The sequence below is a fragment of the Microbacterium xylanilyticum genome, from assembly GCF_054654695.1.
This window is the reverse complement of the sequence record NZ_BAAIEN010000002.1, coordinates 2,410,482-2,523,486: the sequence shown is the minus strand read 5'-3', so window position 1 is coordinate 2,523,486 and position 113,005 is coordinate 2,410,482. Positions and strand designations below refer to the sequence as shown.

Annotated in this window: 108 protein-coding genes, 1 tRNA gene, 2 rRNA genes and 1 pseudogene (1 of these 112 running past the window's edge); 88 read left to right on the top strand and 24 right to left on the bottom strand. The window is 70.2% G+C overall.

Annotated elements, in window-relative coordinates:
* The first annotated feature begins 210 nt into the window (after positions 1–210).
* The 9 genes from ACYQ1L_RS12730 to recN all read left to right on the top strand — a co-directional run bounded on the left by ACYQ1L_RS12730 (position 211) and on the right by recN (position 9,682).
* A 23S ribosomal RNA gene (locus ACYQ1L_RS12730) occupies positions 211–3,310 on the top strand.
* Positions 3,311–3,414: 104 nt separating this feature from the next.
* Positions 3,415–3,531, top strand: a 5S ribosomal RNA gene (gene rrf / locus ACYQ1L_RS12725).
* A gap of 190 nt (positions 3,532–3,721) precedes the next feature.
* The gene (locus ACYQ1L_RS12720; protein WP_460004467.1) at positions 3,722–4,342 is read left to right on the top strand and encodes a hypothetical protein; all 621 of its coding nucleotides are present in this window, start codon (positions 3,722–3,724) and stop codon (positions 4,340–4,342) included.
* Positions 4,343–4,371: 29 nt separating this feature from the next.
* Entirely contained in the window at positions 4,372–5,052 is a 681-nt protein-coding gene (locus ACYQ1L_RS12715; protein ID WP_460004466.1) for a hypothetical protein, read from the top strand.
* The gene (locus tag ACYQ1L_RS12710; RefSeq protein WP_460004465.1) at positions 5,049–6,080 is read left to right on the top strand and encodes an HAD-IIA family hydrolase; all 1,032 of its coding nucleotides are present in this window, start codon (positions 5,049–5,051) and stop codon (positions 6,078–6,080) included. Before ACYQ1L_RS12715 ends, ACYQ1L_RS12710 begins: the two co-directional genes overlap by 4 nt.
* Before the next feature lie 38 nt (positions 6,081–6,118).
* The gene (locus ACYQ1L_RS12705; RefSeq protein ID WP_460004464.1) at positions 6,119–6,283 is read left to right on the top strand and encodes a hypothetical protein; all 165 of its coding nucleotides are present in this window, start codon (positions 6,119–6,121) and stop codon (positions 6,281–6,283) included.
* Complete coding sequence (locus tag ACYQ1L_RS12700; RefSeq protein ID WP_460004463.1) at positions 6,280–7,080, top strand: TlyA family RNA methyltransferase; 801 nt, start codon at positions 6,280–6,282, stop codon at positions 7,078–7,080. The genes ACYQ1L_RS12705 and ACYQ1L_RS12700 overlap by 4 nt, the downstream gene beginning before the upstream one ends.
* Positions 7,077–8,000: an NAD kinase gene (locus tag ACYQ1L_RS12695; RefSeq protein WP_460004462.1), complete on the top strand. Its 924-nt coding sequence runs from the start codon at positions 7,077–7,079 to the stop codon at positions 7,998–8,000. Before ACYQ1L_RS12700 ends, ACYQ1L_RS12695 begins: the two co-directional genes overlap by 4 nt.
* A complete protein-coding gene (gene recN, locus ACYQ1L_RS12690) occupies positions 7,997–9,682 on the top strand; it encodes a DNA repair protein RecN (RefSeq protein WP_460004461.1) in 1,686 nt (561 codons plus the stop codon). The genes ACYQ1L_RS12695 and recN overlap by 4 nt, the downstream gene beginning before the upstream one ends.
* Positions 9,683–9,716: 34 nt before the next feature.
* Here recN and ACYQ1L_RS12685 read toward each other — a convergent pair whose 3' ends face one another.
* Positions 9,717–10,736 (bottom strand): LacI family DNA-binding transcriptional regulator, encoded by a 1,020-nt coding sequence (locus ACYQ1L_RS12685; protein ID WP_460004460.1) that lies wholly within the window; start codon positions 10,734–10,736, stop codon positions 9,717–9,719.
* 176 nt (positions 10,737–10,912) lie between these two features.
* Here ACYQ1L_RS12685 and ACYQ1L_RS12680 point away from each other — a divergent pair, with 176 nt between their 5' ends.
* The 22 genes from ACYQ1L_RS12680 (at position 10,913) to der (ending at position 34,761) form a co-directional block, all read left to right on the top strand.
* On the top strand, positions 10,913–12,334 hold the full coding sequence (locus tag ACYQ1L_RS12680) for an ABC transporter substrate-binding protein (protein ID WP_460004459.1): 1,422 nt from the start codon (positions 10,913–10,915) through the stop codon (positions 12,332–12,334).
* Positions 12,334–13,305, top strand: coding sequence for a carbohydrate ABC transporter permease (locus tag ACYQ1L_RS12675; protein WP_460004458.1), 972 nt, complete (start codon positions 12,334–12,336; stop codon positions 13,303–13,305). Before ACYQ1L_RS12680 ends, ACYQ1L_RS12675 begins: the two co-directional genes overlap by 1 nt.
* On the top strand, positions 13,302–14,189 hold the full coding sequence (locus ACYQ1L_RS12670; protein WP_460004457.1) for a carbohydrate ABC transporter permease: 888 nt from the start codon (positions 13,302–13,304) through the stop codon (positions 14,187–14,189). The genes ACYQ1L_RS12675 and ACYQ1L_RS12670 overlap by 4 nt, the downstream gene beginning before the upstream one ends.
* A 58-nt stretch (positions 14,190–14,247) precedes the next feature.
* Complete coding sequence (locus tag ACYQ1L_RS12665; RefSeq protein ID WP_460004456.1) at positions 14,248–15,663, top strand: glycoside hydrolase family protein; 1,416 nt, start codon at positions 14,248–14,250, stop codon at positions 15,661–15,663.
* Between the two features lie 53 nt (positions 15,664–15,716).
* The gene (locus ACYQ1L_RS12660; protein WP_460004455.1) at positions 15,717–17,213 is read left to right on the top strand and encodes a glycoside hydrolase family 32 protein; all 1,497 of its coding nucleotides are present in this window, start codon (positions 15,717–15,719) and stop codon (positions 17,211–17,213) included.
* Positions 17,210–18,148 carry a carbohydrate kinase family protein gene (locus ACYQ1L_RS12655; RefSeq protein WP_460004454.1) on the top strand — a complete coding sequence of 313 codons (939 nt, stop codon included), beginning with the start codon at positions 17,210–17,212 and terminating at the stop codon, positions 18,146–18,148. The genes ACYQ1L_RS12660 and ACYQ1L_RS12655 overlap by 4 nt, the downstream gene beginning before the upstream one ends.
* 26 nt (positions 18,149–18,174) lie before the next feature.
* Positions 18,175–19,860 (top strand): CTP synthase, encoded by a 1,686-nt coding sequence (pyrG, locus tag ACYQ1L_RS12650; RefSeq protein WP_460005818.1) that lies wholly within the window; start codon positions 18,175–18,177, stop codon positions 19,858–19,860.
* A 1-nt stretch (position 19,861) separates the two neighbouring features.
* A complete protein-coding gene (locus ACYQ1L_RS12645) occupies positions 19,862–20,479 on the top strand; it encodes an NUDIX domain-containing protein (RefSeq protein ID WP_460004453.1) in 618 nt (205 codons plus the stop codon).
* A gap of 17 nt (positions 20,480–20,496) precedes the next feature.
* The gene (gene xerD / locus ACYQ1L_RS12640; RefSeq protein ID WP_460004452.1) at positions 20,497–21,399 is read left to right on the top strand and encodes a site-specific tyrosine recombinase XerD; all 903 of its coding nucleotides are present in this window, start codon (positions 20,497–20,499) and stop codon (positions 21,397–21,399) included.
* Between the two features lie 123 nt (positions 21,400–21,522).
* On the top strand, positions 21,523–23,070 hold the full coding sequence (locus tag ACYQ1L_RS12635; RefSeq protein ID WP_460004451.1) for an amino acid permease: 1,548 nt from the start codon (positions 21,523–21,525) through the stop codon (positions 23,068–23,070).
* A gap of 7 nt (positions 23,071–23,077) precedes the next feature.
* Complete coding sequence (locus tag ACYQ1L_RS12630; RefSeq protein ID WP_460004450.1) at positions 23,078–23,800, top strand: FadR/GntR family transcriptional regulator; 723 nt, start codon at positions 23,078–23,080, stop codon at positions 23,798–23,800.
* Between the two features lie 14 nt (positions 23,801–23,814).
* Entirely contained in the window at positions 23,815–25,206 is a 1,392-nt protein-coding gene (locus tag ACYQ1L_RS12625) for a glutamine synthetase family protein (protein ID WP_460004449.1), read from the top strand.
* A gap of 34 nt (positions 25,207–25,240) precedes the next feature.
* A complete protein-coding gene (locus ACYQ1L_RS12620) occupies positions 25,241–26,644 on the top strand; it encodes an aldehyde dehydrogenase family protein (protein ID WP_460004448.1) in 1,404 nt (467 codons plus the stop codon).
* A 94-nt stretch (positions 26,645–26,738) separates the two neighbouring features.
* Positions 26,739–27,518, top strand: a complete 780-nt coding sequence (locus ACYQ1L_RS12615) for a 3-oxoacyl-ACP reductase (RefSeq protein WP_460004447.1) — start codon at positions 26,739–26,741, stop codon at positions 27,516–27,518.
* The gene (locus ACYQ1L_RS12610; protein WP_460004446.1) at positions 27,511–28,257 is read left to right on the top strand and encodes a gamma-glutamyl-gamma-aminobutyrate hydrolase family protein; all 747 of its coding nucleotides are present in this window, start codon (positions 27,511–27,513) and stop codon (positions 28,255–28,257) included. Before ACYQ1L_RS12615 ends, ACYQ1L_RS12610 begins: the two co-directional genes overlap by 8 nt.
* A 31-nt stretch (positions 28,258–28,288) precedes the next feature.
* Entirely contained in the window at positions 28,289–29,152 is an 864-nt protein-coding gene (locus ACYQ1L_RS12605) for a ParA family protein (protein WP_460004445.1), read from the top strand.
* Positions 29,136–29,990 (top strand): segregation and condensation protein A, encoded by an 855-nt coding sequence (locus ACYQ1L_RS12600; RefSeq protein WP_460004444.1) that lies wholly within the window; start codon positions 29,136–29,138, stop codon positions 29,988–29,990. Before ACYQ1L_RS12605 ends, ACYQ1L_RS12600 begins: the two co-directional genes overlap by 17 nt.
* Positions 29,980–30,591 carry an SMC-Scp complex subunit ScpB gene (scpB, locus tag ACYQ1L_RS12595; RefSeq protein WP_460004443.1) on the top strand — a complete coding sequence of 204 codons (612 nt, stop codon included), beginning with the start codon at positions 29,980–29,982 and terminating at the stop codon, positions 30,589–30,591. The genes ACYQ1L_RS12600 and scpB overlap by 11 nt, the downstream gene beginning before the upstream one ends.
* Positions 30,591–31,409 carry a pseudouridine synthase gene (locus tag ACYQ1L_RS12590; RefSeq protein ID WP_460005817.1) on the top strand — a complete coding sequence of 273 codons (819 nt, stop codon included), beginning with the start codon at positions 30,591–30,593 and terminating at the stop codon, positions 31,407–31,409. The genes scpB and ACYQ1L_RS12590 overlap by 1 nt, the downstream gene beginning before the upstream one ends.
* Positions 31,406–32,527: a prephenate dehydrogenase gene (locus ACYQ1L_RS12585; RefSeq protein WP_460004442.1), complete on the top strand. Its 1,122-nt coding sequence runs from the start codon at positions 31,406–31,408 to the stop codon at positions 32,525–32,527. Before ACYQ1L_RS12590 ends, ACYQ1L_RS12585 begins: the two co-directional genes overlap by 4 nt.
* Positions 32,520–33,236 carry a (d)CMP kinase gene (gene cmk / locus ACYQ1L_RS12580; RefSeq protein WP_460004441.1) on the top strand — a complete coding sequence of 239 codons (717 nt, stop codon included), beginning with the start codon at positions 32,520–32,522 and terminating at the stop codon, positions 33,234–33,236. The genes ACYQ1L_RS12585 and cmk overlap by 8 nt, the downstream gene beginning before the upstream one ends.
* The gene (gene der, locus ACYQ1L_RS12575; RefSeq protein ID WP_460004440.1) at positions 33,229–34,761 is read left to right on the top strand and encodes a ribosome biogenesis GTPase Der; all 1,533 of its coding nucleotides are present in this window, start codon (positions 33,229–33,231) and stop codon (positions 34,759–34,761) included. Before cmk ends, der begins: the two co-directional genes overlap by 8 nt.
* Positions 34,762–34,782: 21 nt before the next feature.
* On the opposite strand, the gene ACYQ1L_RS12570 is transcribed toward der, so the two are convergent.
* Positions 34,783–35,229 (bottom strand): GNAT family N-acetyltransferase, encoded by a 447-nt coding sequence (locus tag ACYQ1L_RS12570; RefSeq protein ID WP_460004439.1) that lies wholly within the window; start codon positions 35,227–35,229, stop codon positions 34,783–34,785.
* Between the two features lie 104 nt (positions 35,230–35,333).
* On the opposite strand from ACYQ1L_RS12570, the gene ACYQ1L_RS12565 reads away from it, so the two are divergent.
* Complete coding sequence (locus ACYQ1L_RS12565) at positions 35,334–36,290, top strand: NUDIX domain-containing protein (RefSeq protein ID WP_460004438.1); 957 nt, start codon at positions 35,334–35,336, stop codon at positions 36,288–36,290.
* A gap of 175 nt (positions 36,291–36,465) precedes the next feature.
* Here the strand turns inward: ACYQ1L_RS12565 and ACYQ1L_RS12560 are convergent, their stop codons facing one another.
* The 5 genes from ACYQ1L_RS12560 to ACYQ1L_RS12540 form a co-directional block, all read right to left on the bottom strand.
* Entirely contained in the window at positions 36,466–38,028 is a 1,563-nt protein-coding gene (locus ACYQ1L_RS12560; protein WP_460004437.1) for an HNH endonuclease signature motif containing protein, read from the bottom strand.
* Positions 38,029–38,091: 63 nt separating this feature from the next.
* Positions 38,092–38,472 carry an RNA-binding S4 domain-containing protein gene (locus ACYQ1L_RS12555; RefSeq protein WP_460004436.1) on the bottom strand — a complete coding sequence of 127 codons (381 nt, stop codon included), beginning with the start codon at positions 38,470–38,472 and terminating at the stop codon, positions 38,092–38,094.
* Positions 38,469–39,176, bottom strand: coding sequence for a lysoplasmalogenase family protein (locus tag ACYQ1L_RS12550; RefSeq protein WP_460004435.1), 708 nt, complete (start codon positions 39,174–39,176; stop codon positions 38,469–38,471). The genes ACYQ1L_RS12555 and ACYQ1L_RS12550 overlap by 4 nt, the downstream gene beginning before the upstream one ends.
* 42 nt (positions 39,177–39,218) lie before the next feature.
* A complete protein-coding gene (locus tag ACYQ1L_RS12545) occupies positions 39,219–39,803 on the bottom strand; it encodes a GNAT family N-acetyltransferase (protein WP_460004434.1) in 585 nt (194 codons plus the stop codon).
* Between the two features lie 182 nt (positions 39,804–39,985).
* Positions 39,986–40,062 (bottom strand) — tRNA-Pro (locus ACYQ1L_RS12540).
* Between the two features lie 132 nt (positions 40,063–40,194).
* Between ACYQ1L_RS12540 and ACYQ1L_RS12535 the strand changes: the two genes are divergently transcribed.
* The 5 genes from ACYQ1L_RS12535 (at position 40,195) to msrA (ending at position 43,743) form a co-directional block, all read left to right on the top strand.
* Complete coding sequence (locus ACYQ1L_RS12535) at positions 40,195–40,938, top strand: group I intron-associated PD-(D/E)XK endonuclease (protein WP_460004433.1); 744 nt, start codon at positions 40,195–40,197, stop codon at positions 40,936–40,938.
* 53 nt (positions 40,939–40,991) lie between these two features.
* The gene (locus tag ACYQ1L_RS12530) at positions 40,992–41,702 is read left to right on the top strand and encodes a hypothetical protein (protein WP_460004432.1); all 711 of its coding nucleotides are present in this window, start codon (positions 40,992–40,994) and stop codon (positions 41,700–41,702) included.
* Positions 41,703–41,760: 58 nt separating this feature from the next.
* Complete coding sequence (locus tag ACYQ1L_RS12525; RefSeq protein WP_460004431.1) at positions 41,761–42,492, top strand: hypothetical protein; 732 nt, start codon at positions 41,761–41,763, stop codon at positions 42,490–42,492.
* A gap of 214 nt (positions 42,493–42,706) precedes the next feature.
* Positions 42,707–43,189 carry a peptide-methionine (R)-S-oxide reductase MsrB gene (gene msrB / locus ACYQ1L_RS12520; protein ID WP_460004430.1) on the top strand — a complete coding sequence of 161 codons (483 nt, stop codon included), beginning with the start codon at positions 42,707–42,709 and terminating at the stop codon, positions 43,187–43,189.
* The gene (msrA, locus tag ACYQ1L_RS12515) at positions 43,186–43,743 is read left to right on the top strand and encodes a peptide-methionine (S)-S-oxide reductase MsrA (protein ID WP_159575628.1); all 558 of its coding nucleotides are present in this window, start codon (positions 43,186–43,188) and stop codon (positions 43,741–43,743) included. Before msrB ends, msrA begins: the two co-directional genes overlap by 4 nt.
* Positions 43,744–43,812: 69 nt before the next feature.
* Here the strand turns inward: msrA and ACYQ1L_RS12510 are convergent, their stop codons facing one another.
* From ACYQ1L_RS12510 to ACYQ1L_RS12490, 5 genes and pseudogenes are all read right to left on the bottom strand, one after another.
* Positions 43,813–44,286: a carboxymuconolactone decarboxylase family protein gene (locus ACYQ1L_RS12510; protein WP_460004429.1), complete on the bottom strand. Its 474-nt coding sequence runs from the start codon at positions 44,284–44,286 to the stop codon at positions 43,813–43,815.
* An 88-nt stretch (positions 44,287–44,374) separates the two neighbouring features.
* Positions 44,375–44,923, bottom strand: coding sequence for a type 1 glutamine amidotransferase domain-containing protein (locus ACYQ1L_RS12505; RefSeq protein WP_460004428.1), 549 nt, complete (start codon positions 44,921–44,923; stop codon positions 44,375–44,377).
* 102 nt (positions 44,924–45,025) lie between these two features.
* Entirely contained in the window at positions 45,026–46,462 is a 1,437-nt protein-coding gene (locus ACYQ1L_RS12500) for an amino acid permease (RefSeq protein ID WP_460004427.1), read from the bottom strand.
* Positions 46,463–46,567: 105 nt separating this feature from the next.
* Positions 46,568–46,654 (bottom strand): annotated as a pseudogene (locus ACYQ1L_RS12495) (GyrI-like domain-containing protein); the annotation flags it as partial.
* Positions 46,655–46,697: 43 nt separating this feature from the next.
* Positions 46,698–47,045, bottom strand: coding sequence for a hypothetical protein (locus ACYQ1L_RS12490; RefSeq protein WP_460004426.1), 348 nt, complete (start codon positions 47,043–47,045; stop codon positions 46,698–46,700).
* Positions 47,046–47,178: 133 nt separating this feature from the next.
* On the opposite strand from ACYQ1L_RS12490, the gene ACYQ1L_RS12485 reads away from it, so the two are divergent.
* Positions 47,179–47,700: a flavin reductase family protein gene (locus ACYQ1L_RS12485; RefSeq protein ID WP_159575634.1), complete on the top strand. Its 522-nt coding sequence runs from the start codon at positions 47,179–47,181 to the stop codon at positions 47,698–47,700.
* 54 nt (positions 47,701–47,754) lie between these two features.
* Positions 47,755–48,132 (top strand): hypothetical protein, encoded by a 378-nt coding sequence (locus ACYQ1L_RS12480; protein ID WP_460004425.1) that lies wholly within the window; start codon positions 47,755–47,757, stop codon positions 48,130–48,132.
* A gap of 42 nt (positions 48,133–48,174) precedes the next feature.
* Here the strand turns inward: ACYQ1L_RS12480 and ACYQ1L_RS12475 are convergent, their stop codons facing one another.
* The 3 genes from ACYQ1L_RS12475 to ACYQ1L_RS12465 all read right to left on the bottom strand — a co-directional run bounded on the left by ACYQ1L_RS12475 (position 48,175) and on the right by ACYQ1L_RS12465 (position 54,130).
* Positions 48,175–51,651 carry an error-prone DNA polymerase gene (locus tag ACYQ1L_RS12475; RefSeq protein WP_460005816.1) on the bottom strand — a complete coding sequence of 1,159 codons (3,477 nt, stop codon included), beginning with the start codon at positions 51,649–51,651 and terminating at the stop codon, positions 48,175–48,177.
* Between the two features lie 101 nt (positions 51,652–51,752).
* The gene (locus ACYQ1L_RS12470) at positions 51,753–53,336 is read right to left on the bottom strand and encodes a DNA polymerase Y family protein (protein WP_460004424.1); all 1,584 of its coding nucleotides are present in this window, start codon (positions 53,334–53,336) and stop codon (positions 51,753–51,755) included.
* Positions 53,333–54,130 (bottom strand): hypothetical protein, encoded by a 798-nt coding sequence (locus ACYQ1L_RS12465; protein ID WP_460004423.1) that lies wholly within the window; start codon positions 54,128–54,130, stop codon positions 53,333–53,335. Before ACYQ1L_RS12465 ends, ACYQ1L_RS12470 begins: the two co-directional genes overlap by 4 nt.
* Before the next feature lie 114 nt (positions 54,131–54,244).
* Between ACYQ1L_RS12465 and ACYQ1L_RS12460 the strand changes: the two genes are divergently transcribed.
* The 3 genes from ACYQ1L_RS12460 (at position 54,245) to ACYQ1L_RS12450 (ending at position 56,144) form a co-directional block, all read left to right on the top strand.
* Positions 54,245–54,535, top strand: coding sequence for a DUF1905 domain-containing protein (locus ACYQ1L_RS12460; protein WP_460004422.1), 291 nt, complete (start codon positions 54,245–54,247; stop codon positions 54,533–54,535).
* A gap of 114 nt (positions 54,536–54,649) precedes the next feature.
* Positions 54,650–55,504 (top strand): Rieske (2Fe-2S) protein, encoded by an 855-nt coding sequence (locus ACYQ1L_RS12455; RefSeq protein WP_460004421.1) that lies wholly within the window; start codon positions 54,650–54,652, stop codon positions 55,502–55,504.
* Positions 55,505–55,511: 7 nt separating this feature from the next.
* Positions 55,512–56,144, top strand: coding sequence for a UdgX family uracil-DNA binding protein (locus ACYQ1L_RS12450; RefSeq protein ID WP_460004420.1), 633 nt, complete (start codon positions 55,512–55,514; stop codon positions 56,142–56,144).
* A gap of 113 nt (positions 56,145–56,257) precedes the next feature.
* Here the strand turns inward: ACYQ1L_RS12450 and ACYQ1L_RS12445 are convergent, their stop codons facing one another.
* Positions 56,258–57,151 (bottom strand): DUF72 domain-containing protein, encoded by an 894-nt coding sequence (locus ACYQ1L_RS12445; protein WP_460004419.1) that lies wholly within the window; start codon positions 57,149–57,151, stop codon positions 56,258–56,260.
* A gap of 149 nt (positions 57,152–57,300) precedes the next feature.
* Between ACYQ1L_RS12445 and ACYQ1L_RS12440 the strand changes: the two genes are divergently transcribed.
* The 6 genes from ACYQ1L_RS12440 (at position 57,301) to ACYQ1L_RS12415 (ending at position 61,724) form a co-directional block, all read left to right on the top strand.
* Entirely contained in the window at positions 57,301–57,771 is a 471-nt protein-coding gene (locus ACYQ1L_RS12440) for a prepilin peptidase (RefSeq protein WP_460004418.1), read from the top strand.
* A gap of 38 nt (positions 57,772–57,809) precedes the next feature.
* On the top strand, positions 57,810–58,022 hold the full coding sequence (locus ACYQ1L_RS12435; protein WP_159575642.1) for a response regulator: 213 nt from the start codon (positions 57,810–57,812) through the stop codon (positions 58,020–58,022).
* A complete protein-coding gene (locus ACYQ1L_RS12430) occupies positions 58,015–58,629 on the top strand; it encodes a CYTH domain-containing protein (protein ID WP_460004417.1) in 615 nt (204 codons plus the stop codon). The genes ACYQ1L_RS12435 and ACYQ1L_RS12430 overlap by 8 nt, the downstream gene beginning before the upstream one ends.
* An 84-nt stretch (positions 58,630–58,713) precedes the next feature.
* The gene (locus ACYQ1L_RS12425) at positions 58,714–59,868 is read left to right on the top strand and encodes a type III polyketide synthase (RefSeq protein ID WP_460004416.1); all 1,155 of its coding nucleotides are present in this window, start codon (positions 58,714–58,716) and stop codon (positions 59,866–59,868) included.
* On the top strand, positions 59,858–60,598 hold the full coding sequence (locus ACYQ1L_RS12420; protein ID WP_460004415.1) for a methyltransferase domain-containing protein: 741 nt from the start codon (positions 59,858–59,860) through the stop codon (positions 60,596–60,598). The genes ACYQ1L_RS12425 and ACYQ1L_RS12420 overlap by 11 nt, the downstream gene beginning before the upstream one ends.
* Positions 60,585–61,724 carry an FAD-dependent oxidoreductase gene (locus tag ACYQ1L_RS12415; RefSeq protein ID WP_460004414.1) on the top strand — a complete coding sequence of 380 codons (1,140 nt, stop codon included), beginning with the start codon at positions 60,585–60,587 and terminating at the stop codon, positions 61,722–61,724. Before ACYQ1L_RS12420 ends, ACYQ1L_RS12415 begins: the two co-directional genes overlap by 14 nt.
* A 62-nt stretch (positions 61,725–61,786) precedes the next feature.
* On the opposite strand, the gene lpdA is transcribed toward ACYQ1L_RS12415, so the two are convergent.
* Positions 61,787–63,184, bottom strand: coding sequence for a dihydrolipoyl dehydrogenase (gene lpdA, locus ACYQ1L_RS12410; RefSeq protein ID WP_460004413.1), 1,398 nt, complete (start codon positions 63,182–63,184; stop codon positions 61,787–61,789).
* Between the two features lie 114 nt (positions 63,185–63,298).
* Between lpdA and ACYQ1L_RS12405 the strand changes: the two genes are divergently transcribed.
* The 3 genes from ACYQ1L_RS12405 (at position 63,299) to ACYQ1L_RS12395 (ending at position 65,130) form a co-directional block, all read left to right on the top strand.
* Positions 63,299–63,775 carry an FHA domain-containing protein gene (locus tag ACYQ1L_RS12405; protein WP_460004412.1) on the top strand — a complete coding sequence of 159 codons (477 nt, stop codon included), beginning with the start codon at positions 63,299–63,301 and terminating at the stop codon, positions 63,773–63,775.
* Positions 63,775–64,452, top strand: a complete 678-nt coding sequence (gene ftsR, locus ACYQ1L_RS12400) for a transcriptional regulator FtsR (RefSeq protein ID WP_460004411.1) — start codon at positions 63,775–63,777, stop codon at positions 64,450–64,452. The genes ACYQ1L_RS12405 and ftsR overlap by 1 nt, the downstream gene beginning before the upstream one ends.
* Before the next feature lie 132 nt (positions 64,453–64,584).
* Positions 64,585–65,130, top strand: a complete 546-nt coding sequence (locus tag ACYQ1L_RS12395; RefSeq protein ID WP_159575649.1) for a MerR family transcriptional regulator — start codon at positions 64,585–64,587, stop codon at positions 65,128–65,130.
* 80 nt (positions 65,131–65,210) lie between these two features.
* Here ACYQ1L_RS12395 and ACYQ1L_RS12390 read toward each other — a convergent pair whose 3' ends face one another.
* Positions 65,211–66,020, bottom strand: coding sequence for a ParA family protein (locus ACYQ1L_RS12390; protein WP_460005815.1), 810 nt, complete (start codon positions 66,018–66,020; stop codon positions 65,211–65,213).
* 85 nt (positions 66,021–66,105) lie between these two features.
* On the opposite strand from ACYQ1L_RS12390, the gene ACYQ1L_RS12385 reads away from it, so the two are divergent.
* From ACYQ1L_RS12385 to def, 3 genes are all read left to right on the top strand, one after another.
* Entirely contained in the window at positions 66,106–69,519 is a 3,414-nt protein-coding gene (locus ACYQ1L_RS12385) for a pyruvate carboxylase (RefSeq protein ID WP_460004410.1), read from the top strand.
* Between the two features lie 129 nt (positions 69,520–69,648).
* A complete protein-coding gene (locus ACYQ1L_RS12380; protein WP_460004409.1) occupies positions 69,649–71,565 on the top strand; it encodes a MinD/ParA family ATP-binding protein in 1,917 nt (638 codons plus the stop codon).
* Positions 71,565–72,056: a peptide deformylase gene (gene def, locus ACYQ1L_RS12375; RefSeq protein WP_460004408.1), complete on the top strand. Its 492-nt coding sequence runs from the start codon at positions 71,565–71,567 to the stop codon at positions 72,054–72,056. The genes ACYQ1L_RS12380 and def overlap by 1 nt, the downstream gene beginning before the upstream one ends.
* 55 nt (positions 72,057–72,111) lie before the next feature.
* On the opposite strand, the gene ACYQ1L_RS12370 is transcribed toward def, so the two are convergent.
* Positions 72,112–73,938, bottom strand: a complete 1,827-nt coding sequence (locus tag ACYQ1L_RS12370; RefSeq protein WP_460004407.1) for an AMP-dependent synthetase/ligase — start codon at positions 73,936–73,938, stop codon at positions 72,112–72,114.
* 169 nt (positions 73,939–74,107) lie between these two features.
* Between ACYQ1L_RS12370 and ACYQ1L_RS12365 the strand changes: the two genes are divergently transcribed.
* A complete protein-coding gene (locus tag ACYQ1L_RS12365) occupies positions 74,108–74,797 on the top strand; it encodes a lysophospholipid acyltransferase family protein (protein ID WP_460004406.1) in 690 nt (229 codons plus the stop codon).
* Between the two features lie 60 nt (positions 74,798–74,857).
* A complete protein-coding gene (locus ACYQ1L_RS12360; protein WP_460004405.1) occupies positions 74,858–76,192 on the top strand; it encodes a class II 3-deoxy-7-phosphoheptulonate synthase in 1,335 nt (444 codons plus the stop codon).
* A gap of 84 nt (positions 76,193–76,276) precedes the next feature.
* Here ACYQ1L_RS12360 and pknB read toward each other — a convergent pair whose 3' ends face one another.
* Positions 76,277–78,226 (bottom strand): Stk1 family PASTA domain-containing Ser/Thr kinase, encoded by a 1,950-nt coding sequence (gene pknB / locus ACYQ1L_RS12355; protein ID WP_460004404.1) that lies wholly within the window; start codon positions 78,224–78,226, stop codon positions 76,277–76,279.
* Positions 78,227–78,347: 121 nt separating this feature from the next.
* Positions 78,348–79,385, bottom strand: coding sequence for a LysM peptidoglycan-binding domain-containing protein (locus ACYQ1L_RS12350; RefSeq protein WP_460004403.1), 1,038 nt, complete (start codon positions 79,383–79,385; stop codon positions 78,348–78,350).
* 172 nt (positions 79,386–79,557) lie between these two features.
* Here ACYQ1L_RS12350 and ACYQ1L_RS12345 point away from each other — a divergent pair, with 172 nt between their 5' ends.
* Positions 79,558–79,908, top strand: a complete 351-nt coding sequence (locus ACYQ1L_RS12345) for an Rv2175c family DNA-binding protein (protein WP_460004402.1) — start codon at positions 79,558–79,560, stop codon at positions 79,906–79,908.
* 23 nt (positions 79,909–79,931) lie between these two features.
* Here the strand turns inward: ACYQ1L_RS12345 and ACYQ1L_RS12340 are convergent, their stop codons facing one another.
* Positions 79,932–81,017, bottom strand: coding sequence for a polyprenyl synthetase family protein (locus tag ACYQ1L_RS12340; protein WP_460004401.1), 1,086 nt, complete (start codon positions 81,015–81,017; stop codon positions 79,932–79,934).
* 137 nt (positions 81,018–81,154) lie between these two features.
* Between ACYQ1L_RS12340 and ACYQ1L_RS12335 the strand changes: the two genes are divergently transcribed.
* The 19 genes from ACYQ1L_RS12335 (at position 81,155) to ACYQ1L_RS12245 (ending at position 99,727) form a co-directional block, all read left to right on the top strand.
* Positions 81,155–81,526 carry a DUF3040 domain-containing protein gene (locus tag ACYQ1L_RS12335; RefSeq protein ID WP_460004400.1) on the top strand — a complete coding sequence of 124 codons (372 nt, stop codon included), beginning with the start codon at positions 81,155–81,157 and terminating at the stop codon, positions 81,524–81,526.
* A 262-nt stretch (positions 81,527–81,788) separates the two neighbouring features.
* On the top strand, positions 81,789–82,220 hold the full coding sequence (gene mraZ / locus ACYQ1L_RS12330; protein ID WP_159575661.1) for a division/cell wall cluster transcriptional repressor MraZ: 432 nt from the start codon (positions 81,789–81,791) through the stop codon (positions 82,218–82,220).
* Positions 82,221–82,327: 107 nt separating this feature from the next.
* Positions 82,328–83,281, top strand: coding sequence for a 16S rRNA (cytosine(1402)-N(4))-methyltransferase RsmH (rsmH, locus tag ACYQ1L_RS12325; RefSeq protein ID WP_460004399.1), 954 nt, complete (start codon positions 82,328–82,330; stop codon positions 83,279–83,281).
* Positions 83,278–83,853 carry a cell division protein FtsL gene (ftsL, locus tag ACYQ1L_RS12320; protein WP_460004398.1) on the top strand — a complete coding sequence of 192 codons (576 nt, stop codon included), beginning with the start codon at positions 83,278–83,280 and terminating at the stop codon, positions 83,851–83,853. The genes rsmH and ftsL overlap by 4 nt, the downstream gene beginning before the upstream one ends.
* A 62-nt stretch (positions 83,854–83,915) precedes the next feature.
* Positions 83,916–85,700 (top strand): peptidoglycan D,D-transpeptidase FtsI family protein, encoded by a 1,785-nt coding sequence (locus ACYQ1L_RS12315; protein ID WP_460004397.1) that lies wholly within the window; start codon positions 83,916–83,918, stop codon positions 85,698–85,700.
* A gap of 48 nt (positions 85,701–85,748) precedes the next feature.
* On the top strand, positions 85,749–87,161 hold the full coding sequence (locus ACYQ1L_RS12310; RefSeq protein ID WP_460004396.1) for a UDP-N-acetylmuramoyl-tripeptide--D-alanyl-D-alanine ligase: 1,413 nt from the start codon (positions 85,749–85,751) through the stop codon (positions 87,159–87,161).
* Complete coding sequence (gene mraY / locus ACYQ1L_RS12305) at positions 87,158–88,273, top strand: phospho-N-acetylmuramoyl-pentapeptide-transferase (RefSeq protein WP_460004395.1); 1,116 nt, start codon at positions 87,158–87,160, stop codon at positions 88,271–88,273. The genes ACYQ1L_RS12310 and mraY overlap by 4 nt, the downstream gene beginning before the upstream one ends.
* Positions 88,270–89,808, top strand: a complete 1,539-nt coding sequence (gene murD / locus ACYQ1L_RS12300) for a UDP-N-acetylmuramoyl-L-alanine--D-glutamate ligase (protein ID WP_460004394.1) — start codon at positions 88,270–88,272, stop codon at positions 89,806–89,808. The genes mraY and murD overlap by 4 nt, the downstream gene beginning before the upstream one ends.
* Positions 89,765–90,997 (top strand): peptidoglycan glycosyltransferase FtsW, encoded by a 1,233-nt coding sequence (locus tag ACYQ1L_RS12295; protein WP_460004393.1) that lies wholly within the window; start codon positions 89,765–89,767, stop codon positions 90,995–90,997. The genes murD and ACYQ1L_RS12295 overlap by 44 nt, the downstream gene beginning before the upstream one ends.
* 1 nt (position 90,998) lies before the next feature.
* A complete protein-coding gene (locus tag ACYQ1L_RS12290) occupies positions 90,999–92,072 on the top strand; it encodes a UDP-N-acetylglucosamine--N-acetylmuramyl-(pentapeptide) pyrophosphoryl-undecaprenol N-acetylglucosamine transferase (protein ID WP_460004392.1) in 1,074 nt (357 codons plus the stop codon).
* Between the two features lie 101 nt (positions 92,073–92,173).
* Entirely contained in the window at positions 92,174–93,574 is a 1,401-nt protein-coding gene (murC, locus tag ACYQ1L_RS12285) for a UDP-N-acetylmuramate--L-alanine ligase (protein WP_460004391.1), read from the top strand.
* Between the two features lie 432 nt (positions 93,575–94,006).
* Positions 94,007–94,588 (top strand): cell division protein FtsQ/DivIB, encoded by a 582-nt coding sequence (locus ACYQ1L_RS12280; protein WP_460004390.1) that lies wholly within the window; start codon positions 94,007–94,009, stop codon positions 94,586–94,588.
* Between the two features lie 168 nt (positions 94,589–94,756).
* On the top strand, positions 94,757–95,917 hold the full coding sequence (gene ftsZ, locus ACYQ1L_RS12275) for a cell division protein FtsZ (protein WP_460004389.1): 1,161 nt from the start codon (positions 94,757–94,759) through the stop codon (positions 95,915–95,917).
* Between the two features lie 36 nt (positions 95,918–95,953).
* Positions 95,954–96,646, top strand: a complete 693-nt coding sequence (locus ACYQ1L_RS12270) for a YggS family pyridoxal phosphate-dependent enzyme (protein ID WP_460005814.1) — start codon at positions 95,954–95,956, stop codon at positions 96,644–96,646.
* A 39-nt stretch (positions 96,647–96,685) separates the two neighbouring features.
* Positions 96,686–97,174, top strand: coding sequence for a cell division protein SepF (locus ACYQ1L_RS12265; RefSeq protein ID WP_159575672.1), 489 nt, complete (start codon positions 96,686–96,688; stop codon positions 97,172–97,174).
* 3 nt (positions 97,175–97,177) lie between these two features.
* On the top strand, positions 97,178–97,483 hold the full coding sequence (locus ACYQ1L_RS12260) for a YggT family protein (protein ID WP_460004388.1): 306 nt from the start codon (positions 97,178–97,180) through the stop codon (positions 97,481–97,483).
* Between the two features lie 139 nt (positions 97,484–97,622).
* On the top strand, positions 97,623–98,180 hold the full coding sequence (locus ACYQ1L_RS12255) for a DivIVA domain-containing protein (RefSeq protein WP_460004387.1): 558 nt from the start codon (positions 97,623–97,625) through the stop codon (positions 98,178–98,180).
* A 9-nt stretch (positions 98,181–98,189) separates the two neighbouring features.
* On the top strand, positions 98,190–98,801 hold the full coding sequence (gene lspA, locus ACYQ1L_RS12250) for a signal peptidase II (protein ID WP_460004386.1): 612 nt from the start codon (positions 98,190–98,192) through the stop codon (positions 98,799–98,801).
* Between the two features lie 2 nt (positions 98,802–98,803).
* Positions 98,804–99,727: an RluA family pseudouridine synthase gene (locus ACYQ1L_RS12245; RefSeq protein WP_460004385.1), complete on the top strand. Its 924-nt coding sequence runs from the start codon at positions 98,804–98,806 to the stop codon at positions 99,725–99,727.
* A gap of 40 nt (positions 99,728–99,767) precedes the next feature.
* Here the strand turns inward: ACYQ1L_RS12245 and ACYQ1L_RS12240 are convergent, their stop codons facing one another.
* Positions 99,768–100,367 carry a TetR/AcrR family transcriptional regulator gene (locus ACYQ1L_RS12240; protein ID WP_460004384.1) on the bottom strand — a complete coding sequence of 200 codons (600 nt, stop codon included), beginning with the start codon at positions 100,365–100,367 and terminating at the stop codon, positions 99,768–99,770.
* A 117-nt stretch (positions 100,368–100,484) separates the two neighbouring features.
* On the opposite strand from ACYQ1L_RS12240, the gene ACYQ1L_RS12235 reads away from it, so the two are divergent.
* From ACYQ1L_RS12235 to ACYQ1L_RS12205, 7 genes are all read left to right on the top strand, one after another.
* Positions 100,485–101,099, top strand: coding sequence for a DUF6230 family protein (locus ACYQ1L_RS12235; protein ID WP_460004383.1), 615 nt, complete (start codon positions 100,485–100,487; stop codon positions 101,097–101,099).
* Positions 101,100–101,113: 14 nt separating this feature from the next.
* Positions 101,114–101,638 carry a DUF6114 domain-containing protein gene (locus ACYQ1L_RS12230; protein ID WP_460004382.1) on the top strand — a complete coding sequence of 175 codons (525 nt, stop codon included), beginning with the start codon at positions 101,114–101,116 and terminating at the stop codon, positions 101,636–101,638.
* Positions 101,635–101,943 (top strand): hypothetical protein, encoded by a 309-nt coding sequence (locus ACYQ1L_RS12225; RefSeq protein WP_460004381.1) that lies wholly within the window; start codon positions 101,635–101,637, stop codon positions 101,941–101,943. The genes ACYQ1L_RS12230 and ACYQ1L_RS12225 overlap by 4 nt, the downstream gene beginning before the upstream one ends.
* A complete protein-coding gene (locus tag ACYQ1L_RS12220) occupies positions 101,927–102,364 on the top strand; it encodes a hypothetical protein (RefSeq protein ID WP_460004380.1) in 438 nt (145 codons plus the stop codon). The genes ACYQ1L_RS12225 and ACYQ1L_RS12220 overlap by 17 nt, the downstream gene beginning before the upstream one ends.
* Before the next feature lie 28 nt (positions 102,365–102,392).
* Entirely contained in the window at positions 102,393–102,977 is a 585-nt protein-coding gene (locus ACYQ1L_RS12215; RefSeq protein ID WP_460004379.1) for a GNAT family N-acetyltransferase, read from the top strand.
* Between the two features lie 31 nt (positions 102,978–103,008).
* Positions 103,009–103,611, top strand: a complete 603-nt coding sequence (locus ACYQ1L_RS12210) for an RNA polymerase sigma factor (protein WP_460004378.1) — start codon at positions 103,009–103,011, stop codon at positions 103,609–103,611.
* 151 nt (positions 103,612–103,762) lie between these two features.
* Positions 103,763–104,683 (top strand): hypothetical protein, encoded by a 921-nt coding sequence (locus ACYQ1L_RS12205; RefSeq protein WP_460004377.1) that lies wholly within the window; start codon positions 103,763–103,765, stop codon positions 104,681–104,683.
* A gap of 3 nt (positions 104,684–104,686) precedes the next feature.
* Here the strand turns inward: ACYQ1L_RS12205 and ACYQ1L_RS12200 are convergent, their stop codons facing one another.
* Positions 104,687–105,172, bottom strand: a complete 486-nt coding sequence (locus ACYQ1L_RS12200) for an NUDIX hydrolase (protein WP_460004376.1) — start codon at positions 105,170–105,172, stop codon at positions 104,687–104,689.
* Positions 105,173–105,238: 66 nt separating this feature from the next.
* Between ACYQ1L_RS12200 and dnaE the strand changes: the two genes are divergently transcribed.
* The 5 genes from dnaE to ACYQ1L_RS12175 form a co-directional block, all read left to right on the top strand.
* Complete coding sequence (gene dnaE / locus ACYQ1L_RS12195; RefSeq protein ID WP_460004375.1) at positions 105,239–108,757, top strand: DNA polymerase III subunit alpha; 3,519 nt, start codon at positions 105,239–105,241, stop codon at positions 108,755–108,757.
* Between the two features lie 135 nt (positions 108,758–108,892).
* On the top strand, positions 108,893–110,347 hold the full coding sequence (locus ACYQ1L_RS12190) for a hypothetical protein (protein ID WP_460004374.1): 1,455 nt from the start codon (positions 108,893–108,895) through the stop codon (positions 110,345–110,347).
* A 6-nt stretch (positions 110,348–110,353) separates the two neighbouring features.
* Positions 110,354–111,688 (top strand): histidinol dehydrogenase, encoded by a 1,335-nt coding sequence (gene hisD / locus ACYQ1L_RS12185; RefSeq protein WP_460004373.1) that lies wholly within the window; start codon positions 110,354–110,356, stop codon positions 111,686–111,688.
* 10 nt (positions 111,689–111,698) lie between these two features.
* Positions 111,699–112,172 carry a transcriptional regulator NrdR gene (gene nrdR, locus ACYQ1L_RS12180; RefSeq protein WP_460004372.1) on the top strand — a complete coding sequence of 158 codons (474 nt, stop codon included), beginning with the start codon at positions 111,699–111,701 and terminating at the stop codon, positions 112,170–112,172.
* A gap of 61 nt (positions 112,173–112,233) precedes the next feature.
* Positions 112,234–113,005, top strand: partial view of a quinone-dependent dihydroorotate dehydrogenase gene (locus ACYQ1L_RS12175; protein ID WP_460004371.1) — the 5' portion only. It continues 251 nt past the right edge of the window; the window shows 772 of its 1,023 coding nt (coding positions 1–772); it begins with the start codon at positions 112,234–112,236; the stop codon falls past the right edge of the window.

Sequence of the window (113,005 nt, the reverse complement as noted above, 5' to 3'; positions counted from 1 at the left end):
GCACGCTGTTGGGTCCTGAGGGACCGGGTGTGGGAACACATGCGGTACTTCTGGCCTTCATGCCTCACGCCGGTTGGTGTGGGGGTGGGGGACCGCCCGTACTTTGAGAACTACACAGTGGACGCGAGCATCTTAAAGAGATGATCCTTCGGGATTGTTTCGAAACGATAGATACGGCCCCGATTTTCCTGTCGGGGTCGGCTCATGTGATTTCAAGTCTTTAAGAGCAAACGGTGGATGCCTTGGCATCTGGAGCCGAAGAAGGACGTAGCAATCTGCGATAAGCCTCGGGGAACTGATAAGCGAGTTTTGATCCGAGGGTGTCCGAATGGGGAAACCCCGCTGGGCGGCGTGCCGACCTAGTGACTCCCGCCTGAATATATAGGGCGGGTAGAGGGAACGTGGGGAAGTGAAACATCTCAGTACCCACAGGAAGAGAAAACAACATGTGATTCCGTGAGTAGTGGCGAGCGAAAGCGGATGAGGCTAAACCGGGTGTGTGTGATAGCCGGCAGGCGTTGCATGCCCGGGGTTGTGGGACTTTCCGTGTCATTCTGCCGAGTGACGAGCGTGACAAGCTGGTATAGGCGAACCGCATTGAAAGGCGGGTCATAGAGGGTGCCAACCCCGTAGCCGAAATGCCAGGTCTTGGCGTGGAGAGTATCCCAAGTAGCACGGGGCCCGAGAAATCCCGTGTGAATCTGTCAGGACCACCTGATAAGCCTAAATACTCCCAGATGACCGATAGCGGACAAGTACCGTGAGGGAAAGGTGAAAAGTACCCCGGGAGGGGAGTGAAATAGTACCTGAAACCGTTTGCTTACAAACCGTTGGAGCCTCCTTAGCAGGGGTGACAGCGTGCCTTTTGAAGAATGAGCCTGCGAGTTAGTGATACGTGGCGAGGTTAACCCGTGTGGGGCAGCCGTAGCGAAAGCGAGTCTGAATAGGGCGATTCAGTCGCGTGTCCTAGACCCGAAGCGAAGTGATCTATCCATGGCCAGGCTGAAGCGACGGTAAGACGTCGTGGAGGGCCGAACCCACTTAGGTTGAAAACTGAGGGGATGAGCTGTGGATAGGGGTGAAAGGCCAATCAAACTTCGTGATAGCTGGTTCTCTCCGAAATGCATTTAGGTGCAGCGTTGCGTGTTTCTTGCCGGAGGTAGAGCTACTGGATGGCCGATGGGCCCTACAAGGTTACTGACGTCAGCCAAACTCCGAATGCCGGTAAGTGAGAGCGCAGCAGTGAGACTGTGGGGGATAAGCTTCATAGTCGAGAGGGAAACAACCCAGACCACCAACTAAGGTCCCTAAGCGCGTGCTAAGTGGGAAAGGATGTGGAGTTGCTGTGACAACCAGGAGGTTGGCTTAGAAGCAGCCACCCTTGAAAGAGTGCGTAATAGCTCACTGGTCAAGTGATTCCGCGCCGACAATGTAACGGGGCTCAAGCACGCCACCGAAGTTGTGGCATTGACATTAATGGTAGGCCTTCGTGGTCCAGCCGTGTTGATGGGTAGGAGAGCGTCGTGTGGCGAGTGAAGCGGCGGAGTGATCCAGCCGTGGACGCTACACGAGTGAGAATGCAGGCATGAGTAGCGAAAGACGTGTGAGAAACACGTCCTCCGGAAGACCAAGGGTTCCAGGGTCAAGCTAATCTTCCCTGGGTAAGTCGGGACCTAAGGCGAGGCCGACAGGCGTAGTCGATGGACAACGGGTTGATATTCCCGTACCGGCGAAGAACCGCCCACATGAAATCAGGAGTGCTAAGCATCCCAAGACACGGGGATCCCTTCGGGGACGATCGTGTGGCGGCATGCGACCCCATCTGGTGGAGTGAGCGTATTAACAGGTGTGACGCAGGAAGGTAGCCCAAGCCAGGCGATGGTTGTCCTGGTGCAAGTGCGTAGGCCGAGAGATAGGCAAATCCGTCTCTCATCAAGGCTGAGACACGATGCGGATGAAAAGTGGGTGATCCTATGCTGCCGAGAAAAGCATCGACGCGAGGTTCTAGCCGCCCGTACCCCAAACCGACTCAGGTGGTCAGGTAGAGAATACCAAGGAGATCGAGAGAATCGTGGTTAAGGAACTCGGCAAAATGCCCCCGTAACTTCGGGAGAAGGGGGGCCACCCGCTTATTAGGATTTACTCCGAAAGGGTGTGGTGGCCGCAGAGACTAGTGGGTAGCGACTGTTTACTAAAAACACAGGTCCGTGCCAAGTCGCAAGACGATGTATACGGACTGACGCCTGCCCGGTGCTGGAAGGTTAAGAGGACGGGTTAGCTTCGGCGAAGCTCAGAATTTAAGCCCCAGTAAACGGCGGTGGTAACTATAACCATCCTAAGGTAGCGAAATTCCTTGTCGGGTAAGTTCCGACCTGCACGAATGGCGTAACGACTTCCCAACTGTCTCAACCGCGAACTCGGCGAAATTGCATTACGAGTAAAGATGCTCGTTACGCGCAGCAGGACGGAAAGACCCCGTGACCTTTACTACAGCTTGGTATTGGTGTTCGGTGTGGCTTGTGTAGGATAGGTGGGAGACTTTGAAGCGGTGACGCCAGTTACCGTGGAGTCATTGTTGAAATACCACTCTGGTCACTCTGGATATCTAACTTCGAACCGTGATCCGGTTCAGGGACAGTGCCTGGTGGGTAGTTTAACTGGGGCGGTTGCCTCCCAAAAAGTAACGGAGGCGCCCAAAGGTTCCCTCAACCTGGTTGGCAATCAGGTGTCGAGTGTAAGTGCACAAGGGAGCTTGACTGTGAGACTGACAGGTCGAGCAGGGACGAAAGTCGGGACTAGTGATCCGGCAGTGGCTTGTGGAAGCGCTGTCGCTCAACGGATAAAAGGTACCTCGGGGATAACAGGCTGATCTTGCCCAAGAGTCCATATCGACGGCATGGTTTGGCACCTCGATGTCGGCTCGTCGCATCCTGGGGCTGGAGTAGGTCCCAAGGGTTGGGCTGTTCGCCCATTAAAGCGGTACGCGAGCTGGGTTTAGAACGTCGTGAGACAGTTCGGTCCCTATCCGCTGCGCGCGTAGGAAGTTTGAGAGGATCTGACCCTAGTACGAGAGGACCGGGTTGGACGAACCTCTGGTGTGCCAGTTGTTCCGCCAGGAGCACCGCTGGTTAGCTACGTTCGGGATGGATAACCGCTGAAAGCATCTAAGCGGGAAGCCGGCCTCAAGATGAGACTTCCATGCCCCTCGGGGCGAGAGGCTCCCAGCCAGACTACTGGGTTGATAGGCCAGATGTGGAAGCGTGGCAACACGTGCAGCTGACTGGTACTAATAAGCCGATGACTTGATAACACACCGTTCCTGGTGCTTGCGTCCACTTTGTGGTTCTCGACGTACGGTCGAAAACCAAACAACAACACACATGCTTGTGTTTGTTTGAGACACGTCAATAGTGTTTCGGCGGCCATAGCGTGAGGGAAACGCCCGGTCACATTCCGAACCCGGAAGCTAAGCCTCACAGCGCCGATGGTACTGCAGGGGGGACCCTGTGGGAGAGTAGGACACCGCCGGACTTCCTTTAACAGAAAGGCCACCCAACGCAGGGTGGCCTTTCTGCGTTAACATGCTCGAACGAAAGGAGTCACGACATGGCCGATGACGGCAAGCCCTCGCGCGACCGCAAGGATGACGGCGCGGGGCGTCCTCGTCGCTATGCCGATGGCGACCGTTCCGGGCGTCCGTTCCGCCGTGATGCTTCACGCGATGACCGTCCCCGCCGAGATGGTGACGCGCGTCCTCGACGTGAGGGCGACCGTGCGTTCGGCGGCGGTAATGACCGCCCGTTCCGCAGTGGTGACGATCGTCCACGTCGCGATGGCGATCGCCCCTACCGCAGCAACGACGATCGGCCTCGCCGGGATGGTGACCGTCCGCGTCGGGATGGCGATCGCCCCTACCGCAGCAACGACGATCGGCCTCGCCGGGATGGTGACCGTCCGCGTCGGGATGGGGACCGTCCCTTCCGCACCAATGACGACCGTCGGCGTCGGGATGGCGACCGCCCGTTCCGCGGCAACGATGACCGTCCGCGCCGGGATGGGGACCGCCCGTTCCGCAGCAACGATGGCCGTCCTCGCCGCGATGGCGACAGGCCGTTCCCGGCCCGGGACGATCGCCCGCGCCGTGATGGCGACCGCCCGCGCCGTGATGGCGACCGCCCGCGCCGTGATGGCGACCGTCCGCGCCGTGATGGCGACCGTCCGTTCCGGGACAGGGACGACCGGCCCCGCCGGGACATGTGGGCGAGCGATCGGCCCCGTGACCCGGAGCTTCCGGATGAGATCACGGCGCGCGATCTGCACCCGTCGGCGCGCAATGAGCTGAAGACCCTGAGCAAGGAGAACGCCGAACAGGTGGCGCGCCACCTCGCCATGGCGGCGCAGCTCATCGACGAGGATCCGGAGCGGGCGCACCTGCATGCGCTGGCCGCCTCGCGCCGTGCCGGCCGTGTGGCCGTGGTCCGCGAGTCCGTCGCGATCACGGCATACGCGATGGGCGACTTCGCCCTGGCGCTGCGCGAGCTGCGCACGTACCGCCGCATCTCCGGTCGCGACGACCAGATCGCGCTGATCGTCGACAGCGAGCGGGGGATGGGACGCCCGGAGCGTGCCCTCGAGGAGGGACGGTCGGTCGACCGCGCCGCCCTGCCGACCGCGACCCGCGTCGCCCTGGCGATCGCGATGTCCGGCGCGCGTCTCGACCGCGGCGAACTGGAGCTGGCGCTCGGCGAACTCGAGATCCCGGAGCTCAACCCCGACCTGGCGTTCGAATGGAGCCCCGCGCTCTTCGACGCGCGCGCGGCGGTGCTCGAAGACCTCGGCCGCGCCGACGAGGCCGCCTTCTGGCGTGAGCGCGCGGAGGTCGCGTCTGCCGCGCTGGGACACGGCGACGATGACGAGGTCATCATCGAGGACGCCTACGAGGATCTCCCCGATGAGGAGGAGTCCGCGCCTGACGGGGACACGGCGCCGGAGGCCGCGGCCGCGCAGCAGGTCGCATCCGAGCAGCCGGAGGATGCGGAGCAGGCCGAGTGAGCCTGTTCTCCCGCGACCGCCGTACGCCGCTGTCCGACGTCGACGTCGTCCTCGCGGACCTCGACGGGGTCGTGTACGCCGGGGCCGGGGCGATCCCGCACGCCGTCGAGAGCCTGAAGAAGGTCGAGGCCACCCGCCGCCTCGGCTACATCACGAACAACGCGTCGCGCACGGATGCTTCCGTGGCCGCGCACCTCGGCGAACTCGGCCTCACGGTCGCGCCGGACGAGGTGGTCACCAGCCCGCAGGCGGCGATGCGTCTCGTCAGCGGCCTCATCCCGGCGGGATCCACGATCCTCGTCGTCGGCGGTGAAGGCCTCGTGCACGAGGTGCGCAAGGCCGGCTTCGAAGTGACCCGCAGCGCCGACGATTCCCCAGCCGCCGTGGTGCAAGGGTTCGCGCCCGAAGTCGGCTGGTCCGATCTCGCCGAGGCGGCGTTCGCCCTGAAGGTCCCCGAGGACGAGGGTGGCATTCCCTGGATCGCGACCAATACGGACTGGACGATTCCGCAGTCCCGCGGCGTCGCTCCGGGCAACGGCACTCTCGTGTCCGCCGTGCACACGGCGATCGGCCGCCTCGCGACCGTCGCCGGCAAGCCCGAGACGCCGATCTTCGAGGAGGCGGTCGCGCGGTTCGGCGCGAAGCATCCGCTCTTCATCGGCGACCGGCTCGACACCGACATCGCCGGCGCGTCGCGGGCGGGCATCGAATCGGCGCTCGTGCTGACCGGGATCGACCGCCCGAAGCACGTGCTCGCCGCAGCGGAGGGACAGCGGCCGACCTACATCCTCGGAGACCTGCGCGAGCTGCACGAGCCGTATCCCCAGCCCAAGGCCTCCGGGGACACGGTGACCGTCCGCGACGCCGTCGTGCGCGTGGACGGCGTGGACGTCACGATCCTCCGCGAGGGCGATCGCCCCATCGATCTCGTGCGCGCCGGCGCGGAGGCGATCTGGCGCACCGGGCGGCAGATCTTCGGCTTCCGCGTGCCCGAGCGGCTGTACGCGGATCCGTTCCACCGCCCGTAATCCAGCGGATCACCGCGATCCCCCCGTAGGCTGGAGGGGTGAGCGAGAACACCGAACCGGACCCGGCGGACGGGCTCTGGAGCCGGTTGCGCCTCATCGAAGGGCAGCCCCTGGACTCCCGCGCCGCCGCGTACCAGGCGCTGCACGACGATCTCGCCCGGCGCCTGGAGAGCGCCCCGAGAACCGCCGCGGACCGCGGATGACGTCCCGTCTCGATGCGGCCCTCGCGGAACGCGGCCTGGCCCGATCGCGCACCCACGCAGCAGCGCTGATCGACGGCGGGCTGGTGACGGTCAACGGCAGACCCGTGGCGAAGGCCTCGACCAAGGTCGACGAGGATGACGTGCTCGACGTGGCAGGCGCCGACCACTACGTCAGCCGGGGCGCGCACAAGCTCATCGCCGCCCTGGACGGGTTCGACATCGCCGTCGACGGCGTGCTCGCGCTCGACATGGGGGCGTCCACCGGCGGGTTCACCCAGGTCCTGCGCGAGCGGGGCGCGCGGCGCGTGCTCGCCGTCGATGTGGGGCATGATCAGCTCGCCGCGTCCGTCCGCGCGGACCCCGGCGTCGTCGTCGTGGAGGGCTTCAACGTCCGGCACATGGACGCGCGGATCCTGGCAGACGCGACGGGGGAGCAGCAGCGACCCGGCCTCGTCGTGGGCGATCTCTCCTTCATCTCGCTCAGCCTCGTGCTCCCCGCCATCGCTGCCACCGCCGCAGCGCACGCCGACGTCGTCCTGCTCATCAAGCCGCAGTTCGAGGTCGGCCGCACCGCCGTGCGGGGCGGCCTGGTCACCAACCCGACGATCCGCGCCGACGCCGTCGCGCGCGTGCTGTGGGGCGCGTGGGATCTGGATTTCGGCGTGCTCGGCCTTCTGCCGTCGCCGATCCTCGGCACGCACGGCAACGCGGAGTACCTTGTGCACCTCGCCCGCGGGCGGGGGAGCAATCCGACAGAATGGTTGAGCACGATCGACCAGATGGCAGGAGGCCGATGAACGAGCGCAGGATCCTCGTCGTCGCACATGCGCGCCGCAATGACACCGTGCACGCGGCTCACCGCGTCGTCACCGCCCTGCGCGCCGCCGGAGCGACGCCGGTCATGGCAGCGGAGGACCGCGCCGAGCTCGCCGCGGCCGATGCGCTGTTCGCCGACGTCGACGTGCTGGCGGATCGCTCGCACGAGGACGGGGTCTCCGTCGACGACATCGAGCTGGCCATCGTGCTCGGGGGTGACGGCACCATCCTGCGCGCCGCGGAACTCGTCCGTGAGGGCACCGCGCCCATCCTCGGCATCAACATGGGGCATGTCGGCTTCCTGGCCGAGATCGAGCGCGACGACATGGACGCCGCCGTCGCCCGCGTCATCGATCGCGATTACTCCGTCGAGGAGCGGATGGCGCTCGCGGTACGTGTGAAGGACGCCGCCGGCGCCGTCGTCTACAGCACCTGGGCGCTGAACGAGGCCACCGTGGAGAAGGCCAGCCGCGAGCGCATGATCGAGGTGGTCGTCGAGATCGATGGACGGCCCCTCACCAGCTTCGGCTGCGACGGCATGGTGGTGTCCACCCCGACCGGTGCGACCGCCTACAACTTCTCCGCGGGGGGACCGGTCATCTGGCCCGGCGTCGAGGCCATCGCCGTGGTGCCGCTCTCGGCTCACGCGCTGTTCGCTCGGCCGCTCGTCGTCGCACCGGGCGCGCCGGTGGCGATCGAGCTGCTGGATCGCAACGACGGGAACGCGATCCTCTGGTGCGACGGTCGGCGCTCCCACGAGCTGCCGCGGGGCGCTCGGGTGGTCGTGCGCCGCTCCTCGCGTCCGGTGCGCCTTGCACGTCTGCATCCGAGCGTCTTCACGGATCGGCTGGTGCGCAAGTTCCACCTCCCGGTCTCGGGCTGGCGAGGAGCCGACGCATGATCGAGGAGATGCGCCTGCGGGATCTCGGCGTCATCGCCGAGGCCGTGCTGCCGATCGGACCGGGTTTCACCGCCATCACGGGGGAGACCGGCGCGGGCAAGACGATGGTCGTCACGGGGCTCGGGCTGCTGCTCGGCGCCCGCGCCGATTCCGGTGCGGTGCGCGCCGGCGCCGCGCAGGCCTCGGTCGCCGGCGTATGGATCGTCCCGAGCAGCGGATCCGTGGCCGACACGGTCGCCGACGCCGGGGGCGAGCTCGAGCCGTACGACGACGCCCGCGGCGAGCTCTACATCTCCCGCACGCTCACCGCGGAGGGGCGCAGCCGTGCGAGCGTCGGCGGCCGTGCCGCGCCGGCCGGCGTGCTGGCCGACCTCGCCGACGAGCTCGTGGTCGTGCACGGGCAGTCGGAGCAGCTGCGGTTGCGGTCCGCGGCCGCCCAGCGCGACGCGCTGGATCGCTTCGGCGGATCCGCCATCGCCGTCGTCAGGAGCGAATACGAGCGGGCGTGGGAGCGCTGGCGCGGCCTGTCCGCTCAGCTCGACGAGATCGCCGGGAACCGGGAGCGCCGCCAGGCCGAGGCCGAGGACCTGCGCCAAGCTCTCGCGCTGATCGAGGCGACGGATCCGCAGCCGGGCGAGGACGAGGCGCTCGCCGAGCGCGCCGAGCGTCTCGCCAACGCCGAGGAGCTGCGCCAGGCCGCGGCGATCGCGCGCTCGGCGCTCTCCGACGAGGAAGGCGGCAACGACGTATCCACGCTCGCGGCGGAGGCCCGCCGCGCGCTGGAGCGTGCGACCGACCCCGCCCTCGCCGCGATGGCCGAGAGCATCGCCGAGATCGGCTACCGCGCGACGGACATCGCCGCACAGCTGAGCGGCTACCTCGCCGACCTCGACGAGTCGGGCCCGCACGAGCTCGCCGCGGTCGAGGAACGCCGCGCGGCCCTCGCCGCGCTGGTGCGCGCACACGGCAGCCTCGACGCGGCACTCGAGCTCTGGAACACCGGATCCGCCCGCCTCGCCGAGCTCGACGACGACTCCGACCACATCGAGCGGCTCACGATCGAACGAGATGCCGCACGCGCCGCCCTGGACGAGGCAGCCGCCGCACTCACCGCGACGCGCACGGAGGCGGCCGGCCGGCTCGGCGCCGCCGTCACAGAGGAGTTGCACGCCCTCGCCATGCCCGACGCGCGGCTCGTGGTCGCCGTCACCGAGGGCGCGGAGAGCGCGAACGGACGCGACGACGTCGCCATCCTCCTCGCACCGCACTCCGGCGCCGAGCCCCGCCCGGTCGCGAAGGGCGCATCCGGAGGCGAGCTGTCCCGCGTGATGCTCGCGATCGAGGTCGTGATCGCCGGCACGGATCCCGTCCCGACCTTCGTGTTCGACGAGGTCGACGCCGGTATCGGCGGTGCCGCCGCGATCGAGGTGGGCCGTCGTCTGGCTCGCCTGGCGCGCACGTCGCAGGTGATCGCCGTCACCCACCTCGCCCAGGTGGCCGCGTTCGCGAACAACCACCTCAGCGTCGTGAAGCAGAGCGACGGCCAGGTCACCGCCTCGAGCGTGCGCCGGCTGGACGGCGAGGACCGCGAGGCGGAGATGGCGCGGCTGCTGTCCGGGCTGACCGACTCCGGGGCGGCGCTCGAGCACGCCCGCGAACTGCTCGCCCTCCGCGAGGACTGAACCGTTCCCGGCGGATGTTCGCCGCGGAGGAGCGTCAGCGCAGGTTGCGCACGGAATCCCGCCGGATCAGCGGCATCGGCAGCAGCTCATGGGCGAGGTCGCGCTCGCCGAGCAGCATCTCCACGCCGACGCGCGCCATCTGCTCGTAGGGCAGGCGTGCTGTGGTCAGGCCCGGGCGCACCAGGGAGGCGAGATCCTCGTCGTCGAAGGACACGATGGAGATGTCGGCAGGGATGCGCAGACCGCGCTCGTTGAGCGCCTGGTAGATGCCGAACGCGACGCCGTCGGTGGCCGCGATGATGCCGGTCAGGTCGGGGTGCGCATCCAGCATCTGCAGGGTGTGCGCGAAGCCGATCGAGGTGGTCCAGTCCTCGACGACGACCTCGGCCGGACCGGCGATGCCGCGCTCGGCGAAGGCATCGCGGATGCCGGCGAGGCGCCGTGCGATCGTGACCGACCGGCGCGGGTCGCCGGCGACGTGGGGGATGTCGCCGATGAAGGCGACGCGCGTGTGGCCGGCGTCCAGCAGCACCGACGCCATGGCGTGGCCCGCGGTGTATTCGTCGGGAAGCACGCTGGGCAGATCGTCCGGCGTGCGTCCGTTCACGATCACGACGGGGGTCCCGCGGGGAGCCGCGGGGACGTCGACCATGCGCGCGGCCATCAGCCCGACGATGACTCCGTCGACGCGGCGATCGATGAGCTCATCGAACGCGGCCGCGAGCTGCGTGGGGTCGTCGCCGGTCTCGGCGATGAGCACCGTGTGATCCAGTTCCTTCGCAGCGCGCAGCGTGCCGCGCACCATCGCCGATGCGAAGCGCGTGATGGTGACCTGATCCGAGATGAAGCCGATCGTGCGCGTCTTTCCCGAGCGCAGACTCTGCGCGGCGGGGTTCGGCTTGTACCCGAGCTGCGCCGCCGCAGTGCGGACGCGCTCGACCGCGTCCTCCGACAGACGGGACGGACGGTCGTTGAGGATGAGGCTGACGGCCGTCTTGGACAGTCCGGAAAGCCGCGCGACGTCTGCAAGCGTCGGTCTCGGTGCCGTCGACATCGTCGGACCCCCTCTCTTCGGATCCTCCCAATCTAGCGGATCCGCTCATTTTGGTGAATTAATTTATCAACATGGCTTGCATGGCCGTGCTGGTGGGTGTTACCGTCGGATAAATCGGTTCACCACCCGCTGCGCGAGAACGCGCAGGCCGATTCACTCTCAGAGAGGAGAAGTTGATGGCACGTGAATTCGGACCCGTCATGGGACGACGTGACCTGCTGCGGCTCGGAGGCTACGGCCTCGCCAGCGCGGCCCTGCTCGGGGCGGGGGCGAGCCTGACCGGCTGCGCGCCCAGCGGTTCCGGCGGGGACGGCGGCACCACCGGCACCCTGAACATGCTGTACTTCGGCGACCAGAAGTCCGCCACCACGCTGCAGAACGCGCTCCAGCCCAAGGTCAAGAAGATCGACAAGGGCCTGGACATCAAGGTCAGCGCGATCAACGGCAAGGACTGGAACGACTTCCTCGCCAAGGTCCTCACCCTCATCGCCTCCGGTCAGGCGCCCGACATCGTGAGCGTCGCGACCGAGGGCCTCCAGCTGATGGTGGGCAAGAAGCTCATCGTCCCGCTGGACGAGTACGTCACCAAGGACATGTCCACGCTGAAGTCCAGTTACTTCAACGACATCCACCCCGCGCTGATCGAGGCCATGATGGTGGACGGCCACCTCTACAACATGCCCGACAGCTTCAACGCCGGCAGCATGTTCTTCAACAATGACGTGCTGCAGAAGGCCGGCGCTCCGGCACCGGCAGCGGGCTGGACCATCGACGACTTCCACTCCACGGCGGAGAAGATCTCGAAGGTCGGCGGCGACATCCTGCCGTTCGACTGGGTGGTGCGCCTCTGGGGCAGCTGGACCTCGTTCCTCTACGCCAACAACGGCAACCTCATCGAGGAGGGCAAGTACGGCGGCGGCGACTGGCTCTGGAACAAGGCCTATGAGGCCGGCGACAAGAGCATCGAGGGGCGCAAGGGCGGCTGGAAATGGGGAGCCCCTACGGCGAACTCAGATGCCGCGATCGAAGCGCTGCAGTATGTGATCGACCTGCAGAAGGCCGGCTACTCGCCCTCGCCGGACGTGGGCGGCGGCGGCACCCTCCAGGGCCTGTTCTCCTCCGGTCGCATCGGCATGACGATCGGCGGCGGGTTCTGGGCCGGCGGCCTGCACAACGCGGGCATGAAGGACGGCAGCTTCGACGTGCAGGCCTTCCCGACCTGGAAGAGCAACAAGTCGCTGTTCGGCACGGGCGGATACTCGATCTTCCAGTCGTCCAAGAAGAAGGACGCCGCCTGGGAGGTCATCAAGATGATGATCGAGGCGGAGAGCTTCGACATCATGTTCCCGGGCAACATCACCACCTCGGGCCGCAAGTCCCTGATGACGGCGGAGCGCTACGCGACCACCGGTCCGAAGAACTGGCAGGTCTTCTACGACCAGCTCGACGGATCCGTGCCGATCTCGGCCCCGTCGTACTACAACGCCCTGGCGACGTCGCTCAACCAGCGCACCACCGAGGCGATCTCCTCCGGCAACGCCAAGGCCGCCCTCGACGCCATGCAGAGCGACCTTGAGAAGGTGGCGAAGGGCAGCTGATGTCCGCGCCCACCTCCACTCCGCACGCAGTTCTGCGTGTGTCGTCGCGCGAGGTGAAGCCTCCCCGGCCCGTCCGCCGCCCCGGTGCGCGGCGGACGGCCCGGCGGGAGGGGATGTTCGGCTACGCGATGATCGCGCTGTCCATGCTGTTCGTGACCGTGTTCACATTCATCCCCATCCTGGCTTCTCTCGGACTGTCGTTCTTCGACTGGGACGTCATCTCACCGCCCACCTGGGCCGGCCTTGCGAACTATCAGCGCTTCTTCACCGACGGCCCCGTGCTGCAGTCGTTCGGCGTCACCATCGTCATGGCGATCGCGATCGTCGCACTGCAGCTCTCGCTCGGCCTGTTCCTGGCCGTGCTGGTCAACCAGCGGACCTCGAACTTCGGCCGGACGTTCTTCCGGACGGCGTTCTACCTCCCGCTGCTCGCTTCGACGGCTGCTGTCGCGATCTTCATGGGGTACCTGTTCGACGCGAAGTTCGGGGCGATCAACTACTACCTCGGGCTGCTCGGGATGTCGGGCGTGCCCTGGTTGACCAGCCCTTTCGGGGCGCAGGCGACGATCGTGCTGATCGTGGTCTGGCAGCAGGTCGGCTTCACCTTCGTGCTCTTCGTGTCGGCGCTCATGGCGGTGCCCACGGACGTGCTCGAGGCGTCGTCGATCGACGGCGCAGGTCCCCTGCGCACGCTGTTCCGCATCAAGATCCCGCTGATCAGCCCGACGATCCTGTTCGCCGCGGTGATCGCGTTCATCAACGCGATGCAACTGTTCGACCAGCCGTTCATCATGACGAAGGGCGGGCCGGGCACGGCCACCACCACCGCGACCATCTCGATGTACCAGACCGGGTTCCAGAACCTGCAGTTCGGATACTCGTCGGCGATCGCGATCATCCTCCTCCTGCTGATCCTGGCGATCACCGGGATCCAGTTCCTCGCCTCACGGAAGCTGGTGTTCTACCAATGAGCACGACCTCTTTGATCGTGACGGGCCGCAGCAGGCCCTCCCGTCAGCGCCGTGCGGGCGCGCGGGCCTGGACCGTCGGAAAGGTGGCGGGCCTGGTCGCCCTGTTCGTGGCCGCCGTGTTCGCGCTCGGCCCGCTGCTGTGGACGGTGACGACGTCGCTGCGATCCCCGTCGCAGGCGTTCAACAACCCGCCGCAGTGGATCCCGTTCAACGCGGACTTCAGCAACTACGCCGCCGTGTTCGACCAGATCCCGATCGGGCAGTTCTTCCTGAACAGCACGATCGTGACCCTGCTGATCGTGGTCGGGCAGACGATCACCTGCACTCTGAGCGGGTACGCGTTCGCGATGGTGTCGTTCCCCGGCAAGAACGTCATCTTCAGCGCGTTCCTCGCGACCATGATGGTGCCGCTGCAGACGATCATCATCCCGGTGTTCCTCATCGTGAAGTCGCTGGGGCTTCAGGACGGGCTCGGATCCCTGATCATCCCGGCGCTGGGCAGCGCGTTCGGCACGTTCCTCATGCGGCAGTACTTCATGCAGATGCCGAGGGAGCTCGGCGAGGCCGCGCGCATCGACGGCGCGACGCAGTTCGGCGTGTTCTTCCACGTGTACGCGCGGATGGCCGCACCGGCGATCTCGACGCTCGCGATCCTGAACTTCTCCGGGTTCTGGGCGGAGTTCTACCGGCCGCTGATCTTCCTGCAGGATCAGAGCACCTTCACCCTTCCGCTCGGTCTCGTCGGGCTGCAGGGGAACCTGGGCACGGGCTCGATCTCGGTCGTGCTGGCCGGCGTCGTGCTGTCGATGATCCCGAGCGTGCTGCTGTTCATCTTCGCGCAGCGCTACTTCATCGCGGGCGTCACCGCGGGGTCCTCCCGCTGATGGGGGTCCTCCCGCTGATGCGCGACCTGTCCACGGTGACCACGAAGGATCCGACCCGATGATCGAACCCCTGTTCTTCCAGCCAGAGGGCGGCTGGGTGGGCGACGCGATCCCGTTCGAGCGGGACGGGGTGCTCCACCTCTGGTACCTGTTCGACGACCGGGTCGTGCCGCGCACCGGCATGCCCTGGCACCTCGTCACGACGCGCGACCTCGTGCACTTCGAGGATCGCGGGCTCGCGGTGCCCAGCGGAGGACCCGACGCGGAGGACTTCAACGTGTACACGGGCTCCGTCGTCGTCGACGAGGCGGGCACGGCGCACCTGTTCTCGACCGCGCAGAACCCCGCGCGTCTCGGGCCGGACGGGCGCCCGCTGCAGCTCGTGGCGCACGCGACCAGCGCCGATGGCCTGCGCGACTGGGTCAAGCACCCCGAGCTCACGTTCGGTGCGCCGGAAGGCTTCGAGCCCGGCGACTGGCGGGATCCGTTCGTGTTCCGGGACGGCGACATCTGGCGAATGCTCGTCGCCGCGCGGCACGCCGAGGGACCGGACCGGCGTCGCGGCACGGTCGCCCAGCTCACCTCGACGGACCTCATCGCCTGGACGCCTGTCGAGCCGTTCTGGGATCCCCGGCGCTACATCGCGCACGAGTGCCCGGACGTGTTCCGCTGGGGCGACTGGTGGTACCTCGTCTACTCCGAGTTCTCGGACGCGTTCTGCACCCGCTACCGCATGGCGCGCTCGCTCGAGGGGCCGTGGATCGTGCCGGAGGACGACACGGTGGACTCGCGCGCCTTCTACGCGGCCAAGACCGTGGAGCGGGACGGGCGGCGGTTCTTCGTCGGCTGGATCGCCACGCGCGAGGGCGACACCGACGACGGGGCCTGGCAGTGGGCCGGCACCATGTCGGTGCTCGAGGCCGAGCAGCGCGCGGACGGCACGCTGGCGTTCCGGTTCCCGGACGAGTTCATCGCGTCGTTCACCGAGCCGATCGCCTCGGGTCTGCCGCAGCTGCCCCTTCGCCAGAACGCGATCGACCGGTTCGTCCAGGTCGTCGGGACGGCCGACCTCCCCGACGCGTTCCTGCTCGCAGCGGAGATCGAGCTCGCCGCCGATGTCGAGGAGGTCTCCCTGCTGCTGCGCGCCACCGCGGACGGGGACGAGGCGGGGATGATCCGCCTCGAGCCGCGGCGGTCCCGCGTGGTGTTCGACCGGTGGCCGCGCACGCTCACCGGCGGCGAGCAGTGGCAGATCTCGGGAGACGTCCCCTTCGTGTTCGAGCGGCCGTGCCCGCTCCCGGCGGGCCGGCACCGCATCGAGATCGCCGTCGAGGGGGACATCGTCGTGGCGGTCGTCGATCGGCGCGTCGCCCTGAGCACCCGGCTCTATCGCCGTGCGGGGGAGCGGATCGGATTCGCCGTCAACGGCGGCGTCGCCGAGCTCGTCAGCCTCGACATCCGCACGCGGTCATGATCCCCGCCGTGCTCGCCGATCTCGTCGAACCCTCTTCGAAGGAGCCCCCGCACATGACCAGGCCGCTCATGCACTTCCGGCCCGCGCGCAACTGGATGAACGACCCGAACGGACTCGTCTTCCACGACGGCAGCTATCACCTCTTCTACCAGTACAACCCGGAAGGCTCGACCCACGGCTTCATGAGCTGGGGGCACGCGACCAGCCCCGACCTCGTGCACTGGCAGGAGCACCCGGTGGCGCTGCGCTACACCGACGAGGACGAGATCTTCTCCGGATCCGCCGTGCACGACGCGCACGACACGAGCGGCCTGGGCGTCGACGGCGTCGCGCCCCTCGTCGCGATCTACACGCTCGCATCCCGCGTGCGGCCCTGGCAGGCGCAGGGCATCGCGTCCAGCACCGACGGCGGCGCGACCTGGACCCCGTATCCGGGGAACCCGGTGCTCGACCGCGCCTCCGCGGACTTCCGGGATCCGAAGGTGTTCCGCTATCGCGGTGAGGCGGGGGAGCACTGGGTGATGGTGGCGGTCGAGGCCGTCGAACGGCGCGTGGTGCTGTACCGCTCCGACGACCTGATCGAGTGGACGTACCTCTCCGACTACGGACCGCGCGGCGCGGTCGGCGGTGTGTGGGAGTGCCCCGATCTGTTCCCGCTCGCCGTTGACGGCGACCCGGGCGATATGCGCTGGGTGCTGCTGATCAGCCTCAACCCCGGCGGGATCGCCGGCGGATCCGGCACGCAGTACGTGATCGGATCCTTCGACGGCGAGCGGTTCACCCCCGACGATCCGGCGCCGGCCGTGCCGGCGCCGGAGGGGGAACCGCAGAGCCGGGCCGAGCTCGAGGCGTTCGACTGGATCGACTACGGACGGGACTGCTACGCCGGCGTGACGTTCTCCGGTCTCGCCGACGACCAGCGGATCCTCATCGCCTGGATGAGCAACTGGGACTACGCGGCCGACATGCCGGCGGAGGGAGAGGACGGGACGCAGCGCGGCGCGATGACGCTGCCGCGCCGGCTCTCCCTGGCCCGGAGGGACGGCCGAATCCGGCTCGTGCAGACGCCGGTCGCCGTGGTGGGCGACGCGGTGGACGAGCTCGAGGCCGGCCCTGTCGAGATCCGTCCCGGCGCGCCCCTGGAGCTGCACGCGCCCCGCGCCGGACGCATGCGGGTGCGGATGCGCCTCGGGGACGGCGCGGTCGCCGAGCTGCGCATCGGCGATGACGAGGCTCCCGCCGCCGTGCTCCGCTGCACCGCCGCCGAGCTGACCCTGGATCGCCGCGGCGGCGCGGTTCAGCTGCCGGCGGCCTTCGGCAGCGTGGAGCGGCTCCCGCTCGACGGCAGCGGCGTGGTGGACGCGGACCTGTGGCTGGACCACGGGTCGGTGGAGGTCTTCTGCGAGGACGGCGCGGCCGTGCTCACGGATCGGATCCCCGCCCGCACGTCATCGTCTCTCGCTCTGCACGCCGTGGGCGGTAGCGTACGAGTGGATCAGCTCACCGTCGCACCCGTCGCGGACGCTGCCCGGACGGAGGTACAGGCATGAACGCATCGCGGATCGCCGTGATCGGCGAGGCGCTCGTCGACATCGTGGTCGGCGGCTCGGCCCACGCGGGCGGGTCGCCGATGAACGTGGCCGTGGGGCTCGCGCGACTGGGCCGGCCTCCCGTGCTGCACGCCCGGATCGGCGACGACGCGCACGGCAACACGATCCGCGCGCATCTCGCGGCGGACCGCGTCGGGATCGGAGCGCACACGCTCGTCGACGGCCCGTCGTGGACCGCGACGGCGGCGCTGGCCGAGGACGGCAGCGCGGAGTACACCTTCGCGCTGGCCGGCGAGATCGCGGTGCCCGAGCTGCACGACCTCGCTCTTGTGCATGCCGGATCCATCGGCGCACTGCGGGAGCCCGGGTCGAGCGCGCTGCTCGCGGCCTACCGCCACGCTCCTGCGGAGACGCTGCGCTCGTTCGATCCGAACATCCGCGCCGACGTCATCGGCCCCGCCGACGCCGCGCGGAAGCGGGTGTTCGAGCTGGCGGCAGCGTCGCACGTCGTCAAGCTCAGCGACGAGGACGCCGCATGGCTGCGGTCCGGCGCGAGCCTGGACGAGGTCCTCGACGAGTTCGCCGCGGGCGGCACCCGCTTCGTGGCGATCACCCGCGGCGCGCAGGGCGCCGTCGCGCTCGTCGACGGCGAGCGGTACGAGCGCCCTGCCCTGCCCGTGGACGTCGTCGACACGATCGGCGCCGGCGACGCGTTCATGTCGGGTCTGCTGTTCGGCCTGCTCCGCGACGGCACCGACCGGCTCCTCGTCGAGGGGGCGCCGATCCCGTCGGGGAACGTCCTCGCAGCGCTGGACACGGCGCTCGCCTCGGGGGCGATCACGGTGTCCCGCGCGGGTGCGAACCCGCCGCGCCCGGCGGAGCTGGAGGAGCGCCTCGCCGCGGCGCGCGCCGTGTCGAGCGGTGACGACCGCTGATCCGGCTGATAGGATAAAAGCCCGTGATGCAGACTTCAGCCGCGCGGGCAGACAACGACACCACCAAGCACATCTTCGTGACGGGCGGTGTCGTTTCCTCTTTGGGCAAGGGTCTGACGGCGGCCAGCCTCGGCAACCTGCTCACCGCCCGCGGACTGCGCGTGGTCATGCAGAAGCTGGATCCCTATCTGAACGTGGATCCCGGCACGATGAACCCGTTCCAGCACGGTGAGGTGTTCGTCACCGACGACGGTGCGGAGACCGACCTCGACATCGGCCACTACGAGCGCTTCCTCGACATCGAGCTGAGCCAGGCGGCGAACGTCACGACCGGGCAGATCTACTCGCAGGTCATCGCCAAGGAGCGCCGCGGGGAGTACCTCGGCGACACCGTGCAGGTCATCCCGCACATCACCGACGAGATCAAGCGCCGCATGCGCCTGCAGGCCGACGAGACGCCGAAGCCCGACGTGATCATCACCGAGATCGGCGGCACCGTCGGCGACATCGAGTCGCAGCCGTTCATCGAGTCCGCGCGCCAGATCCGTCACGAGCTCGGCCGCAAGAACGTGTTCTTCGTGCACGTCTCGCTCGTGCCGTTCATGGGCGCATCCGGCGAGCAGAAGACCAAGCCGACCCAGCACTCCGTCGCCGCGCTCCGCTCGATCGGCATCCAGCCGGATGCGCTCGTGCTGCGCAGCGACCGGCCCGTCACCGACTCCAACAAGCGCAAGATCGCGCTCATGTGCGACGTCGACGAGGACGCGGTCGTGAACGCGGTCGACGTGCCCAGCATCTACGACATCCCGACGATGCTGCACGACCAGGGCCTGGACGACTACATCGTGGACGCTCTCGGCCTCACCAAGGCGGCCGACGTGGACTGGTCGCGGTGGCAGAAGGTGCTGCAGGCCGTGCACAACCCGAAGCACGAGGTCACGATCGGCCTCGTCGGCAAGTACATCGACCTGCCCGACGCGTACCTCTCGGTCACCGAGGCGCTCAAGGCCGGCGGTTTCGCGCACGAGGTCGCGGTGAAGATCCGCTGGATCCCGTCCGACTCCTGCGAGACGCCCGAGGGCGCTGCCAAGGCGCTCGCCGACGTCGACGGCATCTGCGTGCCCGGCGGCTTCGGCATCCGCGGCATCGAGGGCAAGCTCGGCGCGCTGCGCTTCGCCCGCGAGCAGGGGATACCCGCGCTCGGCCTGTGCCTGGGCCTGCAGTGCATGGTCATCGAGTACGCGCGCAACGTCGCCGGCATCGAGGGCGCCTCCTCCAGCGAGTTCGACCCCGACACCGCGGAGCCGGTCATCGCGACCATGGCCGAGCAGGTCGAGATTCTCGACGGCGGCGACCTCGGCGGCACCATGCGCCTCGGGCTGTACCAGGCCGCGCTCGCCGAGGGCTCGCTCGCTGCGGAGCTGTACGGCGCGTCCGAGGCCTCCGAGCGGCACCGCCACCGCTACGAGGTGAACAACGCCTATCGCGGCCGCCTCGCCGACGCCGGGCTGTCGTTCTCGGGCCTCAACCCGGAGCTCGACCTCGTCGAGTACGTGGAGCTGCCGCGCGACGTGCACCCGTTCTACATCGCCACGCAGGCGCACCCCGAGCTGCGCTCGCGGCCGACCGAGCCGCACCCGCTCTTCCGCGGGCTCGTGGGCGCCGCCATCGAGCGCCACCGCTCCAGCGAGCTGTTCGACGACGAGGACTGACGTGACCGACCCTTCGACGGGCTCGGCGGGCTCCGCCGCCGCCCTGTCCGACGAGCCGTTCGAGCCCGAGGTGCTCGACAGTCGCGAGGTGTACCGCGGGGCGGTGTGGAGCGTCCTCGAGGATCGCGTCCGCTACGGCGACGGCGAGATGGTGCGGCAGTACATCGATCACACCGGTGCCGTCGCGGTCGTCGCGATGGACGAGCACGGGCGGGTGCTGCTGATCCAGCAGTACCGGCACCCGATCCGGGAGCGCGACTGGGAGCTGCCCGCGGGGCTCCTCGACGTCGTCGGCGAGGATCCGATGGCGGCGGCGCGACGCGAGCTCGCGGAGGAGGCGGACCTCACCGCCTCCGGCTGGGAGCCGCTCGTGTCGATGTACACGACGCCGGGCAGCAACTCCGAGCTCATCCACATCTACCTCGCGACCGGTCTGGCGCCGGCGGAGGAGGTCTTCGCGCGCACCGAGGAAGAGGCGGACATCCGCCTCGCCTGGCTCCCGCTCGCCGAAGCCGCCGACGCGGTGCTGGACGGGCGGCTGCGCAACGGCATCCTCGCCGTCGGCATCCTCGCGGCGGAGCGCCGCCTGGCGTCGGGGCGGCGGAGCGCCGGGGCCTGACGTGCGGCAGGCCTGAGGTGCAGCTCGACCGCGCGCTCGACGCGTACCTGCGGCATGTCACGATCGAGCGCGGGCTCGCCGAGCACACCCTCGCCGCCTACCGCCGCGACCTCGGCGGCTACGTCGCGTGGCTCGACGAGCAGGGCATCGCGGACACCGCCGCGATCACGCCGGAGGTCGTCGCCGCCTTCGCCGCGGAGCGGGCGAGCGCCGAACCGCCGCCCGCGGCGTCGAGCCTGGCGCGACTGCAGTCCTCGGTGCGGGGCTGGCACCGCTTCCTCGCCCGCGAGGGCATCGCCGAGGCGGATCCGAGCGCCCGGCTGCGTCCGCCCAAGCAGCCCCGGCGCCTGCCGAAGGCGCTCACGATCGACCAGGTCGAGCGGCTCCTCGCCGCCCCCTCGGCGGACGAGCCGATCGGGATCCGCGACCGCGCCCTGCTCGAGCTGCTCTACGCCACCGGAGCCCGCGTCTCGGAGGCGGTCTCCCTCGACGTCGACGACCTGGCGCACGGCGACGTGCTGCGCCTGCGCGGGAAAGGATCCAAGGAGCGCATCGTTCCCGTCGGCTCCTACGCGCGCGCCGCCGTCGACGCCTACCTCACACGCGTGCGTCCGGCGCTCGCCGCCAAGGGCCGCGCGTCCGCGAAGCTGTTCCTCGGGGCCAGGGGAGCGCCGCTCAGCAGGCAGAGCGCATGGCTCATCATCCGCGCGGCGGCGGAGCACGCCCAGATCACGGCCGAGATCTCCCCGCACACGCTGCGGCACTCCTTCGCCACGCACCTGCTGCAGGGCGGCGCGGACGTGCGCGTGGTGCAGGAGCTGCTCGGCCACGCCTCCGTGGCGACCACGCAGATCTACACGCACGTCTCGGTGGACACGCTCCGCGACGTCTACGTGACCGCGCATCCCCGCGCGCGCTGAGACCGCGTATGTTTCCGGCGTGTGACTTTTCCTAATGGTTTGAAGTCAGACCATTGACAGTCGCGGATCCGAGTCGCCAGAATCGCTGCACACGCTCCCTCCACTGAAAGCAGGCAGCACTCCATGAGCGAATCGACAAAGGCGCCCGACTCACACCCGATCGACGACGACGCCGCAGCCCTGGCCGCCCTGGGCTACAAGCAGGAACTGCACCGGGGGATGTCGGGGTTCAGCAACTTCGCCGTCTCCTTCTCGATCATCTCGATCCTCGCGGGATGCATCACCTCGTACGCGATCGCCCTCAAGTCCGGCGGACCCTCCGCCATCAACATCGGCTGGCCCCTGGTCGGCGTCTTCGTGCTCATGGTCGCGCTCGCGATGGCCGAGGTGTGCTCGAAGTATCCGACGGCCGGCGGGCTCTACTTCTGGGCCGGCCGCCTCGCGAAGCGGAACAAGCGCCAGTGGGCGTGGACCGTCGGCTGGTTCAACTTCCTCGGCGAGGTCGCCGTCACCGCGGCGATCGACTTCGGCGCCGCGACCACGATGATGGCGTTCGCCAACCTCGTCTGGGGCGTGGAGGTCAACCCCTTCAACACCTTCGGGCTGTTCGTCGTCCTGATCGTGGTCCACGGCCTGCTCAACACGTTCGGCGTCAATCTCGTCAGCATCCTGTCCAACGTGTCGGCCTGGTGGCACATCGTCGGCGTGCTGATCATCGTCGCCGCGCTGTGGATCCTGCCCACGCAGCACCAGTCCGTCGGCTGGACCTTCACCGGCTTCTACAACGGCACCGGCTGGTCGTTCGCGCCGTACGTGTTCCTCATGGGTCTGCTGATGGCCCAGTACACCTACACCGGCTACGACGCCTCGGCGCACGTCGCGGAGGAGACCAAGAACGCCTCGATCGCCGCGCCGAAGGGCATCGTGATGAGCGTCGTGATCTCGATCATCGGCGGCTGGATCCTGCTCTACTCGATCACCGCGGCGATCCAGGACTCCTCGGACAAGGGCATCGACAAGCTGCTCGGCAGCGCGACCGGCCTTCCCCCGGCGCAGATCTTCCTCGATGCGCTGAACAACCCGACCATGGCGAAGTTCCTGCTGTTCATCGTCTGCGGTGCGCAGTTCTTCTGCGGCATGGCCTCGGTGACGGCGAACTCGCGCATGAGCTACGCGTTCTCGCGCGACAACGCGATCCCGGGCTCGCGCGTGTGGGCGAAGGTGAACCCGCGGACCGGGACGCCGACGAACTCGATCTGGCTCTGCGTCGCGCTGTCGATCGTGCTGACGGTCCCGGCGATGTGGAACCTGACCGCGTACCTCGCGGTCACCTCGATCGCGGTCATCGGCCTGTACATCGCGTACGTCACGCCGGTGTTCCTGCGCCGCCTGGACCGGAACTTCGTGCCGGGACCGTGGAACCTCGGGCGGTGGAGCGCGGTGGTCGGCTGGATCGCCGTCGTGTGGGTGGTCATCATCATCGTCCTCTTCGTGTTGCCGCCGGTGAACCCCGTCACGATCGACACGTTCAACTACGCCCCGATCGCGGTCGTCGTGGTCGCGCTCCTGGCGGCGGCCCTGTGGTTCGCGTACGGCAAGCGCGACTTCATGGCCTCGAGCGCCGAGGCCGAGCACCTCACGATGGCTCCCGACAAGCTGCTTGAGGAATAGTGAGCGCATGACGGATGCGATGGACTCTCCTCTGGTGGACGCGGCACTGCACCCGGTCCGCGGGCACATGGCCTTCGAGAGCTGCGTGGAGCAGCTCGGATCGGCCATCCGGCTCGGGATCTTCCGGGTGGGGACGAAGCTGCCGGGCGAGCGCGAGCTCGCTGAGAAGCTCAACGTCTCCCGCGCCACCCTGAGGGAGGCCATCAGCGCTCTCCGCGCCGCCGGGCTCGTCGCCACGACCCGGGGGCGCGGAGGTGGCACCGTCGTCCAGCCGGCCGCGGAGCAGTGGCCGGCGGATCAGACGCCGCCGCGCCGCGCCGAGATCGACGACGTGATCGTGTTCCGCTCCGTCATCGAGCCCGGTGCCGCGTACCGGGCGGCGCTGACGCCGCTCGACGAGGGGCAGCGCACGCTGCTCGCCGACAGCCTCGCCGACCTCGCGGCGGCCGAGACGCCCGCCGACTACCGGCAGGCGGACGCCCGGCTGCACCTCGCGATCGCGACCGTCTGCGGATCCGACGAGCTCTCCCGCAGCTGCAGCGAGGTGCAGGTGCGGATCCACCAGCTGCTCGCCGAGATCCCCTTCCTCAAGACCAACATCGACCACGCCGAGGCGGAGCACCGCGAGATCGTCGCCGCGATCCTGGACGGCGACGCCGCCCGGGCGCGCGACATCATGACCGCGCACTGCGATGCCACCGCCGCACTCCTCAAGGGCCTTCTGAAGTAAAGGACACCGCCGCTATGACCTCCTCCGATCTGAACACCCCCGCCCGCAACGACCGCATGCTCACCGTCGAGCAGCTGCGCGGGCGCATCCTGGACGGATCCGTCGACACCGTGATCCTCGCGTTCACCGACATGCAGGGGCGCCTGCAGGGCAAGCTCCTGCACGCCCGGTTCTTCCTCGACTCCGTGCTCGGGCACGGCACCGAGGGATGCAACTACCTCCTCGCGGTCGACGTCGACATGAACACCGTCGACGGCTACGCGCACGCGTCGTGGGCCGACGGCTACGGCGACATGGAGTTCGAGCTCGACCTCGCGACCATCCGCCTCATGCCGCACCGCCCCGGCACGGTGATGATCCAGTGCGACCTCGCCGGCACGAACGGCGACCCGGTGCGGGTTTCGCCGCGGGAGATCCTGCGCGCCCAGACCCGGCGCGCCGCCGCGCACGGGTGGAAGGCCCTCGCGGGCACCGAGCTCGAGTTCGTGATCTTCAACACTCCCTACGATCGCGCGTGGGACAGCGGCTATCGCGACCTGGAGCCCGCGAACCGCTACAACGTCGACTACTCGATCCTGGGTTCCACGCTCGTCGAGCCGCTGCTGCGCGAGATCCGCAACACGATGTACGCGTCCGGCCTGAACGTCGAGTCGGCCAAGGGCGAGTGCAACTTCGGCCAGCACGAGATCGCGTTCCTCTACGACGAGGTGATCACCACGGCGGACAACCACGCCTACTACAAGACCGCATCGAAGGACATCGCCCGCCAGCACGGGCAGGCGATCACGTTCATGGCGAAGCCCAACCAGCGCGAGGGCAACTCCTGCCACGTGCACATGTCACTGCGCGGCATCGACGACGACGCCCTCGTGTTCTGGGACGCGGAGCGCGGCGCCCGATCCGCCCTGTACGACCACTTCATCGCCGGGGTCCTGGCGACCATGCGCGACTTCACGCTCTTCTACGCGCCGAACATCAACTCGTACAAGCGCTTCGTGAAAGGATCCTTCGCGCCCACCGCGATCGCCTGGGGCATCGACAACCGCACGAGCTCGGTGCGCCTGGTCGGCCGGGGCGCGGGCGCACGCATGGAGAACCGCCTGCCCGGCGGCGACATGAACCCGTACCTGGGCCTCGCCGCGATGCTCGCCGGCGGCCTGTACGGCATCGAGCATGAGCTGGCGCTCGAGCCGGAGACGAAGGGCAATGCGTACGAGTCCGGGGCGCCGACCGTGCCGTCGACCATGCACGAGGCGCGCGAGGCGCTCGCGCAGTCGGCGATCGCGAACGAGGTGTTCGGGGAGGATGTCGTGCGGCACTACGTGAACTACGCCGACGTGGAGATCGCGGCCTTCGATGCGGCGGTCACCGACTGGGAGCTGCGCCGCGGCTTCGAGCGGCTGTGAACCGGTTCATCGGAGACTTCGAAAGGCTGTGGGCATGAGGATCCCTTCTTCCCGATTCGGCGCCGGCGGCGCCTTCACGGTTCTCAATCCGGCGACGGGCCGGCCGGTGGCGGATGTGGGCCTCGCCGACCTCGGCGAGACCGACGCGGCGATCGAGCGCGCGCACCGCGCGTACCCGGCCTGGCGGGCCATCGCGCCGGGGGAGCGGGCGCGGCTGCTGCGCGCCTTCGCGAGCGTCGTGGAGGCCCACATCGACGAGCTCGCGGCCCTCGAGGTGGCGAACGCCGGCCACACGATCGGCAACGCGCGCTGGGAGGCCGGCAACGTCCGCGACGTGCTGAACTACTACAGCGCGAGCCCGGAGCGGCACTTCGGCAAGCAGATCCCGGTTCCCGGCGGCGTGGACGTGACCTTCCACGAGCCGCTCGGCGTGGTCGGCATCATCGTGCCGTGGAACTTCCCGATGCCGATCGCCGGCTGGGGGTTCGCCCCTGCGCTCGCCGCGGGCAACACGGTGGTGCTCAAGCCCGCCGAGCTCACGCCGCTCACCGCGATGCGCCTGGGCGAGCTCGCGCTCGAGGCGGGGCTGCCCGAGGGCGTGTTCACGGTCATCACCGGCAAGGGCAGCGTCGTCGGGGATCGCTTCGTGACGAACCCGCTCGTGCGCAAGGTGTGCTTCACCGGATCCACGGACGTCGGCAAGGGCATCATGCGCGGCTGCGCCGACCAGATCAAGCGGGTCACCCTCGAGCTGGGCGGCAAGAACGCCAACATCGTGTTCGACGATGCGGACCTGGAGGCGGCCGCCGCGGCCGCGCCCGGGGGAGGGCTCGACAACGCCGGGCAGGACTGCTGCGCCCGTTCCCGGATCCTGGTGCAGGACACCGTGTACGAGCGGTTCCTGGAGCTGCTGCAGCCCGCGGTCGAGGCGTTCCGCGTCAAGGACCCGAACGCCGAGGACGCGGAGATGGGGCCGCTCGTCTCGGCGAAGCAGCGCGACTCGGTCGCCGCGCACCTGGACGGCGCCGACATCGCGTTCCGCGGGCAGAGCGCCGACGGGGCGGACTGGGACGGCGGCTTCTGGCTCGCGCCCGCGGTCGTGCTCCCGCGTGACGCCGCCGATCCTGTGTGGTCGCAGGAGCTGTTCGGCCCGGTGCTCGCGGTGATGCCGTTCCGCGACGAGGCCGACGCGATCGCCAAGGCCAACGACACCGCGTACGGATTGAGCGGATCCATCTTCAGCCGCGACATCGGCCGCGCGCTGCGCGTGGCCCGCGGCGTGGAGAGCGGCAACCTCTCGATCAACTCGCACTCCTCGGTGCGGTACTGGACCCCGTTCGGCGGGTTCAAGCAGTCGGGTCTCGGACGCGAGCTCGGCCCGGATGCACCGGATTCCTTCTCCGAGGTGAAGAACGTCTTCATCTCCACGACCTACTGAACGAACACTCCGAGGTGAAGCAGGGTGCAGAACAGCACCTGTTCATCTCCACTAGCTACTGATCTCCTCCACACAGCGAAAGGCACACACAGGAATGGGAAAGCTCGAAGGCAAGGTCGGCGTCATCACCGGCGGCTGCAGCGGCATCGGACTGGCGACGGCGAAGAAGTTCGTCGCGGAGGGCGCGAAGGTCGTGATCGGCGACCTCGACGAGGCCAACGGGCCCCGCCTCGCGGAGGACCTCGGCGGCACGTTCGTGAAGGTGAACGTCACGAACCAGGCCGAGGTCGAGAACCTCTTCAAGGTCGCGCACGACACCTACGGCCGCATCGACATCGCCTTCAACAACGCGGGCATCTCGCCGGCCTCGGACGACTCGATCCTGAAGACGGGGATCGAGGCGTGGAACCTCGTGCAGGACGTCAACCTCACCAGCGTCTACTACTGCTGCAAGGCGGTGCTGCCGTACATGCTGGAACAGGGCAGCGGCTCCATCATCAACACGGCGTCCTTCGTCGCGATCATGGGCGCGGCGACCTCGCAGATCTCCTACACCGCGTCGAAGGGCGGTGTGCTCGCGATGACCCGCGAGCTCGGCGTCCAGTTCGCCCGCAAGGGGATCCGCGTGAACGCGCTGTGCCCCGGCCCGGTGAACACGCCGCTGCTGCAGGAGCTCTTCGCGAAGGATCCGGAGCGCGCCGCGCGCCGGCTCGTTCATGTGCCGATGGGACGCTTCGCCGAGCCGGAGGAGATCGCGAACGCGGTCGCGTTCCTCGGCAGCGACGAGTCCAGCTTCATCACCGCGATGGACTTCCTCGTCGACGGCGGCCTGTCCAACGCCTACGTGACCCCGCTGGACTCGGACTTTGACTGAGCCCGCCGCCATCGGGCTCCGCCCCGTCATCGGGATCACGACCTACCGCCAGGCGGCCGACTGGGGCACCTGGCGGCAGGTCGAGGCAGATCTGCTGCCGAGCGACTACGCGCGCTCGATCGAGCGGGCCGGCGGCATCCCCGTGCTGCTGCCGCCTGTGGCCGTGTCGGGCGCGGCGACCGACGTGCTCGCGCGGCTGGACGGCATCCTCGTGGCGGGCGGGGCGGACGTGAACCCCGCCCGCTACGGGCAGGAGCCGGATCCGGCCGTGGTGCGCTGGTACGACGACCGCGACGCCTGGGAGCTGGCGCTGCTCGCCGAGGCCGAGCGGGTCCGGCTGCCGCTGCTGGGCATCTGCCGGGGCATGCAGCTCATGGCCGTCGCGGCCGGCGGCTCCCTCGTGCAGCACCTGCCCGATGTCGTCGGACACGACCGGCACGCCGGCGGGCCCACGTCCTACGGCGAGGCGCAGGTCGGCGTCGATGCCGCCGGGCGGATCGCGGACCTGGTGGCGCCCGAGCTCACCGTCCCCGTGCACCACCACCAGGCGGTCGCGGAACACCCCGGCTACCGCGCGGTCGCGCACGACGCGGACGGGGTGCTGCAGGCGATGGAGCAGGACGGCGATCGGTTCGCGGTCGGCGTGCAGTGGCATCCGGAGACCGACGACGATCCCGCTCTGTTCGAGGGTCTGGTCGCCGCGGCGCGGGAGCGCTTGCGGAACGGGGGTCGCGGCTAGACTCGATCGAGCACGACCGAGCAGGAGAGACGTGGCGAAGAAGACGAAGGACGACACCCCGATCGGGCCCACCGGCCGTCCCTACCAGGGATTCCCCATCCCCGCTCCGCTGAAGGCGCACGGCCCCGCGCGCATCATCGCGCTGTGCAACCAGAAGGGCGGCGTCGGGAAGACGACGACCTCGATCAATCTCGCGGCGGCTCTCGCCGAGTACGGGCGCAAGGTGCTCGCGGTCGACTTCGATCCGCAGGGCGCGCTGTCGGCCGGTCTCGGGATCCCCACGCACGACATCCCCACGGTGTACGACCTGCTGCTGGACACCAAGCGCGACGCGCATGACGCGATCGTGCACACCGGCGTGGACGGCCTGGACCTGATCCCGGCGAACATCGACCTCTCCGCGGCCGAGGTCCACCTCGTGAACGAGGTCGCGCGGGAGACGATCCTCTCCCGCGTGCTGCGCCAGGTGGCGGGGGAGTACGACGTCATCCTCATCGACTGTCAGCCGTCGCTCGGCCTGCTCACCGTGAACGCGCTCACCGCCGCGCACGGCGTGCTGATCCCGCTGGAGTGCGAGTTCTTCGCGCTGCGCGGTGTGGCGCTGCTCATCGAGACCATCGACAAGGTGCGCGACCGGCTCAACCCGTCGATCACGCTCGACGGCCTCCTCGCCACGATGTACGACGCCCGCACGCTGCACTCGCGAGAGGTGCTGGAGCGGGTCGTCGAGGCGTTCGGCGACGACGTGCTGGAGACCGTGATCGGGCGCACCGTGAAGTTCCCCGACGCCTCGGTGTCGGGCGTTCCGATCACCGAGTTCGCGCCGGAGCATCCCGCCGCACAGGCGTACCTGCGACTGGCCCGGGAGCTGGTCGCGCGTGGCGCCGTCGCCTGACGAGGACCCGTCGGTCCCTGAGCCCGTCGAAGGGGCGGCACCGGACGCCGAGCCCGAGAGCGGCTTCCGCGTCTTCCTGTCGAACTTCGACGGACCGTTCGACCTGCTGCTGAGCCTCATCTCGAAGCACGAGATGGACATCACCGAGGTGTCACTGAGCAAGGTGACGGACGAGTTCATCGCCTACCTGCGCGAGCTCGGGCCGGACGAGGATCTCGACGAGACCAGCGAGTTCCTCGTCGTGGCCGCGACGCTGCTGGACATGAAGGTGGCGGGCCTGCTGCCGCAGGGCGAGCTCGTCGACGCCGAATCCGTGGCTCTGCTCGAGGCGCGGGACCTGCTGTTCGCGCGGCTGCTGCAGTACCGCGCGTTCAAGGAGGTCTCGGCCTGGTTCGCGCGCAGCCTGCAGTACGAGGATCGGCGGCACCCGCGGGCCGTGCGCCTCGATGAGAAGCACCGCGCCCGCACCCCGGAGCTCGTGTGGACCCTCAGCGCCGACGACTTCGCCACCCTCGCGCTCCTGGCGTTCGCGCCGAAGGAGATCCCCACGGTCGGTCTGGACCACCTGCATGCGCCGCTCGTGAGCATCCGGGAGCAGGCGGCGATCGTGGTCACGCTGCTGCGCACGGCCGAATCGGTGACGTTCCGCGAGCTCGTGGCGGGTGCCACGGAGCCCGGGATCGTGGTGGCGCGCTTCCTGTCCGTGCTGGAGCTGTACCGGCATGCGGCGCTGTCGTTCGAACAGCTGGAGCCGCTCGGCGAGCTGACCCTGCGCTGGTCGGCGGAGCACTGGTCCGACGAGATGCTGGCGACGTTGGGAGCCGACTATGACCGATGACATCACCGATGCCGTGCCGGGCGCTTCGACGGACTCGGCGACCGACGCCGAGCTGCCGCTCACCGAGAAGCTCGAGGCGATCCTGCTCATCATCGAGGAGCCGCACAGCCTGGTCTCCCTCGCGGCCGCCGTGGGCGCGCCGGTGCCGGCGGTGCGGCAGGCGATCGCCTCGCTCGTCGACGAGTACGACGGGCGCGGGAAGGGACCGCGGCGCGGCTTCGAGCTGCGCGAGGTCGGCGGAGGCTGGCGACTCTACGTACGCGAGGAGTACGACGACCTGGTGGCCGACTTCGTGGGCGGCCAGGCGCCGGCACGGCTGTCGCAGGCTGCGTTGGAGACCCTCGCCGTGATCGCGTACAAGCAGCCGGTGACGCGCAGCCAGGTCGCCTCGATCCGCGCCGTGAACGTCGACTCGGTGGTGCGCACCCTGGTGGGGCGGGGACTCATCACCGAGCTCTTCCAGGACGCGGAGACCGGCGCGATCAACTACGGCACCACCGACCTGCTGCTGCAGAACCTCGGCATCAACTCGCTCGACGAGTTGCCGCCGATCTCGCCGCTGCTCGACGACGGCTCGGAAGGATTCAGTGAAAGGGCATGATGTCGACCGAACCTGAGGGCGTGCGCCTGCAGAAGGTGCTCGCGAACGCCGGTGTCGCCTCTCGACGCGTGATCGAGCAGTACATCGTGGAGGGGCGGATCCGCGTCAACGGGTCCGTCGTCACCGAGCTCGGCACCCGGATCGATCCGTCGACCGACCTCGTCGACGTGGACGGCACCGCCGTCCAGCTGGACACCGGCAAGCGCTACGTCATGCTGAACAAGCCCACCGGCGTCGTCTCGTCCATGAACGACGAGAAGGGACGACCGGATCTGCGCCGGTTCACGCAGCAGTACGAGGAGCGCCTCTACAACGTGGGGCGCCTGGACGCCGACACCAGCGGGCTGCTCATCCTCACCAACGACGGCGACCTCGCGCACGTGCTCGCGCATCCGTCCTTCGGGGTGACGAAGGTCTACATCGCCAAGGTCTCCGGTCGGGTGACCCCGCAGACCATCGCGAAGCTCACCCGCGGCATCGACCTCGAGGACGGTCCGATCGCGGCCGACAAGGCGCGCCTGCTGGATTCCTCGGCGGGATCCAGCCTCGTCGAGCTCACGCTGCACTCCGGGCGCAACCGGATCGTGCGCCGGATGCTCGCTGCGGTGGGCCACCCGGTCACGGAGCTCGTGCGCCGCCAGTTCGGCCCCCTGCACCTGGGAACGCTCCCGGCGGGGAAGAGCCGCGAACTGACTAAAATCGAACTCGGCGCGCTTCTGACCCTGTCGCGCCAGGAATCCCCCACGGGCGGCGCTTCGGACCCTTCGAGAGCCTCAGGGACCGAGCAGGCGCGTTCAGACGTGCAGGAGAACGAGTGAGCGACACGAGCAGGACGCCGATCGAGCGCGCCGCGAGACTGTCCGGGACCGTCCGGATCGTCGGCGCGGGGCTTCTCGGCGCGAGCATCGGGCACGCCCTCACCGCGAAGGGGATCGACGTGGCCCTTGCCGACACGTCTCCCGCGCAGCTGCGCCTCGCGATCGACTACGGCGCGGGCCGCGCGGCACGTGACGACGACGCCCCCGTGCTCGTGGTCGTCGCCGTGCCGCCGGATGTGACCGCCGACGTCATCGAAGCCGAGCTCTCGCGGTTCCCGGAGGCCGTGGTCACGGACGTCGCAAGCGTCAAGCTCGAGCCGCTGCGGGCGCTCCGCGAGCGCGGCGTCGATCTGACGCGCTACATCGGATCCCATCCGCTGGCCGGGCGCGAGCGCGGCGGAGCCATCTCCGCGCGCGCCGACATCTTCATCGGTCGGCCCTGGGTGGTCTGCCGCGACGAGGAGACCCGGCCCGCGGATCTCGCGCTCGTCGAGGGACTCGCGCTCGACCTCGAGGCCATGCCGCTCGAGATGACCCCGGAGGAGCACGATCGTGCGGTCGCGCTCACCTCGCACGTGCCGCAGGTGGTCGCGAGCCTGCTCGCCGCGCGCCTCGCCGACGCGGACGACGGATCCCTCCGCCTCGCCGGACAGGGCGTGCGCGACACCACCCGCATCGCCGCCTCCGCCCCCGAACTGTGGGTGCAGATCCTCGGCGCGAACGCCGCCCCCGTGGTCTCGGTGCTCGACGCGCTCGCCGCGGACCTGGCCGAGGTGGCCGACGCCCTGCGCGACCCCGAGCGCGCCGGATCACGGCGCACGGTCGCGGAGGCCATCCGGCACGGCAACGAGGGCGTCGAGCGGCTGCCGGGAAAGCACGGCCAGAACCGCCGGTTCGAGTCGTTCGTGGTCATGATCGACGACACCGCGGGCCAGCTCGGGCGCCTCTTCGGCGAGCTCGGCGAGCTCGAGGTGAACGTCGAGGACCTGCGTCTGGAGCACTCTCCCGGCGCGCAGTTCGGCCTCGCCGAGATCAGCGTCGTGCCGGCCGCCCTGCGCGGTGCCGTGGAGGGGCTGGAGGCCAGAGGATGGCGGATTGCGAGCATGCCCGATGACTGACCCTACGACTTCGGACACCGTGCCCTTCGTCGTCGCGGTGGACGGCCCCGCCGGATCCGGCAAGTCCAGCGTGTCCAAGGCCGTGGCCCGCCGCCTCGGCTATGGCTTCCTCGACACGGGCGCCGCCTACCGCGCACTGGCGTGGCACGTCCTGGACCGCGGCGACGACACCGCCGACGAGGCCGCCGTGCTCGCCGCCGCCGCCGACTTCCCGTTCCGTCAGGGCCTCGATCCCGACGACCGCGTGGTGCACGTCGGCGACGTCGACGTCACCGCGGCGATCCGCGAGCCGCGGGTGTCCGGCGCGGTGAGCGGCGTGGCGCGCGTGCCCGCCGTCCGCGTGCAGGTGAACGACGCGTTCCGTCGCATCGTGCGCGAGTCGGCGTACCCCGCGGTGGTGGTGGAGGGGCGCGACATCACGACCGTCGTCGCCCCGGATGCGCCGGTGCGGATCCTGCTCACGGCGGCGCCCGAGGTGCGAGCCGCCCGTCGGGCCGCGGAGTTGGGCGCCGAGGATGCGGGAGCGGTGGCGGCGGCGCTGCACAGCCGCGACGCCAAGGACAGCGCGGTGGTGGACTTCCTCACCGCCGCAGAAGGAGTGGAGGTCGTGGATTCGACCGACCTCGACTTCGACCAGACCATCGACGCCGTGATCGCGGTGATCGAGCGACTTGCGCCCGAGGCGCAGCGAGGAGCCGACCATGGCTGATGACGAGTACGACCCCTCCACAGGTGCCGGCGACGACCGCCTCGCCGAGAAGCTGGAGGCGATGGACGAGGAGCTCGTCGAGGCGCGCGCCGCGACCCTGCGCGCGGGCCTCGAGGACTACGAGCTGGATGACGAGGACGCCGAACTGCTCGCGGGCCTCGTCTCCGGCGAGGACGGGATCGAGTACCTTCCGGCGTTGCCCGTGGTCGCGATCGTGGGGCGGCCGAACGTCGGCAAGTCGGCGCTCGTGAACCGGATCCTGGGCCGCCGCGAGGCGGTCGTGGAGGACACCCCCGGCGTCACCCGCGACCGCGTCACGTACAAGGCCGAGTGGATGGACCGGCGCTTCACGCTGGTCGACACCGGCGGCTGGGAGCCGGACGCGAAGGGCATCGACCGCTCCGTCGCCGCACAGGCCGAGGTCGCCATCGACCTCAGCGACGTGGTGCTCTTCGTCGTCGACGCCATGGTCGGCGCCACCTCGACCGACGAGCACGTCGTCAAGCTGCTGCGCAAGAGCGGCAAGCCGGTGTTCCTCGTCGCCAACAAGATCGACGACGCCCGGCAGGAGCCGGAGGCCGCCGCGCTGTGGAACCTCGGTCTCGGCGAGCCGTATCCCGTGTCCGCGATCCACGGCCGCGGTGTCGCCGACCTCCTCGACGCCATCATGGAGAAGCTTCCCGAGGTGTCCGCCGTGGCCAAGGCCGAGATCGGCGGCCCGCGCCGCGTCGCGATCCTGGGCCGCCCGAACGTGGGCAAGTCCTCACTGCTGAACAAGGCGGCGGGGGAGGAGCGCGTGGTCGTCAACGACCTCGCCGGCACCACCCGCGACCCGGTGGACGAGATCGTCGAGCTCGGCGGCCGGATGTGGCGCTTCGTCGACACCGCCGGCATCCGCCGCCGCGTGCACCTGCAGCAGGGGGCGGACTTCTACGCCTCGCTGCGCACCTCGGCCGCGCTGGAGAAGGCCGAGGTCGCGGTGGTCGTGCTCGACGTCAGCCAGCCGATCAGCGTGCAGGACCTCAACATCATCGACCTGGTGCTGGAGTCGGGCCGGGCGCTCGTGCTCGCGTTCAACAAGTGGGATCGCCTGTCCGACGACGATATGGAGAACCAGGACCGCCGCCGGTACCTGGAGCGGGAGATCGAGCAGGATCTCGCGCACGTGGCCTGGGCGCCGCGCGTGAACATCTCGGCCAAGACGGGGCGGCACCTGGACAAGCTCGTCCCCGCGCTGGAGACCGCGCTGGAGAACTGGGACCGCCGCATCCCGACCGGCAAGTTCAACGCCTTCCTCACCGAGCTCGTCGCCGCCCACCCGCATCCGCTGCGGGGCGGCAAGCAGCCGAGGATCCTGTTCGGGACGCAGGCGTCGACGCGCCCGCCGACATTCGTGCTGTTCACGACAGGATTCCTGGATCCTGGCTACCGCCGGTTCATCCAGCGGCGCCTGCGCGAGCTGTACGACTTCGAGGGCACGCCGATCGTGATCAACATGCGGGTGCGCGAGCGCCGGCAGCGCTGAGCCGGCGCCGACCCGCGCTGCTCAGGCGGTGCGGGCCGCGCGCACCATCGCGGTGCGGTCGGGCTCGGTGAACCCGAACTGGCGGTACAGGCCGTGCGCGTCGCTCGTGAAGAGCGTCCACCGCATGTCCGCGCCCGGGCCCTCGTCGATCATGAGCCGGACGAGGCGCTTGCCGAGGCCGTGGCCGCGGTGCTCGGCGAGCACGTAGACGTCGGCGAGGTACGCGAAGGCGATGCCGTCGGAGATCGCGCGGGCGAAGCCCACCTGCTCCCCGGTGTCCCTGCGGTAGGCGCCGACGACGCGCCACGCCCCGGCGATCTGCGCCTCCACATCGGCACGGGAGCGCCAGCGCGCCCAGTACGCCTCGGTGGACAGCCAGTCCCACACCGCGTCGGTCTGGATCCGGGCCGGATCGTCGTCGAGTTCATAGGCGTCGAGTTCGTAGCCGTCGGGTCCTTCGTCCGTCATGCAGACCATTCTTGCAAGGGGTTGCGCTCGCGCTCCGTCATCCGGTGCCTGCAACCTTCCGTCGCACAGGGCCGTGCCACGGTCGCGTGTGAAAGGCTGGACGGGTGACGATCGTTCCCCCTGCTCCCGGCGAACCCCGGCGTCCGCACGGGCCGCTCGATTCGGGCGACGCGTGGGTGGTGTCGCCGACGGGCGAGCGCTATTGGGGGCGGTACGGGGCGGCCGGGCTGCTGGCGTTCGACCCTGCGCGCGGGGTGCTGCTGCAGCACCGGGTGGCGTGGTCGCATCACGGCGACACGTGGGCGCTGCCGGGAGGCGCACGGCATGCCGGAGAGTCTGCTCGGGAGGGCGCGATCCGCGAGGCGCAGGAGGAGGCCGGCGTCCCCGACGGGGCCGTGCGCGCGCGGTTCGAGAGCGTGCTGGATCTCGGGATCTGGAGCTACGCCACGGTCGTGGCCGACGTCGTGGTGCCGTTCGACCCGGTGATCAGCGACCCCGAAAGCCTCGCGCTGGAGTGGGTGCCGGTCGACGAGGTGGACGCCCGTCCGCTGCATCCGGGCTTCGCGGCGGCCTGGCCGGAGCTGCGGGCGCTGCTGGACGTGCGGCCGGTCGTGGTCGTGGACGCCGCGAATGTGGTCGGATCCGTGCCGGATGGCTGGTGGAAGGACAGGGCAGGCGCGACCGGGCGCCTGCGCGACCGTCTTGAGGACTGGGCGCGGCGGGGCGTGGAGGCCGAGCGGGTCGCGCTCGACTCCACTCGCTGGCATCCCCGCGTGGCGCTGGTCGCGGAGGGCGCCGCCCGCGCGGTCGCCGATCCGGGGGAGACCCCCGACGTCGCATGCGCCGTGGAGATCGTGCGTGCGCCGGCGGCCGGCGACGACACGATCGTCGCGGTGGCGGCGGAGCACGTCGCCGCCGGAGACCGCGTGTTCGTCGTCACGAGCGATCGCGGTCTGACCGAGCGGATCGAGGCGCTGTCCGGGGACGGGCGTTCCGCCGAAGTCCGGCCGGTGCGCTGGCTGCTGGACCAGCTCGACGAGGACGCGCGGACCACAGTCTGAGCGACGCGCTCGGGCGAGCGGAGCGGTTCGGGCGCCGGACCGTACGGGCCGGCGCCACTCGAGCGTGCGAACCATTCGGGCGAGCGAGCCGTTCGGTCGACGGGCCGGAGCTTCCTCCGCAACGCGCCCGCCTGCCGGGGATGCCGGCCTCGGGGCAGACTGCTCCCCGGTACGGTCAGACGAACATGATCCGGCGCGGGGGATGGTCGTCGTAGGTGCGGCCGAGCGGGCTGACCCAGCGCACGATGCCACCGGCGAGCTGATGCGCGGTCCAGCGCAGGATGTCGTCGAGGTCGGGATGCTTGAGCGGATGGTGCCCGGGGCAGAAGTCGGCCAGGTTGGTGAGTTCGGTCAGGCCGCCCTTGGCGTAGTCGACGTTGTGGTCGATCTCGCATCGATGCGCGGGCGTGTGGCAGCCGGGGAAGCGGCAGCGCTGATCCCTTGCCCGGAGGAACCGCTTCATCGCGCCGGTCGGCGTGTAGCGGTCGACCTTCGTGACCATGCCGGCGGAGTCGAGGAAGAGCCTGTTCCAGCCGCCTGCCCTCCCAGCGAGATCCCGGGCGATGCTTGGGTCCAGCGGTCCGTGTCCGTCGAATTCGGTCAGACGGTCGTCGTCGCCCGCGAGGGTCGTCGCAGCGACCGTGACCTGGACGGTGGCCTGAATGTTGTCCAGTCCGGAGCCCAGGACGTCGGAGAGACGCGCGGCGAGGAGGAGGTCGACCAGGGCGTCCGCCTCGATCTGCGCCCGGGTGCGACCGTCCGCGGCGACCTCCTCGGTCTCAGACCCATCCTCGTCCGCGTCATCGTGGTCCCGCGAGCGATCGAGCTCCGGATCCATGGCGTACGTGTCGCTCGCCATGATGAGGTCGTAGGCGTCCAGCCGAGGGTCGTCGGGGAACAGATCCGCGGCCTCCGGCCAGTCGTCGAGATCAGCGCCCTCGGGGATCACGCTGTTCGCAGCAGCGCGTGGCGGACTCGCATGGGCAGCCGGATCGACGGCGCCGGCAGCGGACGGCGATGCCGACGCCGATGCAGAGGCCGCGCACGAGGCTGCTTCGCCGGCGTCCTGAGCGGCCGTGCGCGAGGCATGGGCGATCGCCTTCGCGAGGCGGCGCAGGCGATCCTTGATCGCGACCGCGTAGACCTCGGGCAGGACCGCGGTGAGCAGCGCCATGCCCTCATCCAGCGACCGGATGGTCACGCAGCGCTCGTCGACGGCACGACGATGCCGTTCCTTCAGCGACTCGCCGGCGATCACGGCCGAGATCTGGCGAGCGGCGACGCGGGTGCGGGTGGGGGAGTCCTGCTCTGCCACGGCGATGCACGCCTGCTCGTACATCGCGAACGACTCTTCGCCGATTCGCCGGTTGCGTACGGCGTCTCGGACGGGATCCGCAGCGGAGATGATCGCGCGCACGTGCTGCACCGAGATCGCACCCCGGCGGAGCGCATCGTGCAGCCCGGGGAAGTACGTGGTCAGCGCCTCGGCATCCGCGAAGGCGTTCTCCACGCTGCCGGATCCGGCACGACCCGCGGCTGTGTACTCGGCGACCATCGACCGTCGGGCCATGTCGCGATGGACCGGGTGCGCCGCGACATCCTGATCGAAGAGCGCCACCCTGGTAGCGAGCAGGTCCACTGCTTCCGCCTCCAGGCGCGCGATCTCGGCACGCTTCGCCACCCACGCGTCCAGCAGCACCTCGCGGTCTGCGAGCGGCGGTCGGGTGAAGCTGGTCATGCTCTCAGTTTAGAACATAACTACGAAGAAGGGAAGGCCTGTGGACAGTGATCTGAGCGGATCTCAGGCATGATCGCGGCCGCGGAGGCGGTCGATGTCGCGGCGCTCGCGCTTGGTCGGGCGGCCTGCGCCGCGGTCGCGCACACCGGCCGCGGCCACCGGCTCGCGGGGCGGAGTGCGGTCCTCGGCGGCGAGGGCGGCGAGCGGCGCGCCGACCCGCTTCACCAGAGTGTGTCTCACCACGAGGATCCGGTCGAAGCCGCTGATCCGGATCCGCAGCTCGTCGCCGATCTTCACCGTCTGCGCCGCCTTCACCCGTTCGCCGTTGATCCGCACGTGCCCTGCGCGGCAGGCGGTGGTCGCCGCGGAGCGCGTCTTGAACACGCGCACCGCCCACAGCCAGCTGTCGACGCGGACGGGGCCGCTCGCCCAGGGCTCGTTCATGCGAGCGACCTCCGGGAATCGGCGACCGCCGCGGGCACGGAGGCATCGTCGCGGTGGAGGGCGCGTAGGGCTCCGGCGACGATCAGACCCTGGCCGATCGTGTAGGTGACCATCACGGCCGGGCTCGTCCAGTCGGGCATGGCGTCAGGGAGGAACAGGCGGAACGCGAGGATCGAGTCGCTGGCGAGGAAGAAGGCGCCTCCCCAGGCGATCGCCGCCCGGCAGCGGGCAGAGGTGGCGGCGGTGCCGGCGAGCACGATGCCGTAAGCGCCGACCGCGAGGATCAGGGATCCGGTGTGCGGCCCGAGCACCATCATCATCAGCAGCCACCAGAGCGCGTAGACGATGGTCCACAGGGGCAGGCGGCGCACGCGAAGCCGGCGCAGGAACAGCAGGATGTAGGCGACGTGCGCCAGGCCGAAGAAGCCGAGCATCAGGGGCAGTTCGGGGGCGAATGGGAAGAACAGGCCCGCCTCATCGCCGAGCCAGGAGAAGAAGAGGGCGGCGGCGAGCAGCACCGCCGCCCCTCGCGGTGCGAGGGTCTTCCACCCCAGAGCCAGGGGCAGCGCGAGCAAGGGCATGAGCAGCGCCTTGGTGGGCGTGGTCAGGGGACTGTGCACTGCGTTCGAGATCACGTGGATCAGCGAGATCAGGACGTACGGGACGAACGGCCACAGGGCGCGGTATCGGCTGCGGCTCTGCATCCCTCCATCGTAGGAGGCGGATGTACCCGGCCGTCCCACCCGTCAGGCAGCGAGCTCCAGAGCCACGAGCGGGCGTCCGGACCGCAGCTCGCCGACGACGGAGAACCCGGCGTTCACGAACGTCGACAACGCCCCGTGGAACAGGTCGTTCGACGACACGGTGACGGCTGAGGTGTCGACCGGGTAGCCCTCGATGACGCGGGCCCCGGACTCGCGAGCGTAATCGACGGCGGCCGCCAGCAGCGCCGCGTTGAGCCCCTGCCCCCGGTGCTCACGGCGCACGGAGAAGCAGGTGACGGCCCACACGCCGAGGTCGTCGAGCGGCTCGTGCGTGGCGGCCACGATGTTGCGCGTGTAGCCGAGCCGCTTCTGGGCGGGACGCGGGCCGATGCGGATCCACCCCGCTGCCTCGCCGTCCACGTACGCGACGATGCCCGGCGGGGGCCCGGTCGTGATCTCGTCGCGCAGGATCCCGACCCGCTCGTCCTTCGTCGTGGAGTTCCAGTCCTTGTTGCGCAGCACCGGCCAGACGCACTGACACGACGCTCCGTCGCCGCCTCCGGTGAGCGCTCGCTGCACGTCCTCCCACTCGGTGGGCGTCGCTGCCTTCGTGGTGATGGTGGTCATGGTCTCGACCCTATGCGCGGTCGCCGACATCCGCGCCGACGAGAGCGGTTGGTGCGACCGCGCGAACACTCAGGAGGTCACTGGGGTGCCGTCGGGGTCTGTCCGGCTCACCAGATCGGGTCCTCGGCGTCCTGGCGGTATGCAGAAGGCCCGGCAGATTCTCAGATCTACCGGGCCTTTCTTGGTCGGGCTGACAGGATTTGAACCTGCGACCCCCTGACCCCCAGTCAGGTGCGCTACCAAGCTGCGCCACAGCCCGTTGGCCGCACCGGAGCGCGGGCAACTCCCCAATCCTAGCTGACTCGCGGAGCCAGTGCGAACGCGCTCACCGCCGGGCGCGGCGGATCTCACCCCGGGCTCCAATGTCCGAAGTGGGCACTACGGTCAGGCCATGGCGCGGCCTTTCAACTACACGGACCAGCAGTTGCGTGACGCGATCGAGGCCTCCGTGTCTTGGCGAGGCGCTCTGCGCCACCTCGGGCTCCGCGCCACCTCCGCGGCTGCCATTCGGTCTGTGCGTGCACGTGCCGACCGCATCGGCATCGGCTACGAGCATTTCGACCGTCAACGCGGCTGGGGCGAAGACGAGTTCCGCGTGGCTCTTGCGCGTGCGGCCAGCTGGGACGATGTCGTGGCGGAACTCGGTCAAGGGACGCTGCTGGGCGATGCGCCCAGCTTGCGGGCACATGCTGCCCGGCTGGGAATCGACGTATCTCACCTGGATGGGATGCCCGAGCCCTTCGGCCCGAATCGTGAACTGGTTCCCGACCTCGCGAACCTGAGTCGTTCCGGGCCGCTTCTTGCGGCCGCGTGGTTCACGCTCTGCGGCAAGGAAGTGAGCTGGCCCCTTGAGCCCGCGAGATACGACTTGGCTGTCCGAGGGGACGAAGGCTTCAGGCGTGTCCAGGTGAAGACGACGACGGTCCGCGTCGGGAACAGCTGGAAAGTGTATCTCTCGACGACCGGGCGTAGGCGACGAACATACGGTCTCGACGAGATCGACGATTTCTTCGTCGTCGACGGCGATCTCGACTTCTACGTGCTCCCCATCGAGAAGGTCGGCGGGCTCCAAGCTGTGCATCTCGGCGCATATTCCGGCTATCGAGTGCCGCGCCTTGTGCGTGCCTTCCTCTGAGAACGCCGCCCGGGGGTCTTGTCTCGGCGGAGCGGATCCGCCAGGCTCGGGGCATGTGGATCTCCGGACGGCTCTCGCCGGATGCGCCGGACCCGCGCGTGGAGATGGCTGAGCGGGTGCGCGCGCTGCCGTTCCCGGTGTATGGCCTGGCGCCGCAGCCGACGATCGAGGACCTCGACAGCCTCGGGTACATGGGCGGGGCGTGGCAGATCACGGTCGCCGTCAACTACACGCTGTGGCGCAACCCCGAGGACCTTGACGACCCGGTCAACCTCGCCGAACTCGACGAGGCCACGCGCGCCGAACTCGATCGCAAGCCGCCGTGGCCGCGGCCGCGGTGGATCGTCGAGGCAGCCGAGCGGATGCGATACCCGATGCTCTGGGAGGCGGTGCGCACGACCTGGGCCGGCGAGCCGTCGGAGTACACGACGCTTCCGCAGCAGCTCGTGCAGCACGTGAACCACATCCTGATGAACCGCTTCCGCACCGAGCTCGGCATGCCGACTGGGCCGCCGAGCGGACCTCCGAGCACAGACGAGCCCTGGCGCGTCCGGCCGAGCGCGGTGAACCCGCACGCACGGATCGAGGTCGACGGCGAGTTCGTCGACGCCGCCGAGATCGACACGGATCCGCTCGTCTACGCGATCGGCGTGCAGCTGTCGCCCGAGGTCGTGGCGACGGTCGTGATTCCGCGCGCCGACCTGCCCTTCGTGCGGATCGCGCTCGCCCGTTGCGACTCCGGCAGCGGGACGGGCGACGCCTGACCGCGCCGCGAGTGCGGACGCACCTTCCGCCGTCGCCGGCGCGGTGGGACCATGGATCATGGCGACGGATGCCGACGACGGCACCGCCGACGCGGTTCTCGCGCGCCGGCTGCAGATCCTCGCGACGGAGCACTGGGGTCTGCTCGCCGCGCGCAGCACCGCGCAGAGCGAGGTCCTCACCCGCATCACGATCCACCTCACCCTGGTCTCCGCCGGACTCGTGACGATCGGACTCCTCGGGCAGGCGTCCCACTTCGCGGACTGGTTCCCTCCGGCCGCGCTGGGCATCCTCGGCTTTCTCGCCGCGGTCGGCCTGCTGACCCTGATGCGCGTGCTCGCCGTCTCCGAGGAGGACTTCATGTACGTCACGGCGATGAACCGGATCCGCGGCGGCTATGCGGATCTGGATCCCGACGCGGCCGTGTACTTCCTCGCCTCGACGCACGACGACGAGCTCGGGATGCGCGTGACCTACTCGTTCTTCCGGCATCGCGGCGCCGCCGAACAGGTGCTGGCGTCGTCGGCGATGCTGAGCATCCTCGTGAACGCGACGGTGACCGGGATGTTCGCAGGGGGTTTCTGCGCCGCGTTCGGTGCATCGGTCGCGCTCGCCGTCGTCGTCGGCGTGCTGGTGGGGCTCGGAATCGTGGCAGCGGCGGTCTGGTACGCGGGCTACCGCTACGTCTCGGCGTGGCGGACGTACGCGCCGCGGAATCCGAGCGAAGGGGCCCCGCCGCATTGGGGGCCGCGGCAGCCGGGAGGTTCCGGACCCGTCACCCGGCGACGCTGAAGACGCGCATCCCCGTCGATGGGCGAACGCTCGCAGCGGCCCCGCGCCGGAGGACACAGCCGGGTCGTCCGCGGCCGTGAGACACGGCAGATCCTCGAGACATGCCGTCGCCCAAACTCACAGTCGGCGCACAGCTTCGCGGGACCAAATCCGGGCGCCCGCTCGTTCTTCCTGATGACGCCGCAGCCAGCGGCGCCAGAGGAGGAGCATCACGGTGAACCCCACCGACTACCGACGCACGGACGAGGCGCTGAGCGCCCTGACCGAGCACCAGTACCGGGTGACGCAGGAGGGCGGCACCGAGCCGCCGTTCCACAACGAGTACTGGAACAACCACGCTCCCGGCATCTACGTCGACGTGGTCTCGGGCCAGCCGCTGTTCTCGTCGACGGACAAGTTCGACAGCGGCACCGGGTGGCCCAGCTTCACGCGGCCGATCGATCCGGATGCCGTCACGACGAAGACCGACCGCACGTTCGGCATGGTGCGGACCGAGGCGATCTCGGCCGGCGCCGGAAGCCACCTCGGGCACGTGTTCGACGACGGTCCGCGCGACGCCGGAGGCCTGAGATACTGCATGAACTCGGCGGCACTGCGCTTCGTGCCGGCTTCCGAACTCGAGGAGCAGGGCTACGGCGCGTACCGTGGACTGTTCGAGACCGCCACGCCCCAGACCACAGAGGAGAACGCATCATGACCAGCGGACCCGCCGACACCGGATCCATCACCCAGGTCCCCGGCGCTGAGACCGCCGTCCTCGCGGGCGGCTGCTTCTGGGGCGTCGAGGATCTGATCCGCCGCCAGCCCGGCGTGCTCAGCACCCGCGTCGGCTACACGGGCGGCAGCAACGACCACGCCACCTACCGGAACCACCCCGGGCACGCCGAGGCCGTCGAGATCGTCTTCGACCCGTCGAAGACGACGTACCGCGACATCCTCGCGTTCTTCTTCCAGATCCACGACCCGTCCACGCTCAACCGCCAGGGCAACGACATCGGCACCAGCTACCGCTCCGCGATCTTCCCGCTCAGCCCCGAGCAGGAGCAGGTCGCGCGCGACACGATCGCCGACGTGGACGCCTCGGGCCTGTGGCCCGGCAAAGCGGTCACCACGATCGAGCCGGCCGGCCCGTTCTGGGAGGCCGAGCCCGAGCACCAGGACTACCTGGTGCGCTACCCGGACGGCTACACCTGCCACTTCCCGCGGGCAGGCTGGGTGCTGCCGCGCCGGGACGAGGTCGCGGCCTCGTAACCGCATCGTCCAGGCATCGGGCCCGTCGGATATCCGGCGGGCCCGATGCCGTCCTCCGGCGTCGCGCGATCAGCGGACGAGGCTGCCTTCGGCGTCGCGGGGGCGCACCGGATGATCGCTCAGGATCGACACCCGGTTGAACATGTTGATCGTCAGGGCGACCCATTCCGCGGCCGCGAAGATCTCGTCGCCGAGCACGCTGCGCGCAGCGGCGAGGTCGGCTTCCCCGTCCTCGCTGAGCGGCATCCGCGTCGCGGCCTCGGCGATCGCGAGCACCGCCTTCTCCCGCTCCGAGAACAGGGAGGACTCCCGCCAGGCCGGCAGCACGTCGAGCTTCTGCTGGGTGATGCCCGCCGCTCGGGACTCCCGCGCGTGCAGGTCGAGGCAGAACGCGCACGCGTTGAGCTGCGATGCCCGCACCTTGATGAACTCGGCCTCGGCCGTCGTCAGACCGAGCTCCGCCGTCGCCTTGGCGACCACGTCGGAGTACGCGGACGCGGCCTTCCACGCGTCGGGGATCGCCTTGTCCAGGTAGGGGCGCATGCTGTTCCTCTCGTGCGAGTCGATCTGGCTCGACGAGATCAACGTACCGCGCTCCGCGATGTTCCCGACGCGCGTCCGGCGGCTCCGATCAGGTCGTCTGCCCCTTGTGCGGGCCCTCGCCGAACTCCTCCACGATCTTGGCGTCGAAGGCGGGGAGATCGTCCGGAGTGCGGCTGGAGACCAGTCCCTGGTCCACCACGACCTCCTCGTCGACCCAGCCGGCTCCGGCGTTGCGGAGATCGGTGGCCAGGCTGGGATAGCTCGTCAGCCTCCTCCCGTCCACGACGCCCGCTTCGATCAGGATCCAGGGTCCGTGGCAGATCACCCCGACGGGCTTGTGCTGCTCGAAGAACGAGCGGGCGAACGCGATCGAGGCCTCATCGAGGCGGAGGTCGTCCGCGTTGACGACGCCGCCCGGAAGCACCAGGGCGTCGAAGTCGTCGGCGGAGGCGTCGGCGGCGTTCCGGTCGACCGGCTGCACATGGCCGTGCTTGCCCGTGATCTCCGTGCCGCGAGGAGCGACCATCGTCGCGGTCGCACCCGCCGAGGTCACCGCCTCCCAGGGGCTCACGAGCTCACTGTCCTCGAACCCGTCCGTCGCGAGGAAGGCCACGCGCTTGTCATCGAGCTGGGGCATCATCTGTCCTTTCGTCCGGGGAGCGGCCGGTGATGGCCGCAGCACGAAGCTCCCCGGCCGCGGGCGCGATCACCAGGGGCTGGCCAGACGCGGATGCGGATGCTAGGGCGCGTCGTTCCGGTGCCGGGGGCTGTCGGGAGCGAGGAGCGAGTGCCGCTTCGAATATGCGAAGTAGACGACCAGGCCGATCAGGAACCACACGGCGAAGCGGACCCAGGTCTCCCAGTGCAGGTACGAGATCAGCCACAGGGACGCGATGACGCCGATCGCCGGGACCACGGGCATGAGCGGCAGGCGGAACCGCCGTGGGATCTCGGGGTGCCGGTAGCGGAGCACGATCACCGATGCGCAGACGACCACGAACGCGAGCAGGATCCCGATGTTGGTGAGTTCGGCGACCGTCGAGATCGGCACGACGCCGGCCAGGATGGCCGAGGCGATCCCGACGATCCAGGTGACCCGCGTCGGCACGTGGTGGCGCGGGCTGGTCTTGGCGAACCACGCCGGCAGCAGCCCGTCGCGGCTCATCGAGAACCACACCCGGGTGACGCCGAGCATGAAGGTCAGCAGCACGGTGATGATGCCGACGATCGCACCGACGGCGATGATGTTCGCGGCTCCGCCGAGGCCCGCTGCCGCGAAGGCGTTCGCGAAGCCGCTCTTCGGATCGATGTCGCGATAGTTCTGCATGCCGGTCAGCACCAGGGTCGCGAGCACGTACAGCACCATCGCGATGGCGAGCGAGAGCAGGATCGCCTTCGGCATGTGCCGGCGCGCATCCTTGGACTCCTCGGCGGCCGTGCTCATCGCGTCGTAGCCGAACACCGCGAAGAAGACGGTCGCGGCGCCCGTCATCACGCCGCCGAATCCGAACGGGAAGTAGGGGTGGTAGTTCGCGGCGTCGATGTGGAACACGCCGAGCACGATGATCAGCACCACGATCAGCACCTTGATGCCGACCGCGACGAACTCGAAGCGGGCGGCGCTGCGGATGCCGCGCGTCAGCACGAAGGCGGTGAGAAGGCAGAGCAGCACCGCGAAGACGTCGATCACGCGGCCCGGCCCCGTTCCCGCGGCCCCCAGCATCCACTGCGGCAGCTGCACGCCGAGCTGGGTGACCAGGAACCCGATGTAGCCCGAGATGCCGATCGCCACCACGGCGACGATGGCGGTGTACTCCAGCAGCAGATCCCAGCCGATGAACCAGCCGGCGAACTCGCCGAGCACGGCGTAGCCGTACGTGTAGGCGGATCCGGCCTTCGGGATCATCCCGGCGAACTCGGCGTAGGACAGCGCCGCCGCCGCGCTCGCGACGCCCGCGATGAGGAACGAGATCAGCACGGCAGGGCCCGCCGTCTGATGCGCGACCTCGCCGGCCAGCGTGAAGATGCCGGCGCCGATGATGCCGCCGACGCCGATCGCCGTCAGCTGCCACAGGCCCAGGGCCCGCGTGAGGCCCCCGCCCTCGTTCTCGTCCTCGATCTGCTCGATCGGCTTCCGGCGGAAGATCCCCCGGGGGCCGGTGCTGTTCGTGCTCATCTCGTACCGCCCTTCGCTGGGCTCCCCCTTCGTCACGGTACCGCGGGTCGTGAGGGAAGGGGAGAGGCGGTGCAGCGCGTCGCGCCCGTTCCGCCTCGTGGCGGATCAGGCGTGCACGACGGGCTGCCGGAGGATCGTGCGGCGCTTCTCGGGGGCCACTCGGCGGGCGTCGCTGAGGTAGACCTCATGATGCACGGGGTGCCGACATGGCCGGCTCATCGGTTCTCGGGAGACCTCACGCCCCGCTCGGGCGACCGAGCTCGAACAACACGACCGCACCGACGCCCATCGCCGCTCCCACGACCATGGCGAACACGCCCCACATCAAGGCCCTTTCGGATCCGGGCAGTCCGCGCAGGTCGTCGTGGTCCATGACCTTGGCGAGTCCGAAGAGGAAGATCCCGAGCGCCGCCGATCCCATCCAGGCCAGCAGCAGCCAGGCGGCCTGCACGAAGATGTTGATCCCCGCGAGGATGCCGCCGAGTGTGAGGAGAGGCGTGTGCAGCAGGACGGCGGCGATGTAGACGAGCTTGTAGGGCATGCCGTGCTCGCGGATCACCGCGTCGTCGTCGAAAGCATCCATGGGCTCAGCCTGCCACGAGGCTGCGCGGCCGATGACCGAGTGAGACGGGAGCGGAGCCGAGGACCCCGGAACAGGCATAGCGTGGAGGGTGAGCGCGAACGCTGCGCCCGTGGCAACGACAGAGAGAAGCAGGATGAGCAGTTCCGGCCTGGAAGAGGACGTCACCGAGAAGTTCAAAGGGGCGTTCCGTCACCACCCCGCAGGCGTGGCGCTGGTGACGGGGGTCGCCCCCGACGGCCCCGTCGGTCTCACGCTCTCGAGCGTCGCCTCGGTGAGCGCCGACCCCGCCGTGCTCGTCTTCTCGGTCACCCGTGCCACCGGCAGCGCGGGTGGGATCCTCGCCGCGCCCAGCGCACTGGTGCACTTCCTCGTGGCGGGGCAGGAGCCGATCGCGGACGCGTTCGCCCGCTCCGGTCAGCCGCGCTTCACGCCTGAGCAGGGGTTCCGCACCCTCCCCACGGGAGAGCCGTTCCTGCCCTCCGCCCGGGTCGCGGTGCGCGGCACGATCCGGGAGACGCACCGCGTCGGTCCGTCGTCACTCGTGCTGCTCGACGTGCTCGACGTCATCGAGGGCACCCCCGGCGCGCCGCTGCTCTACGTCGACCGGCATTACGCCAGCCTCGCCCCGTCCAGTGCCGAGGCCGCGCAGGGCTGAGCGCGGTCGCCGGCGACGCTTGCCCGCAGGGCCGTTCTGAACGAAGGTGGAGCCATGGCCGTGACCCTGATCCTGCCGTTGCCCGCGCCGCTCGGCGTGGGGCGCGTCGTGGTGGTCGACGAGGACGCCGGCGCCGTGCGGATCCGCGATCTGACCACGGGCGTCGTCTACCGGGTGCCCGGCTCGGTGCTGCCCGAGCTCGGCGCCCTGCCCTGGCGCGGCCGCGTGGAGGCGTGCACGGTGCTCGCGACCGAGGGGGGCGTGGTCACCGAGCTCGCGCTCGATGCGGTCCCCGGCGGGGCGGTCGACCTGCGGGGGTCGGCCGTCGCACTCGAGGGCGCCGAGGAGGCGGCGGCCGCGGCCAAGGCGCAGGCCGCGATCTGGGGCGGCACGGACCGTCCGCCTCAGGAGGAGGCGCCGCGCTTCTGGTGAGCGCGGACGCGCGCGGATTCCCCGGGTGGGCCGGATCCGCCGTCATTGGAAGTCCCGGGAGTGGTGCGGCACGCCCACCTGCAGCGCCTCGAACGCGTCGGCGAGCAGATTGGTGACCCCTTCGGGAGAGCGCTCCAGGATGCCGCGCACGATCAGCGCGGGTGACTCCCGCGCGATCCGGCGATAGCGCAGCCACACCCCCTGGGTGCAGATGACGTTCACCAGTCCGTGCTCGTCCTCCAGGTTGAGGAAGGTGACTCCGCCCGCCGTGGACGGACGCTGCCGGTGCGTCACCAGGCCCGCCGTCTCCACCCGGCGGCCGTTCTCGTGGGTGCGCAGCGCGGAGGAGGTGAGCACGCCCCGCGCATCCAGCTCCGGCCGGAAATGCGCGAGCGGATGGTCGTCGGTGGACACCCCGGTGGCCCAGAGGTCGGCGGTGAGGAGCTCGTAGCTGGTCTGATCGCCGAACAGCGGCGGCTGCACGGCGACGACCGTGTCCGGCAGGTAGCGGGCGCGGTCCTCCGCAGCGGATCCGGCCAGCCAGATCGCCTCGCGCCGCTGCAGTCCGAGGGAGTCGAAGGCCCCGGCAGTGGCGAGGGACTCCACCTGGGCCGCGGTGAGATCCGTCCGCCGCACGAGGTCGTTCAGGTCGCGGTACGGCCCCCGGGCGTCGCGCTCGGCCACGATCCGCTCCGCCGTCTTCTCGCCGATGCCGGTGACGCCCGCGAGACCCAGGCGCACGGCGAAGCGGCCGTCCCGCCGGTGCGCCAGGGTCTCGTCCGGAGCCTTCGGATCGAACGGATCCGGCTGTACACCCGCGGGCCGTGCCGGAAGCTGATGCGCACAGGCGTCCAGGCCGGTGAGCCCGGTCACGGCGGGATCCACCGGCTCCAGGGTCTCGGTCGCGCCCGACAGCCGGATGTCGGGACGCTTCACTTCGACTCCGTGCCGCCGGGCGTCGCCGGTGAGGGTCGCGGCGGAGTAGAAGCCCATGGGCTGGGAGCGCAGCAGGCCGGCGAGGAACGCCGCGGGGTAGTGCAGCTTGAGCCAGGAGCTCGCGTACACGAGCAGCGCGAAGGAGAGGGAGTGCGACTCCGCGAAGCCGAAGTCGGAGAACGCCTGGATCTGCGCGTAGATGCGGTCGGCGGTCTCCTCGTCCAGTCCGTGCCGGCGCATGCCGGCGTAGAGGCTGTCGCGGATCCGGTCGATCTTCTCCAGGCCCCGTTTGGATCCCATCGCACGGCGCAGCGTGTCGGCCTCGTCGGCGGTGCAGTCGCCGAGGGTGGTCGCCATCTGGATGAGCTGCTCCTGGAACACCGGGATGCCCAGGGTGCGCTCGAGCACCGGCTTCAGCTTCGGGTGAGCGTAGGTGACCGTCTCCTGGCCGAGCTTGCGGCGCACGAACGGATGCACCGCGCCGCCTTGGATGGGGCCGGGGCGGATGAGGGCGATCTGGATCGCGAGCTCGTAGAACTCCCGCGGCTGCAGGCGGGGGAGCAGCCCCATCTGGGCGCGGGACTCGACCTGGAACACCCCGATCGTGTCGCCGCGGCAGAGCATGTCGTAGACCGCCGGCTCCTCCTTCGGCAGGGAGTCCAGCGTCCACTCTTCGCCGGTGGCCTCGCGGACGAGGTCGAAGCAGTGCCGTAGCGCGGAGAGCATCCCGAGCCCGAGCAGGTCGAACTTCACCAGCCCCATCCATGCCGCCGCATCCTTGTCCCACTGGATGACGGTGCGCTTGTCCATGCGGGCGTGCTCCACGGGCACGACCTCGCCGACCGGCCGCCGGGTGAGCACCATGCCGCCGGAGTGGATCCCCAGATGGCGGGGTGCGCGCAGCAGCTCGTCGGCGTAGGCGACCACCTGCTCCGGGATGTCGTGGTCGGGGACGGGGCTGAGATCCAGCCCCCAGCGCTCCACCTGACGGGACCAGGCGTCCTGCTGACCGGGGGAGTGCCCGAGCGCCCTGGCCATGTCGCGCACCGCGTTCTTCGGGCGGTACTGGATGACGTTCGCGACCTGCGCCGCGTTCTCCCGGCCGTAGGTGTCGTACACCCACTGGATGATCTCCTCGCGCCGGCCCGAGTCGAAGTCGACGTCGATGTCGGGCTCCTCGGTGCGGGTGGTGGCGAGGAAGCGCTCGAAGGGCAGCCCGTACCGGATCGGATCCACCGCGGTGATGCCGAGCAGGTAGCAGACCACGCTCGCGGCGGCGGAACCGCGGCCCTGGCAGAGGATCCCGCGGTCCTTCGCCTCCTTGACGATCCCGTGCACGATGAGGAAGTAGCCGGGGAAGTCCTTCTCCTCGATCACGTCCAGCTCGCGGGCGATGCGGGCACGGCCCTCGGCGCTGAGCTGCTCGGGAGTGCCCTCCGGATAGACCGAGGGCACCGCCGCCCAGACCAGCGCGCGCAGATGGCTCATCGGGGTCTCGCCGGCGGGCACAGCCATCGTGGGCAGAGCCGGCTTGGCGTGCCGCAGCGGGAAGGCGCATGCCTCGGCGATCTCCAGGCCGTGCGCGATCGCCCCCGGGTAACGGGCGAAGCGCGCCGTCATCTCCGCGCCGGAGCGCAGGTGCGCCGAGCCGTGCGCCGGCAGCCAGCCCTCGAGCTCGCGCATGCTGCGGGTGGCGCGCACCGCGGCGATCGCTTCGGCGAGCTCGGCCCGGTCGGGCGTGGCGTAGTGCACGTTGTTCGTGGCGACCACGGGCAGACGGCACCGGGCGGCGAGCTCGGCGAGGACGTCGTTGCGGCGGGTGTCCAGAGGATCGCCGTGGTCGATGAGCTCCACGGCGACCCGGTCCGCGCCGAACAGGTCGACGAGGGTGCGCAGCGCCCGCTCCGCACCCTCGGGCCCCTCCCGCTCCAGGGCGGAGCGGACGGCACCCTTGCGGCAGCCGGTGAGGATGGTCCAGTGCCCCTCGGCACGGTTCGCGAGGGACTCGATGTCGTAGAACGGTCGCCCCTTCTCGCCGCCGCGCAGCTGCGCCTCGGTGATCGCGGCCGACAGGCGGTGATAGCCCTCCTCACCGCGGGCGAGCACGAGCAGGTGCTCGCCGAGCGGATCCGGCAGGCCGCGGCGCTCCGGGGGCGGTCGCCGGCTTCGGCGAGGGCCCGGGTCGTCCTGGTCGGGACCGGGAAGCGACAGCTCCGCGCCGAACACCGTCTGCAGCGGCGGACCGGGGGGCTCCGCGTCCGCCGCGCCGGTGCCGGTTCCGCGGGTGTCGGCCCCCTCTGCGGCTGCTCCGCCGGTCTCGGCGTGCTTGTCGGGCTCGACGTCCTTGTCAGCGGCCAGGAGGGATTCCGCGGCCTCGGCGAAGGCCGCGGCGCCGTAGAAGCCGTCGTGGTCGGTGATCGCGAGGGCGGTGAGCCCCAGCCGCTGCGCTTCGGCGATGAGGTGCTCGGGGGAGGACGCCCCGTCGAGGAAGGAGTACGAGGAGTGCGCGTGCAGCTCGGCGTAGGGCACGGCGTCGGCAGGGCGCGGGATCCGGCCCAGCCGGATCGGCGGGCGCTTGTGCATCCGGGACGGGGCGTCCACGGCGATCTGCTGATGCAGCGGCTCCTTTCCGCTGAGGGTGCGCTCCAGGGCCGACCAGGACATGTCGGGGTTGTGGAAGCCCATCAGTGATACCTCCCTTCGGCCAGCCAGCGCCCGTTGGGGGTGGCGCCGGCATCGGCCCCGTCACTGCGGTCGTCGACATGCAGCACGAGCCACGCCCTGTCCTGCTCGTCGACGAGCTGCAGGCGCTCGCCGCGGAGCGCGCCGGCCGGATCCCCGCGCCGGTCCCGCACCGGCCACGGCCCCGCCCAGGACCGCACCGCGCAGGAGTCCACCGCCGCCGGCGCCGCGCTGAGCAGTCCGCGTGCGTCGACGGTGACCGGGGTGCCGTCGGCCGCGGTCACCGCGATCGGCCGGGGCGGGGTGAACACCTCCGCGGGCAGCGGCTCCGGCAGCTGCCCCGGCCAGGGCTGGTCGGCAGGACGCGCCGGAACCGCCCGCTCGCCCCAGGGGGTGAGCTGCTGCCGGTCGGCGATGAGGCGCCCTCCGGCGACGACCGCGGTGACCACGCCCTCGTGCCCGAGCAGGGTCTGCACCCGGGAGACGGCGTGGTGCAGCCGTTCGTCGGTGCCGGAGCCGAACAGGCCCGGCTGATGGTGGGCGGCGTCGTCGACGGCGACCGGGGCGATCCGCACCCGGACGATGCCGCGGAAGCGGTGCGCCTCGTCGTCGTCGCCGGCTGCGGCGGAGGCCAGCGACTCCAGCTGCCAGCGCACCCGGTCGACGAGGTCGGTGGCCTCGAAGCAGGTCGGATGCAGCCAGGTCCGCGAGGTCACCCCGTCGTCATCGTCCGTGAGGTCGATCCGCACCTCCGTGCACACCAGCGAGGCCTTGGCGAGCGCGAGGATCACGGCGTCCGCGCTCTGCCGCACGGCGAAGGCGATCTGGTCGGACTGGCTCAGAGGCGTCTCGAACTCGACCTCTGCGGCGAGCTCCGGATTCGGCGGTCGCGGCACGACGGGCCGGGAATCCGCTCCCGCCGCGAGCGCGTGCAGGCGCGCCCCGTGCTCGCCGAAGCGCTCCCGCAGCCGTGCCGCACCCAGGGCGGAGAGCTCACCCAGGGTGCGCACGCCGAGGCGGAGCAGCAGCCCCGTCACCTCCGGATCCTGCAGCGCCTGCACGGGCAGCGGAGCGAGGAACGCCGCGGACGCCCCCGCGCCGACCACGAGCACCGGATCCGCCCCGCGTGCGGCGAGCTCCGCGGTGAACGGGCCGTCCGCGATCCCGATCCGCACATCGGGGTGCCCCGACGCCGCGAGCAGGGCGTGCAGGGCGCGGGCCGCCTCCTCCTCGCCGCCGTGGAAGCGGGCGACCCCGCGGGCGCGGAGCAGGGCGAGCCCGGGGCGGAGCAGCTGCACGCCGGGGGCCTGCGCCTCGATCAGCCGCAGCACGGGGAGGAACGCGCGTTCGTCCCGTGCCGGATCCGCGGGCACGATCCGCAGGCTCGGCACCAGTCCCTGCGCCTCGCGGCGACGCTGCCCGATCCGCACCCCCTGTGCGCGCGCCGCCGCGCTGCAGGCGACGACGCGGTTGGCGTGCAGGATCGCCGCGGGCGCCGCAGCCTCGGCGCCCAGTGCCGCGTGCAGCGGCCAGTCGGGGAACCACAGCACGATCACCCGCACCGGCTCCCGCACCGGGGCGCTCATCCGGCCACCGCCAGGAGCTCGCGCGCCTCGGCGCGCCGGCGGGCCTCGGACGGCGCGGACGGGCGCTGATCCTCGCGCACCGCGGGGAGCGGGACGAGCCGGGGCGCGGCCGGGGAGACCGGCTCGATCGTGCCGTGGGCTCCCGGCAGCCGCACGCGCACGCTCTGCGGCACGGGGGAGCGCCGGGTGTGCGCGGTGACCGTCACCTCGCACTCCTCCAGCGCGCCCCAGCCGTCGCCGAGCCCCTGCCAGTGCGGGTCGTGCACGCGGATCGACCCCTCGCTCTGCGGCCAGGCCGCGGGGGAGACCACGAGCAGCGTGCAGCCGCGATCGCGCAGCCGGGCGTGCAGCCGGCTCAGCTCCGCCTCCCGGGCGGCGGACGAGGGGCGGACCGCGATGAGCGGGACCACCTCGCTCAGCGCCGAGACGACAGCGAGCCAGCGGGCGCCCGGCGCGGGGACGAGGAGGAGCCGGTCCAGCTCGACGCCGTGCCCGGCCAGCGCCTCCACGCCCAGGGTGGGCATGCCGACGGCGGCGCACCAGGCGCCGGTGCGGGAGGCGCCGGCGAGCAGCGCGCCGATGAGCCCGGGGGAGGGGGAGAGGGAGTACGCGGTCCCGACCTGCAGTCCGCCCTCGGGGAGGATCGGCTCGAGCGCTGAGGGCACCGGGATCAGCGGCAGATCGCTGCGCCGGCGCTGCATCCGGGTGATCTCCCGACGCAGGCGCAGCACATCCGCGACCCGGTCGTCGGTGTCGGCGGCGGGGGCGATCATGGAACCGAGAGTCATCCCCATGCACTCCATTCTCGAATATCTCTTCGAATACTGCAACGGCAAGGATGACGATAATCCGTACATCCGACATGGCCGAATCGACGCGGATCCCGGGGTGCGGGTTACGGTGAACCCATGCGGATCGAGTTCGACAGCGACGTGTGGCGGTGGGCCGCACGCACCGATTCCTGGTTCTTCGCCTCCGTGCCGGAGGAGCTGTCTGCCGAGATCCACGAGCTGCCGGCGCCGCCGCGCGGCTTCTCCTCGCTGCGCGTGCAGGCGCGGATCGGCCTGACCCGCTGGCGCACGTCGATCTTCTACAACGGCAGCGCCTACGTCCTGCCGCTGAAGCGGGCGGTGCGCGAGGCCGAGGGTTTCGGCGAGGGCGACACCATCGTCGTGGAGCTCGAGATCCTCGATCTCTGACCGACGCGGCGCGGGGCGACTGCCTCCTGCGGGGCCGTGTGTCAAGCCGTTGACCCTCGTCGACCTCGCGGGTAGACAGGAGGTTCCGGCGACACGGTGCGGAGGAGGGATCCCATGCGAGTGACTTCGGCGATGCAGTCCCTGATCCGGAAGATCGGGAAGACCAGAGGGCTCGATCCTGCGGCGGAGAAGCTCAGCGGGTGGGTCGACGCCGCGACCCGGTCCCCGGCCGTGAAGAACGCGCTCTCCGGATCCTGGCTCGGCCACCAAGCGCATCCGATGCTCACCGACCTGCCGATCGGCGCGTGGGGCGCAGCCACCGTGCTCGACCTCACCGGTGCGGATCCGGCCGCCTCGCGCCGCCTCGTCGGCCTCGGTATCCTCGCGTCGGCACCGACGGCCGCTGCGGGCGCCTCCGACTGGTCGGCGATGTACGGGCCGGCCAAGCGGGTGGGACTCATCCACGCGGCCGCGAACGCGACCGCCTCCGCTCTGCAGATCACGTCCTGGTTCGTGCGGCGCCGCGGGCACCACGGAGCGGGCACGACGCTCAGCCTGCTGGGGCTCGGGCTCACGCTCACCTCGTCCTATCTGGGCGGTCACCTGTCGCTCGTGCGCGGCACCGGTGTCAACCACACCGCCTTCCAGCCGACGGTGCGGCGCTGGACCGACGTCGGCGCCGACGCCGACCTCGCCGAGGGCGCGCGGACGCGGGTGGTGGTGGACGACGTCCCGGTGCTGCTCATGCGCATCAGCTCCCGGCTGCACGCGATCTCCGCGGTCTGCACGCATGCCGGTGGACCGCTGGACGAGGGCGAGCTGGGGGCGGACGGGTGCATCACCTGTCCGTGGCACGGCAGCAGGTTCCGCGTCGAGGACGGCGCGGTGCGCCGTGGACCCGCGAGCGTGCCGCAGCCGCGCTGGGAGGCGAAGGTCGAGGACGGGCGGATCCTGCTCCGCTCCGCCTGAGCGCATCATGCCGGAGACCGAGGATGCGCGCCCCTGGGTCCCGTCCGATGGCGGGATCGACGATCTGCGCACAGCGGCGACGGGCTGTCACGGCTGCGAGCTGTGGCGTGACGCCACCCAGGTCGTGTTCTCGCGCGGAGCGGCCTCAGCCCCGATGATGCTCGTCGGCGAGCAGCCGGGGGACCGTGAGGACCTGAGCGGCGAGCCGTTCGTCGGGCCCGCGGGGCGGCTGCTCACCGAGGTGCTCGACGAGGCCGGGATCGCCGAGGACGAGGTGTATCTCACGAACGCGGTCAAGCACTTCCGCTTCGAGCGCCGGGGCAAGCGGCGGATCCACGAGAAGCCCGCCGTCGCGCACGTCGTCGCCTGCCGCCCCTGGCTGGAGGCGGAGATCGCCGCGGTGCGGCCCGGGGTGATCGTCGCCCTGGGCGCCACCGGCGCCCGCGCGCTGCTGAACCGGACCGTGAGGATCGGCGAGGAGCGGGGGCGCATCCAGGAATCCGCCGGCCCTTCGGCCTCTCCCGTGCTCGTGACGGTGCATCCGTCCAGCCTGCTGCGGCTGCGCGAGGCGGAGGACCGGGCGCGCGGCCGGCGCGGCCTCGCGGACGATCTGCGCCGGGCGCACGACGTCGTGGCCTGATCCCTCCGCGGCGGTGGAAGCCGGCGAGATCGGCGGTCGTCGGAATCCGTCGCCTGCTGACGGCGGGCCGGGATCCGTCGGCGCCGACGACGGGATCCGTCGAGTGCTGTCCCTCAGCGCCGGACGGGGACATCGCCGACCAGGACGGCCAGCGACTCGGCGTCGTGCGGCGCGTGCCCGAGGGCGTCGTTGTCGAAGTACGCGTACACATCGCGAGGTCGGCCGTCGGCCGTGCCGTCCGCCCAGCCGCGGATGTCGTCGGCCCAGCCCCGCAGCTCGGCCGGACCGTAGCCGCTGCGGTAGAGCTCCTCCGCGCCGTGCAGGCGGACGTAGACGAAATCGGCGGTGAGATCGTGGAACCGCGGCCACCGGCCGGCGGTGTCCGCGACGACGAGCGCGATCCCGTGCTCCCGGAGCAGCGCGATGCTCTCTGGCGCGGCGAAGGACGCGGAGCGCGGCTCGATCGCGTGCCGCAGGGGTGCGTCGGCGTCGATGGCGAGCCACTCCCTGCCGGACAGGCGATCATCGTGGCGCCGCGCGAGGGCGAGCGCTTCACCGGTCGAGCGCGGCAGCGCCACCAGGAAGGAGGCCAGCAGGGCGCGGTCGAAGGAGAGGCGCTCGGGGAGCTGCCACAGGATCGGTCCGAGACGGGCGCCGAGGGCGAGCACCCCGGATCCGAAGAAGTTGGCCAGCGCGGTGTCCGCGTCGCGCAGCCGCAGCATGTGCGTGACGTAGCGCGAGCCCTTGACCGCGAAGACGAAGTCCTCCGGCACGCTCTCGGCCCAGCTGCGGAAGCTGGACGGCCGCTGCAGCGAGTAGAAGGTCCCGTTCAGCTCGAGAGTGGAGAAGCGCTCCGCGATGTACGCCAGCTCCCGCCGCTGCGGCAGACCCTTCGGATAGAAGTCGCCGCGCCAGCGCGCGTAGCGCCAGCCCGACACGCCCACGCGCACGCGACCGGTGCGGTGCGGATCCCGTCGCCCCTCCGCGCGGGTGTGCTCTGCAGGCATGCTGACCCCCTCGTCGCGACGGTACCGCGGGGAGGCCGGACGCCCGAGCCCCTTGACGGCGGCGGCTCCGGCACCACGGCCGTCGACGCTGCGCCCCTTTATCCACAGGCTCGCCACGCCCGCCCGGCGGATCTGGGAGGGTGGCCTGCATGGATCCCGCAGGCCTCGTCGTCGTGCTGGCGCACGTCGCGCTGCTCGGGATCGGCGCCTGGCTCATCGTCGTCGACATCGGCACGCACCGGCTTCCCGACCGGATCGTGCTGCCGACGCTCGCGGGTGCGCTGCTGCTCGCGCTCGCCGGCGCGCTGTTCGCGGAGATGGGCTCGCGGATGCTCGGCGCGCTGTGGGGCATGCTGCTGCTCGGCGGCTTCTACGCACTGCTGCGCGCCGTGAGCCGCGGCGGCATGGGCGGCGGCGATGTGAAGCTCGCCGCCCTCATCGGAGCTGTGCTCGGCTGGCACGGGTGGCAGGCGCTCGTCGTCGGCGCGGCGGCCGCGTTCGTGCTCGGCGCCGGATACGCGCTCGGGCTCATCCTGCTGCGCCGCGCCACGGGCTCGACCCACATCGCGTTCGGACCGTGGATGATCGTCGGCGGCGCGCTCGGGGTCGCCGCGGCGTGACCGCGCACGGGGCGACCCCGGGGGATTAGGGTGATCCCATGGCACTCGCACGGCTTCACGGCGGCCCGCTGGACGGGCAGATCATCCCCATCGGATCGGCGGACGACGAGATCGCGATCCCCTACAGCGAGACGCTGCTCGTGTACAACAAGCGCGGCGAGCCGACCCACACGGGTGAGCACGACGGCCCCACCCAGACCGACTACTGGTACCAGGGCTCCCAAGACGACCTCAACCCCGCGGATGTCTGAGCCGTCGCGCACCCTCGAGATCGAGCGCAAGTACGACGTCGACGACAGCACGCCGCTGCCCTCGTGGGACGCGATCCCCGGCGTCGAGGCGGTGACCGCCGGTGAGGCCCGCGCTCTGGACGCGCGCTACTTCGACACCGCGGCCGGAGACCTCGCCCGTGCCGGCGTGGCGCTGCGGCGCCGCACCGGCGGGCCGGACGAGGGCTGGCACGTGAAGGGCCCTCGCACAGGCGACGGGCGAGTCGAGCTGGGCTGGCCGCTGGGGCCGTCGGAGGAGATGCCGCCGCAGGTCGCCGAGGTCGTCGCGCAGTGGACGATGCAGCCGCTGCTGCCGCTCGCGCGCATCGAGAACGACCGCACGGCGTATCTGCTCACCGGGCCCGGCGGTGTGGTCGCCGAGTTCGTCGACGACCGTGTCCGGGCGACCGATCTGCGTCAGGGCGTGCAGCGAGCGTGGCGCGAATGGGAGATGGAGCTCGGCCCTGCCGCGCCCTCGGACGGGGCCGGCCGGAGCGCGTTCTTCCAGGCGGTGGAGCGGGCGGTGGCCGCCGCAGGAGGGCGTCCGTCGCCGTCGGGCTCGAAGCTGGGGCGCGCGCTCGGGTTCTGAGCAGGATCCGGCGGGCCTGCCAGAGGCGGATGAGGATTCGCAAGACCCTTCCTGCAGTGACGGGCGCGTGCTTGAGTGGGCACCATGAGCAGCCCCGCGGTGCTGAGGTCCCTGCAGACGGTCGTGCCGGACACGGTCCTGCACCAGAACGAGGTGCGCGACGTGTTCGCGGCGCAGCCGGAGCTGTCCCGGCTCGCGCGGCGCATCGTGACCGCATCCTTCGACGGATCCGGCATCGACACCCGGCGCACCGTGCTCGACGAGCTCACTCTCGCCGACACGGGCGCGGAGCCCGTCTTCTTCGACCGGTCCAGCGGCACGCTGCTGTCGCCCGCCACGGGTGTCCGCAACGAGATCTACGTGCGCGAGGCGCGCCGGCTGTTCGTCGCCGCCGCGCGCGCAGCCCTCGAGGCCGACCCCGAGATCGGCCCGGGCGACGTCACCCACGTGATCACGGTGTCCTGCACCGGCTTCCACGCCCCGGGTCCGGAGTACGAGATCGTGCGCGCCCTGGGCCTCTCCGACGCGGTGCAGCGCTATCACCTCGGCTTCATGGGGTGCTACGCCTCGATGCCGGCGCTGCGCGCGGCGAGCCAGTTCTGCGCCGCGGATCCGGATGCCGTCGTGCTGGTCGTGAGCGTCGAGCTGTGCACGCTGCACCTGCGCTCCTCGGACGACCCGGACGTCATCGTCGCCTCCTCGCTCTTCGCCGACGGGGCGGCCGCAGGCATCGTCACGGCACGCCCGTCAGCGACGCCCGGCCTGCGGCTGGACCGCTTCCACACCGCGATCGCCCCCGAGGGGGAGAAGGACATGGCGTGGACGATCGGCGACCGCGGCTTCGAGATGATCCTGTCCACCGGCGTCCCGCAGATCATCGGCGAGACGATCGTCGAGGCGCTGCGCCCGCTGTACGCGGGGGAGCTCAGCACGCCGTACCACGACGGCGCGATCGGCGAGCGGGTGCGGCACTGGGCGATCCATCCCGGAGGGCGCAGCATCCTCGACCGGGTGCAGGAGCGGCTGGGGCTCAGCGACGCGCAGCTGCACCCCGCGCGGGAGACGCTGCGGCGCAACGGCAACATGTCCAGCGCCACGGTGCTGTTCGTGCTGCAGCGCATCCTCGAGGAGGAGGGCGCGCGCGACGGCGACCGGGTCTCCGCGATGGCGTTCGGTCCCGGGCTGACCGCGGAGAGCGCGCTGATGACCGTGGTCGGCGCAGAGAGCGATGCGCACTGACCTCTCCGCGCGCGCCGCGGACGTCCGCGAGCTCATGGACGACCCCGACGCGGATCCGCAGATGCTGGAGCGCACCTACCGGCGCTTCGGCGCGATCAACGCGGTCGTCTCGCGCCCGGGGGCGCTCTACCGTGCGGATGTGCGACCGCGTGCCCTGCGCCGCCGGTCCGCGGGCGCAGCGCCCCTGCGCATCCTCGACGTCGGCGCGGGCGGCGGCGACCTGTGCCGGGCGCTCGCCGCGCGCCTGCGCCGGGACCGGCTCGACGCGGAGATCACGGCGCTCGACATCGACCCGCGCGCGGTGGCGTGGGCCGGCGCGCACGACGGCGGCGCCGGCGTCGGGTACCGCTGCGCCCCGGCGGCGGACCTGGTGGAGCGCGGCGAGAGGTTCGACGTCGTGCTGTCGAACCATGTGCTGCACCACCTGGACGACGAGAGCCTCGCGGAGATGCTCGCGACCACACGCGGACTGGTCGCCCCGCACGGCCTCGTCGCGCATCGCGACATCGCCCGCAGCCGGTTCGGGTACGCGGCGTTCGCGGTGGGGACGTGGCCGTTCGCGGGCACGCTGCTCTCCGGATCCTTCATCCGCGAGGATGGGCTGACGAGCATCCGCCGCTCCTACACTGTCGCCGAGCTCGTGGCGATCGCGCCGCCGGGCTGGGTGGTCCGAGGCGGCCTCCCGTCCCGACTGGAGCTGCGCTGGGAACAGGACGATGGCGTCTCCTGACCCGGTGCTCGACCACGAGGTCGTCATCGTCGGAGCAGGGCCCGTGGGGCTGCTGCTGGCCTGCCTGCTCGTCCAGGACGGCGTCGACGTCGTGGTCTGCGAGCAGCGGGAGGGGGAGGATCTGCGCAGCAGGGCGATCGGGATCCATCCGCCGGGCCTCGCCGTGCTCGACCGTGCCGGGATCGGATCCGCAGTCCGCGCCGGGGCGCTGGCGCTCGCCGGCGGCGACGTGCTCAGCCGGGGGAAGGTGCTCGCCTCGCTCGCGTTCCCCTCCGAGCGGCCGGTGCTGGTGCTGCCGCAGCAGCGCACGCACGCCCTGCTGCTGCGGCGGCTCGAGGAGGTGTCGCCGGCGGCCCTGCGGGCGGGCTGCACCGTGCGCGGGGTGCGCGACGAGGGCGGTTTCGTGCGCCTGCGGGTCGACGTCGGCGCCCGGCGACGCGAGCTCAGGGTCGCCTTCGCGGTGCTCGCGGACGGCGTGCGCAGCGGGCTGCGCGCCGAGCTCGGGCTGGGGTGGCGGCGCCGCGCCGGCAGGGCCCGGTATGCGATGGCGGACGTGCCGGATCCCACGGCCGGGTCCAGGGCGCTGCTGCACTGCGGTCCGGGCGGACTGGTCGAGTCGTTCCCGTTGCCCGGAGGTCTCCGGCGCTGGGTCGTGCGCGCCGCCGAGGGGGAGGACCTCACCACGGCGGACGGATTCGGCGCCGCGATCCGCGCGCGCACGGGGACGGATCCGGCGCTCGAATCCGACGTCGTGCCCGTGTCGTTCCTCGCGGCGCAGCACCTCGCCCGCACCCCGGTGCGGGGCAGGATCGCGCTGCTCGGCGATGCCGCGCACGAGATCAGCCCGATCGGCGGCCAGGGCATGAACCTCGGCTGGATGGATGCCGGCCGCCTGGCGACGGCGCTGCGCGCGGCCCTCGCGCGCCGGGACGCGGACCTCGGCGACTATGCGCGCGCGACCCTGCGTGCGGCTCGTGCCGCGCAGCGGCGCAGCGCGTTCTACATGGCGATGGGCGCGCCGGCGCCGGTGCCGGCGGCGCTCGCGCGGGAGAGCCTCATCCGCGCGCTCGGCACCGCGCCGCTGCGTCCCTGGGCCGCCGGCCTGGTCACGATGCGCGGACTCTGAGCGCAGACGACGAGGGCCGGCCACGCGTGATGCGTGACCGGCCCTCGTCCGACCGGATCCGATCAGAGGTTGATCATGTGGCCCGCGAGGCCGTGGAAGGCCTCCTGGAGCGCCTCGGACAGCGTCGGGTGGGTGTGCACGTTGCGGGCCGCCTCGAGAGCGGTGAGGTCCCACTTCTGCGCGAGGGTGAGCTCGGGCAGCAGCTCCGACACGTCGGGGCCGATCAGGTGGCCGCCGATGAGCTCGAGGTGCTCGGCGTCGGCGATGAGCTTGACGAAGCCGATCGGCTCGCCCAGACCGTTCGCCTTGCCGTTCGCGCTGAACGGGAACTTCGCGACCTTGATCTCGCGACCCTCGGCCTTGGCCTGCTCCTCGGTGAGACCGAAGCTGGCGACCTGCGGCTGGCAGAACGTCGCACGCGGCATCATCCGGTAGTCGCCCAGCGTCTGCGTCTCGGCCTTGCCGATGGTCTCGGCGGCGACGACGGCCTGAGCCTCGGCGACGTGCGCGAGCTGCAGCTTGGCGGTCACATCGCCGATCGCGTAGATGCCCTCGACGTTCGTGCGCATGTGGTCGTCGATGTCGATGGCGCCGCGCTCGGTGAGCTTCACGCCGGTGTTCTCGAGACCGAAGCCGTTGACGTTCGGCGCGAAGCCGACCGACATGAGCACCTTGCCGGCCTCGATCGAGGTCTGCTGACCGTCCTGGCCGGTGTAGGTCACGGTGACCGACGAGCCGTTGTCGACGATCGTCTCGACCTTGGTGGAGGTGAGGATGTCGATGCCGTACTTCTTGTACTGCTTCTGGATCTCCTTCGACACGTCGACGTCCTCATTGGGGAGTGCGCGGTCGAGGAACTCGATGATGGTGACCTTCACGCCGTAGTTCGACAGCACGTAGGCGAACTCCATGCCGATCGCGCCGGCGCCGACGATGACGATCGAGTCGGGCAGCTCACGGGTGAGGATCTGCTCCTCGTAGGTCACGACGTTGTCGCTGAGCTGCACGCCCGGCAGCAGACGCACGGTCGAGCCGGTCGCGATGATCGCGTTGTCGAAGGTGACCTCTTCCGTCGAGCCGTCGGCCTTGGCGACCGAGATGGCCTTCGGGCCGGTGAAGGTGCCGCGACCCTCGTACTCGGTGACCTTGTTCTTCTTCATCAGGAAGTGGATACCCTTGACGTGGGTGTCCGCCACCTTGCGGCTGCGGTCGAACGCCGCGCCGAAGTCGAAGGACACGTCACCCGAGATGCCGAAGAACTCGGCCTTGTGAGTGAAGGTGTGCGCGATCTCGGCGTTCTTCAGGAGGGACTTGGAGGGGATGCAGCCCACGTTCAGGCAGACACCGCCCCAGTACTTCTCCTCGATGATCGCGGTGGACAGGCCGAGCTGAGCGCTGCGGACGGCGGCGACGTAGCCGCCAGGGCCCGCGCCGAGGATGACGACATCGTAATGTGGCATACCCTCAGCCTACCGTTCGGCGGCGCCGCCCCGGGCGGGCGTCCGCAGGCCCGGATCCGGCTCCCGGTGGCGGCGGCCTTCCGATAGGCTGGAACGCCAGAGGCGGGGTGCACAGTGACTGAGAACGACGTTCCCGAAGGCGCCGTCCGACGCGGCGGAGAGCCCGCGCATGACACCACGCAGACGTTCGGACACGACTCCGATCTGTCCTTCGTCCCGTTCGGCGCCGAGCTGACGCAGGTCGAGCAGGCCGCCATCGCCGCACTCCCTTCGGGCTCGGCGCTGCTGCTGGTCCGCTCCGGCGCGCTCGCCGGTGCCCGCTATCTGCTGGACACCGCCGTCACCACGGTCGGGCGGCACCCGGAAGCCGACATCTTCTTCGACGACGTGACCGTCTCCCGTCGTCATGCCGAGGTCATCCGCACGGGCACCGCGTTCGAGATCATCGATCAGCGCTCGCTGAACGGCACCTACGTCAACGGCGAGCGCGTCGACCGCAGCGAGCTGCGCAACGGATACGAGGTGCGGGTCGGGAAGTTCCGGCTGAACTTCTTCGCCTCGCCCGTGGATCTCGCGCAGGCGAACGGCTGATGGCGGCGACAGCCGCCGAGCGCGCCGCCCCGACCGGGCTGCTGAGCATCGGCCAGGTGCTCGCGCGCCTGACGCCGGAGTTCCCCGACGTGCGGGCCTCGAAGCTCCGCTTCCTCGAGGAGAAGGGGATCGTGAATCCGGTGCGCACGGCATCCGGATATCGCAAGTTCTCCGCCGCCGATCTCGAGCGGATCCGCATCGCGCTCACGCTGCAGCGCGACCAGTACCTCCCGCTCAAGGTGATCCGCGAGCACCTCGACGCGCTCGAGGCGTCCGGCGGCGCGCCCGAGCTCCCGGCGTCGATCGTGCACGGTCCGCGCCGATACCGCCGCGACGAGCTCGTCAGCGCCGCGGGGGCCACGCACGCCCTGCTCGGCGACGCCGTGTCGAGCGGCATGCTCCCGGCCGCCGAGGCGTATCCTGAGTCCGCGGTCGCCCTGCTGCGCGCCCTGGTCGCCCTGGACGGGCACGGCATCGGCCCGCGCCACCTGCGGCCGCTGCGGAAGAGTGCCGAGCGCGACGTCGCCCTCGTGCAGTCCGCGCTGTCCGCGCTGCTGCGGCGCACCGATACGCCGTCGCGGGCGCGGGCCAGCGAGATGGCTCCGGAACTGGCCGCGCGGCTGGATGAGGTGCGCATGATTCTGGTGAAGGACGCCATCGGTCGGCTGCTGTCGTAACGAACTGATTGCGACACACCCTCGGCGGCGGCCGGATGTCATTGTCGGCGGTGCCCCGCTGTTCTAGCGTGGAGTCATCGACTTTCAGGTTGTGGTTGAAGGATTCCGTGCCTTCAGGATGAGGAGGATGCCATGAGCGCCGAGGAACGTGGCGACGGGCCGTCGTTCGGAGACGATCTCCTCTTCACCGACGGCCTCCCGGCCATGGACGACGAGGTGGGTTACCGCGGTGCGGTGGCCGCCCGCGCTGCCGGCATCACCTACCGCCAGCTGGACTACTGGGCCCGCACGGAGCTGGTCGTCCCGACCGTGCGCGGGGCGAGCGGATCCGGATCCCAGCGCCTCTACGGCTTCCGTGACATCCTCGTGCTCAAGCTCGTCAAGGAGCTGCTGAACACCGGCATCTCGCTGCAGCAGATCCGCACTGCGGTCGACCAGCTCCGCGCCGCAGGGATCCGCGACCTCGCCGGAACCACGCTGATGAGCGACGGCGCCTCGGTCTATCTGTGCACCTCGAACGACGAGGTCATCGACCTGCTCAGCCGCGGCCAGGGCGTCTTCGGCATCGCCGTGGGCAAGGTGTTCCACGAGGTGGAGGCGACGCTCGTCGAGTTCGACGCGCTGGTCCCCGAGCCGATGGACGACCTCGCCGCGCGGCGCGCCCGCCGCTCCGCCTGAGCGGCTCACGACGAAGAAGAGCCGGTCCCCGAGGGGGCCGGCTCTTTCCGTGCACGTGGGCGTGAGGCTCTGCGCCGGTCTCAGACGCGGCTGTCGTCGGGCAGCGCGATGCGCCCGGTCCGGATCACCCGGTCCAGCAGGGTGTCGAAGTCGGCCGCGAGCTCCTGGGCGGAGTCGCCGGGCCAGATGTGCAGCGGCTTCGCGGCGCCCTGCGCCTGCTGCAGCGAGGTGCGCTCGGGCAGCTGCGGGCTCAGCACCAGCGGGCCGAACATGTCGCGCAGCTCCTTGATGCGGAACTGGTGCTCGATGGACTGCGGGCGCACCCGGTTGACGACGATGCCGAGCGGCTGGAGGCGGGGGGAGAGGCCCCGGCGGATCTCCTCGATCGCGCGCAGGGCGCGGTCGGCGGCGGCGACGGAGAACAGCCCCGGCTCGGTGACGACCATGACGCGGTCGCTCGCCGCCCAGGCCGTGCGGGTGAGCGCGTTCAGCGAGGGGGCGCAGTCGATGAGCACGAGGTCGTAGTCGGCCTCGACGGCGGCGAGCGCCTCCTCGAGCTTCCAGACGTCGCGCACGCTCGGATGCGGACCGTCGAAGTTGATCGCGGACGGGCTGCCGATGAGCACGTCGATGGTCCCGGGGTGCACCTTCGCCCAGCCGGAGGAGGTGATGGCCTGGCGGACCACCTTCTCCTTGGGGTTGGCCAGGACATCGGCGATGTTGAGCCGCCCGGCGACCTGGATGTCCATGCCGGTCGAGACGTCGGACTGCGGGTCGAGGTCGACCACGAGGGTCCGGACACCACGGGCGAACGCCGCAGAGGCGAGGCCGAGGGTCACGGTCGTCTTGCCGACACCGCCCTTGAGGGAACTGACGCTGAGTACGTGCACGAAGACCACGTTACCTTCCTCTAGGCTGAGGACACACTCAGCCCCCCGATGCGCGTCGCCGCGCAGAACAGTGTTCGAGGTGCCCATGTTTCAGAAGATCCTTGTGGCCAACCGCGGTGAGATCGCCATTCGCGCGTTCCGAGCGGCGTTCGAAGTGGGAGCGAAGACCGTCGCCGTCTTCCCCTGGGAGGATCGCGGATCCCTCCATCGCCAGAAAGCCGACGAGTCCTATCAGATCGGCGAGGTCGGCCACCCGGTGCGGGCCTACCTCGACGTGGACGAGATCATCCGCGTGGCGAAGGAGAGCGGCGCCGACGCGATCTACCCGGGCTACGGCTTCCTCTCCGAGAACCCGGAGCTCGCCGCCCGCGCCGCGGAGAACGGGATCGCGTTCATCGGCCCGCCGGCGCACGTGCTGGAGATGGCCGGGAACAAGGTGACCGCCAAGCAGCACGCCGTGGCGGCGGGCGTTCCGGTGCTGCGCTCGACCGACGCCTCCGACGACGTCGATGCGCTGGTCGCGCAGGCCGCGGACATCGGATTCCCGATCTTCGTCAAGGCGGTCGCCGGCGGCGGCGGCCGCGGCATGCGGCGCGTGGAGGCGATCGGCGATCTCGCCCCGGCGCTGGCCGAGGCGATGCGGGAGGCGGGGAGCGCCTTCGGCGACCCGCGGGTCTTCCTCGAGCAGGCCGTGCAGCGCCCGCGCCACATCGAGGTGCAGGTGCTCGCCGACGCCACCGGCGACACGGTGCACCTGTACGAGCGGGACTGCTCGGTGCAGCGCCGCCACCAGAAGGTGGTGGAGATCGCCCCGGCACCGAACCTCGACGACGCGATCCGGACGGCCCTGCACGGCTATGCGGTCGCCTTCGCCCGCTCCATCGGGTACGAGAATGCGGGCACGGTCGAGTTCCTGCTGGAGACGGAGGGCGAACGCGCCGGCGAGGTCGTCTTCATCGAGATGAACCCGCGGATCCAGGTCGAGCACACCGTCACCGAGGAGGTGACCGACGTCGACCTCGTGCAGTCGCAGATCCGGATCGCCGCGGGCGAGACGCTCGCCGAGCTCGGCCTGGAGCAGGACGACATCCAGCTGCGCGGTGCCGCGCTGCAGTGCCGCATCACGACCGAGGACCCGGCGCAGGGCTTCCGTCCCGACACCGGACGGATCACCACCTACCGCTCGCCGGGCGGCGCGGGCATCCGCCTCGATGGAGGCACCACGGCGGCCGGATCCCAGATCAGCCCGCACTTCGATTCCATGCTCGCCAAGCTGACCTGCCGCGGGCGCGACTTCCCCGCCGCGGTGGCACGCGCCAAGCGCGCGCTGGCGGAGTTCCGCATCCGCGGCGTCGCCACGAACATCCCGTTCCTGCGCGCCGTGCTGGACGACCCGGCGTTCGTCGCGGGCGACCTGTCCACCCTGTTCATCGAGGAGCGGCCGCAGCTGCTCACGAGCAACCCGTCGCGGGACCGCGCGACCCGGCTGTTGAACTGGCTCGGCGATGTCACCGTGAACCGCCCGTACGGCGACAAGCCGCTGTCGCCGTCGCCCGGGAGCAAGCTGCCCAAGATCGACCTGAGCGCCGAGCCGCCGGCCGGCGCCCGGGATCGGCTGCTCCAGCTCGGGCCGGCGGGCTTCGCTCGGGCGCTGCGCGAGCAGACCGCGCTCGCGGTGACCGAGACGACCTTCCGCGACGCGCATCAGTCCCTGCTCGCGACCCGCGTGCGCACGCGCGACCTGGTGCGCGTGGGCCCGCACGTGGCGCGCATGACGCCGCAGCTGCTCTCGATCGAGGCCTGGGGCGGGGCGACCTACGATGTCGCGCTCCGCTTCCTCGCCGAGGACCCGTGGGAGCGACTCGAGGCGCTCCGCAAGGCGATCCCGAACATTCCGCTGCAGATGCTGCTGCGCGGACGCAACACGGTCGGGTACACCCCGCGGCCGGTCGAGGTGACGAACGCGTTCGTGCGCGAGGCCGCGACCACGGGCGTGGACATCTTCCGCATCTTCGACGCGCTCAACGACGTGTCGCAGATGCGCCCCGCGATCGACGCGGTCCTGGAGACCGGGACGGCCGTCGCCGAGGTCGCGCTCTGCTACACCGGCGACCTGCTGGATCCCGCCGAGGACCTGTACACGCTGGACTACTACCTGCGTCTCGCGGAGCAGATCGTGGAGTCCGGCGCGCACATCATCGCGATCAAGGACATGGCCGGTCTGCTCCGGCCGGCCGCGGCGGCACGCCTCGTGGGCGCGCTGCGCGAGCGGTTCGACCAGCCCGTCCACGTGCACACGCACGACACCGCGGGCGGGCAGCTCGCGACCCTGCTGGCCGCCAGCGCGGCCGGCGCCGACGCGGTCGACGCGGCCGCGGCCCCGATGTCGGGCACGACCAGCCAGCCGTCGCTGTCCGCGCTCGTGGCCGCGCTCGCGCACACCGAGCGCGACACCGGGCTGGACCTGCAGGCGGTCACCGACCTGGAGCCCTACTGGGAGGGCGTGCGCCAGCTGTACCGCCCCTTCGAGTCCGGGCTGACCGCCCCCACCGGGCGGGTGTACCACCACGAGATCCCCGGCGGGCAGCTCTCGAACCTCCGGCAGCAGGCGATCGCACTCGGCATGGCCGACGACTTCGAGCGCATCGAGGACATGTACGCCGCCGCCGATCGGATCCTGGGCCGGATCCCGAAGGTGACCCCGTCGTCGAAGGTGGTCGGCGACCTCGCCCTGGCGCTGGTGGCGGCAGGAGCGGATCCCGCCGATTTCGAGCAGAACCCGCAGAACTACGACGTCCCCGATTCGGTGATCGGCTTCATGGCCGGTGAGCTGGGCGACCTGCCCGGAGGGTGGCCCGAGCCCTTCCGCACCAAGGCCCTGGCCGGACGCACCGTCTCGATCGATGTCGTCCCGATCTCGGCGGAGGAGCAGCAGGCGCTCGACGGGGAGAGCCTCGAGCGCCGCCGCACGCTCAACCACCTGCTGTTCCCCGGGCCGGCCGCGGAGTTCGAGCGCACCCGCGCGGCGTTCGGCGATCTGTCCGCACTCGGCACGCCCGACTACCTGTACGGTCTCGTGCCCGGCGAGGAGCACGTCGCGGAGATCGATCCGGGTGTCCAGCTCTACGTCGGCCTCGAAGCGATCGGAGAGGCCGACGAGAAGGGCATCCGCACGGTCATGACCACCCTGAATGGTCAGCTGCGACCCGTGTTCGTCCGAGACCGCTCGATCGCGGTGGACGCGCGTGAGGTGGAGAAGGCCGACACGTCCAAGCCGGGTCAGGTCGCCGCGCCGTTCTCCGGGGTGGTCACGCTCAAGGTCGAGATCGGCGACACGGTGCGCGCCGGCGAGCCCGTCGCCTCGATCGAGGCGATGAAGATGGAGGCGGCGATCACGGCACCGGTCGACGGCGTCGTCGAACGCTTCGCGATCAGTGCGACGCAGCAGGTCGACGCCGGGGATCTGCTCGTCGTCATCCGCCCGACGCAGACGACGTGACCATCCGGGCGGACGGCGGGACGAGCCGTCCGCCCGGATCCCGTGTCCGGTCCGCCCGCACGCGCGTGCACTAATCTTGTGCGGGCGATGCGCTCCTCAGAACGCGTCGCGGGGGAGAAGCAGATCATCATGAACACAGACCGCAGAAACACGCAGAGCGAGGATGCCGAGGAATCGCTCGGGGTCCTCGACAGCACCGGCACCATCAGCACGGCCGACCTCGGCCTTCTCGGCGACGCCACCGCGCAGGTGCCCGTCGCGCTTCCCGTCGCCGACGAGGACGATCTCGTGGACGACGACGTCACCGATGGCGAGGCGTTCACGGATCTCGTTCTCGAGGCCGACCCGGCCGCGTTCGTTCCGGACGGCGACGGCATCGGCCGGATCCACGAGGGGCCAGGGATCGCGGACATCGTCATCGAGATCCCCGCGGCCGCCGCGGAGGAGACGGTCGTCGCCGAGCTCGTCGAGAACGAGGGCGACGATGAGGACGCCGCGCGCACCGATGCGTCGGCCGACGGCGCGGACGAGCACGCTGAGCCTGTCGAGCCGGGCACCGTGGACGAGCAGGAGCCCATCGCCGAGCAGGAGCCCGTCGCCGAGCAGGAGCCTGTCGACGAGCCCGAGCCCGCCGTGGAGCAGGAGTCCCTGGACGAGCAGGAGGCCGCCCGCGAGCCGCAGCCGGTCGTCGAGCCCGGGCCCGAGCACGAGGGCGAGCGGGAGGCCGTCGTCGAGCGGGAGCCCGCGGCCGCGCAGGAGGCCGCCGACGAGCCGGCGTCCGGCGACCTTCCGGATGCCGAGGAGGAAGGGACGGATGCCGAGTGGAGCGATGCCGACGCCCGGCCCGTGCACGACGAGAGCGCTCACGCCGCTCCGCGCGACACCGCGGCGGTCACCCTCGCTGAGGCGGTGACGCGTGACACCGCGGAAGCCCCGCGCGAGGCCGTCGTGCTGCGTGCGGTCGAGCCGCACCCCGTGCCCGCGTCGGCGGCGCAGATCGCATCCGTCGTCCCGCTGGAGGAGGAGACCATGACCGACGACCACGTCCGCGCTCCTGAGCCCGAGCTGGCCTCGCGCCGGCTGGACCAGCTGGCCGACCGGGAACGCGAGAGCGCCGATCTGCTCACGGCCGACCGGCTGCTGGACGCGTCCCGACTCACCGCGCCCGAGCCGGAAGGGCTGTGGAGCCACCTGCTCTACACGATCTCCGGACGCCGCATCAACCTCGGCGACGGCAAGCGCGCGCAGCAGCGCAAGGCCCTGAGCGCGCGCATCGCGGCGCCTCTGCCGGGCAGCGCCCGCTTCGTGCCGGTGCTGAGCCGCAAGGGCGGCGTCGGCAAGACCACCGTGACGGCGCTGCTCGGCATGGCCCTGGCCGACGCGCGTGAGGACCGGGTGATCGCCGTGGACGCCAACCCGGATCGCGGCACGCTCGCCGACCGCATCGCCCGCACCAACAGCAAGACCGTGCGCGATCTCGTGCGCATCCACGATCAGGTCACCGGCTACCACGACATCTCCGCGGTGGTGTCGCGTGACGCCACGCGCCTCGACGTGCTCGCCTCGGACACCGATCCGCGCGTATCCGAAGCGTTCAACGACGAGGACTACGACCAGGTCGCGTCCGTCGCCGCGCACTACTACTCGCTCGTGCTCACCGACACGGGCACCGGCATCGTGCACGCGGTCATGGGAGCGACACTGGATCGCGCCGACACGCTCGTCGTCGTCGCCGGTCTCAGCGTCGACGAGGCGCGGCTTGCGTCCGAGACGCTCACGTGGCTGGAGACGAATGGGTACGCGGACAAGGTGCGCGAGGCCGTCGTGGTGCTCAACCAGTCCACGCCGGGGGCGCCGATGGTGCGGCTGAGCGAGCTCGAGGCGCACTTCCGCACGAGGGTCGCGCATGTGCTGCGCATCCCTTACGACGCGAGCATCGCCGCGGGCAGCGCGATCTCCTTCTCCGCGCTCCAGCCGGAGACCCGGCAGGCCGCGCGGGAGCTGGCGGCCGTCGTGGTCGAGGGCCTGAGGGCGCAGGCCGCCTGATGACGGTCCGCGAGATCCGACTGTTCGGCGACCCGGTGCTGCGCACGGTGTGCGCCGAGATCGAGACCATCGACGACGGCGTGCGCGCCCTCGTCGCCGACCTCGTCGACACCGTGGAACTGCCCGGGCGGGCCGGCGTGGCCGCGCCGCAGATCGGCGTGGCGCTGCGGGCGTTCAGCTACAACATCGACGGCGACATCGGCTACGTGCTCAACCCGGTTCTCACCGAGGTGCGCGGCGAGCCCGTGCCGACGGGTGAGGGCTGCCTCTCGGTGCCCGGGCTCTGGCACGACGCTCTTCGCCACCCGTGGGCCCGTGTGGAGGGCATCGACCTCGACGGGGAGCCGGTGGTGCTCGAGGGGGAGGGGCTGCTCGCACAGGCGCTGCAGCACGAGACCGACCATCTCGACGGCCGGGTCTACCTGTCCCGGCTCGACCCTGAGACGCGCAAGACCGCCATGCGCGAGGTGCGCGAGAGCTCCTGGTTCTGAGAAGAAGGCCCGAGGATCCGATCCGGATCCGCGGGCCTTCTCCCGTCGCGGTGGCTCAGCCCATCGGGACGGTCGTGGTGGCCGTGGTCTCGTTGTAGATCTCGGCGATCTGCGGCGCGAAGTCCTTCAGGATGACGTTGCGCTTGATCGACATCTTCGGGGTGAGGTGTCCGCCGGCCTCGGTCCACTCCGTCGGAAGGATCGTGAACTTCCGGATGGACTCGGCACGCGACACCCGGGTGTTCGCGATGTCGATCGCGCGCTGCACCTCGGCGCGCACGGCATCGTTCGTCGCCGCGTCCTTCAGCGACATGTCGGCCGGGAGCCCGTTGTTCGCGAGCCACGCCGGCAGCATCTCCGGATCCAGGGTGACGAGAGCGGCGATGAACGGCTTCTGGTCGCCGACGACGACCACCTGCCCGACGATCGGGTTGGCGCGGATCGGATCCTCCAGCGCCGCCGGCGAGACGTTCTTGCCGCCCGCGGTGACGATGATCTCCTTCTTGCGACCGGTGATCGTGAGGAAGCCGTCGTCGTCGAAGGAGCCGAGGTCTCCGGTGCGGAACCACCCGTCGTCGAACGCGGCCGCGGTCGCCTCGGGGTTGTTCCAGTACTCCTTGAACACGTTGATGCCGCGCACCTCGATCTCGCCGTCATCCGCGAGGCGGATCCCGACACCGGGAAGCGCGGGCCCGACCGTGCCGATCTTCGACATGCGCGCGGTGTTCACGGTCGCCGGGGCGGTGGTCTCGGTGAGGCCGTAGCCCTCCAGGATGGTGATCCCGAGGCTGTGGAAGAAGTGGCCCAGGCGGGCGCCGAGCGGCGCGGATCCGGAGATCGCGTAGCGCACGTTGCCGCCCATGGCCTCGCGCAGCTTCGCGTAGACGAGCTTGTCGAACAGTGCGAACTTGATCCGCATGCCGAGCGGGATCCTGGCGCCCTCCTCGAGGAGACGGGAGTGCTCGATCGCGGTCGCGGCGGCGGCGCGGAAGATCTTGCCCTTGCCGCCCGCCTCGGCCTTCTGCTCGGCGGAGTTGTACACCTTCTCGAACACGCGCGGCACGGCGAGCAGGAAGGTGGGCTTGAAGGAGCCGAGCGCGGGGAGCAGCTGCTTCGTGTCGGGCTGGTGCCCGGTGCGCACACCGGCGTGGATGGTGAGGATCGAGATGAACCGCGCGAACACGTGCGCCGTGGTGATGAACAGCACGGTCGATGCGCCCGGGACCGACACCACGTCGTCGAGCGACTTCGCGGCGTTGCGGGCGAGCTCCACGAAGTTGCTGTGCGTGAGCACGCAGCCCTTCGGCCGGCCGGTCGAGCCGGAGGTGTAGATGAGCGTGGCGATGTCCGCGCCGTTCGCGATGTTCCGCCGGTGCTCGATCTCCTCGTCAGGCACCTCGGCGCCCTGCGCGGTGAGCTGGTCGATCGCTCCCAGGTGCATCTGCCAGACCTCGCGGATGAGCGGCAGATCGCCGCGCACCTCGTCGAAGCGCGTGAAGTGCTCGGGCGACTCGACCATGAGCGCGATCGCGCCCGAGTCCTCCAGGATCCACTGGATCTGCGACGGCGAGCTGGTCTCGTAGATGGGCACCATCACCGCGCCGGCGTAGAACAGGGCGAAATCGACGAGCGTCCACTCGTACGTGGTGCGGGCGAGGAAGCCCACCTTCTCCCCGGGCTGGATGCCTGCCGCGACGAACCCCTTGGCGAGCGCCGTCACCTGCGTGCGGAACTCGCTCGCCGTGATGTCGCGCCAGCCGCCGCCGTCCGGCACGGAGAACAGCACGAGATCGGGGGTCTTCAGCACCCGCTGCTCCAGGAGGTCGGTGATGTTGTCCTCGGGCGCGGCTTTCACGATCGCGGGGACTTCGAACTGGACCACGGCAACTCCTTCGGGGCCGGACGGGTACGTGCTTCTCAGGAGTCTATGCCACGCCGCGCCTGGGGAGGAGGGCATGAGCGTGAGATTCAGTCGCATGATTCATGAAACTGCGTCGCACAGCTCGAGAGGGTTCTCGTCCTCGCCGCGACGGAGGGATAGACTGCGGGCGATGATCTACTGGTTCATGAAGTACATCGCCATCGGGCCCTTGGTGAAGGCGATCTTCCGCCCATGGATCGTGGGCCGCCAGCACGTGCCCGCCACCGGCGCGGCCATCATGGCGAGCAACCATCTGTCCTTCTCGGACTCGATCTTCCTGCCCCTCATGCTGGATCGCCGGATGTCGTTCCTGGCCAAGAGCGACTACTTCACGGGCAAGGGCCTCAAGGGCTGGGCCACCCGGATGTTCATGAAGGGCACCGGCCAGCTGCCCATCGACCGCTCGGGCGGCAAGGCGTCGGAGGCCTCGCTGAACACCGGACTGCAGGTGCTCGGGCGCGGCGACCTGCTCGGCATCTACCCCGAGGGCACCCGCAGTCCCGACGGCAAGCTCTACCGGGGTCGCACGGGCATCGCGCGGATGGCGCTGGAGGCCAAGGTCCCGGTGATCCCGGTGGTGATGGTCGACACCGACATCGCGATGCCCACGGGCCAGCGGATCCCGCGCGTCATGCGCGTGGGGATGGTCATCGGAGAGCCCCTGGACTTCTCCCGCTACGCCGGGATGGAGAACGACCGCTACATCCTCCGATCCGTGACCGACGAGATCATGATCGCCATCCAGCGGCTGGGGGAGCAGCACTACGAGGACGTGTACGCGTCGACGGTCAAGGAGCGCCTCGCCGCACAGGCTTCCTGAGCGAGCCGCGCACGCTTCACAGAGAGATCGGCACCCTCCGCGGCACCCTAGGATGGGGGGATGCCTCAGCCTCTCGATCTCGACTCGTGGCGTGCCCTCCCGATCAAGCAGCAGCCGCAGTGGCCCGACGCCGAGCGCGTCGCCGAGGTCTCCGCGCAGATCGCGGCACTCCCGCCCCTCGTGTTCGCCGGTGAGGTGGACATCCTCCGCGAGCGCCTCGCCCGGGCCGCGAGCGGCAAGGCGTTCCTGCTGCAGGGCGGCGACTGCGCCGAGACCTTCGCAGGCGCCACCGCCGACCAGATCCGCAACCGGATCAAGACCGTGCTGCAGATGGCCGTCGTGCTCACCTACGGTGCGTCGATGCCCGTCGTGAAGATGGGGCGCATGGCGGGTCAGTTCGCCAAGCCCCGCTCGAGCGACACGGAGACGCGCGGCGAGGTCACCCTGCCCGCATACCGCGGCGACATCGTGAACGGCTACGACTTCACCGAGGGCTCCCGTGAGGCGAACCCCTCGCGGCTGCTGCAGGGCTACCACACGGCCGCCTCGACGCTGAACCTCATCCGCGCATTCACCCAGGGCGGTTTCGCCGACCTCCGTGAGGTGCACTCCTGGAACAAGGGCTTCGCGCAGAACCCCGCGAACCAGCGCTACGAGCGCATGGCCGCCGAGATCGACCGCGCGATCAAGTTCATGGAGGCCGCCGGCGCCGACTTCGACGAGCTGCGGCGCGTGGAGTTCTTCACCGGGCACGAGGGCCTGCTCATGGACTACGAGCGCCCGATGACGCGCATCGACTCCCGCACGCTCACGCCGTACAACACGTCGGCGCATTTCCTCTGGATCGGCGAGCGCACGCGCGAGCTCGACGGCGCGCACGTCGACTACTTCGCCAAGATCCGCAATCCCATCGGCGTCAAGCTCGGCCCCACGACCAGCCTGGACACCGCGCTGGCGCTGATCGACAAGCTCGACCCGAACCGCGAGCCGGGGCGCCTGACCTTCATCACGCGCATGGGCGCCGGCAAGATCCGCGAGGCGCTGCCGCCGCTGCTGCAGGCCGTGAAGGACTCCGGAGCCCAGCCGCTGTGGGTGACCGACCCCATGCACGGCAACGGCATCACGACCCCCACCGGATACAAGACGCGTCGGTTCGACGACGTGGTCGAGGAGGTGCGCGGCTTCTTCGAGGCGCACCGTGCGGTGGGCACGTTCCCCGGCGGCATCCACGTCGAGCTCACCGGAGACGACGTCACGGAGTGCCTCGGGGGATCCGAGCAGATCGACGAGGCCGCGCTGGCGACCCGGTACGAGTCGCTGTGCGACCCGCGCCTGAACCACATGCAGTCGCTCGAGCTGGCCTTCCTCGTGGCCGAGGAGCTCGAGAAGCGCTGACGCACCGCCTTCTCCGGAGGCCCGGGCCCGCGACGTGCGGTTCCGGGCCTCCGTCGTCTCCGGCGTCGGCCGGCGCGGCGGAGCTCAGAGGCCCGGCGTGAGGGTGATGGTCGAGCCCTTAGGCGCGCTGCCCTTCGGCTTGTAGCTCTTCACGTGGTAGATGTCCCAGTAGCCGCCGCCGAGCGGCAGCGGGTTGTCGTCGATGCCCGCGTTGACGTCGAACCCCTTGGCCTGGAGGGCGGCCACGGCGTCGCGGACGGTCATGTCCTTGACGTCGGGGATGTCGATCATCTCCTGACCCTTGGAGACCGTCAGCGTGATGGTGTCGCCGGGGCGCCAGTTGCCGCCGCCGTCGCGGTCGGCGTAGCCGATCACGCGATCCTTCGGCACGGAGTCGCTGAACTCCTCGTTGGACTGCGGATTGACCTTGAGCCCCACCGCGGTGAGCTTGCCGGTGGCGTCGTCGACCGTCATGCCGGACACGTCGGGCACAGGGCCGAGGGAGACGAGGAGGCGGATCTTGTCGCCCTCGAAGATGCTGCAGCCCTCGCCGCACTCGTATCCGGCCGCGCCCGAGCGCGGGGTGACCTCGGCGTTGATCACGATGCCGCGGTCGGCACGCGAGAACAGCTCCACGGACTTCTCGAGGTTCAGGTGGAACGGCTGCAGCGCCTTCTTCGCCTGATCCTCGGTCAGCTCGTCGAGCTTGGGGAGGTCATGCTTGGCAGGACCGGCCGAGATCATCACGGTGACCTTGGCCTTCTTGTCGACGCGGGTGCCCTCGGCGGGATCTGTCCGGATGGCCTGACCCGCCGGCACGTTCAGCGAATTCTCGCTGCCCTGCACCGGGGTCATCCCGTCCTTCGTGATGATCGCGGAGGCGACGTCCCAGGTCTTGCCCGCGACGTCGGGCACCGACAGCTTGGATCCCGGACCGGATCCGAACCACCAGCCCGCACCTCCGGCCAGCACGGCCAGCAGCAGCACGAGCACGAGCAGCAGCGCGCCGCGGGAACGACGCTGCGCGGTGCGGCGGCGCAGCAGCGTCGCGTTGTCCAGCGGCGCCTCGGCGACCGTCGTGGGCGCAGTCGGGGCGGTGCCGCCCGGCAGCACCATCGTCTGATCCGCGGTGTCGCGCAGGGGCAGCGCCACCGTCTTGGCCGTCGTCGTGGCGGGGGCGGGGGAGACGCCCAGCTCGCGCTCGATCGCACGCAGCCGGTCGAGCATCTCCTGAGCGTCGTTCGGGCGCTCGTCCGGGGTCTTCTCGGTCGCCCACAGCACGAGCTCGTCGAGCTGCTCCGGCACGGCGGGGTTGCGCACGCTCGGACGCGGCACCGAATCGGTGGCGTGCTGGAACGCGATCTGCATCGGCTGCTCGCCCTTGTACGGCTGCTCGCCGGTCAGCATCTCGTAGAGCATGATGCCGAGCGCGTAGATGTCGCTGCGGGCGTCCGCCGTGCCCCGGGTGACGAGCTCGGGCGCCAGATAGGCGATGGTGCCCATCAGCTGCGCCCCGGATGCGGTGTTCGCGGTGGTCGCACGGGCGAGACCGAAATCGCCGATCTTGATCCGGCCGTCCTCCGCCAGCAGCACGTTCTCGGGCTTGACGTCCCGGTGCACGATGCCGGCGCGATGCGCCGCGGCGAGCCCCGACAGCACGGCGTCCATGATCGTGATCGTCTGCGGGATCGTCAGTCGGCGCTGTTCCCGCATCAGCTCGCGCAGCGTGATCCCGGGGAGATACTCCATGACGAGATACGCCAGCTCGCCGTCCTGGCCCTGGTCGAACACGTTCACGACATGCGGATCGGCGAGGCGTGCGGCCGCCCGTGCCTCCTGGATGAAGCGGCTCTGGAACACCGTGTCGTCGCTGAGGTGCCCGTGCATGACCTTCAGCGCGATCCGACGCTCCAGACGCAGGTCGGTCGCGACGTAGACGGTGGCCATGCCGCCCCGTGCGATGCGAGCGCGGACACGGTAGCGACCGTCGACGAGCCGCCCGATCAGGGGGTCGGCTTGTTGGCTGGTCGTCACGACAAGAGTCTAGGGAGATCTGGCTGAGAGCCCGGGCAACGGCTCGCGTGGGCGCCCGTATCCGTCGTCCGCATCCGGCTCGTGCTGCGCCGTCGTGGGCTCGTCGGCCGTGGAGGCCCGCTCAGCCCAGGGCTGCGAGCCAGGCCTCGGCCTGCGGCTGCCACAGCGCGTAGCGAGCGGGGAAGGCCGAGATCTGCACCTCCTGCGCGGCGTCGCCGAAGCCCATGCCCTGCCAGCCGCGGATGTCCAGCAGCCCGTTGGTGTGTGCAGTGCCGGCGAAGAACGCCCGGGCGGCGTAGGACGGGTCGGCGATCTGCGCGGGCGTGCCCCAGCCGGTGCTCGGGCGCTGCTGGAAGAGCCCGATCGAATCGCGGTCCCCGGCCGGCGCGTTGGTGAGTCCGGACTCGACCATGGCCGTCGCCAGGGCGATCGCGATCCCGTGATCCGGCACGCCGAGTTCGCGCCCGATCCGGATGATCAGTCGCGCGTTCCCGGCCTGCTCGTCCGTGAGCACGACCTGCGGGGCGGTGTAGGTGTCGACGACCGGGGCAGCCGCGGCGGCGGGTGCCGGTGCCGGAGGCGGTGGCGGTGCTGAGAAGCGCAGCGTCTGGCCCGGGTAGATGATCGAGTCGGGGGACAGGCCGTTCGCCGCGAAGAGCTGGGCCAGGGTCAGGCCGTGCTGCTGCGCGATCGACCAGAGGGTGTCGCCGGCGACCACCTCGTACCCGCCGGCTGCGGTGTCTGCAGCGGGTGCTGCAGCCTCCGCCGGCGCCGGGGAGGGAGCGGTTCCGCCGAGAGAGAGCACCTGCCCCGGGTGGATGATCGAGTCCGCGCCCAGGCCGTTCGCGGCGTAGAGGGCGGCGACGGTCGTGCCGTGCGCCCGGGCGATGTCCCAGAGGGTGTCCCCGGCTTGCACCGTGTACTCGGTGGGCGGCGCGACCTCGGCCGGGACGCTTCTCGCGACGAGCGCCGCCAGTGCCGCGCCCGTCGGCAGTGCGGTGAGCGGCGGCAGCGCGCTGTGCGCGGGCGTGTGCGCCTGCGCGGGCGTCGCGACGAGCGCACTCGCCACAGCGGTCAGCAGTGCGGTCGGTGCGGCGACGCCGAGCGCCCGGCGCGCGGCGACGCCGAGCGCCCGGCGCGCGGTGGTTGCGGTCGTCATGGATCCCCCGATTCAGACGTCTACGCCGGTGTGCAGCAGTGCGCGTCGGCCCTTCGACGCTGGCACGGAAGTGCGCTCAAGTCAACAGGAGTGATCAATGTGACAGAAGTGAATGCGTGCGCAGCGGGCGCACGACCGCGTCCGCATGTGACGGGGATGAGAACATTGCAGGGTGTCTGAAACCGAAACCCCGACCCCCGACGTCGAATGGCTGACCCTCCCCGACCTCGTCGAGATCCTCGGAGAGCCGCTCGGCCGTGTGCATCGACTCTTCGACGAGCAGCACCTGGTCGGATCCCGGCGCAATGGCGCCCTCGCCGTCCCCGCGCTCTTCCTCAAGGACGGCCATCCGCTCGGATCGCTGCGCGGCACGATCATCGTCCTCAAGGACGCCGGATTCAGCGATGACGAGGTCATCGACTGGCTGCTCGCCGACGAGGAGTCGATCGGCCGCTCGCCGATCGCCGCTCTGCGCGACGGTTACAAGAGCGAGGTTCGGCGCATCGCGCGCACTCTCGCCTGATCCGGCACCGGAGCTGCCGCCGGTCAGGCGGTGCGCTGCGTCGCGTCGTGGGCGAGCCCGCGCAGGAGGTCGAGTGCTCCGGCGTCGAGGGGCGCGCCCTGGAGGGCTGCTTCCCCGGCTGCGGCGTACTCGGTGATGAGCTCCTCCATGCGGTGCAGGGCGCCCGACTCGACGATGATCGCCTGCAGGCTCGCGATCTGGTCCGCCGTGAGCAGCGGGTCGCCCAGCAGCTCGTCGACGACGCGCCGTCCCTGCGGAGCCAGCGCCTGGCGCGTCCAGGCGATGAGCAGCGTGCGCTTGCCCTCGCGCAGATCGTCTCCGGCGGGCTTGCCGGTGATGCGCTCATCGCCGAAGACGCCGAGCAGGTCATCGCGCAGCTGGAAGGCCATGCCGAGGGGGTGGCCGAACGCGCGCAAGGCGGCCTGCTGTGCTTCGTCGGCACCGGCGATCGCCGCCCCGATCAACAGAGGCTGCTCGACGCTGTACCGCGCGGCCTTGAGGGACACCACCCGCAGTGCGCGCTCGGCGTGGCCGTCGTCGTCATTCACGCTCCACGCGGACTCCTCGGCGATGTCGAGGAACTGCCCGATCGTCACATCCCGCCGCATCCGCGCGTACTCGGTGCGCACCGCGTCGGCGTGGGGACTCGCCGCGATCCCCGCCTCGAGCAGATCGTCGCTCCACGCCACGAGGAGGTCGCCGAGGAGGACGGCTGCCGCACGGCCGAAGTCGACCGCGCTGCCGCTCCAGCCCTGCTCGACGTGGGACGCCTCGAGAGCGCGATGCGCGGAGGGGCGGCCGCGACGCGTGTCGGAGTTGTCGATCAGATCGTCGTGCACGAGCGCGGCGGACTGGAACACCTCGAGCGCGGCGCACGCATCCCACAGCGCAGCGGGCTCCGCGTCGGCACCGCCGAGTCCCGCGACGGACGCCCATCCGGCGTGGCAGAACCGGGCACGCAGCCGCTTGCCGCCGCGCAGGGTCTCCTCGGCGGAGGAGACGAAGGCCGCCGCATCAGGTCCGTAGTCAGCGATCTCCTGGCGCATCCGGAGGACGAACGCCTCGAGTCGGGCGGAGACCTGATCGATCACAGCGGAGGAGGATGCCACGCGATCAGCCTACCGAGCGGCATGGCGCGGGCGCGGGCGTCTCCCGGGCGACATGATGCGCAACTCCCAGCGGAATCCCTACCCCGACGCATCCTCACGCGCGTAGACTTGTGACAAGACCACCCGAGGGGGACGAAATGCCACTCTCCGAACAGGAGCAGCGCCTGCTCGACGAGATGGAACGCCATCTCATGCAGAACGACGCCGATGTCGTTTCCGCGCACGCCGGAGACCGCGCGCTCAGCTATCGCAATCTCATCTACGGAGCCGTGCTGCTGCTGGCCGGCGTCGGCGGCCTGATCGTGGGCGTCGTGGTCGGCAACATCGGCGGGATCATCATCGGCGTCGTCGCGTTCGCGGCGATGCTCGGCGGACTGATGCTCGCGCTCACGCCCGTGCGGCGCGGAGGAGACCGCGAGACGGCGAGCCGGACGAGTTCGAAAGAGCCGTCTCCGTCGTTCATGGATCGCATGAACGATCGCTGGGACCGCCGCCACGAGGAGCGCTGACCTCCTCGGCATGACCTTCTGAGGGCCCGGGACGCTTCGGCGACCGGGCCCTCGGTCTGGTCCGGACGCTTCGGCCTCCCCGGGACTCCCTTTTCCCCCACACCGCCCTCCACCTTCCTCCACTGGCCCCTGTTCCCCGGATTTCCGCGGGACCGGGGCCTTCTTCATGCCCGCGAAACCTCTCCTCGGAGCACAAATGTGTATCGAAATGGAGGGAAGTGGAGTAAAGTGGAGGAAACGGCGGCGAAAGGGGGAGAGGCGCATGTTGCTCGGCACGCATTCCCCCAAGCTCGACGACAAGGGCCGTGTGATCCTCCCCGCCAAGTTCCGCGAGGATCTCGCCGGCGGCGTCGTGGTCACCCGCGGCCAGGACCGCTGCCTCTACGTGTTCAGCACCTCCGAGTTCGAGAGCGTGCACGAGCGCATCCGTCAGGCGCCCCTGGCGAACAAGGAGGCTCGGGCCTTCCTGCGGATGTTCCTGTCCGGCGCGAGCGCCGAGATGCCGGACAGCCAGAACCGCATCACCATCCCCGCTCATCTGCGCGCCTACGCCGGTCTGGGCAAGGAGCTCATCGTCACGGGTGTCGGCGCGCACGCCGAGATCTGGGACGCGGCGGCGTGGAACGCGTACGCCGAAGGACACGAAGACGCCTTCGCCGAGCTCGAGGAGGAGGTGATCCCCGGCCTGTTCTGAACGGGCCCTGGCTGTGACTCCCAGCCGCTCCCGCCCCGGCGCACCTTCCCCGGTGCCGGGTCGAGCGGATGGGGATCAGGGCCAGGGACCGCAGGGCCGAAGGAGCCATGGACATCCGTCGCATCCACACCCCGGTGATGCTCGATCGCTGCGTCGAGCTGCTCGCGCCCGCCTTGCAGCACGACGGCGCGATCCTCGTCGACGCCACGCTCGGCATGGGCGGGCACGCCGAGGCGTTCCTCGAGCGCCTGCCGAACATCCGCCTCGTCGGACTCGACCGCGACACCGACGCCCTGCGGATCGCGGGGGAGCGGCTCTCCCGCTTCGGCGACCGGGTGACGCTCGTGCACACCGTCTACGACGCGATCGGCGAGCACGCCAAGGGAGCATCCGGGATCCTGTTCGACCTCGGGGTCTCGTCGCTGCAGCTGGACGAGGCGGAGCGCGGCTTCGCGTACGCCAAGGACGCCCCGCTGGACATGCGCATGGACCAGTCGAGCGGGGTCACCGCCGCCGAGGTCCTCGCGACGTACAGCGAGGGCCAGCTGCGCCGCATCTTCGAGCGCTACGGCGAGGAGAAGCTCGCGGGCCGCTACGCCCGTGCGATCGTGCAGGCCAGGGCGCAGGCGCCGCTCGAGCGCTCCGGCCGGCTGGTGGAGGTGCTGCAGGAGGCGACGCCGGCCGCCGTGCAGCGGGCCGGTCACCCGGCCAAGCGGGTGTTCCAGGCGCTGCGGATCGAGGTGAATCGCGAGCTGAACGTGCTCGCCGATGCCATCCCCGCCGCGATGGGGGCGCTCACGCTCGGCGGTCGCATCGTCGTGATGTCCTACCAGTCGCTCGAGGACCGGCTCGTCAAGCAGGCGTTCGCGGCGGCTTCCGCCTCCACCGCGCCGGCCGGGCTTCCGGTGGAGCTGCCGGAGCATGCGCCGCGCTTCCGGACGCTGACCAAGGGCGCCGAACTGGCCGACGAGGCCGAGCGCGCCGCCAACCCGCGCGCCATCCCGGTGCGCCTGCGGGCCGCCGAACGTGTGAGAGACGATCAGAGGAGCGCCGCGCGATGAGCCTGGCACAGAACGCCCTGCAGCAGCCCCGCATTGAGGAGGCGCTGCCCTCCCGTCACCTGCGCGCGGTGGAACGGCCGGCACGTCGTCGCCGTCCGCGGATGATGTACGCCGTGGTCGCCCTGGCGGGCGCCGCCCTCATCGCAGGTGCGCAGATCGCGCTCACGATCGCGACCACCCAGGACTCCTTCGTCGTCGCCAAGCTCACTCAGCAGAACAAGCAGCTGACCTGGCAGGCGCAGGCAGCGGCGCAGGATCTCGACGGCATCAGCTCGCCGCAGGCGCTCGCCACCGCGGCCTCGAAGCTCGGCCTCGTGGTGGGCGGCAGCGCGAGCTACCTGCGCCTCAGCGACGGAAGCGTGATCGGCGCGCAGGGATCCGCGCCGTGGGCGTCCACGGTGAACCCCGCCGGAGCCGACGGCGTCCCGAACGCGCTCATTCGCGACACACCGCCTGCCACCGCGCACGCCGCCGGCGGCGGGGGCGTAGAACCGAAGGGACAGGATCAGACTCCTGCGCAGACGGTCGCCCCGCCCACGGCCGAGGGCCTGCCGACGCCGACCATCCGCTGACATGAGCATCCGACGCACGACACCGACACGATGACCGACCGCGAGTCCCGGACGGAGATCCGATGAAGTCCCGAGCCAGCCGGACGCCGCGTCGGCGGACCGTCCTCGCCCTCGCCGTGATCCTCGCCGTGATGTGCGGCTTCCTGGTGCGCCTCGTCGACGTGCAGGTGCTCAGCGCATCCGCCACCGTCCAGCAGTCGGTGAAGTGGAGCCTCGGAAGCACGCGGGAGATCGACGGGGCCCGGGGGAAGATCGTCGACGCCAACGGCACCGTGCTCGCCGAGAGCCAGCTCGTCTACGACCTGCAGATGGATCCGTACACGATGACGCAGCTGCAGGAGGCGAAGACCAAGCCGAAGCTGCCGTGGGCGGAGGCCTCTGACAAGATCGCGGCCATCATCGGCGAGAGCGGCGATGCGGTGCGCAAGGAGGTCGCGGATGCGCTGAAGGCGAATCCGGAATCGCAGTACGTGATGCTGAAGCGCGGGCTCAGCACCGACCAGTTCCTCAAGCTCCGCGCGCTCGACCTGGCCTACCTCTGGCCGTTGCCGCGGTCCGTTCGGGTGTACCCGAACGGCGCCGTCGCCGGCAACCTCATCGGCTTCATCGCCGGCAATGGCGACAAGGAGGGCCTCGAAGAGGCGCAGAACCAGTGCCTGAGCGCCACCAAGGGCAAGGAGAGCTACCTCGTCGGCAAGGACGGCGTCGTCATCCCGGGCAGCCAGAGCGAGACACCCGCCGTCGACGGCGGCACCGTGAAGCTCACGATCAACACCGAGTTGCAGTGGTACCTGCAGCAGATGATCTCCGAGGAGGTCAAGGCCCAGGGAGCCAAGGCAGGCACCGTCACGGTCGTCGAGGTCGGCACGGGCAAGATCCGTGCCGCGGCGGAGTACCCGAGTGTCGACCCCAACGACCCCGGCGCCTCGGACCCGGCCGATCGCGGCTCGCGCATCTTCAGCACGAGCTTCGAGCCGGGCTCGACCGGAAAGGCGCTTACCGCCGCCGCCGTCATGGAGCAGGCCGGCGTCACCCCCTCGACCACGGTGACCGCGTCCAGCCACGAGGACTTCCCGAACGGCGCCGTCATCAACGACGCCTTCGAGCACCCCGCCTACGACTACACGCTCGCGGGCGCGCTCATCGACTCGTCGAACGTCGCGCTGTCGAAGTTCGGCGACATGGTCAGCGATCAGCAGCGCTACGACGAGTTCGTGAAGTTCGGTCTCGGCAGCAAGACGGCGATCGACTTCCCCGGCGAGGCGTCCGGCATCATCCATCCGGTCACGGACTGGGACCCGCAGTCGCACTACACGACGACCTTCGGCCAGTACTACACGGTCACGGCGCCGCAGATGGCCAGCGTCTATCAGACCATCGCCAACGGCGGCGTGAAGGTGCCGCTCTCGCTGGTCGAGTCCTGCACCTCGGGCGACGGCAAGGTGACGACGCCCCCCGCGGCCAAGCCGCAGCGGGTGCTCAGCGAGAGCGTCGACGCCGAGCTCAGCCGCATGCTCGAGAACGTGGCGGTGCAGGACGACCCCGTGGCCGCGCAGATCAAGATCCCGGGCTACCGCGTCGCCATCAAGACGGGCACGGCGGAGAAACCGGACCCGCAGACGGGCGCGTACAAGGAGGGGATCTACTTCACCAGCATGATGGGCTACGCCCCGGCGGAGGCCCCGAAGTACGTCGTCGCGGTCACCCTCGACGAGCCGACTAGGGTAACGTCGTCTGCGGCCACCGCGCCGGCCTTCCAGAAGGCCATGACGCAGGTGTTGAAGACCTATCGCGTGCAGCCCTCCACCACCCCCATGGAACCGCTGCTGCCCAAGTACGCACAATGACCGCCATCGGCTGAGACCGGGCGGCACCGCCTGGGAGGACCCTTCCCCATGATCGCTCTGTCCCTCGCGGAGATCGCCGAGATCGTCGGAGGTGACCTGCGCCTCGCGACAGGTCACGATCCCGCATCGATCGTCTCCGGTGTCGTCGACACCGACTCGCGGCAGATGTCCGCCGGCGGCATCTTCGTCGCCAAGCCCGGAGAGCACACCGACGGGCACCGATTCGTCGGCGCCGCGATGGAGAACGGCGCCGTCCTCGCGATCGTCGAGCACCCCGTCGACGAGGAGATCTCCCAGATCGTCGTCGCCGACGTGATCGACGCGATCGCCGAGCTCGCCCGGGCCGTCGTCGCGCGTGTGCGCGCCGCAGGAGACCTCAGGATCGTCGGCGTGACCGGATCCAACGGCAAGACGACGACGAAGAACTTCCTCGCGCGGATCCTCCAGGACGAGGGCGAGACCATCGCCCCGATCGCGTCCTACAACAACGAGGTGGGCGCGCCGCTCACCATGCTGCGCATCACCGACGGCACGCGCTTCCTGGTGTGCGAGTTCGGCGCGAGCGCCCCGGGCGAGATCGCGCGCCTCGCCGGTCTCGTGCACCCCGATGTCGTGATCGAGCTCATGGTCGGCCTCGCCCACGCCGGCGGATTCGGCGGCATCGAGGAGACGGCCCGGGCCAAGGCGGAGCTCGTCGAGGCCGCGGCCCCCGGCGGCACGGCGGTGCTGAACCTCGACGACGCGCGCGTCGCGGGCATGGCGCCCCTCGCCGAGCAGCGGGGCCTGCGGATCGTCGGGTTCGGGCAGGGACCCGCAGCCGAGGTCCGCGCCGCCGGCATCGACGTCACCGCGTCGGGCACCTCGTGCATCGTGCACGTGGACGGTCAGGCGCTGCCGCTGCGGCTGCAGGTGCTCGGCGCTCACCACGTGAACAACGCCATTGCCGCCATCGCCGCGACGCGCGCCCTGGGCGTCGCGCCGGCCGAGGCGATCGCCCGCCTGGAGACCGTGCAGCTCGCCGAGCGGTGGCGCATGCAGCCCATGGGCGGCGCCGACGTGCGCATCATCAACGACGCGTACAACGCGAGCCCCGACTCGATGGCCGCCGCCCTGCGCACCCTGGCGCAGATCACCGGTCCCGGGGAGCGCACGGTCGCCGTGCTGGGCGCCATGAGCGAGCTCGGCGAGACGGCCGGCGACGAGCACGACCGCATCGGTCTGCTCGCGGTGCGCCTCAACATCCAGCGCATCGTCGTCGTGGGCGCCGAGGCGCGCCGTCTGTACCTCGCCGCCGTGGGTGAGGGCTCCTGGGACGGGGAGGCCGTGCATCTGCCCGACGCCGACGCCGCCTTCGAGTACCTGAAGACGGAGCTGCGTCCCGGCGACCGGGTGCTCGTGAAGTCGTCCAATTCCGCCGGGCTCCGGTTCCTCGGAGATCGTCTGGGAGAATCGTTCTCGTGAGATCTCTGCTGACCGCCGCCGCGATCTCCCTCGCGTTCACTCTCCTGCTCACGCCGGTGTTCCTCCGGCTGTTCCGGAAATGGGGCTGGGGACAGGTCATCCGCACGCCGGAGTCCATCGCCAACCCGAGCCACCAGGCCAAGCGCGGCACCCCCACCATGGGCGGCGTCATCTTCATCCTCGGCACGATCATCGGCTACGGCATCGGCACCTTCACCGGGGGCAGCTACCCGACGGCGTCCGGCCTGCTCGTGATCTGGCTGATGGTCGGCTTCGGCGTCGTCGGGTTCATCGACGACCACATGAAGCTGCGCCAGCAGCAGAGCGCCGGTCTCTCCGGCTGGCGCAAGATCCTCGGACAGGTGCTGGTCATGGTGCCGTTCGGCGTGGTCGCCCTCCTGGTGCGCAGTTCCACGGGCAACACCCCGGCGAGCGGATTCATCTCGCTCTTCCGGGACATCCCGGTGCTTTCCCTGTTCGCGCTCGGCCCGATCGTCGGCTGGCTGCTGTACCTGCTCTGGATCTCGGTGATCGGCATCGCGACGTCGAACAGCGTGAACCTCACCGACGGCCTCGACGGCCTCGCCGCCGGGTGCGCGGTGTTCGTCATCGGCGCGTACAGCCTCATCTCGTTCTGGCAGTTCAAGCAGTCCTGCGCCGCCGAGTCGCTGTCGCCTTCGTCGCTCGCCGGCTGCTACAGCGTGGCGCACCCGTTCGATCTCGCCGTCATCTCGGCGTCGTTCGTGGGAGCGCTCATCGGGTTCCTCTGGTGGAACGCGCCCAAGGCCAAGGTCTTCATGGGCGATGTCGGATCCATGTCGATCGGCGGCGTGATCACGGCGCTCGCGATCCTCACCCGCACCGAGCTGCTGCTGGTGCTGCTCGCGGGCGTGTTCATCATCGCGTCCGGATCCGTGATCGTGCAGCTGACCTACTTCAAGCTCACCCGCGGCAAGCGGCTGTTCCTGCAGAGCCCGTTCCACCACCACCTGGAGATGCGCGGCTGGCCCGAGGCGACGATCGTGGTGCGGATGTGGATCATCGCCGGCCTGCTCTCGGTCTCGGCGTTCGGACTGTTCTACGTCGAGTGGCTGAGGCTGACCAGCTCATGACGCGTGATCTCGATTCCCTGACCAGCTGGCACGCCGACTGGCGGGGCCTGCGGGTCGCTGTGCTCGGACTGTCGGTGACCGGCTTCTCCGTGGCCGACACCCTCGCCGAGCTCGGCGCCGACGTGCTGGTCCTCTCCGAGAGCGCGACCGAGGAGTACGAGCGGCTCGTGCCGCTGATCGGCGCCCAGCTGTGGATCGGGGATCTCGGATCCGTGCCGGCGCGACTGCAGGAGTTCGCGCCCGAGGTGGTCATCGCCTCGCCCGGCTTCTCGCCGGCCCATCCGGTGATCGCATGGACCCGGGCGCAGTCTATCCCGCTCTGGGGCGACGTGGAGCTCGCCTGGCGCGTGCGCGACAAGGTGCTCCGCGCCGACGGCACCGCCGCGGAATGGGTGTTCATCACCGGCACCAACGGCAAGACCACCACCACGCAGCTGACCGCCACCATGCTCGTCGCCGGAGGGCTGCGGGCCGCGCCGTGCGGCAACATCGGCGTGCCGGTGCTCGATGCGGTGCGCGACCAGGGCGGCTTCGACGTGCTCGTGGTCGAGCTCTCCAGCCATCAGCTCTGGTACCTGGGGCTCACCGACCCCGCGGCGCAGCCGGTGCCGTGGGCCGCGACCTGCCTCAACCTCGCCGACGACCACCTCGTCTGGCACGGCAGCGCAGAGGCGTACCGCCAGGCGAAGGCCCTGGTGTACCGCAACACCCGCGTCGCCTGCGTCTACAACAAGGCCGATGCTGCGACCCAGCGCATGGTCGAGGATGCCGACGTGATCGAGGGCGCCCGGGCGATCGGTTTCGGACTCGGCGTCCCCGGTCCGAGCGATCTCGGGATCGTCGAGGGGATCCTCGCCGACCGCGCCTTCCTCGACGACCGTCGCCACAGCGCGCTCGAGCTCACGACCGTGGCCGACCTCGCCGCGCACGGCCTGGACGCGCCGCACATCGTGCAGAACATCCTCGCCGCGGCGGCGCTGTCGCGATCGCTCGGCGTCGAGCCCGCGTCCATCGCCCGCGCGCTCGACGGCTTCCGGCTGGACGCGCACCGCATCCAGGTCGTCGCCCGTGCTGACGGCATCACCTGGGTCGACGACTCGAAGGCCACCAACCCGCACGCGGCGCAGTCGTCCCTGCGGGCGTTCCCCGGCGCGATCTGGATCGTCGGCGGGGACCTGAAGGGCGTGGACCTGTCCGAGCTCGTGGCGGGCGCCGGCGCGACGGCCCGTGCGGCGCTCGTGATCGGCGCCGACCGGAGCCACCTGCTCGAGGCGTTCGCACGACACGCGCCCGCGGTGCAGGTGGTGGAGGTCGTCCCCGGCGACACTGAAGAGGTCATGACCCGCGTGGTCGAACTGGCGGCAGGCATCGCGCAGGACGGGGACACCGTGCTCCTCGCTCCCGCGGCGGCGTCCTTCGATCAGTTCGCCAGCTACGCGGATCGCGGTCACCGCTTCGCCGAGGCGGTGCGGCAGTGGATCGAACAGGGGAATGCCGGTGACACAGGTGGGAGCACGCCCGACGCCGGCGCCTGAGCCGCGCGTCGACGGGCTCGCCGCCCGGGTGAGGCTCGGCCGGGTCTTCCGGCCCGTGTCCACCGAGTTCGCCCTGATCGCGTCGACGTCGCTGCTGCTGACGGTGTTCGGACTCGTGATGATCCTGTCGGCGTCCAGCGCGAACGCGGTGGAGGGCGGGCAGGACCCCTTCGCGATCGTGATGACCCAGGCTCTCGTCGCGGCGATCGGGATCCCCCTCATGTTCCTGATGAGCCGTTTCCCCGTCATGTTCTGGAAGCGCACCGCGTGGCTCGTCCTCATAGGCGCCGTGGGCCTGCAGATGCTCGTCTACACGCCCCTCGGGTATGAGAACGACGGCAACACGAACTGGCTGCGGATCGCGGGACAGGTCGTCCAGCCCTCCGAGTTCATCAAGCTCGCCCTCGCGGTGTGGGCCGGGTTCATCCTGTGGCGCAAGCAGGAGCTGCTGGGGCGATGGAAGCACGTGTTCATCCCCCTTATCCCGGTCGGCTTCCTCGCCATCGCCGCGGTGCTCGGCGGCAAGGACCTGGGCACGTCGATGATCCTGTTCCTCGTCATCCTCGGCGCGCTGTTCTTCTCCGGGGTGCGGCTGCGGATCTTCATCCTCCCGCTGCTGATCTCGCTGGTCGCGGTGCTCGGGTTCGCTTTCGCCGACGAGCGGCGGCGCGCCCTGATCCTCGGAGTGTTCGACGATTCCAACGACACCAGCTGCTACCTCACCACGTGCTACCAGCAGGTGCATGCGATCTGGGGCATGGCCAACGGCGGCATCTTCGGTCTCGGCCTCGGCAACTCGCGGGAGAAGTACGGCTGGCTGCCGGCCGCATCCAACGACTACATCTTCGCGATCGTGGGGGAGGAGCTGGGGCTGATCGGCTGCGCGCTCGTGCTCGCCCTGTTCGTGCTGTTCGCCGTGGCGGTGTTCCGCATGATCCGCAGGACCGACGACCTCTTCGTGCGGGTCACCTCCGGCGGCATCGTGGTGTGGATCCTCTCCCAGGCGCTCATCAACATCGGCGTCGTCCTCCGCGTCTTCCCGGTTCTGGGCGTGCCGCTGCCATTCATGTCCCAGGGCGGCACCTCGCTGCTGTCGGTGCTGCTGGCCTGCGGTGTGCTGCTGTCGTTCGCGCGCACGCTGCCGGCGCCCGCGCCGAGCTCCGTCCAGGCCGGTCCGGTACGCTCCTGAAGTGACCACGTACCTTCTGGCCGGCGGCGGGACCGCCGGTCACGTCAATCCGCTGCTCGCCGTCGCCGACGGCCTGCGCGCCCGCGATCCCGAGACCGGCGTGCTGGTGCTCGGCACCCGGGAGGGCCTGGAGTCGCGGCTCGTCCCGCAGCGCGGCTATGAGCTGCTCATCGTCGACAAGGTGCCGTTCCCTCGACGCCCGAACGGCGCCGCCCTCGCGTTCCCCGTGCGCTTCGCCCGCGCCGTGAAGCGGGTGCGCGCCTACATCCGCGAGCACGGCGTCGACGAGGTCATCGGCTTCGGCGGGTACGCCTCGGCCCCCGCGTACGTCGCTGCACGCCGGGAGGGCGTGCCGTTCGTCGTGCACGAGGCCAACGCCCGCCCGGGCATGGCCAACGTGCTGGGCGCCCGCTCTGCGGCCGGGGTGGGCGTCGCCTTCCCGGGCACGCCGCTGCGTGGTGCGGAGGTCGTCGGGATGCCGCTGCGCCGCGAGATCGTCGACCTGGACCGGGCGCGGATGCGCGCGGAGGCGGCCGCGGAGTTCGGGCTGGACCCGTCGCGTCCCGTGCTGCTCGTGTTCGGCGGCTCCCTGGGCGCGCAGCGGCTGAACGAGGCGATCGCCGGATCCTGGCAGGACATCCTCGATGCGGGGTGGCAGCTCCTGCATGCGACCGGCGATCGCTCGGACATGTCCGATCCCGGCGTCCCGGGGTATGCGCTGCGCCGCTACCTGGACCGCATGGACATGGCGTTCGCCCTGGCGGATCTCGTGCTGTGCCGCTCCGGCTCGGCCACCGTCAGCGAGATCAGCGCCCTCGGCATCCCGGCGGTCTACGTGCCCTACGCGGTCGGCAACGGCGAGCAGCGCCTCAACGCCGCAGCGGCCGTCGACGCCGGCGCGGCGCTCCTCATCGACGACGCCCGGCTCACCCCGGACAGCGTCCGCAGCGAGATCGTGCCGCTGCTGCAGGACGCCCCGCGACGCGCCGCCATGCGCGAGGCTGCGGAGCACGTCGGCTCCCGCACCGGGACCGAGGATCTCATCGCCCTCGCCGACCGCGCACTGTCGCGCTGAGCGCCGCTCCGCCGGCCGCGGAGGCCGCCGAGGCGGCGAGCCAGGGCCGTGTCCGGCCCTCCCCGACTTAGGATGATTCAGCCCGTAAGGACGAAAGAGCCATGATCAGACCCGACCTCTCCCTGCCGATCCCCGAAGACATCACCGCCGCGCATTTCATCGGCATCGGCGGCTCCGGCATGTCGGGTCTCGCCCGCATGTTCCTCGACCGGGGCATCCGCGTCTCCGGCAGCGACCGCGCCGACAGCGCGAACCTGCGGGCCCTCGCCGCCCTCGGCGCCGACGTCCATGTCGGACACGACGCGGCGCACCTGGGCGATGCCGACACCGTCGTGCACACGGGCGCCATCTGGCCCGAGAATCCGGAGTTCGTGCTCGCGAAGGAGCGCGGCCTGCACGTGATCCACCGCTCCCAGGCGCTGCACTGGCTGATCGGCGGACGTCGCCTCGTCTCCGTCGCGGGGGCGCATGGCAAGACCAGCTCGACCGGCATGATCGTCATCGCGCTGCGCGAGCTCGGGGCCGATCCCAACTTCGTCAACGGCGGCGTGATCGAGCAGCTCGGCACCTCCAGCTCCTCCGGCGCCGACGACCTGTTCGTCATCGAGGCCGACGAGTCCGACGGCACGTTCCTGCTGTACGACACCTCGGTCGCGCTGATCACGAACGTGGACCCCGATCATCTGGACCACTACGGATCCGACGAGGCCTTCCACGACGCGTTCGTCACCTTCGCGAACGGTGCCCGCGACGCCGTCGTCATCTCCAGCGACGACCCCGGCGCCCTGCGCGTCCGGGCCGGGATCACCCACCCGAACGTGATCTCCTTCGGGTTCGCGGAGGACGCCGATCTGCGGATCACCGACGTGGCGACGGACGGACCCGTCGCCGCGACCCTGACCATGCGCGGCGAGTCCGCGCGCATGCAGCTGAGGGTGCCCGGCGTGCACAACGCGATCAACGCCGCGGGCGCCGTCGCCGTGCTCACCACGCTCGGCTACCCGCTGGCCGACGCCGCTCATGCGGTGCAGGGCTTCGCGGGCACGGTGCGCCGCCTCGAGCTGCACGGGGTGGAGCGCGGCGTGAGCGTCTACGACGACTACTCGCACCATCCGACCGAGGTGCGCGCCGCGCTCGAGGCCATGCGCACGATCGTCGGCGACGGACGCATCATCGCGATCCAGCAGCCGCACACCTACTCGCGCACCCAGCACATGTACCGCGAGTTCGCCGAGGTGCTGGAGACCTACGCCGACCACACCGTGATGCTCGACGTCTACGGCGCCCGCGAGGATCCCGTGCCCGGGGTCACCGGCGAGCTGGTCAGCGGCGCATTCGCCGACCCGCGCAACGTGCACTACGTCGCGGACTGGCAGCAGGCCGCCGACTACACGGCGACGGTGGCGCGCGACGGCGACTACGTGATCACGCTCGGCTGCGGCAACGTCTACCAGATCATCCCGCAGGTGCTGGACGCGCTGCGCGCCACCGCCGAGGGCTGATCGTGCGCCGGCCGTCCGCGATCCCCGTCTCCGCGCCGCCTCCCGCGCGCGACGACCTCCGCGTCACCGAGCCGGAGCGCTCCGGCCGCGGAGCGATGCCGGCGGTCGACGGGCAGGGCGCTGCGGGGACGGCCGAGGAGGCCAGCCGGCACGAGGGCGCAGGACCGGTCCCGCTCGGCCGCGATACGGGGCCGAGCGCGACGCGCGTGGCGTCGGCCGAGGACGACGAAGGCGCCGGAGCGCCGGCCGAAGGGTCGCTGACCGCTCTGGACCTGTGGCGGGCCACGCGCGCGCCGCCGGGCCCTGCGCAGCGAGATCCGGCGCTTCACGCAGCGGTCCCGCCGCCGTCGGATCGGCTGGATCGTCGGTGCCGCGGTCGCGCTGCTCGTCGTCGGCGGCAGTGTCGGCGCCGCTTACAGCCCGCTGTTCGCCGTGCAGACGATCACCGTCGAGGGCGCCACGGGCGCGCTCAAGCCGGCGGAGGTCCAGAAGGCTCTGGCCGGGCAGCTCGGCCGTCCGCTCGCGCTGGTCGACTCGAGCGCGGTCAAGGCGGCGCTCGTGCGGTTCCCGCTCATCGAGACCTACCGGCTCGAGGCGCATCCGCCGCACGACCTGGTGGTGCGGATCGTGGAGCGCACGCCGGTCGGGGTCCTGCAGCAGAGCGACGGGCGCTTCACCGTCGTCGACGCGGCGGGCGTCGTGCTGTCCACTTCGGAGGACCGACCGGCGGGCTACGCCCTGATCGAGACCGGCGGCGGCACCGGCACGGCCGCGTTCTCCGCCGTCGGCACCGCGCTGCGCACGCTCCCGGCGGAGCTCAGGGCGCAGGTCGACAGCGCGGCTGCATCCACCCCGGACGACATCGTGCTGCAGCTGACCGGCGGCGCGAAGATCGTCTGGGGGAGCGCTGACCAGTCGGCCGAGAAGACCCTGGCGCTGCAGGCCCTGATGAAGGCGAAGCCCGGGGCGTCGAGCTACGACGTCTCCTCTCCGGGCGTCGGCGTCGTCGGCTGAGCACGAATATCCGAAACGATCGCGCGGAGTCGCGTGTCGCTTGGTGTCTGCGCGCCCTGCGCCGCTTACCTTCGATCCAGAGAAAGCAATACCGGGAAATACTTTAACCTTCTGCTTGAGGTTTAAGGTTGCCCTCGGCTCGAGGCTCGAAATACATCGGAGGACGGGATGAGCCAGAACCAGAACTACCTCGCCGTGATCAAGGTCGTCGGTGTCGGCGGTGGTGGCGTCAACGCTGTCAACCGCATGATCGAGCTCGGCCTGCGAGGCGTCGAGTTCATCGCCATCAACACCGATGCGCAGGCGCTGCTCATGAGCGACGCCGACGTCAAGCTCGACGTCGGCCGCGACCTGACCCGCGGCCTCGGTGCCGGAGCGGATCCCGAGGTCGGCCGTCGTGCCGCCGAGGACCACGCGGAGGAGATCGAGCAGGCGCTGACCGGCGCGGACATGGTGTTCGTGACCGCGGGCGAGGGCGGTGGCACCGGAACGGGCGGCGCCCCCATCGTGGCGCGGATCGCCAAGTCGATCGGAGCGCTGACCATCGGCGTCGTGACCAAGCCGTTCTCCTTCGAGGGGCGCCGCCGTCAGAGCCAGGCGGACGCCGGTGTGGCGAAGCTGAAGGAAGAGGTCGACACCCTCATCGTGGTGCCCAATGACCGCCTCCTCGAGATCAGCGACCGCGGCATCTCCATGATCGAGGCGTTCGCGACCGCCGACCAGGTCCTCCTCGCCGGTGTGCAGGGCATCACCGACCTGATCACCACTCCCGGTCTCATCAACCTCGACTTCAACGACGTCAAGTCGGTCATGCAGGGCGCGGGATCCGCGCTCATGGGCATCGGATCCGCACGCGGTGCGGATCGTGCGATCAAGGCTGCGGAGCTGGCCGTCGAATCGCCCCTCCTTGAGGCGTCGATCGAGGGCGCGCACGGCGTGCTGCTGTCGATCCAGGGCGGATCGAACCTCGGCATCTTCGAGATCCACGACGCGGCCGACCTCGTGAAGGAGGCCGCGCACCCCGAGGCGAACATCATCTTCGGAACGGTCATCGACGACACGCTCGGCGACGAGGTCCGCGTGACCGTGATCGCGGCGGGCTTCGACAGCGGTGAGCCGACGCTGCGCCTGGACCCGCAGATCTTCTCGCGCACCTCCGCTCCGGCGGCTGCGGAGAAGACCGCGACCGAGGAGGCCGAGGAGACGGCCGCCGATGAGGCGCCGCGCGAGACCGCCCCGGTGACCGTGCCGTCGATCCCTCCGGTGCACACGAGCATCGAGCCTGCCTTCGACGAGAGCGACCTCGACATCCCCGAGTTCCTCAAGTGACCCTTCGACGGGCTCAGAGTGAACGCTCAGCGTGAGCTGAGCGTCGCCGAGCGGCTGTCCGCGATCGATGCAGCGATCGCGGACGCCGCGCGGCGCGCCGGACGCGACCCGGGCGACATCACCCGCATCGTCGTGACCAAGTTCCATCCCGCGTCGCTGGTCCAGGAGCTGTACGATCTCGGCGTCCGGGACGTCGGCGAGAACCGCCAGCAGGAGCTCTCGGCCAAGTCGAGTCTCCTTCGAGAGGCTCAGGTGCCGGGATCCGAGGAACTGCGCTGGCACTTCATCGGGCAGGCGCAGACGAACAAAGCCGCGCAGATCCGCCGGGCGGCGCAGGTCGTGCATTCGGTCGACCGTGCCCGCATCGCCGATGCGTTCGACCGCGCCGCCGGCGACGGCCCCCTCGACGTGCTGCTGCAGGTCAACCTCACCGACGACCCCGGCCGGGGCGGCGTGGCTCCGGGTGAGCTCGAGCGTCTCGCCGAGCACGTTCTGGCACTGCCCACGCTGCGCCTGCGCGGAGTGATGGCGGTCGCGCCGTTGGGCGAGGAGCCGGCTGCGGCCTTCGCGCGCGTGCATGACTACGCCTCCCGGCTGCGGGCGATCGCCCCCGATGCCGACTGGATCTCCGCCGGGATGACCGGGGATTTCGTGGAGGCCATCGCTGCCGGCGCGACACACCTTCGCATCGGCACTGCAATCACAGGGCCGCGACCCGCCGAGGGTTAGCCTCGAATCAGAACCACCCCTACACGTTCGGAGGACACGATGGGGAACCCGCTGAAGAAGACCATGGTGTACCTCGGCCTCGCCGATGAGGAAGAGGTCTACGAGGACGTTCCCGCCTCGCACGGCGCGCGCCAGGAGCACGAGCCCGCCCGTCGCGAGGAGGTCCGTCGCGAGCGCGAGGAGGTCAAGGCCGCGCCGGTGACGCCGCTCCGTCGCCCCACCGCGGTGCGCCAGCCCTCCGCGGGTGCGGTGAACGAGATCCTCACGGTGCACCCGAAGCAGTACCGTGACGCGCAGGTCATCGCAGAGAGCTTCCGCGACGGCATCCCCGTGATCATCAACCTCTCGCAGATGAGCGACGCCGACGCCCGTCGTCTGATCGACTTCGCGAGCGGGCTCTCCCTCGGCCTCTACGGCCGGATCGAGCGCGTGACCAGCAAGGTCTTCCTGCTGTCGCCGGAGAGCATCGCGGTCTCGGGCCAGGGTGGTATCGCCGGGGGCGACGAGCCCGCGCTCGCGCACTCCTGACACGTGGTGGTGGCGCCCGCGATCTCCGTGATCGCAGCGATCCTCAACATCCTGCTGCTGCTGTACCTGCTCACGCTGTTCGTGCGCGTGATCCTGGAATGGATCCCGGTCTTCAACCGATCCTGGCGCCCGCGCGGCGCCGGCCTGATCGCGGCCGAGATCGTCTACACCATCACGGATCCACCGGTCAGGATGTTCCGACGCCTCATTCCTCCGCTGAGGATCGGACCCGTCGCGTTCGACATGGGTCTCACGCTCACGATGATCGTGGTGCTGATCCTGCTGTCGATCACGCGATCCTTCCTCTGACCCTCCACCGCATGCGCCTGAGCCGGTCCGCCTTCGCGGCGCAGGTTTCAGACGGCTATGCTTTTCAGAAGGTGCCGGCTGCGAGGCGGGCGCCTCGTGTCCACCGGCCACCGAGAACTCATCGAAAGAGGAGCCACCAATGGCACTGACCCCGGATGACGTCGTCACCAAGCAGTTCCAGCACGTCCGATTCAAGGACGGCTTCGACCCGGACGAGGTCGACGACTTCCTCGACGAGGTCGTGCTCGAGTGGCGCAAGGCGCTCGACGAGAACGCCGAGCTGAAGGCCAAGCTGGCCGCCTACGAGTCGGGGGAGAAGGCGGCGGCTCCGGTCGCCGAGGCTCCCGCAGCTGCTGCGCCGGCAGCAGAGGGCGGGGCTCCCGCTGCCGCGACCGCAGGCATCATCAAGCTCGCGCAGCGCCTTCACGACGAGCACGTCGCCGAGGGCAAGTCGCAGCGCGACCAGCTCATCGCCGATGCCAAGGCTCAGGCTTCGAAGATCGTCGCCGAGGCCGAGCAGAAGTCGCGCGAGGAGACCGCGCGCCTTGAGCGCGAGCGCAACGTGCTCGAGAGCAAGATCGCCGAGCTCCACGACTTCGAGCGCTCCTACCGCACCCAGCTGCGCAGCTACATCGAGGGTCAGCTCCGCGACCTCGACGAGAAGGGCGGCCCCGCCGGGGACGCCTCCGCGCAGTAAGGAGCCCCGTTGGCCCGGCGTCAACCGCTTCCTGGTTCGGCGGCCGGCGCGATCATTGCGATCCTCGCAGTGCTCGTGCTGGCCGCCGACCAGTTTGTGAAGTACCTCACCATCACGCGCCTTCCGGAGCAGAAGGTGGTCCCCGTCCTCGGGGACTTCCTGCAGCTGTTCTCCATCCGCAATTCCGGAGCGGCGTTCTCGATCGGCGCGGGCTACACCTGGATCTTCACGATCGCGCTGGCCGTCGTCGCCTGCGTGATCGTCTGGAAGTCGTTCTCCGTCCGTTCCCGCCTGTGGGCGGTCGTGCTCGGTGCGCTCCTGGGCGGGGTGCTCGGGAACCTCTCGGATCGCGTCTTCCGCGAGCCCGGCTTCCCCGTCGGACACGTCGTCGACATGATCTCCATGCCGTGGATGCTGCCGGCCATCTTCAACGTTGCGGACATCTTCATCGTCACGGGGATGATCTCCATCGCGCTGCTGATCATCTCGGGGCTCCGCCTCGACGGATCCCGTGAGCGCGACCACGCCAAGCCGGACGGGGAGCACGAGCCGACCGAAGGGACGGACGCCTCCGACGCCCCGGAGTCCGCCCAGCCGCACCCCACCGAGACGGGGAACTGACAGTGGAGTCCCGGGCTCTTCCGGTCCCGGACGGACTGGACGGCGTCCGTGTCGACGCGGCCCTGGCCAAGATGCTGGGCTTCTCGCGGACGTTCGCAGCCGAGGTCGCCGAGGCCGGGGGAGTGACGCTCGACGGCGTCACTCTCGGCAAATCCGACCGGCTGCGCGCCGGTGGCTGGCTCGACGTCGAGTGGACGCCCAAGCAGGAGCCGCGCATCGAGCCGATCGCGGTCCCCGAGCTCGGCATCGTGTACGACGACGACGACATCGTCGTCGTCGACAAGCCCACGGGCGTCGCCGCGCACCCGTCGCTCGGATGGGAGGGACCCACGGTCGTCGGCGCTCTCGCCGCAGCGGGTTTCCGCATCGCGACGAGCGGCGCTCCCGAGCGTCAGGGCGTCGTGCACCGGCTCGACGTCGGGACGAGCGGGCTGATGGTGGTCGCCAAGACCGAGGCCGCGTACTCCGCGCTCAAGCGCGCCTTCAAGGAGCGCACCGTCGACAAGGTGTACCACGCCGTCGTGCAAGGTCATCCGGATCCGCTCGCCGGAACGATCGACGCGCCGATCGGGCGCCACCCGAACCATCCCTGGAAGTTCGCGGTGATCCCTGACGGCAAGCCGTCGGTCACCCACTACGAGACTCTCGAGGCGTTCCCCGGCGCTTCGCTGCTGGAGATCCATCTGGAGACGGGACGCACGCACCAGATCCGCGTGCACATGGCCGCTCATCGTCACCCCTGCGTCGGGGACCCGCTCTACGGCGCCGACCCGACGCTCTCCGCACGGCTCGGTCTCACGCGGCAGTGGCTGCACGCGCACCGGCTGGGATTCGCGCACCCCATCACGGGCGAGTGGGTCCAGACCGAGTCGCCGTACCCGGCCGACTTCCAGCACGCGCTCGACGTTCTGCGCGGGGAGGCCTGACCGGAGCCTCCGGACGGGACGGTCAGGAGCGGCGTGTCGCTCAGAGAGGCAGTTCGGCGGTTGCGGCGACCACGCCGTCCAGAGTCGCCTCGAGGAATCGCACGACGCGCTCCGGATCCTCGTCCCGGTCGATGACGAGGCTGATCAGGGTCTCCTCGGTGAACGAGACCCACGCCCGCATCGCGACCCGCAGCGCCGGCGTGTCGGGGGTGCCGAGCTCGGTGAACGCGTCGATCAGCCGCTGGGCGTTCAAGTCTCGCGATTCGTCGACGACGCGGCGCGCCGCGGGGTCGCCGCTCGCGACGCCGCGGACGAGGGAGTGGAAGGTCCCCTGGTGCTGGCTCACGAACTCCGTGATGCGCAGCAGCGTGTCGCGGATCCGCTCCCGGGGCTCGAGATCCTCGCGCGGCTCGGAGGCGCGCAGCAGACTGTCCCGCGCCATGGTGACGACGGCGAGCTGCATCCCCCGGCGCGTGTCGAAGTAGTGGAACAGCAGCGGGCGGGAGACGCCGGCGCGCTGCGCCAGCACGTCCATCGTCAGCTCGTCGAGCGAATGGTCCGCGAGGAAGTTGACGCCGGTCGCGATCAGCTGCGCGCGGCGCTCATCAGGTGTCAGGCGGGCACGTCGCTCCTCGGGCATGCCTCCGAGCCTAGCGGCGCGGCGCAGGCGGGCGTGCCGTGTTGACTCGGAGTCAATGAGCAATATACTCGAACAGGTGAGCGCCGCCACAGCAGCCGGCGCACTGGAGGAGGATCGATGAAGTTCCCGAAGACCGACCGTGTCCGCAAGCTCGGCGCATCGCACGCGGGCCGCATCGCGCTCGTCGCGATCCCCGCGGGGGTCGTGGCCGCCGCACTCATGGGCGGCGTCGCCCAGGGCGCCGTCCCAGTGTCGTTCGCGGTGTCGGGGAGCCAGTTCCAGATCAGCGCGTCACAGCTGGAGGGCTCCGGGTTCTCGCAGTACGCGGGTGTCGCGAAGGACACGGAGGGCAAGGAGCACACGGTCGCGATCGCGAACATCAAGAGCGCGACGCTGGCGGATCTGTGCCAGTCCGTCATCACCGACACCCCGCTCGGCAAGGTCGGCGTTCTCATCAAGGCCGGCGGCAACGGCAACCCCGCGTCCGCGAGCGATCTGCAGATCGGCATGACCGGCCTGAAGGGCGACGCCTCGTTCGGCGCGATCCGCATCGGCGTCGACGCGTCGACGGTCAACACCGAGGCGAAGGGCACCGCTGGCGACTTCGCTCAGGACGCCGACACGGTCTCCATCAAGAACCTGCAGCAGACGGCCTGGAGCACTCAGGCCTCGGTGTTCACGCTCACGGGCATGACGCTGGAGCTGACGGACGGTTCGCAGGGATGCTTCTGAGGAACGACGCTGCGATGACCGACGAGACGGACGAGCGCGGATCCGCGCGACGCGGGCGTAGGGACGCCGGGAACGGCGCGATGCGGCCCGTCCGACCCGCGGCCGAACCGTCCGTCCTCGCCGAGCAGTCCGGAGAGGCGCCTGCGCCGGAGTCGAGGACGCGGGGCTTCCGCCATTGGCGCCGGCAGCGCCCGTTCGTGGGCGGCCTCCTGGTCGCGCTCGGGGGCGTGGAGATGTTCTTCTCGGGTCAGCTCGACATCGGGCACCTGCACGTGCAGCTCGGGATCGAGGGCCTGCAGGCGACGATCATCCCGATCGCCCTGCTGCTGCTCGGGATCCTCGCGGTCCTGATGCCCGCGCATCACGTGTTCTACGGGATCCTGGCGCTCGTCATGGCGATCTATTCGCTGATCGGAGTGAACCTCGGCGGATTCATCGTCGGGATGCTGCTCGCCGGCACCGGGGCGGTGCTCGTCGTGGCCTGGACGGGGCCGCGCGCCCGTGAAGCGGACTCCGTGGCAGAGGAGGGCGTGTCGTGATCGGATCGCGCCGCGCAGGTGCGGTGGCGCTCGCGGTCCTCGCGCTGCTCACTCCGATGACACTGGGCGCTGCTGCAGCCGACGTCGCGGCCGGCAGCCCTGTGCATCCCGCTGCTGTGGTGCCCTTCCCCGAGTCCCACGCCGACGCCCACGCCCACCTCCACCTCGGTGCCGGGCGCCCCCGGGAGCATCACGCCGGGGCTTCCGGCCGTGCCGGGCGCGCCATCGTCGCCGGGTGCGACGACGCCCGCGGCCCCTGGCTCGCCGACGCCGGCACCGACCCCCGTGGTGGCCGCGAAGGATGACGGCGCTCCGATCTTCACCAGGACGCCCGCGTCGATGGGTTCCCAGGGGCTGTCGTTCACGGGGCTGAGCGGCATCGCGATCGTCGATGTGCCCACGGTCGACGGCGGCACGGTGCGCACCCTGAAGATCTCCGCCGATTCGATCACGATCAGCGGCTTCTCGCTCACCGTGCGCCCGCCGGACAAGGCGGGGCTGGTGACGAACGCCGACACGATGACGCTGAAGGGGCACGTGAGCGTCTATCTCGGCTCGATCACCGCCACCACGCAGGACGGCCGCTCCCTCACGCTCGGCACCGACACGCCGCCGCCGCTCGACGACGTCGCGCCGGGGCTCCTCCGCGTCACGATGGGGCTCGTCGGAACGGTGGCCGACTCGATCAGCTACACGAACACCGATCAGCGCATCGTCGAACCGTGATGTCCGTCCCTCGGGGCAGACTGGGTGCATGAGCATCGAAGTGCGGCCGGCGACGGTCTTCGAGGATGTCGCCACTCTCGTGGGGCCGAAGAACCCGACGTCGCAGTCGTGCTTCTGCCTGAGCTACCGCATCCCGAGCAAGGAGAGCCAAGCGCTGCGCGGGGAGGCTCGGGCGGAGCGCGTCCGCGGCCTCTGCGCCGAGGATCCGCCTCCCGGGGTGATCGCGTACCTCGACGACGAGCCGGTCGGCTGGGCCGCCGTGCACCCGCGGCGGGACACGTCCTTCGCGCGCAACCGGCTGATCCCGGAGGTCGATGACCTGGATGTGTGGTCGCTGTGGTGCCTGCGCGTGCGGCCGGGGTATCGCAAGCAGGGCATCACCCACACGCTCATCGACGGTGCGGTCGCCTTCGCCCGCGAGTACGGCGCTCCCGCCATCGAGGCGTATCCGGTCGACAACCGCGGCGCGAAGGTGGACCTGACCATGGCGTACGTCGGCACCCGCGCCCTGTTCGAGGCGGCCGGTTTCACGAAGGCCGCCGACACCGGATCCGTGATCAACGGCTTCCCCCGCGTGCTGATGCGGCGGGATCTGCAATCCGAGGAAGTGTGAACCGGATCCGCAGGCACAGGCAATACCTGTTGTGAGCACAGACAGCGACATCATCAGGCGATCGCTCGAGCGACCCGAGGCGTTCTCGGAGATCTTCGAGCGGCATGTCCGACCCGTCGGCGGGTACATCCGGCGGCGAGTGGGCGCAGACGCCGTCGATGATGCCCTGAGTGAGACGTTCCTCATCGCGTTCCAGCGGCGGTCGTCCTTCGACCCGAGCGTGGACTCGGCGCTGCCGTGGCTGCTCGGCATCGCGACCCGGGTGGTGAAGAGCCATCGCGCCGCTGAGGCTCGTCAGTGGCGCTCGTTCCAGGCTTCGGCCGGTTCCGCGGAACACGCGAATCACGCTCATGCAACCGCGGACGACCCCCTCGATGCGGACGCCGCGGTGCGTGCGCTGGTGCCTCGCATCGAGGCACTGCACGCCCGCGATCGCGACGCGCTGCTGCTGTACGCCTGGGCCGATCTGACCTACGAGCAGATCGCCGAGGCGCTGGGCGTGCCGGTGGGAACCGTGCGCTCCCGGCTCAACCGGGTCTGTCGCAAGCTCGCACCGCCGGGATCGCACTCCGCGACCCGGCTGACCTGGATAGCGAAGGAGGAGAACGATGCCGCTTATGGAACAGGTGCGTGAGCTCGGCGCCGCCGAGGCGCACCTCGAGGAGGACACGATCCGGACCGCGCGGACCGCTCTGATCCGCAAGATCGCGCAGGACCGTCGGGCGCAGGATCCGGTGCGCACGCGCCGCCGGCGCTGGGCCGGGATCGGCATCGGAGGACTCGTCGTGGGCGCCGCGGCGACGGCGATCGTGGTGGGTTCGGTCCTGACTCCGCCCGCTGCGCCCAACGCATCCGCAGCGGAGATGCTGAACAAGGCGGCCGATGTGACGATCAACGCGATCGACACGACGCTCAAGCCAGGTCAGTATCTGAAGATCGAAGAGACGGGAGAGTCCATGCAGTACTGGAAGACCCCGTCGGATCAAGGAACGAGTTCCCGCGAGCTCGCCTTCAATGCATGGCGTCGGGATGCTGACGCGGCGTTCGAAGTCCGCGAACCTCGGGTCCTGTACGTACCTGCTGATCGGGCCGGGGACTGGTATCACGTCATCGAACCGCAGAGCATCGGGCGAACGTTCGGCTCGCAGGGGGAGAAAGCAGCCCAGGACTGGGTGCAATCTCACCAGGAGCCGTTTTGGGTGAGCGGAGAAGTCTGGACCGTGCCCGCGGGGCTTCCCAGGGGGAAGGACGGTGCGCCCCCTGAGGCGGATCGGACGTGGGACCACTATCGTCCGTTCTACGCAGAGATGCCACGCGACCCGGCGGCTCTTCTCGACTGGCTGCGCGGGCGCTCGGGAATGGCAGGGAAGGAAGCGGACGCCTGGCTGGTCGCGAGCCTCGAGGACCCAGCATCAGTGAACCTGATGCCGCCGGATCTCCGTGCCGCCTTCTTCCGTGCGATCGCGTTGATCCCCGGCTTCGAGGTCGAAAGCACCGAAGGTGCGCGGGTGACTCTGTCCTACCTCGACACGGTGCATGACAGACCGGAGTCCCTGGTCATCGACACGGAACAGGGATACATCACGCAGTTCACGGACAGCGAGGCCGGCCCGAGCGTGGCAGGTGACCTGCCCGACCGCATCAAACGGGTCGCAACCACCGTCGTCGACGCGCTTCCCGACTCAGTGAAACTTCGGGCTGAGTAGAGGTCAGCTCTTCGGCGGCCGACCGCCGCGGAAGTGCGCGGGATCGTCCTCGGCTACGGCCAGGGCGATCCTGCGCACGTGGTCGTCGTCGACATCGCCCATCGCGGCCAGATCGTAGAAGCCGATCTCGGTCAGCTCCCCGTCGGCCGGGTGCGGCTCGCCCGAGACCCACGCGCAGCGGAACACCAGGTCGAGATAGTCGACCTGGTCGCCGTTGGCGTAGGTGATGCGGGGGAGCTGCTGCACCAGCGCGAGGCGCTCGACCTTCACAGTCACGCCGGCCTCTTCGAGACTCTCCCGCACGGCGGTGTCCGCCGGCTCCTCGCCGGGCTCGACGATGCCCGAGATCGCCTGCCAGGCGCCGTTGTCGGCCCGCTTGCCGAGCAGGACCTTCTCGTCGCGGAAGACGATCGCAGTCACGCCGACGAGGTTCAGTGGTGCGTGGCCGATGTGCTCGCGCAGGGCGACGACGAAGTCGGGGGTGCTCATGGATCCAGGCTATCTGTGAGTGCACAGGAGGCCTCGATGTCCCACCCCGAAAAGTAGACTCGAGGCATGGCATCAGACTCCTTCGTCCACCTGCACGTGCACAGCGAGTACTCGATGCTGGACGGGGCTGCGCGCATCCAGCCGCTCGTGCAGGAGGCCGTCGCGCAGGGCATGCCCGCGGTCGCCGTCACCGACCACGGCAACACGTTCGCGGCCTTCGAGTTCTACAAGGCGGCGCAGGCCGCGGGCGTCAAGCCCATCATCGGCATCGAGGCGTACGTCACCCCCGGAACGCACCGCAGTGACAAGTCCCGCGTGCAGTGGGGAACGCCGGAGCAGCGCAGCGACGACGTGTCGGGATCCGGTGCGTACACGCACATGACACTGCTCTCCGAGACGACCGAGGGCATGCACAACCTGTTCCGCCTCTCGTCGATCTCGAGTCTCGAGGGGTACTACTTCAAGCCCCGCATGGACCGGGAGATCCTGCAGAAGTACTCCAAGGGCCTGATCGCGACGACCGGCTGCCCGTCCGGCGAGATCCAGACCCGGCTGCGCCTCGGACAGTACGACGCGGCGCGGGCGGCGGCCGCCGAGTTCCAGGACATCTTCGGCAAGGAGAACTACTTCGCCGAGATCATGGACCACGGACTGGAGATCGAGCGGCGGGTCACCGGAGACCTGCTGCGGATCGCGAAGGACCTCGGCATCCCGCTCGTCGGCACGAACGACCTGCACTACACGCATCAGCACGACGCGAAGAGCCATGAGGCGCTGCTCTGCGTCCAGTCGGGGTCCACTCTGGCCGACCCGAACCGGTTCAAGTTCGACGGCGACGGCTACTACGTGAAGTCGGCGGCGGAGATGCGCCAGATCTTCCGCGACAACCCGGAGGCGTGCGACAACACGCTGCTCATCGCGGAGCGCTGCGACGTGTCGTTCAACACGAGCGCGAACTTCATGCCGCGATTCCCCGTGCCGCCGGGGGAGACCGAGGAGAGCTGGTTCATCAAGGAGGTCGAGAAGGGCCTGCACTTCCGGTACCCGAACGGGATCCCGGACGCGGTGCGCAAGCAGGCGGACTACGAGGTCGAGGTCATCTCGTCCATGGGCTTCCCCGGCTACTTCCTCGTCGTCGCGGACTTCATCAACTGGGCCAAGGACAACGGCGTGCGCGTCGGCCCCGGCCGTGGCTCCGGCGCCGGATCCATGGCGGCCTACGCGATGAGGATCACCGACCTCGATCCGCTCGAGCACGGCCTCATCTTCGAGCGCTTCCTCAACCCGGACCGTGTCTCGATGCCCGACTTCGACGTCGACTTCGACGACCGCCGCCGTGGCGAGGTGATCCAGTACGTCACCGAGAAGTACGGCGACGAGCGCGTCGCCCAGATCGTCACCTACGGCACCATCAAGGCCAAGCAGGCGCTGAAGGACGCCGGGCGCGTGCTCGGCTTCCCGTTCAGCATGGGGGAGAAGCTCACCAAGGCCATGCCGCCCGCGGTGATGGGCAAGGACATGCCGCTGGACGGCATGTTCAACCCGGAGCACCCGCGGTACAAGGAGGCCAGCGAGTTCCGCGCCGTGATCGAGTCGGATCCGGAGGCGAAGACGGTCTTCGACACCGCGCTCGGGCTGGAGAACCTGAAGCGCCAGTGGGGCGTGCATGCAGCAGGCGTGATCATGTCCTCGCATCCCCTGATCGACATCATCCCGATCATGAAGCGCGAGCAGGACGGCCAGATCGTCACGCAGTTCGACTACCCCTCGTGCGAGTCGCTCGGCCTCATCAAGATGGACTTCCTGGGGCTGCGCAACCTCACGATCATCTCCGACGCGCTCGCCAACATCCGGATGAACCGGGGCGAGGAGCTCGTCCTCGAGGACCTGGCCCTCGACGACCGCGCCTCGTACGATCTGCTCGCGCGCGGCGACTCTCTGGGGGTGTTCCAGCTCGACGGCGGCCCGATGCGGGCGCTCATGCGGCTCATGAAGCCGGACAACTTCGGCGACATCTCGGCGCTCATCGCGCTGTACCGCCCCGGCCCCATGGGTGCGAACTCGCACACGAACTACGCGCTGCGCAAGAACGGCCTGCAGGAGATCACACCGATCCATCCCGAGTTCGAGGAGTCGCTCAAGGACATCCTGGAGGAGAGCTACGGCCTCATCATCTACCAGGAGCAGGTCATGGCGATCGCCCAGCGCGTGGCCGGCTTCTCGCTCGGTCAGGCAGACATCCTCCGCCGTGCGATGGGCAAGAAGAAGAAGTCCGAGCTGGACAAGCAGTTCGAGGGCTTCCAGGCGGGCATGCACGCGAACGGCTACTCCGACGGCGCCGTGAACGCGCTGTGGGAGATCCTGCTGCCGTTCTCCGACTACGCCTTCAACAAAGCCCACTCCGCGGCTTACGGCGTGATCTCGTACTGGACGGCCTACCTCAAGGCGCATTATCCCGCCGAGTACATGGCGGCGCTGCTGACCAGCGTCGGCGACTCCAAGGACAAGATGGCGCTGTATCTCAACGAGTGCCGTCGCATGGGCATCAAGGTGCTCCCGCCCGACGTGCGCGAGTCGATCAACTTCTTCGCGGCCGTCGGGGAGGACATCCGCTTCGGCCTCGGCGCTGTGCGCAACGTGGGATCCAACGTCGTCGAGGGCATCGTGCAGGCGCGGCAGAAGGAGAACTTCACCTCCTTCCACGACTTCCTCAAGAAGGTGCCGCTGCACGTCGCGAACAAGCGCACCGTCGAATCGCTGATCAAGGCCGGCGCCTTCGACTCGATGGGCGACACGCGCCGTGCGCTCGTCGAGATCCACGAGGACGCTGTCGAGGCCGCGGTCGACCAGAAACGCAACGAGGCGCAGGGGGCGATCGGATTCGACTTCGACAGCCTCTACGACGAGGTGGAGGAGGTCGCGCCGCCGAAGGTGCCGAACCGGCCCGAGTGGACGAAGAAGGACAAGCTCGCCTTCGAACGCGACATGCTCGGCCTGTACGTGTCGGATCATCCTCTGGCCGGCCTCGAGGTGCCGTTGGCCAAGCATGCGTCGATCGCGATCAACAACCTGCTCGAGTCGGAGGACCTGCAGGACGGCGACCAGGTCACGGTCGCGGGCCTCGTGACCAGCGTGCAGCATCGCGTCGCCAAGGCCAGCGGCAACCCCTACGGCATGATCACGGTCGAGGACTTCCACGGCGAGATCACGATCATGTTCATGGGCAAGACGTATCTGGAGTTCCAGAGCATGCTGCAGCAGGACGCGATCCTCGCTGTGCGCGGACGGATCTCGCGGCGCGATGACGGCATGAACCTGCATGCGCAGTCGGCGTTCACGCCCGATGTGGGGGCGTTCGACGCGGCGGGACCGCTGTCCCTGCTGGTGCCGGAGCAGCGCGCCACCGAGCGTGTGATCGAGGATCTGGCGGACGTGCTGCGCCGCCATGCGGGCGAGACCGAGGTCATGCTGAAGATGCATCGGGGCGGCCGTGCGAAGGTGTTCGAGGTGCCGCTTCCGGTGACCGTCACCGCGGATCTGTTCGGCGACCTGAAGTCGCTGCTCGGCCCGCAGTGCCTGGGCTGAGTCCGACCCGCCCGGGCTGTCGGGGGGCGCTTCCCCGTACGGAGTCCGCTCAGGAGGTGTGCAATCCCGCCGGGTAGTATCGGGTCCCGTTCGACGGCCGACCCTCAGACGGCCGCACGACGAAAGGAAGCACTGATGACCGGCGACGTCCCCTTCGCTGCGATGATGCAGGGCGAAGAGAGCCCGACATCGACCCCCGAGGCCAGCGCCGATGAGACGGCACAGGACGACTCCCTTCCGGCGGCCGCGCCCCAGGAGGGCTACTTCGGCTTCACGCTGCGCGAGCTGATCATCGTCGGGCTGTGGCTGGTCGCGTTCGTGGTGTCGTTCGTGCCCAGCGCCGCGATCGTCCGCGACGGCTCGGCGACGGTGTGGGCCATGAACGGCGCCTGGATCCTGACGATCGGCGTGCCCACGGCCGCCGTGTTCCTCGTGGTGCTGCGCCGCCTGTCGCCGGACGGCATCCGTCGGGTGGGGTCTCTCGGCATCGATCAGTTCGCGTCCGTAGCCTTCAGCGTCGCCCTGGTCAGCTGGACGGTGCTGCTGTGGCAGCAGCTCGACTTCGTCGCCGTGCTGCGCCGCAGCGCGCTCGCCACCTGGCCGCTGTGGCTGGAGATCCTCTGCCTGCTGGGCCTGGTCGTGGCCACGGTGTTCGCGGCGCTCGTTCCCGGGATCCGGGACGACTTCGAGGGCCGCACCGAGACTCTGGCGCACCGCAACGCGAACCCCGTGCGTCCCGTATTCACCCGCCCTCGCCCGGTGCGCGCGCGGGGGAGCGTCTCCGACCCGCAGAACGAGGACGACGTCGACCCCGGGCTGCTGCACGAGAACGAGGTCGCTGCGGACGCGCACCTCTCCGGTGGCGCGACGGGTGCGGCGGTCCCGGGTGCTGCCGGATACGTGCCCGACCACCACCGCGAGTCGTTCCTTGCGGCGGGCGAGAGTTCCGACGGCTCCGGCGCGACGGTCGTCGGCACGCTCAGCAGGGCCGCCGAGCCGGCTTCCGACTCGCCGGCCGGCTCGGCCGCGTCCGAGGCGCCGCCGGCGGCGGATGCCCCCACCATCGCGATCCCCGACGTCGCGGCGGAGGCCGTTCCGCAGGCGTCCTCCGAGGACGAGCCGACCACCCGCGCCGAGGCCCGGCGCAGCGCCACGTCGTCGGGGTCCGTGCCGACGATCGAGTCCGCCGGCCCGTCGGAGGACGACGACACCGTCGCCGACCGCGCGGCGCAGGACGAGGCCGCCCCGTCCGGCGATGCGCCCTCCACGCCCCGCGACCTGTCGGACACCATGACCGAGGTGCTCGGCGACCTGCTCCTGCCGTCACCGACGGACGACGTCGCCACGCACGCCGTCGACGTCGTCGAGGGTGGCGATGCGGCCGCACCGCCTTCCGGCCAGGCGCAGCCGTTCTGGGCGCTGGCGCCTGACGTCCGCCCCGTTCATGACGCGCGAGGCGATGAGATTTTCACGATCGGGCCCGATGCGTGGATCCTTGTTCTCGAGGATCGCGGCGGAGCCTTCGTCGTGCGGCACGACGACGGCCGCGTCGGCTACCTGCACGACACCGACAACATGACCCGAGGCTGAGGACGCATGCAGACGATCGACCTGAGGGGACGCTCCCTCTCCACCGCCGAGATGCTGGCCGCGGCGCCCCGTGCCACGGCCGCGCGCGCCGAGGCGCTGGCGACCGCGACCGCGATCGTCGAGGACGTCCGCGTCCGTGGCGAGGAGGCTCTGCGCGAGCAGGCGGAGCGCTTCGACCGCGTCACCGGGCACGCGATCCGCGTCCCGCGGGAACACCTCGACGAGGCGCTCGCGAACCTGGACCCGGCGATCCGCGAAGCGATCGAGAAGGCCATCGCGCGCGTGCGCCGCGCGTCCGAGGCGCAGGTTCCCGCGCCAGCCGTCACCGAGATCGGTCCGGGTGCGCGCATCCGGCAGCGGTGGCAGCCGGTCGGACGCGCGGGCGTCTATATTCCCGGTGGCAAAGCGGTCTACCCCTCGAGTGTCATCATGAACGTCGTGCCCGCCCAGGTCGCCGGAGTCGGCAGCATCGCTCTGGCCTCGCCGCCGCAGCAGCAGGAGGGCGACCGCGTGCACCCGACGATCCTGGCCGCAGCGGCCCTGCTCGGCGTGGACGAGGTGTACGCGATGGGCGGTGCAGGCGCGATCGGCGCCTTCGCCTGGGGCGTCGATTCGCTCGGCCTCGAGCCCGTCGACGTCGTCACGGGCCCCGGCAACAACTTCGTCGCCTCTGCGAAGCGCGCGGTCGCGGGCGTCGTCGGCACCGACTCCGAGGCGGGCGCGACCGAGATCCTCGTCGTCGCGGACGACACCGCGGATCCGGAGCTCGTCGCCGCCGACCTCATCAGCCAGGCCGAGCACGACGAGCAGGCCTCGGCCGTGCTCGTCACCGATTCCGCAGCGCTTGCGGAGGCCGTGCTCGAGCGAGTCGCCGCGCGCGCCGAGACGACGCGCCACCGCGAGCGTGTGCAGGCGGCCCTCGCCGGCCCCCAGTCGGCGGTGGTGCTCGTCGAGGACCGCGCGGCAGCCGTCGCGTTCAGCAACGCCTACGCGCCGGAGCACCTCGAACTGCACCTGCAGGACGCCGCGGAGGCAGCCGACCTGTTCACGAGCGCGGGCGCCGTCTTCGTCGGCGAGGACAGCCCGGTGAGCCTCGGCGACTACCTCGCCGGGAGCAATCACGTCTTGCCCACCGGAGGTCAGGCGCGCTACGCGCCGGGTCTCGGCGCGTACACGTTCCTGCGCCCCCAGCAGGTCGTCGAGTACGACCGTGCCGCTCTCGCGGAGGTGCGGCGCAGCATCGTCGCGCTGGCAGAGTCCGAGGCCCTCCCCGCACACGGCGAGGCGATCGAGGCGCGCTTCGCATCGGTGGCGGAGCCCGCTGCGGCCACCGGGGCGTAGGCTTTCTGCAATGCACTGCCCGTTCTGCCGTCATCCGGACTCCCGCGTCATCGACTCCCGCACGAGCGATGACGGGCTGTCGATCCGCCGACGTCGCCAGTGCCCGGAGTGCGGCGGGCGGTTCACCACCACCGAGACCGCGAGCCTGAACGTGATCAAGCGAAGCGGTGTGATGGAGCCGTTCAGCCGCGAGAAGGTGATCGCCGGCGTGCGCAAGGCGTGCCAGGGACGACCGGTCACCGAGGCGGATCTGGCGATCCTCGCCCAGCGGGTCGAGGAGGCGGTGCGCCAGACCGGCGTCTCGCAGCTCGACACGAACGAGATCGGCCTGGCGATCCTGGGCCCGCTGCGGGATCTGGACGAGGTCGCCTACCTCCGCTTCGCCAGCGTCTACCAGGCGTTCGACTCCCTGGAGGACTTCGAGGCATCGATCGCCGAGCTCCGCGCCGACCACCACGCCGCGGCGGAGCAGACCGAGCTCTGACCGGGTCCGAGCGGCGAAGCGCGGTCCGGAGCCACGGCTGTCGACCGGTACCCTGGCAGGGATGTATGCGCTGCTCTTCCGCCTCGTCCTCGCGCGCTTCGACCCGGAGTTCGCACACCACGCCGGCATGGTCGTGGTGCGCATCCTCGGCGTGCCTCCGTTCTCCTGGATCGCGCGGGCGCTGACGCGTCCCTCGCCGGGCGACGAGGTGAAGGCGCTCGGCCTCACCTTCCCGACGCCGTTCGGCATCGCGGCCGGCTTCGACAAGAACGCGGTCGGCGTGCGCGGCCTGTCCGCCCTGGGCTTCGGGCACGTTGAGGTGGGCACCATCACCGCGATCCCGCAGCCGGGCAACCCGAAGCCCCGCCTGTTCCGGCTCATCCCCGATCGCGCCGTCATCAACCGCATGGGGTTCAACAACGCCGGTGCCGAGGCTGCCGAGAAGCGCCTCTGGAAGCTGCGTCGTCGTCGCCCCGCGGCGGTGATCGGCGTCAACATCGGCAAGAGCCGGGTGGTGGCCGTCGAGGACGCGACCGCCGACTACGTCGCTTCGGCGGTGCGGCTCGCGTCGCTCGCCGACTACCTGGCGATCAACGTGTCTTCGCCGAACACGCCCGGGCTGCGCGGACTGCAGGCCGTGGAGACGCTCGCGCCGCTGCTGCGGGCCGTGAAGGCCGCCGCCGGCGCCACGCCGCTGCTGGTCAAGATCGCCCCCGACCTGCCCGACGACGAGGTCACCGCGATCGCCGAGCTGGCGGTCGCCGAGGGGCTCGACGGACTGATCGCCACCAACACCACGATCTCGCGCGACGGCCTGATCACGGATCCCGCGA

Excerpts from the sequence above, each read along its gene's own strand:
- ACYQ1L_RS12720 (WP_460004467.1), top strand. The coding sequence starts at position 3,722 with ATGACCGTCCCCGCCGAGATGGTGACGCGCGTCCTCGACGTGAGGGCG.
- ACYQ1L_RS12700 (WP_460004463.1), top strand. The coding sequence starts at position 6,280 with ATGACGTCCCGTCTCGATGCGGCCCTCGCGGAACGCGGCCTGGCCCGA.
- ACYQ1L_RS12695 (WP_460004462.1), top strand. The coding sequence starts at position 7,077 with ATGAACGAGCGCAGGATCCTCGTCGTCGCACATGCGCGCCGCAATGAC.
- recN (WP_460004461.1), top strand. The coding sequence starts at position 7,997 with ATGATCGAGGAGATGCGCCTGCGGGATCTCGGCGTCATCGCCGAGGCC.
- ACYQ1L_RS12685 (WP_460004460.1), bottom strand. The coding sequence starts at position 10,736 with ATGTCGACGGCACCGAGACCGACGCTTGCAGACGTCGCGCGGCTTTCC.
- ACYQ1L_RS12680 (WP_460004459.1), top strand. The coding sequence starts at position 10,913 with ATGGCACGTGAATTCGGACCCGTCATGGGACGACGTGACCTGCTGCGG.
- ACYQ1L_RS12675 (WP_460004458.1), top strand. The coding sequence starts at position 12,334 with ATGTCCGCGCCCACCTCCACTCCGCACGCAGTTCTGCGTGTGTCGTCG.
- ACYQ1L_RS12670 (WP_460004457.1), top strand. The coding sequence starts at position 13,302 with ATGAGCACGACCTCTTTGATCGTGACGGGCCGCAGCAGGCCCTCCCGT.
- ACYQ1L_RS12665 (WP_460004456.1), top strand. The coding sequence starts at position 14,248 with ATGATCGAACCCCTGTTCTTCCAGCCAGAGGGCGGCTGGGTGGGCGAC.
- ACYQ1L_RS12660 (WP_460004455.1), top strand. The coding sequence starts at position 15,717 with ATGACCAGGCCGCTCATGCACTTCCGGCCCGCGCGCAACTGGATGAAC.
- ACYQ1L_RS12655 (WP_460004454.1), top strand. The coding sequence starts at position 17,210 with ATGAACGCATCGCGGATCGCCGTGATCGGCGAGGCGCTCGTCGACATC.
- pyrG (WP_460005818.1), top strand. The coding sequence starts at position 18,175 with ATGCAGACTTCAGCCGCGCGGGCAGACAACGACACCACCAAGCACATC.
- ACYQ1L_RS12635 (WP_460004451.1), top strand. The coding sequence starts at position 21,523 with ATGAGCGAATCGACAAAGGCGCCCGACTCACACCCGATCGACGACGAC.
- ACYQ1L_RS12630 (WP_460004450.1), top strand. The coding sequence starts at position 23,078 with ATGACGGATGCGATGGACTCTCCTCTGGTGGACGCGGCACTGCACCCG.
- ACYQ1L_RS12625 (WP_460004449.1), top strand. The coding sequence starts at position 23,815 with ATGACCTCCTCCGATCTGAACACCCCCGCCCGCAACGACCGCATGCTC.
- ACYQ1L_RS12620 (WP_460004448.1), top strand. The coding sequence starts at position 25,241 with ATGAGGATCCCTTCTTCCCGATTCGGCGCCGGCGGCGCCTTCACGGTT.
- ACYQ1L_RS12615 (WP_460004447.1), top strand. The coding sequence starts at position 26,739 with ATGGGAAAGCTCGAAGGCAAGGTCGGCGTCATCACCGGCGGCTGCAGC.
- scpB (WP_460004443.1), top strand. The coding sequence starts at position 29,980 with ATGACCGATGACATCACCGATGCCGTGCCGGGCGCTTCGACGGACTCG.
- ACYQ1L_RS12590 (WP_460005817.1), top strand. The coding sequence starts at position 30,591 with ATGTCGACCGAACCTGAGGGCGTGCGCCTGCAGAAGGTGCTCGCGAAC.
- cmk (WP_460004441.1), top strand. The coding sequence starts at position 32,520 with ATGACTGACCCTACGACTTCGGACACCGTGCCCTTCGTCGTCGCGGTG.
- der (WP_460004440.1), top strand. The coding sequence starts at position 33,229 with ATGGCTGATGACGAGTACGACCCCTCCACAGGTGCCGGCGACGACCGC.
- ACYQ1L_RS12570 (WP_460004439.1), bottom strand. The coding sequence starts at position 35,229 with ATGACGGACGAAGGACCCGACGGCTACGAACTCGACGCCTATGAACTC.
- ACYQ1L_RS12560 (WP_460004437.1), bottom strand. The coding sequence starts at position 38,028 with ATGACCAGCTTCACCCGACCGCCGCTCGCAGACCGCGAGGTGCTGCTG.
- ACYQ1L_RS12555 (WP_460004436.1), bottom strand. The coding sequence starts at position 38,472 with ATGAACGAGCCCTGGGCGAGCGGCCCCGTCCGCGTCGACAGCTGGCTG.
- ACYQ1L_RS12550 (WP_460004435.1), bottom strand. The coding sequence starts at position 39,176 with ATGCAGAGCCGCAGCCGATACCGCGCCCTGTGGCCGTTCGTCCCGTAC.
- ACYQ1L_RS12545 (WP_460004434.1), bottom strand. The coding sequence starts at position 39,803 with ATGACCACCATCACCACGAAGGCAGCGACGCCCACCGAGTGGGAGGAC.
- ACYQ1L_RS12535 (WP_460004433.1), top strand. The coding sequence starts at position 40,195 with ATGGCGCGGCCTTTCAACTACACGGACCAGCAGTTGCGTGACGCGATC.
- ACYQ1L_RS12530 (WP_460004432.1), top strand. The coding sequence starts at position 40,992 with ATGTGGATCTCCGGACGGCTCTCGCCGGATGCGCCGGACCCGCGCGTG.
- ACYQ1L_RS12525 (WP_460004431.1), top strand. The coding sequence starts at position 41,761 with ATGGCGACGGATGCCGACGACGGCACCGCCGACGCGGTTCTCGCGCGC.
- msrA (WP_159575628.1), top strand. The coding sequence starts at position 43,186 with ATGACCAGCGGACCCGCCGACACCGGATCCATCACCCAGGTCCCCGGC.
- ACYQ1L_RS12510 (WP_460004429.1), bottom strand. The coding sequence starts at position 44,286 with ATGCGCCCCTACCTGGACAAGGCGATCCCCGACGCGTGGAAGGCCGCG.
- ACYQ1L_RS12505 (WP_460004428.1), bottom strand. The coding sequence starts at position 44,923 with ATGCCCCAGCTCGATGACAAGCGCGTGGCCTTCCTCGCGACGGACGGG.
- ACYQ1L_RS12500 (WP_460004427.1), bottom strand. The coding sequence starts at position 46,462 with ATGAGCACGAACAGCACCGGCCCCCGGGGGATCTTCCGCCGGAAGCCG.
- ACYQ1L_RS12490 (WP_460004426.1), bottom strand. The coding sequence starts at position 47,045 with ATGGATGCTTTCGACGACGACGCGGTGATCCGCGAGCACGGCATGCCC.
- ACYQ1L_RS12485 (WP_159575634.1), top strand. The coding sequence starts at position 47,179 with ATGAGCAGTTCCGGCCTGGAAGAGGACGTCACCGAGAAGTTCAAAGGG.
- ACYQ1L_RS12480 (WP_460004425.1), top strand. The coding sequence starts at position 47,755 with ATGGCCGTGACCCTGATCCTGCCGTTGCCCGCGCCGCTCGGCGTGGGG.
- ACYQ1L_RS12475 (WP_460005816.1), bottom strand. The coding sequence starts at position 51,651 with ATGCACAAGCGCCCGCCGATCCGGCTGGGCCGGATCCCGCGCCCTGCC.
- ACYQ1L_RS12470 (WP_460004424.1), bottom strand. The coding sequence starts at position 53,336 with ATGAGCGCCCCGGTGCGGGAGCCGGTGCGGGTGATCGTGCTGTGGTTC.
- ACYQ1L_RS12465 (WP_460004423.1), bottom strand. The coding sequence starts at position 54,130 with ATGGGGATGACTCTCGGTTCCATGATCGCCCCCGCCGCCGACACCGAC.
- ACYQ1L_RS12460 (WP_460004422.1), top strand. The coding sequence starts at position 54,245 with ATGCGGATCGAGTTCGACAGCGACGTGTGGCGGTGGGCCGCACGCACC.
- ACYQ1L_RS12455 (WP_460004421.1), top strand. The coding sequence starts at position 54,650 with ATGCGAGTGACTTCGGCGATGCAGTCCCTGATCCGGAAGATCGGGAAG.
- ACYQ1L_RS12450 (WP_460004420.1), top strand. The coding sequence starts at position 55,512 with ATGCCGGAGACCGAGGATGCGCGCCCCTGGGTCCCGTCCGATGGCGGG.
- ACYQ1L_RS12445 (WP_460004419.1), bottom strand. The coding sequence starts at position 57,151 with ATGCCTGCAGAGCACACCCGCGCGGAGGGGCGACGGGATCCGCACCGC.
- ACYQ1L_RS12440 (WP_460004418.1), top strand. The coding sequence starts at position 57,301 with ATGGATCCCGCAGGCCTCGTCGTCGTGCTGGCGCACGTCGCGCTGCTC.
- ACYQ1L_RS12435 (WP_159575642.1), top strand. The coding sequence starts at position 57,810 with ATGGCACTCGCACGGCTTCACGGCGGCCCGCTGGACGGGCAGATCATC.
- ACYQ1L_RS12430 (WP_460004417.1), top strand. The coding sequence starts at position 58,015 with ATGTCTGAGCCGTCGCGCACCCTCGAGATCGAGCGCAAGTACGACGTC.
- ACYQ1L_RS12425 (WP_460004416.1), top strand. The coding sequence starts at position 58,714 with ATGAGCAGCCCCGCGGTGCTGAGGTCCCTGCAGACGGTCGTGCCGGAC.
- ACYQ1L_RS12420 (WP_460004415.1), top strand. The coding sequence starts at position 59,858 with ATGCGCACTGACCTCTCCGCGCGCGCCGCGGACGTCCGCGAGCTCATG.
- ACYQ1L_RS12415 (WP_460004414.1), top strand. The coding sequence starts at position 60,585 with ATGGCGTCTCCTGACCCGGTGCTCGACCACGAGGTCGTCATCGTCGGA.
- lpdA (WP_460004413.1), bottom strand. The coding sequence starts at position 63,184 with ATGCCACATTACGATGTCGTCATCCTCGGCGCGGGCCCTGGCGGCTAC.
- ftsR (WP_460004411.1), top strand. The coding sequence starts at position 63,775 with ATGGCGGCGACAGCCGCCGAGCGCGCCGCCCCGACCGGGCTGCTGAGC.
- ACYQ1L_RS12395 (WP_159575649.1), top strand. The coding sequence starts at position 64,585 with ATGAGCGCCGAGGAACGTGGCGACGGGCCGTCGTTCGGAGACGATCTC.
- ACYQ1L_RS12385 (WP_460004410.1), top strand. The coding sequence starts at position 66,106 with ATGTTTCAGAAGATCCTTGTGGCCAACCGCGGTGAGATCGCCATTCGC.
- ACYQ1L_RS12380 (WP_460004409.1), top strand. The coding sequence starts at position 69,649 with ATGAACACAGACCGCAGAAACACGCAGAGCGAGGATGCCGAGGAATCG.
- def (WP_460004408.1), top strand. The coding sequence starts at position 71,565 with ATGACGGTCCGCGAGATCCGACTGTTCGGCGACCCGGTGCTGCGCACG.
- ACYQ1L_RS12365 (WP_460004406.1), top strand. The coding sequence starts at position 74,108 with ATGATCTACTGGTTCATGAAGTACATCGCCATCGGGCCCTTGGTGAAG.
- ACYQ1L_RS12360 (WP_460004405.1), top strand. The coding sequence starts at position 74,858 with ATGCCTCAGCCTCTCGATCTCGACTCGTGGCGTGCCCTCCCGATCAAG.
- ACYQ1L_RS12350 (WP_460004403.1), bottom strand. The coding sequence starts at position 79,385 with ATGACGACCGCAACCACCGCGCGCCGGGCGCTCGGCGTCGCCGCGCGC.
- ACYQ1L_RS12335 (WP_460004400.1), top strand. The coding sequence starts at position 81,155 with ATGCCACTCTCCGAACAGGAGCAGCGCCTGCTCGACGAGATGGAACGC.
- mraZ (WP_159575661.1), top strand. The coding sequence starts at position 81,789 with ATGTTGCTCGGCACGCATTCCCCCAAGCTCGACGACAAGGGCCGTGTG.
- rsmH (WP_460004399.1), top strand. The coding sequence starts at position 82,328 with ATGGACATCCGTCGCATCCACACCCCGGTGATGCTCGATCGCTGCGTC.
- ftsL (WP_460004398.1), top strand. The coding sequence starts at position 83,278 with ATGAGCCTGGCACAGAACGCCCTGCAGCAGCCCCGCATTGAGGAGGCG.
- ACYQ1L_RS12315 (WP_460004397.1), top strand. The coding sequence starts at position 83,916 with ATGAAGTCCCGAGCCAGCCGGACGCCGCGTCGGCGGACCGTCCTCGCC.
- ACYQ1L_RS12310 (WP_460004396.1), top strand. The coding sequence starts at position 85,749 with ATGATCGCTCTGTCCCTCGCGGAGATCGCCGAGATCGTCGGAGGTGAC.
- murD (WP_460004394.1), top strand. The coding sequence starts at position 88,270 with ATGACGCGTGATCTCGATTCCCTGACCAGCTGGCACGCCGACTGGCGG.
- ACYQ1L_RS12295 (WP_460004393.1), top strand. The coding sequence starts at position 89,765 with ATGCCGGTGACACAGGTGGGAGCACGCCCGACGCCGGCGCCTGAGCCG.
- murC (WP_460004391.1), top strand. The coding sequence starts at position 92,174 with ATGATCAGACCCGACCTCTCCCTGCCGATCCCCGAAGACATCACCGCC.
- ftsZ (WP_460004389.1), top strand. The coding sequence starts at position 94,757 with ATGAGCCAGAACCAGAACTACCTCGCCGTGATCAAGGTCGTCGGTGTC.
- ACYQ1L_RS12265 (WP_159575672.1), top strand. The coding sequence starts at position 96,686 with ATGGGGAACCCGCTGAAGAAGACCATGGTGTACCTCGGCCTCGCCGAT.
- ACYQ1L_RS12255 (WP_460004387.1), top strand. The coding sequence starts at position 97,623 with ATGGCACTGACCCCGGATGACGTCGTCACCAAGCAGTTCCAGCACGTC.
- ACYQ1L_RS12240 (WP_460004384.1), bottom strand. The coding sequence starts at position 100,367 with ATGCCCGAGGAGCGACGTGCCCGCCTGACACCTGATGAGCGCCGCGCG.
- ACYQ1L_RS12235 (WP_460004383.1), top strand. The coding sequence starts at position 100,485 with ATGAAGTTCCCGAAGACCGACCGTGTCCGCAAGCTCGGCGCATCGCAC.
- ACYQ1L_RS12230 (WP_460004382.1), top strand. The coding sequence starts at position 101,114 with ATGACCGACGAGACGGACGAGCGCGGATCCGCGCGACGCGGGCGTAGG.
- ACYQ1L_RS12215 (WP_460004379.1), top strand. The coding sequence starts at position 102,393 with ATGAGCATCGAAGTGCGGCCGGCGACGGTCTTCGAGGATGTCGCCACT.
- ACYQ1L_RS12200 (WP_460004376.1), bottom strand. The coding sequence starts at position 105,172 with ATGAGCACCCCCGACTTCGTCGTCGCCCTGCGCGAGCACATCGGCCAC.
- dnaE (WP_460004375.1), top strand. The coding sequence starts at position 105,239 with ATGGCATCAGACTCCTTCGTCCACCTGCACGTGCACAGCGAGTACTCG.
- ACYQ1L_RS12190 (WP_460004374.1), top strand. The coding sequence starts at position 108,893 with ATGACCGGCGACGTCCCCTTCGCTGCGATGATGCAGGGCGAAGAGAGC.
- hisD (WP_460004373.1), top strand. The coding sequence starts at position 110,354 with ATGCAGACGATCGACCTGAGGGGACGCTCCCTCTCCACCGCCGAGATG.
- nrdR (WP_460004372.1), top strand. The coding sequence starts at position 111,699 with ATGCACTGCCCGTTCTGCCGTCATCCGGACTCCCGCGTCATCGACTCC.